Annotated in this window: 115 protein-coding genes, 1 rRNA gene and 1 pseudogene (1 of these 117 running past the window's edge); 61 read left to right on the top strand and 56 right to left on the bottom strand. The window is 70.4% G+C overall.

Features of this window, described 5'->3' with window-relative positions:
- From cysS to ACLB9X_RS14040, 4 genes are all read right to left on the bottom strand, one after another.
- On the bottom strand, positions 1 to 531 hold the 5' portion of the coding sequence (gene cysS, locus ACLB9X_RS14055; RefSeq protein WP_410360662.1) for a cysteine--tRNA ligase. Its footprint begins 870 nt before the window's first position; 531 of the gene's 1,401 nt are visible here — the first part of the coding sequence; it begins with the start codon at positions 529 to 531; its stop codon lies beyond the left edge, outside the window.
- Between the two features lie 88 nt (positions 532 to 619).
- Complete coding sequence (gene ispF, locus ACLB9X_RS14050) at positions 620 to 1,117, bottom strand: 2-C-methyl-D-erythritol 2,4-cyclodiphosphate synthase (RefSeq protein WP_410360661.1); 498 nt, start codon at positions 1,115 to 1,117, stop codon at positions 620 to 622.
- Entirely contained in the window at positions 1,107 to 1,844 is a 738-nt protein-coding gene (gene ispD / locus ACLB9X_RS14045) for a 2-C-methyl-D-erythritol 4-phosphate cytidylyltransferase (protein WP_410360660.1), read from the bottom strand. Before ispD ends, ispF begins: the two co-directional genes overlap by 11 nt.
- A gap of 288 nt (positions 1,845 to 2,132) precedes the next feature.
- On the bottom strand, positions 2,133 to 2,615 hold the full coding sequence (locus tag ACLB9X_RS14040) for a CarD family transcriptional regulator (RefSeq protein WP_003953493.1): 483 nt from the start codon (positions 2,613 to 2,615) through the stop codon (positions 2,133 to 2,135).
- A gap of 592 nt (positions 2,616 to 3,207) precedes the next feature.
- On the opposite strand from ACLB9X_RS14040, the gene ACLB9X_RS14035 reads away from it, so the two are divergent.
- Entirely contained in the window at positions 3,208 to 3,885 is a 678-nt protein-coding gene (locus ACLB9X_RS14035; RefSeq protein WP_410360659.1) for a DUF461 domain-containing protein, read from the top strand.
- Positions 3,886 to 4,011: 126 nt separating this feature from the next.
- Here the strand turns inward: ACLB9X_RS14035 and ACLB9X_RS14030 are convergent, their stop codons facing one another.
- Positions 4,012 to 4,692 carry a response regulator transcription factor gene (locus ACLB9X_RS14030; protein WP_018847140.1) on the bottom strand — a complete coding sequence of 227 codons (681 nt, stop codon included), beginning with the start codon at positions 4,690 to 4,692 and terminating at the stop codon, positions 4,012 to 4,014.
- Positions 4,689 to 5,957, bottom strand: a complete 1,269-nt coding sequence (locus tag ACLB9X_RS14025) for a sensor histidine kinase (protein WP_410360658.1) — start codon at positions 5,955 to 5,957, stop codon at positions 4,689 to 4,691. The genes ACLB9X_RS14030 and ACLB9X_RS14025 overlap by 4 nt, the downstream gene beginning before the upstream one ends.
- 200 nt (positions 5,958 to 6,157) lie before the next feature.
- Here ACLB9X_RS14025 and phoU point away from each other — a divergent pair, with 200 nt between their 5' ends.
- Both phoU and ACLB9X_RS14015 read left to right on the top strand, forming a co-directional pair.
- Positions 6,158 to 6,835 carry a phosphate signaling complex protein PhoU gene (gene phoU / locus ACLB9X_RS14020; protein ID WP_410360657.1) on the top strand — a complete coding sequence of 226 codons (678 nt, stop codon included), beginning with the start codon at positions 6,158 to 6,160 and terminating at the stop codon, positions 6,833 to 6,835.
- Positions 6,836 to 7,405: 570 nt separating this feature from the next.
- A complete protein-coding gene (locus ACLB9X_RS14015; protein ID WP_410360656.1) occupies positions 7,406 to 8,089 on the top strand; it encodes a DUF899 family protein in 684 nt (227 codons plus the stop codon).
- Positions 8,090 to 8,117: 28 nt separating this feature from the next.
- Here ACLB9X_RS14015 and ACLB9X_RS14010 read toward each other — a convergent pair whose 3' ends face one another.
- The 4 genes from ACLB9X_RS14010 to ACLB9X_RS13995 all read right to left on the bottom strand — a co-directional run bounded on the left by ACLB9X_RS14010 (position 8,118) and on the right by ACLB9X_RS13995 (position 10,566).
- Entirely contained in the window at positions 8,118 to 8,444 is a 327-nt protein-coding gene (locus ACLB9X_RS14010) for a GYD domain-containing protein (RefSeq protein WP_410360895.1), read from the bottom strand.
- A gap of 626 nt (positions 8,445 to 9,070) precedes the next feature.
- Entirely contained in the window at positions 9,071 to 9,358 is a 288-nt protein-coding gene (locus tag ACLB9X_RS14005; protein ID WP_410360655.1) for a DUF3303 family protein, read from the bottom strand.
- 516 nt (positions 9,359 to 9,874) lie between these two features.
- Positions 9,875 to 10,078 carry an e9imm peptide gene (locus ACLB9X_RS14000; protein WP_410360654.1) on the bottom strand — a complete coding sequence of 68 codons (204 nt, stop codon included), beginning with the start codon at positions 10,076 to 10,078 and terminating at the stop codon, positions 9,875 to 9,877.
- Between the two features lie 20 nt (positions 10,079 to 10,098).
- Positions 10,099 to 10,566, bottom strand: coding sequence for an NUDIX hydrolase (locus ACLB9X_RS13995; RefSeq protein ID WP_410360653.1), 468 nt, complete (start codon positions 10,564 to 10,566; stop codon positions 10,099 to 10,101).
- Positions 10,567 to 10,584: 18 nt separating this feature from the next.
- On the opposite strand from ACLB9X_RS13995, the gene ACLB9X_RS13990 reads away from it, so the two are divergent.
- The 12 genes from ACLB9X_RS13990 (at position 10,585) to ACLB9X_RS13935 (ending at position 17,981) form a co-directional block, all read left to right on the top strand.
- Entirely contained in the window at positions 10,585 to 11,364 is a 780-nt protein-coding gene (locus ACLB9X_RS13990; protein ID WP_410360652.1) for a GntR family transcriptional regulator, read from the top strand.
- Positions 11,365 to 11,502: 138 nt separating this feature from the next.
- A complete protein-coding gene (locus ACLB9X_RS13985; RefSeq protein ID WP_410360651.1) occupies positions 11,503 to 11,847 on the top strand; it encodes a hypothetical protein in 345 nt (114 codons plus the stop codon).
- A gap of 2 nt (positions 11,848 to 11,849) precedes the next feature.
- Positions 11,850 to 13,208, top strand: coding sequence for an FtsK/SpoIIIE domain-containing protein (locus ACLB9X_RS13980; RefSeq protein WP_410360650.1), 1,359 nt, complete (start codon positions 11,850 to 11,852; stop codon positions 13,206 to 13,208).
- Positions 13,209 to 13,298: 90 nt separating this feature from the next.
- Complete coding sequence (locus tag ACLB9X_RS13975; protein WP_410360649.1) at positions 13,299 to 13,964, top strand: DUF2637 domain-containing protein; 666 nt, start codon at positions 13,299 to 13,301, stop codon at positions 13,962 to 13,964.
- 20 nt (positions 13,965 to 13,984) lie between these two features.
- On the top strand, positions 13,985 to 14,179 hold the full coding sequence (locus tag ACLB9X_RS13970; RefSeq protein WP_410360648.1) for a hypothetical protein: 195 nt from the start codon (positions 13,985 to 13,987) through the stop codon (positions 14,177 to 14,179).
- A 1-nt stretch (position 14,180) separates the two neighbouring features.
- Positions 14,181 to 14,375 carry a mobile element transfer protein gene (locus tag ACLB9X_RS13965; protein WP_410360647.1) on the top strand — a complete coding sequence of 65 codons (195 nt, stop codon included), beginning with the start codon at positions 14,181 to 14,183 and terminating at the stop codon, positions 14,373 to 14,375.
- Between the two features lie 15 nt (positions 14,376 to 14,390).
- A complete protein-coding gene (locus ACLB9X_RS13960; protein WP_262006109.1) occupies positions 14,391 to 14,546 on the top strand; it encodes a hypothetical protein in 156 nt (51 codons plus the stop codon).
- Between the two features lie 25 nt (positions 14,547 to 14,571).
- On the top strand, positions 14,572 to 14,889 hold the full coding sequence (locus ACLB9X_RS13955) for a SpdD-like protein (protein ID WP_410360646.1): 318 nt from the start codon (positions 14,572 to 14,574) through the stop codon (positions 14,887 to 14,889).
- 92 nt (positions 14,890 to 14,981) lie between these two features.
- Positions 14,982 to 15,176 (top strand): hypothetical protein, encoded by a 195-nt coding sequence (locus ACLB9X_RS13950; protein ID WP_410360645.1) that lies wholly within the window; start codon positions 14,982 to 14,984, stop codon positions 15,174 to 15,176.
- Positions 15,173 to 16,546: a replication initiator protein RepSA gene (repSA, locus tag ACLB9X_RS13945; protein ID WP_410360644.1), complete on the top strand. Its 1,374-nt coding sequence runs from the start codon at positions 15,173 to 15,175 to the stop codon at positions 16,544 to 16,546. Before ACLB9X_RS13950 ends, repSA begins: the two co-directional genes overlap by 4 nt.
- Before the next feature lie 2 nt (positions 16,547 to 16,548).
- Positions 16,549 to 16,743, top strand: coding sequence for a helix-turn-helix transcriptional regulator (locus ACLB9X_RS13940; RefSeq protein ID WP_410360643.1), 195 nt, complete (start codon positions 16,549 to 16,551; stop codon positions 16,741 to 16,743).
- Positions 16,743 to 17,981 carry a tyrosine-type recombinase/integrase gene (locus tag ACLB9X_RS13935; protein ID WP_410360642.1) on the top strand — a complete coding sequence of 413 codons (1,239 nt, stop codon included), beginning with the start codon at positions 16,743 to 16,745 and terminating at the stop codon, positions 17,979 to 17,981. The genes ACLB9X_RS13940 and ACLB9X_RS13935 overlap by 1 nt, the downstream gene beginning before the upstream one ends.
- Positions 17,982 to 18,061: 80 nt before the next feature.
- Here the strand turns inward: ACLB9X_RS13935 and ACLB9X_RS13930 are convergent, their stop codons facing one another.
- Complete coding sequence (locus ACLB9X_RS13930; protein WP_410360641.1) at positions 18,062 to 18,823, bottom strand: phosphoglyceromutase; 762 nt, start codon at positions 18,821 to 18,823, stop codon at positions 18,062 to 18,064.
- Between the two features lie 155 nt (positions 18,824 to 18,978).
- Here ACLB9X_RS13930 and ACLB9X_RS13925 point away from each other — a divergent pair, with 155 nt between their 5' ends.
- Entirely contained in the window at positions 18,979 to 20,250 is a 1,272-nt protein-coding gene (locus ACLB9X_RS13925; RefSeq protein WP_410360640.1) for an MDR family MFS transporter, read from the top strand.
- Positions 20,251 to 20,436: 186 nt separating this feature from the next.
- On the opposite strand, the gene ACLB9X_RS13920 is transcribed toward ACLB9X_RS13925, so the two are convergent.
- Together ACLB9X_RS13920 and mshA are read right to left on the bottom strand one after the other, a co-directional pair.
- A complete protein-coding gene (locus ACLB9X_RS13920; RefSeq protein ID WP_410360639.1) occupies positions 20,437 to 20,937 on the bottom strand; it encodes a YbjN domain-containing protein in 501 nt (166 codons plus the stop codon).
- Positions 20,938 to 20,951: 14 nt separating this feature from the next.
- The gene (mshA, locus tag ACLB9X_RS13915) at positions 20,952 to 22,292 is read right to left on the bottom strand and encodes a D-inositol-3-phosphate glycosyltransferase (protein WP_410360638.1); all 1,341 of its coding nucleotides are present in this window, start codon (positions 22,290 to 22,292) and stop codon (positions 20,952 to 20,954) included.
- Positions 22,293 to 22,507: 215 nt separating this feature from the next.
- On the opposite strand from mshA, the gene ACLB9X_RS13910 reads away from it, so the two are divergent.
- The 3 genes from ACLB9X_RS13910 (at position 22,508) to ACLB9X_RS13900 (ending at position 26,262) form a co-directional block, all read left to right on the top strand.
- The gene (locus ACLB9X_RS13910; RefSeq protein WP_410360637.1) at positions 22,508 to 23,293 is read left to right on the top strand and encodes a class I SAM-dependent methyltransferase; all 786 of its coding nucleotides are present in this window, start codon (positions 22,508 to 22,510) and stop codon (positions 23,291 to 23,293) included.
- Positions 23,294 to 23,608: 315 nt separating this feature from the next.
- Positions 23,609 to 24,694, top strand: coding sequence for a C40 family peptidase (locus ACLB9X_RS13905; protein WP_410360636.1), 1,086 nt, complete (start codon positions 23,609 to 23,611; stop codon positions 24,692 to 24,694).
- Between the two features lie 326 nt (positions 24,695 to 25,020).
- Positions 25,021 to 26,262, top strand: a complete 1,242-nt coding sequence (locus ACLB9X_RS13900) for a PP2C family protein-serine/threonine phosphatase (RefSeq protein WP_410360635.1) — start codon at positions 25,021 to 25,023, stop codon at positions 26,260 to 26,262.
- Positions 26,263 to 26,553: 291 nt separating this feature from the next.
- Here the strand turns inward: ACLB9X_RS13900 and ACLB9X_RS13895 are convergent, their stop codons facing one another.
- The 3 genes from ACLB9X_RS13895 to ACLB9X_RS13885 all read right to left on the bottom strand — a co-directional run bounded on the left by ACLB9X_RS13895 (position 26,554) and on the right by ACLB9X_RS13885 (position 28,077).
- The gene (locus tag ACLB9X_RS13895; RefSeq protein WP_410360634.1) at positions 26,554 to 26,889 is read right to left on the bottom strand and encodes a DUF2516 family protein; all 336 of its coding nucleotides are present in this window, start codon (positions 26,887 to 26,889) and stop codon (positions 26,554 to 26,556) included.
- A gap of 124 nt (positions 26,890 to 27,013) precedes the next feature.
- Positions 27,014 to 27,601: a hypothetical protein gene (locus tag ACLB9X_RS13890; RefSeq protein WP_410360633.1), complete on the bottom strand. Its 588-nt coding sequence runs from the start codon at positions 27,599 to 27,601 to the stop codon at positions 27,014 to 27,016.
- Between the two features lie 35 nt (positions 27,602 to 27,636).
- Entirely contained in the window at positions 27,637 to 28,077 is a 441-nt protein-coding gene (locus ACLB9X_RS13885) for a helix-turn-helix domain-containing protein (RefSeq protein ID WP_410360632.1), read from the bottom strand.
- A gap of 262 nt (positions 28,078 to 28,339) precedes the next feature.
- On the opposite strand from ACLB9X_RS13885, the gene ACLB9X_RS13880 reads away from it, so the two are divergent.
- The 9 genes from ACLB9X_RS13880 to ACLB9X_RS13840 all read left to right on the top strand — a co-directional run bounded on the left by ACLB9X_RS13880 (position 28,340) and on the right by ACLB9X_RS13840 (position 38,338).
- Positions 28,340 to 29,122, top strand: a complete 783-nt coding sequence (locus ACLB9X_RS13880) for a TnsA-like heteromeric transposase endonuclease subunit (protein WP_410360631.1) — start codon at positions 28,340 to 28,342, stop codon at positions 29,120 to 29,122.
- Positions 29,088 to 31,175 (top strand): Mu transposase C-terminal domain-containing protein, encoded by a 2,088-nt coding sequence (locus ACLB9X_RS13875; protein WP_410360630.1) that lies wholly within the window; start codon positions 29,088 to 29,090, stop codon positions 31,173 to 31,175. The genes ACLB9X_RS13880 and ACLB9X_RS13875 overlap by 35 nt, the downstream gene beginning before the upstream one ends.
- Positions 31,166 to 32,215 carry a TniB family NTP-binding protein gene (locus ACLB9X_RS13870; RefSeq protein WP_410360629.1) on the top strand — a complete coding sequence of 350 codons (1,050 nt, stop codon included), beginning with the start codon at positions 31,166 to 31,168 and terminating at the stop codon, positions 32,213 to 32,215. The genes ACLB9X_RS13875 and ACLB9X_RS13870 overlap by 10 nt, the downstream gene beginning before the upstream one ends.
- Before the next feature lie 89 nt (positions 32,216 to 32,304).
- Complete coding sequence (locus ACLB9X_RS13865) at positions 32,305 to 33,324, top strand: hypothetical protein (protein WP_410360628.1); 1,020 nt, start codon at positions 32,305 to 32,307, stop codon at positions 33,322 to 33,324.
- On the top strand, positions 33,297 to 34,448 hold the full coding sequence (locus tag ACLB9X_RS13860) for an SAVED domain-containing protein (protein WP_410360627.1): 1,152 nt from the start codon (positions 33,297 to 33,299) through the stop codon (positions 34,446 to 34,448). Before ACLB9X_RS13865 ends, ACLB9X_RS13860 begins: the two co-directional genes overlap by 28 nt.
- Positions 34,445 to 35,779, top strand: a complete 1,335-nt coding sequence (locus ACLB9X_RS13855; RefSeq protein WP_410360626.1) for an SMODS domain-containing nucleotidyltransferase — start codon at positions 34,445 to 34,447, stop codon at positions 35,777 to 35,779. Before ACLB9X_RS13860 ends, ACLB9X_RS13855 begins: the two co-directional genes overlap by 4 nt.
- Before the next feature lie 201 nt (positions 35,780 to 35,980).
- Complete coding sequence (locus ACLB9X_RS13850) at positions 35,981 to 36,871, top strand: hypothetical protein (RefSeq protein ID WP_410360625.1); 891 nt, start codon at positions 35,981 to 35,983, stop codon at positions 36,869 to 36,871.
- A gap of 419 nt (positions 36,872 to 37,290) precedes the next feature.
- Positions 37,291 to 37,740, top strand: a complete 450-nt coding sequence (locus ACLB9X_RS13845) for a GNAT family N-acetyltransferase (protein ID WP_410360624.1) — start codon at positions 37,291 to 37,293, stop codon at positions 37,738 to 37,740.
- A gap of 142 nt (positions 37,741 to 37,882) precedes the next feature.
- Positions 37,883 to 38,338, top strand: coding sequence for a carboxymuconolactone decarboxylase family protein (locus ACLB9X_RS13840; protein ID WP_410360623.1), 456 nt, complete (start codon positions 37,883 to 37,885; stop codon positions 38,336 to 38,338).
- An 11-nt stretch (positions 38,339 to 38,349) separates the two neighbouring features.
- On the opposite strand, the gene ACLB9X_RS13835 is transcribed toward ACLB9X_RS13840, so the two are convergent.
- The 4 genes from ACLB9X_RS13835 to ACLB9X_RS13820 all read right to left on the bottom strand — a co-directional run bounded on the left by ACLB9X_RS13835 (position 38,350) and on the right by ACLB9X_RS13820 (position 42,120).
- Positions 38,350 to 39,156: an alpha/beta fold hydrolase gene (locus tag ACLB9X_RS13835; RefSeq protein WP_410360622.1), complete on the bottom strand. Its 807-nt coding sequence runs from the start codon at positions 39,154 to 39,156 to the stop codon at positions 38,350 to 38,352.
- A gap of 86 nt (positions 39,157 to 39,242) precedes the next feature.
- On the bottom strand, positions 39,243 to 40,343 hold the full coding sequence (locus tag ACLB9X_RS13830; protein WP_410360621.1) for a phosphotransferase: 1,101 nt from the start codon (positions 40,341 to 40,343) through the stop codon (positions 39,243 to 39,245).
- Positions 40,344 to 40,486: 143 nt separating this feature from the next.
- Positions 40,487 to 41,221, bottom strand: a complete 735-nt coding sequence (locus ACLB9X_RS13825; protein ID WP_410360620.1) for an HAD family hydrolase — start codon at positions 41,219 to 41,221, stop codon at positions 40,487 to 40,489.
- Between the two features lie 5 nt (positions 41,222 to 41,226).
- On the bottom strand, positions 41,227 to 42,120 hold the full coding sequence (locus ACLB9X_RS13820) for a winged helix-turn-helix domain-containing protein (protein WP_410360619.1): 894 nt from the start codon (positions 42,118 to 42,120) through the stop codon (positions 41,227 to 41,229).
- 299 nt (positions 42,121 to 42,419) lie between these two features.
- Between ACLB9X_RS13820 and ACLB9X_RS13815 the strand changes: the two genes are divergently transcribed.
- Positions 42,420 to 42,608 (top strand): hypothetical protein, encoded by a 189-nt coding sequence (locus tag ACLB9X_RS13815; protein ID WP_392326667.1) that lies wholly within the window; start codon positions 42,420 to 42,422, stop codon positions 42,606 to 42,608.
- Positions 42,609 to 42,666: 58 nt separating this feature from the next.
- Here ACLB9X_RS13815 and ACLB9X_RS13810 read toward each other — a convergent pair whose 3' ends face one another.
- Positions 42,667 to 43,911, bottom strand: a complete 1,245-nt coding sequence (locus ACLB9X_RS13810) for a GNAT family N-acetyltransferase (RefSeq protein WP_410360618.1) — start codon at positions 43,909 to 43,911, stop codon at positions 42,667 to 42,669.
- 148 nt (positions 43,912 to 44,059) lie between these two features.
- Complete coding sequence (locus ACLB9X_RS13805) at positions 44,060 to 44,689, bottom strand: AmfC protein (RefSeq protein ID WP_410360617.1); 630 nt, start codon at positions 44,687 to 44,689, stop codon at positions 44,060 to 44,062.
- 158 nt (positions 44,690 to 44,847) lie between these two features.
- On the opposite strand from ACLB9X_RS13805, the gene dtd reads away from it, so the two are divergent.
- Positions 44,848 to 45,285, top strand: coding sequence for a D-aminoacyl-tRNA deacylase (gene dtd, locus ACLB9X_RS13800; RefSeq protein ID WP_410360616.1), 438 nt, complete (start codon positions 44,848 to 44,850; stop codon positions 45,283 to 45,285).
- Positions 45,286 to 45,312: 27 nt separating this feature from the next.
- Here dtd and ACLB9X_RS13795 read toward each other — a convergent pair whose 3' ends face one another.
- From ACLB9X_RS13795 to ACLB9X_RS13770, 6 genes are all read right to left on the bottom strand, one after another.
- On the bottom strand, positions 45,313 to 46,278 hold the full coding sequence (locus tag ACLB9X_RS13795) for a YgfZ/GcvT domain-containing protein (protein WP_410360615.1): 966 nt from the start codon (positions 46,276 to 46,278) through the stop codon (positions 45,313 to 45,315).
- Between the two features lie 10 nt (positions 46,279 to 46,288).
- The gene (locus tag ACLB9X_RS13790) at positions 46,289 to 46,771 is read right to left on the bottom strand and encodes a Fur family transcriptional regulator (RefSeq protein ID WP_410360614.1); all 483 of its coding nucleotides are present in this window, start codon (positions 46,769 to 46,771) and stop codon (positions 46,289 to 46,291) included.
- Positions 46,772 to 46,935: 164 nt separating this feature from the next.
- Positions 46,936 to 47,508: an FABP family protein gene (locus ACLB9X_RS13785; protein ID WP_410360613.1), complete on the bottom strand. Its 573-nt coding sequence runs from the start codon at positions 47,506 to 47,508 to the stop codon at positions 46,936 to 46,938.
- 221 nt (positions 47,509 to 47,729) lie between these two features.
- Positions 47,730 to 48,611 (bottom strand): hypothetical protein, encoded by an 882-nt coding sequence (locus tag ACLB9X_RS13780; RefSeq protein WP_410360612.1) that lies wholly within the window; start codon positions 48,609 to 48,611, stop codon positions 47,730 to 47,732.
- A complete protein-coding gene (locus ACLB9X_RS13775) occupies positions 48,608 to 49,420 on the bottom strand; it encodes a hypothetical protein (RefSeq protein ID WP_410360611.1) in 813 nt (270 codons plus the stop codon). Before ACLB9X_RS13775 ends, ACLB9X_RS13780 begins: the two co-directional genes overlap by 4 nt.
- Positions 49,417 to 50,088, bottom strand: coding sequence for a hypothetical protein (locus tag ACLB9X_RS13770; RefSeq protein WP_410360610.1), 672 nt, complete (start codon positions 50,086 to 50,088; stop codon positions 49,417 to 49,419). Before ACLB9X_RS13770 ends, ACLB9X_RS13775 begins: the two co-directional genes overlap by 4 nt.
- Positions 50,089 to 50,452: 364 nt before the next feature.
- Between ACLB9X_RS13770 and ACLB9X_RS13765 the strand changes: the two genes are divergently transcribed.
- On the top strand, positions 50,453 to 50,815 hold the full coding sequence (locus tag ACLB9X_RS13765) for a DsrE family protein (RefSeq protein WP_410360609.1): 363 nt from the start codon (positions 50,453 to 50,455) through the stop codon (positions 50,813 to 50,815).
- Here the strand turns inward: ACLB9X_RS13765 and ACLB9X_RS13760 are convergent.
- The 8 genes from ACLB9X_RS13760 to ACLB9X_RS13725 form a co-directional block, all read right to left on the bottom strand.
- Complete coding sequence (locus tag ACLB9X_RS13760; RefSeq protein WP_410360608.1) at positions 50,809 to 51,123, bottom strand: DUF3099 domain-containing protein; 315 nt, start codon at positions 51,121 to 51,123, stop codon at positions 50,809 to 50,811. The two genes, ACLB9X_RS13765 and ACLB9X_RS13760, sit on opposite strands and share 7 nt — an antisense overlap.
- A 39-nt stretch (positions 51,124 to 51,162) precedes the next feature.
- Positions 51,163 to 51,450, bottom strand: coding sequence for a DUF1416 domain-containing protein (locus tag ACLB9X_RS13755; protein WP_365994273.1), 288 nt, complete (start codon positions 51,448 to 51,450; stop codon positions 51,163 to 51,165).
- Between the two features lie 32 nt (positions 51,451 to 51,482).
- Positions 51,483 to 52,322 carry a sulfurtransferase gene (locus ACLB9X_RS13750; RefSeq protein ID WP_410360607.1) on the bottom strand — a complete coding sequence of 280 codons (840 nt, stop codon included), beginning with the start codon at positions 52,320 to 52,322 and terminating at the stop codon, positions 51,483 to 51,485.
- Between the two features lie 150 nt (positions 52,323 to 52,472).
- Positions 52,473 to 52,556: a putative leader peptide gene (locus ACLB9X_RS13745; protein ID WP_355648638.1), complete on the bottom strand. Its 84-nt coding sequence runs from the start codon at positions 52,554 to 52,556 to the stop codon at positions 52,473 to 52,475.
- 287 nt (positions 52,557 to 52,843) lie between these two features.
- A complete protein-coding gene (locus tag ACLB9X_RS13740; RefSeq protein ID WP_410360606.1) occupies positions 52,844 to 53,593 on the bottom strand; it encodes a DUF2993 domain-containing protein in 750 nt (249 codons plus the stop codon).
- A gap of 168 nt (positions 53,594 to 53,761) precedes the next feature.
- Positions 53,762 to 54,874, bottom strand: a complete 1,113-nt coding sequence (locus tag ACLB9X_RS13735) for a hypothetical protein (RefSeq protein WP_410360605.1) — start codon at positions 54,872 to 54,874, stop codon at positions 53,762 to 53,764.
- Positions 54,875 to 54,884: 10 nt separating this feature from the next.
- Positions 54,885 to 55,139: a MoaD/ThiS family protein gene (locus ACLB9X_RS13730; RefSeq protein WP_410360604.1), complete on the bottom strand. Its 255-nt coding sequence runs from the start codon at positions 55,137 to 55,139 to the stop codon at positions 54,885 to 54,887.
- Between the two features lie 44 nt (positions 55,140 to 55,183).
- Positions 55,184 to 56,002 carry an alpha/beta hydrolase gene (locus ACLB9X_RS13725; RefSeq protein ID WP_410360603.1) on the bottom strand — a complete coding sequence of 273 codons (819 nt, stop codon included), beginning with the start codon at positions 56,000 to 56,002 and terminating at the stop codon, positions 55,184 to 55,186.
- A gap of 255 nt (positions 56,003 to 56,257) precedes the next feature.
- Here ACLB9X_RS13725 and ACLB9X_RS13720 point away from each other — a divergent pair, with 255 nt between their 5' ends.
- From ACLB9X_RS13720 to ACLB9X_RS13700, 5 genes are all read left to right on the top strand, one after another.
- A complete protein-coding gene (locus ACLB9X_RS13720) occupies positions 56,258 to 57,037 on the top strand; it encodes a response regulator transcription factor (protein WP_410360602.1) in 780 nt (259 codons plus the stop codon).
- Between the two features lie 24 nt (positions 57,038 to 57,061).
- Positions 57,062 to 58,087 (top strand): LacI family DNA-binding transcriptional regulator, encoded by a 1,026-nt coding sequence (locus ACLB9X_RS13715; protein ID WP_410360601.1) that lies wholly within the window; start codon positions 57,062 to 57,064, stop codon positions 58,085 to 58,087.
- A gap of 238 nt (positions 58,088 to 58,325) precedes the next feature.
- Positions 58,326 to 59,360, top strand: a complete 1,035-nt coding sequence (locus ACLB9X_RS13710) for a S1C family serine protease (protein ID WP_410360600.1) — start codon at positions 58,326 to 58,328, stop codon at positions 59,358 to 59,360.
- 20 nt (positions 59,361 to 59,380) lie between these two features.
- Positions 59,381 to 60,094: a response regulator transcription factor gene (locus ACLB9X_RS13705; protein WP_410360599.1), complete on the top strand. Its 714-nt coding sequence runs from the start codon at positions 59,381 to 59,383 to the stop codon at positions 60,092 to 60,094.
- Positions 60,091 to 61,545 (top strand): sensor histidine kinase, encoded by a 1,455-nt coding sequence (locus ACLB9X_RS13700; RefSeq protein WP_410360598.1) that lies wholly within the window; start codon positions 60,091 to 60,093, stop codon positions 61,543 to 61,545. The genes ACLB9X_RS13705 and ACLB9X_RS13700 overlap by 4 nt, the downstream gene beginning before the upstream one ends.
- A 59-nt stretch (positions 61,546 to 61,604) precedes the next feature.
- Here ACLB9X_RS13700 and ACLB9X_RS13695 read toward each other — a convergent pair.
- Together ACLB9X_RS13695 and ACLB9X_RS13690 are read right to left on the bottom strand one after the other, a co-directional pair.
- Positions 61,605 to 62,476 (bottom strand): annotated as a pseudogene (locus ACLB9X_RS13695) (phosphatidylinositol-specific phospholipase C).
- A 183-nt stretch (positions 62,477 to 62,659) separates the two neighbouring features.
- Positions 62,660 to 64,480 carry a bifunctional metallophosphatase/5'-nucleotidase gene (locus ACLB9X_RS13690; protein WP_410360597.1) on the bottom strand — a complete coding sequence of 607 codons (1,821 nt, stop codon included), beginning with the start codon at positions 64,478 to 64,480 and terminating at the stop codon, positions 62,660 to 62,662.
- 828 nt (positions 64,481 to 65,308) lie between these two features.
- Between ACLB9X_RS13690 and mshD the strand changes: the two genes are divergently transcribed.
- The 11 genes from mshD to pstB all read left to right on the top strand — a co-directional run bounded on the left by mshD (position 65,309) and on the right by pstB (position 77,292).
- Entirely contained in the window at positions 65,309 to 66,232 is a 924-nt protein-coding gene (gene mshD, locus ACLB9X_RS13685) for a mycothiol synthase (protein ID WP_410360596.1), read from the top strand.
- Between the two features lie 100 nt (positions 66,233 to 66,332).
- Complete coding sequence (locus ACLB9X_RS13680; RefSeq protein ID WP_410360595.1) at positions 66,333 to 66,731, top strand: GntR family transcriptional regulator; 399 nt, start codon at positions 66,333 to 66,335, stop codon at positions 66,729 to 66,731.
- The gene (locus ACLB9X_RS13675; RefSeq protein ID WP_410360594.1) at positions 66,728 to 67,609 is read left to right on the top strand and encodes an ABC transporter ATP-binding protein; all 882 of its coding nucleotides are present in this window, start codon (positions 66,728 to 66,730) and stop codon (positions 67,607 to 67,609) included. The genes ACLB9X_RS13680 and ACLB9X_RS13675 overlap by 4 nt, the downstream gene beginning before the upstream one ends.
- Entirely contained in the window at positions 67,606 to 68,559 is a 954-nt protein-coding gene (locus ACLB9X_RS13670; RefSeq protein WP_410360593.1) for an ABC transporter permease, read from the top strand. Before ACLB9X_RS13675 ends, ACLB9X_RS13670 begins: the two co-directional genes overlap by 4 nt.
- Before the next feature lie 201 nt (positions 68,560 to 68,760).
- Positions 68,761 to 70,992 (top strand): RNA degradosome polyphosphate kinase, encoded by a 2,232-nt coding sequence (locus ACLB9X_RS13665; RefSeq protein ID WP_410360592.1) that lies wholly within the window; start codon positions 68,761 to 68,763, stop codon positions 70,990 to 70,992.
- Positions 70,979 to 72,565 carry a CHAD domain-containing protein gene (locus ACLB9X_RS13660; RefSeq protein WP_410360591.1) on the top strand — a complete coding sequence of 529 codons (1,587 nt, stop codon included), beginning with the start codon at positions 70,979 to 70,981 and terminating at the stop codon, positions 72,563 to 72,565. Before ACLB9X_RS13665 ends, ACLB9X_RS13660 begins: the two co-directional genes overlap by 14 nt.
- On the top strand, positions 72,562 to 72,978 hold the full coding sequence (locus tag ACLB9X_RS13655; RefSeq protein ID WP_410360590.1) for an NUDIX hydrolase: 417 nt from the start codon (positions 72,562 to 72,564) through the stop codon (positions 72,976 to 72,978). Before ACLB9X_RS13660 ends, ACLB9X_RS13655 begins: the two co-directional genes overlap by 4 nt.
- A 214-nt stretch (positions 72,979 to 73,192) precedes the next feature.
- Positions 73,193 to 74,320 (top strand): phosphate ABC transporter substrate-binding protein PstS, encoded by a 1,128-nt coding sequence (pstS, locus tag ACLB9X_RS13650; protein ID WP_410360589.1) that lies wholly within the window; start codon positions 73,193 to 73,195, stop codon positions 74,318 to 74,320.
- A 101-nt stretch (positions 74,321 to 74,421) separates the two neighbouring features.
- Complete coding sequence (gene pstC, locus ACLB9X_RS13645) at positions 74,422 to 75,423, top strand: phosphate ABC transporter permease subunit PstC (protein WP_410360588.1); 1,002 nt, start codon at positions 74,422 to 74,424, stop codon at positions 75,421 to 75,423.
- Entirely contained in the window at positions 75,420 to 76,490 is a 1,071-nt protein-coding gene (pstA, locus tag ACLB9X_RS13640; RefSeq protein WP_410360587.1) for a phosphate ABC transporter permease PstA, read from the top strand. Before pstC ends, pstA begins: the two co-directional genes overlap by 4 nt.
- 25 nt (positions 76,491 to 76,515) lie before the next feature.
- The gene (gene pstB, locus ACLB9X_RS13635; protein ID WP_410360586.1) at positions 76,516 to 77,292 is read left to right on the top strand and encodes a phosphate ABC transporter ATP-binding protein PstB; all 777 of its coding nucleotides are present in this window, start codon (positions 76,516 to 76,518) and stop codon (positions 77,290 to 77,292) included.
- Positions 77,293 to 78,011: 719 nt separating this feature from the next.
- On the opposite strand, the gene ACLB9X_RS13630 is transcribed toward pstB, so the two are convergent.
- On the bottom strand, positions 78,012 to 79,010 hold the full coding sequence (locus ACLB9X_RS13630; protein ID WP_410360585.1) for an inorganic phosphate transporter: 999 nt from the start codon (positions 79,008 to 79,010) through the stop codon (positions 78,012 to 78,014).
- Positions 79,011 to 79,015: 5 nt separating this feature from the next.
- The gene (locus ACLB9X_RS13625) at positions 79,016 to 79,636 is read right to left on the bottom strand and encodes a DUF47 domain-containing protein (RefSeq protein ID WP_226728848.1); all 621 of its coding nucleotides are present in this window, start codon (positions 79,634 to 79,636) and stop codon (positions 79,016 to 79,018) included.
- Between the two features lie 194 nt (positions 79,637 to 79,830).
- Here ACLB9X_RS13625 and ACLB9X_RS13620 point away from each other — a divergent pair, with 194 nt between their 5' ends.
- Positions 79,831 to 80,175 carry a metal-sensitive transcriptional regulator gene (locus ACLB9X_RS13620; RefSeq protein ID WP_410360584.1) on the top strand — a complete coding sequence of 115 codons (345 nt, stop codon included), beginning with the start codon at positions 79,831 to 79,833 and terminating at the stop codon, positions 80,173 to 80,175.
- Between the two features lie 99 nt (positions 80,176 to 80,274).
- On the opposite strand, the gene ACLB9X_RS13615 is transcribed toward ACLB9X_RS13620, so the two are convergent.
- The gene (locus tag ACLB9X_RS13615) at positions 80,275 to 80,463 is read right to left on the bottom strand and encodes a hypothetical protein (protein ID WP_410360583.1); all 189 of its coding nucleotides are present in this window, start codon (positions 80,461 to 80,463) and stop codon (positions 80,275 to 80,277) included.
- Between the two features lie 145 nt (positions 80,464 to 80,608).
- The gene (locus ACLB9X_RS13610) at positions 80,609 to 81,433 is read right to left on the bottom strand and encodes a hypothetical protein (protein ID WP_410360582.1); all 825 of its coding nucleotides are present in this window, start codon (positions 81,431 to 81,433) and stop codon (positions 80,609 to 80,611) included.
- A gap of 162 nt (positions 81,434 to 81,595) precedes the next feature.
- On the opposite strand from ACLB9X_RS13610, the gene ACLB9X_RS13605 reads away from it, so the two are divergent.
- Together ACLB9X_RS13605 and ACLB9X_RS13600 are read left to right on the top strand one after the other, a co-directional pair.
- A complete protein-coding gene (locus ACLB9X_RS13605; RefSeq protein ID WP_410360581.1) occupies positions 81,596 to 81,760 on the top strand; it encodes a hypothetical protein in 165 nt (54 codons plus the stop codon).
- A 73-nt stretch (positions 81,761 to 81,833) separates the two neighbouring features.
- On the top strand, positions 81,834 to 83,411 hold the full coding sequence (locus ACLB9X_RS13600) for an FAD-binding oxidoreductase (RefSeq protein WP_410360580.1): 1,578 nt from the start codon (positions 81,834 to 81,836) through the stop codon (positions 83,409 to 83,411).
- A gap of 22 nt (positions 83,412 to 83,433) precedes the next feature.
- Here the strand turns inward: ACLB9X_RS13600 and ACLB9X_RS13595 are convergent, their stop codons facing one another.
- Both ACLB9X_RS13595 and ACLB9X_RS13590 read right to left on the bottom strand, forming a co-directional pair.
- Entirely contained in the window at positions 83,434 to 84,177 is a 744-nt protein-coding gene (locus ACLB9X_RS13595; RefSeq protein WP_410360579.1) for a phosphatase PAP2 family protein, read from the bottom strand.
- A gap of 243 nt (positions 84,178 to 84,420) precedes the next feature.
- Positions 84,421 to 85,434 carry an NlpC/P60 family protein gene (locus tag ACLB9X_RS13590; protein WP_410360578.1) on the bottom strand — a complete coding sequence of 338 codons (1,014 nt, stop codon included), beginning with the start codon at positions 85,432 to 85,434 and terminating at the stop codon, positions 84,421 to 84,423.
- 379 nt (positions 85,435 to 85,813) lie between these two features.
- Between ACLB9X_RS13590 and ACLB9X_RS13585 the strand changes: the two genes are divergently transcribed.
- Both ACLB9X_RS13585 and ACLB9X_RS13580 read left to right on the top strand, forming a co-directional pair.
- A complete protein-coding gene (locus ACLB9X_RS13585; RefSeq protein WP_410360577.1) occupies positions 85,814 to 86,005 on the top strand; it encodes a hypothetical protein in 192 nt (63 codons plus the stop codon).
- A 143-nt stretch (positions 86,006 to 86,148) separates the two neighbouring features.
- On the top strand, positions 86,149 to 86,943 hold the full coding sequence (locus ACLB9X_RS13580; RefSeq protein ID WP_410360576.1) for a thioesterase family protein: 795 nt from the start codon (positions 86,149 to 86,151) through the stop codon (positions 86,941 to 86,943).
- Between the two features lie 81 nt (positions 86,944 to 87,024).
- On the opposite strand, the gene ACLB9X_RS13575 is transcribed toward ACLB9X_RS13580, so the two are convergent.
- Positions 87,025 to 87,840 (bottom strand): SAM-dependent methyltransferase, encoded by an 816-nt coding sequence (locus tag ACLB9X_RS13575; protein WP_410360894.1) that lies wholly within the window; start codon positions 87,838 to 87,840, stop codon positions 87,025 to 87,027.
- Between the two features lie 129 nt (positions 87,841 to 87,969).
- On the opposite strand from ACLB9X_RS13575, the gene ACLB9X_RS13570 reads away from it, so the two are divergent.
- The gene (locus ACLB9X_RS13570; RefSeq protein WP_410360575.1) at positions 87,970 to 88,632 is read left to right on the top strand and encodes a hypothetical protein; all 663 of its coding nucleotides are present in this window, start codon (positions 87,970 to 87,972) and stop codon (positions 88,630 to 88,632) included.
- An 11-nt stretch (positions 88,633 to 88,643) separates the two neighbouring features.
- Here ACLB9X_RS13570 and ACLB9X_RS13565 read toward each other — a convergent pair whose 3' ends face one another.
- The 3 genes from ACLB9X_RS13565 to ACLB9X_RS13555 form a co-directional block, all read right to left on the bottom strand.
- Positions 88,644 to 89,246, bottom strand: coding sequence for a Uma2 family endonuclease (locus tag ACLB9X_RS13565; RefSeq protein WP_410360574.1), 603 nt, complete (start codon positions 89,244 to 89,246; stop codon positions 88,644 to 88,646).
- A 176-nt stretch (positions 89,247 to 89,422) separates the two neighbouring features.
- Entirely contained in the window at positions 89,423 to 89,929 is a 507-nt protein-coding gene (locus ACLB9X_RS13560) for a Uma2 family endonuclease (protein WP_410360573.1), read from the bottom strand.
- A gap of 53 nt (positions 89,930 to 89,982) precedes the next feature.
- Positions 89,983 to 90,399 carry an ATP-binding protein gene (locus tag ACLB9X_RS13555; protein ID WP_410360572.1) on the bottom strand — a complete coding sequence of 139 codons (417 nt, stop codon included), beginning with the start codon at positions 90,397 to 90,399 and terminating at the stop codon, positions 89,983 to 89,985.
- A 193-nt stretch (positions 90,400 to 90,592) separates the two neighbouring features.
- Here ACLB9X_RS13555 and ACLB9X_RS13550 point away from each other — a divergent pair, with 193 nt between their 5' ends.
- Positions 90,593 to 91,444 (top strand): helix-turn-helix domain-containing protein, encoded by an 852-nt coding sequence (locus ACLB9X_RS13550; protein WP_410360571.1) that lies wholly within the window; start codon positions 90,593 to 90,595, stop codon positions 91,442 to 91,444.
- An 11-nt stretch (positions 91,445 to 91,455) separates the two neighbouring features.
- Positions 91,456 to 91,776 carry a DUF397 domain-containing protein gene (locus tag ACLB9X_RS13545; RefSeq protein WP_410360570.1) on the top strand — a complete coding sequence of 107 codons (321 nt, stop codon included), beginning with the start codon at positions 91,456 to 91,458 and terminating at the stop codon, positions 91,774 to 91,776.
- 678 nt (positions 91,777 to 92,454) lie between these two features.
- Here ACLB9X_RS13545 and ACLB9X_RS13540 read toward each other — a convergent pair.
- The 6 genes from ACLB9X_RS13540 to ACLB9X_RS13515 form a co-directional block, all read right to left on the bottom strand.
- Positions 92,455 to 92,958, bottom strand: coding sequence for a hypothetical protein (locus tag ACLB9X_RS13540; RefSeq protein WP_410360569.1), 504 nt, complete (start codon positions 92,956 to 92,958; stop codon positions 92,455 to 92,457).
- Between the two features lie 512 nt (positions 92,959 to 93,470).
- Complete coding sequence (locus tag ACLB9X_RS13535) at positions 93,471 to 93,998, bottom strand: hypothetical protein (RefSeq protein ID WP_410360568.1); 528 nt, start codon at positions 93,996 to 93,998, stop codon at positions 93,471 to 93,473.
- A gap of 36 nt (positions 93,999 to 94,034) precedes the next feature.
- Complete coding sequence (locus ACLB9X_RS13530; protein WP_410360567.1) at positions 94,035 to 98,705, bottom strand: putative T7SS-secreted protein; 4,671 nt, start codon at positions 98,703 to 98,705, stop codon at positions 94,035 to 94,037.
- Entirely contained in the window at positions 98,705 to 99,352 is a 648-nt protein-coding gene (locus tag ACLB9X_RS13525; protein WP_410360566.1) for a hypothetical protein, read from the bottom strand. The genes ACLB9X_RS13530 and ACLB9X_RS13525 overlap by 1 nt, the downstream gene beginning before the upstream one ends.
- Positions 99,349 to 99,885 carry an SseB family protein gene (locus ACLB9X_RS13520; RefSeq protein WP_410360565.1) on the bottom strand — a complete coding sequence of 179 codons (537 nt, stop codon included), beginning with the start codon at positions 99,883 to 99,885 and terminating at the stop codon, positions 99,349 to 99,351. The genes ACLB9X_RS13525 and ACLB9X_RS13520 overlap by 4 nt, the downstream gene beginning before the upstream one ends.
- 72 nt (positions 99,886 to 99,957) lie before the next feature.
- Positions 99,958 to 101,499: a purple acid phosphatase family protein gene (locus ACLB9X_RS13515; protein WP_410360564.1), complete on the bottom strand. Its 1,542-nt coding sequence runs from the start codon at positions 101,497 to 101,499 to the stop codon at positions 99,958 to 99,960.
- 403 nt (positions 101,500 to 101,902) lie between these two features.
- Here ACLB9X_RS13515 and ACLB9X_RS13510 point away from each other — a divergent pair, with 403 nt between their 5' ends.
- From ACLB9X_RS13510 to ACLB9X_RS13485, 6 genes are all read left to right on the top strand, one after another.
- On the top strand, positions 101,903 to 102,211 hold the full coding sequence (locus ACLB9X_RS13510; protein ID WP_142217964.1) for a hypothetical protein: 309 nt from the start codon (positions 101,903 to 101,905) through the stop codon (positions 102,209 to 102,211).
- Between the two features lie 146 nt (positions 102,212 to 102,357).
- Entirely contained in the window at positions 102,358 to 103,191 is an 834-nt protein-coding gene (locus tag ACLB9X_RS13505; protein ID WP_410360563.1) for a hypothetical protein, read from the top strand.
- On the top strand, positions 103,181 to 104,476 hold the full coding sequence (locus ACLB9X_RS13500; protein WP_410360562.1) for a hypothetical protein: 1,296 nt from the start codon (positions 103,181 to 103,183) through the stop codon (positions 104,474 to 104,476). The genes ACLB9X_RS13505 and ACLB9X_RS13500 overlap by 11 nt, the downstream gene beginning before the upstream one ends.
- Complete coding sequence (locus tag ACLB9X_RS13495) at positions 104,473 to 106,026, top strand: SCO6880 family protein (protein ID WP_410360561.1); 1,554 nt, start codon at positions 104,473 to 104,475, stop codon at positions 106,024 to 106,026. Before ACLB9X_RS13500 ends, ACLB9X_RS13495 begins: the two co-directional genes overlap by 4 nt.
- Before the next feature lie 12 nt (positions 106,027 to 106,038).
- Positions 106,039 to 107,454, top strand: coding sequence for an ATP-binding protein (locus ACLB9X_RS13490; RefSeq protein ID WP_410360560.1), 1,416 nt, complete (start codon positions 106,039 to 106,041; stop codon positions 107,452 to 107,454).
- Position 107,455: 1 nt separating this feature from the next.
- Positions 107,456 to 109,111: a type VI secretion protein gene (locus tag ACLB9X_RS13485; RefSeq protein ID WP_410360559.1), complete on the top strand. Its 1,656-nt coding sequence runs from the start codon at positions 107,456 to 107,458 to the stop codon at positions 109,109 to 109,111.
- A gap of 4 nt (positions 109,112 to 109,115) precedes the next feature.
- Here the strand turns inward: ACLB9X_RS13485 and ACLB9X_RS13480 are convergent, their stop codons facing one another.
- Both ACLB9X_RS13480 and rrf read right to left on the bottom strand, forming a co-directional pair.
- Positions 109,116 to 109,667, bottom strand: a complete 552-nt coding sequence (locus ACLB9X_RS13480; RefSeq protein ID WP_410360558.1) for a GNAT family N-acetyltransferase — start codon at positions 109,665 to 109,667, stop codon at positions 109,116 to 109,118.
- A gap of 103 nt (positions 109,668 to 109,770) precedes the next feature.
- Positions 109,771 to 109,847: ribosomal RNA gene (rrf, locus tag ACLB9X_RS13475) — 5S ribosomal RNA — on the bottom strand; the annotation flags it as partial.

The following is a 109,847-nucleotide window of genomic DNA, read 5'->3' as shown; positions in this document are numbered from 1 at the left end:
CGGGTCGCGCTTGCCGGTGATGCCTTCCTCGGCGGGCTGGCGCAGGTCGTCGATGTCCTGGTTGGACAGCGCCAGGTAGTCGGGGAAGGAACGCACGTCGAAGTAGACGCTGCCGTCCGCCTCGTAGGCGTGGCCGCGCTCGATGAGGCCGCGCATCATCTCGACCATCTCGGTGACGTGGCCGGTGGCGCGCGGTTCGTAGGTGGGCGGGAGGCAGCCGAGGGCCTCGTAGCCGTCGTTGAACGCGCGCTCGTTCTCGTAGCCGATGGACCACCACGGCCGGTTCTGCTCGGCCGACTTGCTGATGATCTTGTCGTCGATGTCTGTGACGTTGCGGATGAACGTCACGTCGTAGCCGCGGTACTCGAACCAGCGGCGCATGATGTCGAAGTTGAGGCCCGACCTGATGTGCCCGATGTGCGGTGCGGCCTGCACGGTGGCGCCACACAGGTAGATCGAGACACAACCCGGCACGAGGGGGGTGAAGTCACGGATCTGCCGGGCGCTGGTGTCGTACAGGCGAATAGTCACGCCACAAGGGTAGTGGGCGGACGGCAGTGCCCCGCGCCCCCCGGTGGGGTTCGCGGGTCACCTTGTGATATCGCCCGCCGAAACGGATTCAGTCTCTCCGCACGATGAGCGCGGTCGCGACGGCGGCGAGCCCCTCGGCCCGTCCGGTCAGGCCGAGCCCGTCGGTGGTGGTGCCGGACACGGAGACGGGGGCGCCCGCGGCGGCCGAGAGCGCCTTCTGCGCCTCGTCGCGCCGCTTGCCGATCTTCGGCCGTACGCCGATCACCTGAACGGAGACATTGCCGATCTCGAAGCCCTCGGCACGCACGATCCGGGCGGCCTCCGCGAGGAGGGTGACGCCGGACGCGCCGGACCACTCGGGCCGGGAGGTTCCGAAGTGGGCGCCGAGGTCGCCGATGCCTGCGGCGGAGAACAAGGCGTCGCAGGCGGCGTGCGCGGCGACGTCACCGTCGGAGTGGCCGGCGAGTCCGTATCCGTCGGCGTCCTCCCAGAGCAGGCCCGCGCACCACAGTTCGCGGCCCTTCTCGAAGGCGTGCACGTCGGTGCCGATGCCGACGAGGGGGAGCTTCAGCGGCTCAGAAGCCATCGGTGGCCCTCCTGCGGGCGAGGACGGCCTCGGCGAGGACGAGGTCGAGCGGCCGGGTCACCTTGAAGGCCTCCTCGTGGCCGGGGACGACGACGACCTTCAGGCCGAGCTGCTCCACCATGCTCGCGTCGTCGGTGACGTCGCCGGTCACGGTCTCGTGCGCGCGGACGAGGGTGTCGTGGTCGAAGCCCTGGGGGGTCTGGACGGCGCGGAGCCTCGCGCGCTCGGGAGTGGCGACGACCGGCTCGGGCTCGCCCTCCGGGGCCGGCTCGATCTCCTTGACGGTGTCGGCGAGCGGCAGCGCCGGTACGACGGCGGGCGCGCCGTCGCGCACGGCCTCGATGACGGCGTCCACGGTGTCGACGGGCACGAGCGGGCGCGCCGCGTCGTGGACCAGGACGATGTCGATGCCGTCGGGGAGGGCGTCGAGGCCGAGGCGTACGGATTCCTGGCGGGTGTCGCCGCCGGGGACGACGAGGTAGTCCGTCCTCTCCGGCAGGGCGTGGGCGTCCAGGAGGCGCTTGACCTCGGGGGCGCCGTCCGGGGGCGCCACGACGACGACGAGGGAGACGGCGCGGGACGCGGCCATGGCGCGGACGGCGTGGACGAGCATGGGCGTGCCGCTCAGCGCGCGCAGGGCCTTGGGGGCGCCCGGTCCGAGGCGCACGCCCCGGCCGGCGGCCGGGATCACGGCTGCGGTGCGGTGGGGGCGCGGTTGGTCTGGCATCGGTTGCACTCCGGCAGGTTTGTTTCCGCGGCCGACATGGGTATGGCCTGGGCATGCCCCCGGCCGTCAGGTGGGGGGAGTGCCGGGCGCGACGCCTTGACCGGACCCTTCCGTGACCACGGTCTGCGCCAGCCGCCCGGGCCCGGCACACCACAACAGCGCACGGTGCGAGCGGCGAGTGGTCGGCGTGGGACATCGACACGACACTCATGGACGAACATGCCGCAGCGCCCGGCGACAGGCTGGATCGTCCAGCGTGTCAGCGGGCACCGCGGCATCAATCGTGCGTCAGGACGCGAGGACCTCGTCGAGCAGGGCCTCGGCCTTGTCCTCATTGGTGTTCTCCGCGAGGGCGAGCTCGCTCACCAGGATCTGGCGCGCCTTGGCGAGCATCCGCTTCTCACCGGCGGAAAGCCCGCGCTCGCGCTCACGCCGCCACAGGTCACGTACCACTTCGGCGACCTTGATGACATCGCCGGAGGCGAGCTTCTCGAGATTTGCCTTGTAGCGCCGGGACCAGTTCGTCGGCTCCTCCGCGTAAGGTGCGCGAAGAACCTCGAAGACCCGGTCGAGCCCGTCCTGACCGACCACATCGCGAACGCCGACGAACTCCGCATTGTCCGCCGGGACACGAACCGTCAGGTCGCCCTGGGCGACCTTGAGCACCAAGTAGGTCTTGTCCACGCCTTTGATCTGGCGAGTTTCGATGGCCTCGATCAGCGCGGCCCCGTGATGGGGATAGACCACGGTGTCGCCAACCTTGAACGTCATGTGACAGGTACCCCTTCCGTGGCTATCCAGGGTAACACGGATACGGCTTCTTCTGAATGGCGTTTTCGCAGGTCAGGGCATATCTCGGGGCTTGACAACAGCGACACGAACGTGCTGCGGACAGCTTGCGGAGGGGGGTATTCGCAGGTCGGAGCGGCTGCACGGGCACACAGAAACGCACACGTTACACACCGCGCACCCCCCTTCCAAGGGGTTGAACGTCCCGATTTGCCGGGTTCTCGACGGCCGAGTTCATGTAGTCCGTTCGAGGATCGGTCACTCGTACGGCTCCCCGCGGCGCCGAATCCGGAATTGATCACCTCGGGCTATTTCGCAAGGAAAGCGTGACCCCCAGGGAAATTGATCACCGGCCTCATATGAACGGCGCGTGTATCGGCTGATCGGAACGCCTGCCCGAAGTCCGAAAGCATGCCGTCACCGCCGCCCGCCGGCCCCCGGGCCCGGGCCGGGCGGGCAAAGGGCGGGTCGGGTGCGGGGCGCGACCTGCGGCTCGGTAACCTGAGCGCGAGCTGACGCCACAGGCCGGTGACAGCCACCCAACAGTCCGTACGTCCTAGGAGATGCCGCCGCCGTGAGCAGCAGCCTTCGACGCGGTGCCCTCGCCGGCGCTGCCATCGTCTTCTCGATCGCCTCGCTCTCCGCCTGCGGTGCGGGCAACGACGCGCAGACCCTCGGCGTCAAGCCGGACAACGCCGCGACGGCCGTCGACAACCTCAAGCTCCAGAACGCGACCGTCATCACGCAGGCCGAGACCGGCGCCAAGGGCCCGGCGGTCGTCAGCGTGACGATCTTCAACGACGGCACCCAGAAGCAGACCCTCGACTCGATCACGCTTCCGGGTTCCGACGCGAAGGTCCAGCTCAAGGCGGCCCGGGGCGCCGGGAAGATCACGGTCCCGGCCGGCGGCTCGGTGATCATCGGCGGCAAGGGCAACGCGTCCGCCGTCATCGCGGGCGGCCGGGAGGCGGTGAAGGATGGCGACACGCAGGAGGTCGTCTTCAGCTTCAGCGAGACCGGCGACGTGAAGATGCTGGCGTTCGTCGTCCCGGCCACCGGCTACTACGAGGGCTACGGCCCCTCCGCGGCGCCGAAGCCGGCGGCCGAGCGGCCTGTCGCCCAGGCGCCGTCGGGCTCTCCGTCCGGTTCGCCCTCGGGCTCGCCGGCCGGCTCGCAGCAGCGCGAGGCCGCGGGCGGCGAGGCGTCGGCCCCGTCCGACTCGGCCTCGGCGTCGCACGGCTCGGGCCACTGACGCACCGCGCACCGGACATACGCCAGAGGGCGCCCACCGAGATCGGTGGGCGCCCTACCGGTATGTGCGTATACGTGCGGGACTCCGTCCGGCGCGAACGGGCGCCGAGCGGCCTCAGGCCGCGGCCTACGGCTCGAACTTGTAGCCCAGGCCGCGCACCGTCACCAGGTAACGCGGGGCGCCCGGGTCCGGCTCGATCTTCGCGCGCAGACGCTTGACGTGGACGTCGAGGGTCTTGGTGTCGCCGACGTAGTCCGCGCCCCACACCCGGTCGATGAGCTGCATACGGGTCAGGACCCGGCCCGCGTTGCGCAGCAGCATCTCCAGCAGGTCGAACTCCTTCAGCGGCAGGTCGACCTTGCCGCCGGACACGGTGACGACGTGGCGGTCCACGTCCATCCGGACGGGGCCGGCCTCCAGGGCCGCGGGGGTGACCTCCTCCGGCTCACCGCGGCGGCGCAGCACCGCGCGGATGCGGGCGACCAGCTCCCTCGAGGAGAAGGGCTTGGTCACGTAGTCGTCGGCTCCTATCTCCAGCCCGACGACCTTGTCGATCTCGCTGTCCTTCGCGGTCACCATGATGACCGGGACGTTCGAGCGGCCGCGCAGCTGGCGGCAGACCTCGGTACCGGGCAGGCCGGGCAGCATCAGGTCGAGGAGCACGAGGTCGGCGCCGTTGCGCTCGAACTCGTCGAGTCCCTCGGGACCCGTGGTCGCCACGGCGACCTCGAAGCCCTCCTTGCGAAGCATGTAGGACAGGGCGTCGCTGAAGGATTCCTCATCCTCGACGACGAGCACTCGGGTCACGGAAGGACCTCCGGGGCAGGAATTTCACTGTTCTGGTCAGGGGAGTCGATGCCGTAATGCCGGTCGTCGTCCTCGTCGACGCGATCCGGTCCTGTGGTGGTGGAGCGGTCCCGCGCGGCGCCTGCCTCGGGCAGCCGCAGGGTGAACGTGGAGCCTTGTCCCTCGGAGCTCCACACCGTGACCTCCCCGCCGTGCGAGGCGGCCACGTGCTTGACGATGGCGAGGCCCAGGCCGGTGCCGCCGGTGGCGCGGGAGCGGGCCGGATCGACGCGGTAGAACCGCTCGAAGATCCGCTCGCGGTCCTTCTCGGAGATACCGATGCCCTGGTCGGTGACGGCGATCTCGATGAGGTCGCCCCCGGGCGCGCTGACCCGGCGGGCGGAGATGCCGACGCGCGTACGGGCCGGTGAGTAGTTGACCGCGTTCTCGACGAGGTTGCCGAGGGCGGCGGCGAGCTGGCCACGGCTTCCCCAGATGCTGAGGTCGGCGGTTCCTCCCGCGGCCATGGTGATCTGCTTGGTGGACGCGGTGTGCCGGGAGCGGTCGATGGCCTCGGCGACCAGTTCGTCCACGCGCACGGGCTCGGAGTCCTCCAGGGGGTCGTCGTTCTGGACCCGGGAGAGGTCGATGAGCTCCTGTACGAGATTGGTGAGCCGGGTCGCCTCGATCTGCATGCGGCCGGCGAAGCGCATGACCGCCTCGGGGTCGTCCGAGGCGTCCATGACCGCCTCGGAGAGCAGGGAGAGCGCGCCGACGGGTGTCTTGAGCTCATGGCTGACGTTGGCGACGAAGTCGCGCCGCACCGCCTCTATGCGGCGCGCCTCGGTGAGGTCCTCGACGAGGAGGAGGACGAGGCGTGAGCCGAGCGGGGCGACGCGGGCGGAGACGGCCAGGGCCTCGCCGCGGCCGCTGCCGCGCCGGGGCAGGTCCAGCTCGACCTGCCGTATCTCGCCGTCGCGCCGGGTGTCGCGGGCCATGTGCAGCATCGGTTCGACGGCGAGCTTTCCGCCGCGGACCAGACCGAGTGCGTACGCCGCGGAGCTGGCCTTGACGACCGAGTCGGATTCGTCGAGGACGACCGCGGACGAGCGGAGCACGGACAGCACGGTGTCGACGCCGGGCGGCAGCACGGCATCGGTGTGGAGCGAGGTGCGGGTGGGGCGCTTCTGTTCCCGCTCGCTCCAGCGGAACGCCAGCACCGCGATGACGCCGGTGCACAGACCGGCGATCGCTGCTGCTGCGGCGACCGCCGCGTTCACGTCCATGCATCCAGGTTATGCGGGGCCCGAGACACTCTCCCAGCCAAACGGGTGGCACCTCGAACAGTCGTCGCTCAGAGTTCACCATGGAGAAAGTGATGGTTCATTTGCGGGGGAGCGTTCGGACGACTAAGGGGCCGAACGTGGGAGCGTGGGGGTTCGGACCCCCCACCCGGACCCCGGTCGCATCAAGAGAGGGACACCCAATGCGTGACGCGTACCACGAGGAACTGGACTCGATCGGCGAGGGCCTGGTCGAGATGGCCCGGCTGGTCGGGTCGGCGATCGGGCGCGCCACGACGGCCATGCTCGACGCCGACCTCAAGCTGGCCGAGAACGTGATCGCCGCCGACCAGAAGGTCGACGACCTCCAGCACGACCTGGAGGCGCGGGCGATCGCCCTGCTGGCCCGGCAGCAGCCGGTCGCGACGGATCTGCGGATCGTGGTGACCTCGCTGCGGATGAGCGCCGACCTCGAGCGCTCGGGCGACCTCGCGCAGCACGTGGCGAAGCTGGCGCGGCTGCGCTTCCCGGACCGCGCGGTGCCGAACGACCTGCACGCGACGATTCTGCAGATGGGTCAGCTGGCGCAGCGCCTGATGGCGAAGGCGGCGGAGGTCATCATCACCAAGGACGTCGACCTGGCGCTCCAGCTGGAGCAGGACGACGACGAGATGGACCTGCTGCACCGCACGCTCTTCCAGCACCTGATGGACGACCGCTGGAAGCACGGCATCGAGACGGCCGTGGACGTGACGCTGCTCGGCCGCTACTACGAGCGCTTCGCCGACCACGCGGTGTCGGTGGCCAAGCGCGTGGTGTACCTGGTGACGGGCGAGTACGCGGACGAGCTCCAGCAGCAGACCGCCGTCGAGGGCGCGTAGTCGAGGGCGTGTGGCGGCATCCGACGGCGCATTGGGGGGCGCTTGCGCACATGCGCCGTTGATGCGCCGGGCCTGCCGGGCGTGCAATGGTCGAAGGCGGCATGTCCGTATGCCGGTGATGCGCGCGCCCGGCAGCGCGCGCCATGAGGAGGCGTCCATGGCCGAGTCCCCCAAGCCCGAATCCCCGCAGGAAGCGAGCTGCGTCGAAGTAGTCTTTCTGCCCGTCCTCGGCGCCTGCGGCTGCGGCTCGGGCTGCGGCTGCGGCTGCCAGTCGGGCGCGCCGTGCCAGTGCGGCGGCTGCTGCGGGTAGCGGCGGACGGCACGCGGCCGAAGGTCCTGCCCTGCGAGAAGGGGGGCGGGACCTTCGGCGTCCCTGAGCGCGGAAGGCGGCGCGGGGCCGCCTCCGTAAGGGGCTGAGTCCCCCCATCCACGCGCGGATCGGCACAGAGCCGGGCCGCGGCTCGAGTGTCGGCCGGCCAGGGAGCCGCCATAGACTCGAAGGACCGGTTCGGGAACGGGGGTTCGTGAGGCGGACCGGGAACGGGGGGACGGCCACCCCAGGAGGACGCGATGCTGCGGCACACCAGACTGGCCGGCGAATCGGCGGACTACCTCGAAGCCCGCGAAGAGCTGCGCAGGGCCGAGATCGACCTGATGCGCCACCGCGAAAGGGTCGCGGCCCAGCGACGGGCACTTCCGCAAGGGCCACCCGTCGACGACTACGTCTTCCTCGAGGGCCCCGCCGACCTCGACGCCGACGACACACCGGTCCGCAAGGTCACCCTGAGCGAGTTGTTCACCGCGCCGGACCGCCCGCTGATCGTCTACCACTTCATGTACGGCAAGCTGCAGACGGCCCCCTGCCCGATGTGCACCCTGTGGATCGACGGCTTCAACGCGATCGCCCACCACATCGCCCGCAACGCCGACCTCGCGATCGCCGCGGCCGCCGACGTGCCGACCCTCCGGCAGCACTCCCGGAACCGGGGCTGGCACCGGCTACGGCTCCTGAGCTGCGGCGACAGCACGTTCAAGTACGACCTGGGCAGCGAGGACAAGGACGGCGAACAGGACTCCACCGTCTCCGTGTTCTCCCGCGACGGCGACGGCACGGTCCGCCACTTCTACTCGGCCCACCCACGCATGGCCGACGACATCGACGAGCGCGGCATCGACCTCCTGGCCCCCGTCTGGCACCTCCTCGACCTGACCCCGCAGGGCCGCGGCGACTGGTACCCGAGCCTCGACTACTGACCCGCGGACCGGCGGTACGTCCGGACCGCTACGCGCCGGGGGCCCGGTACTGGACCTGCCCGGCTTTGCGCAGCGCATCCATGGTTTCGTCGATGGTCAGGAGAACGGTCGTCTCGAACGAGCTGAGTGCGCCGCCTCCGCTGATCGCCAGGGCGACCGCGGCCATGGAGACGTTGTCGGGGGCCTCCCACAGGTTGTAGCCGTCGCGGGTGCCGAACGCGTACCAGAAGCCGTGGAGCTTGCCGCCGACGGACTCGATGTACGACTGAGCGGCCTTTGCGCGGTCCTCGGGGTGGCTGATCAGTCTCGCCCAGGTCTCCGGCGTGTAGCTGAACCTCGACAGATAGAGCGGCATCATGTCTCCCTTTCGTCCCACCAAGGGATGCCCCCGCGGGGTGGAAAACGCCGCCCAGGCCGCCCGCGTGTCCCCGAATGGCCGGGGACGATGACCGGAATGGCGACTGCCGGTGAGCGACTCGACCCGCGACATGGCACGCGGCCAGTACATCGACCCGCGCTCGGCTCGGATCACCTTCGAGCAGTACGCCGAACGGCGCGCCGAAGCACCTGACGGCCCGCGGGCAGCGAGAAGCCCCCTCCCTGCTCAGAAACAGCAGACAGGGGGCTCCTTCGTGCCTGGTTACTTCTTCTTGCCCTGGGTCTTGCCGGGAATCTTGGGGAGCTGGGTTTTTGCTGGTCAGGGACAGCGCAAACGTACGCCTGGTGGTCGACGTCGGTCGTCATTGGCCACTGTCGAGCGACCTCGGACGGCCCAGGGACGGCCCAGAAAGCAGGGCCGTACCATGGCGCACCTTCTGATCCGTAGCTCTAGCCAGATCGGTCAGCGACGGCCATACCGGCCGCTACGAGGCCCTGGAGGGACGGTACCGGACGGTGGCGGTTGCTGGGGTTGCGGTACTTCACTGCTGTACAGCCCGACCACAGGGGGCCTTCATCATGCGGTCGCTGAGATCAGCTCTGCTACTTCAGGGCAGCAAGGCCCTTCTGCAAATCGTCGAGGTTCATGACCGGCTCGAATGTGACCTCCGCGCCCATCTCCTGGAAGAACGGATCGGCGATGGAGGGCAACTGCGAGCTGTCCTGCATGTCGAATACGAGAATCATGGAGCGCCCACCCTCAGGGGTGAAGTAGGCGGCCTCCGGCTTCAGCCGCTCGATGGTTGACTTCAGCGACTCGGGCATCGCTCCGCCCTTCGTCACCTGATTCGACATCTGGGTGTCCATGCGGGCCTTCATCATCATCCGCATCGCACGCTCTCCTCGCGCACCGCGACCTGCGCGGTTCCGTCCGCGCTCGCTGGGATCCGGTGCATCCCGCTCAGCTTCACCTCGCTGATCACTGTCCGCAACATTTCCTACGCCTACGTGACGTCAAGGGAGAGGTGACGTCGCTACGCGCAGACATCTACGAGGTCGGCGGGAGCGGCTTTGGGCGGGAGCTGCCATGGGGCGAGAGATCGGGGGCCCGTAAGCTTCCCGCGACTCGGGCAGTCTCTGGACCTGCCCGCTAAAGCCCGATGTGGGCCCCCGATCTTCGAGGCTCGCCCCATGGTGGCTGCCTAAAGCCGTGGAGCCGACCGCCCCAGCCACAGAGGGGTTAACCCCCTCATCAACCCTTCGCCGTTGGCGTGCGGCCGGCGGCCGGGCCAGAGCGGGGCGAAGACAGGAGCGCGGCCCGAGCCGTCGGGCCGCGCGCCGCCGCGCTGTGCGCGGCGGATGCGCCTTGATCGAGTAGGGAAACTCTTACCGCGCCCCCCTGGCCCCTCAGAGAGCGATCGGCTTGTACGCCAACGCTCGATCGACGACCTGCTCGGCCGTCAACTCCGGGTCGGACCAGAAGATGTAGTCACCGACGTGAGGGCACACGAGTCCGCGCTCAAGGGTGGTGATGATCTCGTACCCCTCATCTTCCTCGACGTCGCCGTCCATGAGGCGTTGCACAAGAGGGATCGCCTCGTCGCGACTCATGCTCCGCGGGGTGTCCACGCTCACCGCGTCACAATCAGTTGGCGTCCGTCGTGGCTTCGGACATGAGGGCCGTTGCCATCGAGCGCATCCAGGAGCCTGATCGCGTAGACCTCGGCCATGCGCTCCGAGACCTCGTCGGGAGTGAGCCAGTCAACTGCCGTCGATTCGGCCGAGGTTCGCTCGACGCCGCCGGACGGCTTGCACCGGAACACGAGGGCTACGATGCCGCGCGTCGTGTTCTTGTAGACCCCGGTCAGCTCGTCCACCTCGACCCGGATCCCGGTCTCTTCCCAGACCTCGCGGGCTACGCCCTCTTCCGGGGCTTCAGTGAGTTCGAGCACACCGCCGGGCAACTCCCAGGTCCCGTTGTCCGCCCGCCGGATCGCCAGGAGTCGCCCGTCCTCACGCACGACTGCTCCCGCCACGGACACGGAGTGCAGTGGCGTTGACTTTGTTCCCGCGGTCCCGTTACTCATGTACAGGAGCATAGGAGAGTGAGAAGGACTATGGGAACAGCCGTAGGAGGTGGGAGGGCCGTACCTCGGTACGTTCAGATCGCCGACGAGATCGTTCAGCAGATCCGGGCCGGTGTCCTGAAGCCCGGCGACCTGGTGCCGAGTGAATCCGAGCTGGTGGAGCGCTACGGCGTTTCCGGCGGCACAATCCGCAAAGCCATGGTGGAGGTCCGGGCCAGCGGGCTCGTCGACACCCGCCACGGCAAGGGTTCGATCGTGAAGGACCGGCCGCCCGTACGGCTGCGCTCGTCCGACCGGTTCCGCGCCTCACATCGCCGCGGAGGCAAGGCCGCGTATCTCGCCGAGTCGGCACAGTCGGGTGCCACGGCCAAGGTGAGCGTTCTGTACATCGGCCCGATGGAGGCACCGGAGGACATCGCCGACCGGCTCGGCATCTCTGCCGGCACTCAGGTCCTCGCCCGGCGACGCCTCTACTTCCGCAACGGCGTCCCGGTGGAAACGGCCACGTCATACCTGCCGTGGGACGTGGTCAAGGACATCCCCGAACTGTTCGCCGAGAACCCCGGCCCCGGCGGCATCTACGCCCGCCTGGAGGACGACGGCCACACCTTCGCCGAGTTCGTCGAGACGCTGACAGCGCGCCCGGCCGCCAAGGCTGAGGCATCCGAACTAGCGCTGAGCCCCGGCGCACCCGTCGTGCACCTCCTCCGCAACGCGGTTACGGACACCGGGCGCGTGGTGGAGGTCTGCGACACCCTCATGGCCGCTGACCAGTTCGTTTTCGAGTACCGCATCCCCGCGGCAGACTGACGCCCACTCAACTCCTTTCAACCCGCCAGGACTTCTTCGCCCTGGCGGGTTGACTCATGTATAGGAGTCATGCACTCTTCTTCGTATCACTTATGTACATGAGTGACGGAGTCCAGCACTTCTAGAGGAGTGATCTCTGTGCGTCAGATCCCCGTCGACACCTCCGCCGCCTCCGTGATGGTGGCCCAGCCCCCGCAGCCCAAGGTGAAGGACCGTCGTACCGGTGAGCTCGCCGTCGACGTCGAGACCGGTACGCCGCTGATGACCGTGAACGTGATGTTCGCGGCCAGCGACACCGTGGAACTCCTGGCCGTGACCGTCCCCGAGACCGGCATCTCCGGTGAGCTGACGATGGGGACCCCGGTCGCGCTGACCGGCCTGGTCGCCCGGCCGTGGGAGCGGGACGGCCGCCACGGCATCGCCTTCCGTGCGGTCGCCGTCACGTCGCTGGTCGAGGGCGCCACGAAGCCGAAGGCGGCCTGATCATGACCGGCTTCACGGTCGCGCTGCTGGTGGTCGTCGCCGTCGCGGGTCTCCTGCGGTGGCGGCGCCCCGCCTGGTACTGGCTGACCTTCGGCGTCACCCTCGCGACGCTGCGGGTCCTGGTCCGCTACGGCTCGGTCATGGAAGCGTGCGGGCTGACCGTCCCGCCGCCGCGCTGGCGGCTCGCCGTCGCCCGGATGGCAGGCCGCCCGGCTCCCGAGTCGCGTGCGCCGCGCATCCTGCGGCTCCGCCCGACCCGCACCGGCCTGGTCCTGCGGCTGGGGCTGCGGCCCGGTCAGGACGCCTTCGACGTGGCCGCTTCGTGTGACCGGCTGCGGCACTCGTTCGCGATGTACGGCGTCACCTCACGGGAGATCCGCTCGGGCGTGGTCGAGCTGCGGATGACCGGCTACGACGTCCTGGCCCGAGTACAGATGCCTGCCAAGGTCGAGCGTGTGCCGATGCGGGTCCCCGTCGCGCTACGCGAGGACGGTGCCGTGCACTACCGCGACTACCGCACCACCCCGCACGCCCTGACCGTGGGTGCCACGAAGTCCGGCAAGTCCGTCTACCAGCGCAACCTGGTCGCCGAACTCGCCGCGCAGGATGTCACCTTGGTCGGCATCGACTGCAAGCAGGGAGTGGAGCTGTTCCCGCTGGCCCGCCGGTTCTCCGCGCTGGCCGACAACCCCGACACCGCCGCCGACCTCCTCGACGCGCTCGTGACGCACATGGAGGGCGTCTATCAGCTGATCCGGGCCGAGCAACGCATCACCGCAGACGTGCCGGATGCGGAGATCGCCGCCGACATCTGGGACCTGCCCGACCACCTGCGTCCGACCCCGATCGTCCTGCTCGTCGACGAGGTGGCCGAACTCGCCCTGTTCGCCACGAAGGAAGAGGAAAAGCGCCGGGACCGCATCATCACCGCGCTCGCCCGGCTCGCCCAGCTCGGCCGCGCCGCCGGCATCTATCTGGAGATCTGCGGGCAGCGCTTCGGCTCCGAACTCGGCAAGGGCATCACCATGCTCCGCGCCCAGCTCACCGCCCGCACCGCCCACCGCGTCAACGACGAAACGTCCGCGAATATGGCCTTCGGCGACATCGCCCCCGACGCCGTCCTGGCCGCCATCTCCATCCCGACCGACACCCCCGGCCTCGCCGTCACCGGCGACTCGACCGGCGGCTGGGCCCGCATCCGCACTCCGCACACCTCGATGCGCCAGGCCGTCAACGCCTGCAACCGGCACGCCCACCGCACCCCGGAACTGCCCGGCCTCGCCGCCTTCCGGCCCGAGCTGCCGCCCACGGTCCCGCTCGTCAAGATCCCGGCCCCGGCCGAGGCACCCGCCTCCGCCTGAGCCCCGCCCCGCACCCCGGTCGGCGCGACCGCCTCGCGCCAACTCCCTACCCCCGCCATGCCCAAAACGCCCTGCAAAGGAGGTGAAGACATGACCCGCTCACTCCGCGTCGACGCCGTCCTGGTGCAAGCCGTGATCGCCGGGGCCCTGTCCTTCGCCCACCTGCACGACCTCGCCGCCGCTGCCGGACAGACCGGCTGGAAGGCATGGGCCTACCCGGTCAGTGTCGACCTGCTCCTGGTGGCTGCCTGGCGTCGCCTGCGCAACGACGGCCCGTCCCGGCTCGCGTGGTGCTGGTTCCTGATCGCCCTCGTCGCCTCGCTCGGTGCGAACGTCGCCACCGCCGGATTCCTTGACCTCCAGCACCCGCCCGCCTGGCTGCGCTTCGGCATCGCTGGATGGCCCGCGCTCGCCTTCCTCGGCGGCACCCTCCTCGCCCACTCACCGGCCGCGACCGACCATGACCCCGAGCCAGAGCCTGAGCCTGAGCCGGTCGAGGTTGTGCCGGCCGAACCGGAGGCCGCACCCGAGCCGGTTCCCGTCGCCGAGCCGGAGCCTGCCCCGGCCCTGCCCGCAGCGGCCGAGCCTGCTCCCGCCCCGGCTCTGCCGGTCCCGGCCGCGCTGGTCTACCACGCCCGCAAGGTCGCCGACGACCACCGCGCCCGTACCGGCTCGCCGATCGACACCGACACGCTGCGCGCCCGCCTCGGCGTCCCGGCCCCGATGGCCGACGCCATCGCCGCCCAACTCGCCTGACCTCGAAGGGAGAAACCCCGATGAGCCGTGACCCGGCCGACCTGACCGCCGCCGACTACCTCGACAGCGCCCGCGAGATGACCGCCGCCGACCGGCCCTACCTCGCCCACCTGCTCGCCGAGGAAGCCGCCCAGCGCACCACCGACCCCGCCACCGCCGCCGGTATCCGCGCCACCTACCCCGACCCGACGACCACCCGAACGGAGAGCGACTGACATGCCCGCCCACGACCACTTCCACTCCGTCATGCGGATCGGCCCCGTACAGATCGGCACCCACCGCGACCGCAACGGGCGCACCAAGCACGCCGCCGTCTGCACCGCCGACCGCTGCGGCTGGTCCGCCGACTTCTCCAGCTCCTCGGCCGCTCAGCTCGCCGCCCGCACCCACCGCTGCCGCATCACCGACTGAACGGGAGAAACCGCCATGGACGTTCCGCTCTGGCTCGCCCTGATCGTCGTCGGCGCCCTCGGCATCAAGCTCATCCGCCCGCCCTGGTGGCTCGTCGCCGTGCTCCTCCTCGGCGGCTACCTCCTCGCGGACAGCCTGCTCGCGCCCGTCATCGACACCGCCGTCAAGTAGCGCTCCACAGAAGGGAGAACCACTCATGCTCCGTCCGAAGGTCCCGACCATGCCGATTCCGACCGGCATCGTCACCCCGCCCGCCGTCGAGCCGACCGCGATCGTCCAGCACACCCCCGCCCCGGCCCCGGCTCCTGTCGCCCCGGCGGCACCGGCCCGGCCCACGGTCCAGCTCACCCCCGGCACCGCACTCGCCCTCGTCGGCGGCGGCACCGCCGTCGTCCTGGTCGTCGGCGCGGTCCTGGTCTCCATGCTCCTCGCGGTCGCCGTCACCGCGGCCTCGGTCGCCGTCTGCGCGCTCGTCGTCCGCTCCCTGATCGCCTCCGAGCACAAGCGCCGCTGACCTGCCCCCGGGGCGGCCTCAACCGCCAAGTCTCGCCCGCCCCGGGAGCCGTGCCCCTGCCCGAACCAAACGATCCGGAAGGAACATCCATCATGGCCCAGCCCACCACCCACGCCGCGCGGGTCTGCTCACACTGCGACGGCTTCCCCACCGCCCGCGTCACCCTCGGCGGCCGCGACCGGCACGGCAACTTGCGCACCATCACCGTCCACTGCCCGGCCTGCCACGGCACCGGCACCCGCCCCGCCCGCCGGCCGATCCCCGCCCGCATCGAGGTGGCCGCGTGACGAACACCGCCACTGCGGCGGGGCTGGACCCGGTCACCCTGGACGATGTCCTCCGGGTGGCCGGGTCCCCCGGCTTCGACCGCTGGAAAGACCAGATCCACCGCACCGGCGGCTGCTCCGACCCCATCCACCTCACCGGCTGGACCCTCGCTAAGGACAAGACCACCGGCGAGACCCTGCGCCGCTACTCGACCGACACCGAGCCGGACGGACGGCTCCGCGTCGCCTGCGGCAACCGTCGCGCCTCCCGCTGCCCCGCCTGCGCCTACACCTACGCCGGAGACACCTACCACCTCATCCGCGCGGGCCTGGCAGGAGACGAGTCCAAGGACATCCCCGCCACCGTCCGCGACCACCCCCGGGTCTTCGCCACCCTCACCGCCCCGTCGTTCGGGCCCGTGCACAACCGGCCCGACCGTGGCGTCTGCCGCTGCGGCACCCGCCACGGCGAGGACGACCCCGCCCTGGGCACCGCACTCGACCCGGCCACCTACGACTACGCCGGGACGGTCCTGTTCAACAACCACGCCGGGCAGCTCTGGCAGCGCTTCACCACCCGCCTGCGCCGCGAGATCGCCGCCCGCGCCGGACTCACCCAACGCGAACTCAAAGACGTGCTGCGCGTCTCGTACGGCAAGGTCGCCGAGTTCCAGAAACGGGGCGCGATCCACTTCCATGCCGTGATCCGCCTCGACGGACCCGACGGCCCCGACACCCCGCCCCCGTCGTGGGCGAGCGTGCAGCTGCTCGACGACTCCATCCGCGCGGCGGTCGCCCACTCCTACACCTCGATCACCGTCCCGGCCGCCGGGGACCAGCCCTGCCGGCCGTTCCGCTGGGGCCGCCAACTCGACATCCGACCCATCAAGGCGTTCGGAGACGGCTCCGACATCACCGAACAGGCCGTCGCCGCCTACGTCGCCAAGTACGCCACCAAAGCGGCCGAGTCGACCGGCAGCCTGGACCGCCGCATCGGGAACCGGGAAGTGCTCGACCTCCTGGACGTGCCCGACCACCCCCGCCGCCTTATCGAGGCCTGCCTCGACCTCGCCTCGCTCTACCCCGACCGCAAGCTCGCCGCCTGGGCCCACATGCTCGGCTTCCGCGGCCACTTCTCCACCAAATCCCGCCGCTACTCCACCACCCTCGGCGCCCTCCGGCAGATCCGCGCCGACTACCGCGCCGCCCAGGAGCACGACGCCCTCGGCGACCCGGACACCGTGCTCGTCCTCGCCTCCTGGCAGTACGCCGGGCACGGCCACACCCCCGGCGAATCCGCCCTCGCCGCCTCGATCGCCCGCGACATCCGACTCAACCGCGAGACCGCCCGCGAAGCCCTCGCCGCGCTGCCCGACGAGAAGGAGTGGTGACCATGCGCGCTCTGCCTGACCGGTATCTGACCCCGCTCGATGTCGCTGACCTCCTGGGCGTGCCCGTCGAGACCGTCTACCAGTGGCGTCGCAAGCGCACCGGGCCCCGTGGCTTCCGCGTCGGCCGGCACTTGCGCTACGACCCCGCCGACGTGCGCGCCTGGGTCGAGTCCCTGATGGAAGGGGCTGCCGCCTGATGGCCGGGCACATCCAAGACCGCTGGTACCGGACCGAGACCGGCCCGGACGGCAAGACGCGCAAGGTCAAGACCGACCGCTACGGAATCGGCCTGCGCTACCGCGCTCGGTACGTCGGCCCGGACGGTACGGAGAAGTCGAAAAGCTTCCCCGACAAGCAGAAGCGGCTCGCTGACCAGTGGCTCGCCCACATCGAAGCGGACATGGCTCGCGGGCAGTACATCGACCCGCGCTCGGCCCGGATCACCTTCCAGCAGTACGCCGAACGGTGGGTCACCACTCAGGGAGCCGACCCGAACACACAGGCCTCCATGGAGTCGCAGCTCCGGTTGCATGCCTTCCCGTACCTGGGAACGCGCCCGCTCGGCTCCTTCCAGCCTGCGCACATCCGCGACTGGGTGCGGCAGCTGCAGGAGAACGGCGTCCGTGGCTCCTACGCCAGGACGATCTACTCCAACGTCCGCGCCGCTCTGAGCGCGGCCGTGGACGATGGCCACCTCCCCCGGAACCCGTGCGCGGCCCGCTCCGTCCGGGCCCCGGTCGTAGACATCAAGCGCGTGACCCCGTGGACGCCGGAACGGGTCTTCGCCGTGCGCGCCGCCATGCCTGAGCGCTACCAGGCCATGGTGGATCTTGGCGGCGGCTGTGGGCTTCGCCAGGGCGAGATCCTGGGCGTCGCTGTCGACGCCATCGACTTCGACTCCGACACGCTGCATGTGGTCCAGCAGCTCAAGCTGAGCCGCAGCAAGCCGGTGTTCGCCCCGCCCAAGGGCGGCAAGCTCCGGGATGTGCCGCTGCCCGGCCCGGTGGCTGACGCTCTCCGCGCCCACATGAAGCAGTTCCGGCCGGTCGAGATCACCCTGCCGTGGAAGGTAGCGGGCGGGCCGATGGTCACGAAGCGGCTCGTCTTCATGGCCCCGCGCGGTGGCCACGTCTGGCGCACGTCCCTGAACGAGGAAGCGTGGAAACCCGCCCTCGCCGCGGCCGGGGTCATCCCGTTCCCGGAGCGCGGTCGGCCTTTCGCCGAGTCCCGCGAAAACGGCATGCACGCACTGCGCCACTTCTACGCCTCGGTCCTCCTGGACGCGGGCGAGAACATCAAGGCGCTCGCCGAGTACCTCGGCCACTCCGACCCCGGCCTGACGCTCCGCGTCTACGCGCACCTGATGCCGTCCAGTCAGGAGCGCACCCGCAAGGCTGTCGCCGCCATCTTCGAGACGGCCCGATCAAGCACCTGACGGCCCAGCGACGGCCCAAGGGCAGCAATAAGCCCCCTCCCAGCGGAGAAACCGCAGGCAGGGGGCTTATTCGCGCGTGCTTACTTCTTCTTGCCCTGGTTCTTCACGGCCTCGATCGCCGCCGCCGCCGCGTCCGGGTCGAGGTAGGTGCCGCCCGGGGTGATCGGGTTGAAGTCGGCGTCGAGCTCGTAGACCAGCGGGATGCCCGTCGGGATGTTCAGGCCCGCGATGTCGGCGTCGGAGATGCCGTCGAGGTGCTTGACCAGCGCGCGCAGGCTGTTGCCGTGGGCGGCGATCAGGACCGTGCGGCCGGTCAGCAGGTCGGGGACGATGCCGTCGTACCAGTACGGCAGCATGCGCTCGACGACGTCCTTGAGGCACTCGGTGCGCGGGCGCAGCTCGCTCGGGATCGTCTGGTAGCGGGCGTCGTTCGCCTGCGAGAACTCGTTGTCGTCGGCGAGGACCGGCGGCGGGGTGTCGTACGAGCGGCGCCAGAGCATGAACTGCTCCTCGCCGAACTCGGCCAGCGTCTGGGCCTTGTCCTTGCCCTGCAGCGCGCCGTAGTGGCGCTCGTTCAGACGCCAGGTGCGGTGGACCGGGATCCAGTGGCGGTCCGCGGCCTCCAGCGCGAGCTGGGCGGTGCGGATGGCCCGCTTCTGGAGCGAGGTGTGCACCACGTCGGGGAGCAGGCCGGCGTCCTTGAGCAGCTCACCGCCGCGGACTGCCTCCTTCTCGCCCTTCTCCGTGAGGTTGACGTCCACCCAGCCGGTGAACAGGTTCTTCGCGTTCCATTCGCTCTCGCCGTGGCGGAGGAGGATCAGCTTGTACGGTGCGTCGGCCATGTGCCCGAGCCTAATCGACACCGCGCGCACGTCGCGCCGGTGCCCGAGGAGCGGACTCGATCGACGGTTGCCGTCAAATGAGTGGCGACCCGAAGGGGCGGCTCAGTAAGTTACGTATGCCGCTTGAGCTGCTTACACACCCGGGGGTCTCCGCCATGTCCGTCGCCTCGTTCAGACGCGCGTTGCGCGGGACCGTCTCGGGGCTGCCCGGGGGCTTCTGGTGGCTGTGGACCTCGACGCTGGTGAACCGCACCGGCGCCTTCGTCCTCACCTTCCTCTCTCTGTATCTGACCCAGGAGCTGGGCTACTCCGCCTGGTACGCGGGACTCGTCGTCGCGCTGCACGGACTCGGCGGCATCGCGGGGTCGCCGCTGGGCGGCATGCTCACCGACCGGTGGGGCCGGCGGCCCACGATGATCGCGACGCACCTGGCCGGCGGCAGCTGCGCCGCCGCGCTCGCCATGGTGACCAGCGCCTGGGGCATCGCGGTCGTGGTGCTGCTGATGGGCGTGGCGATGCAGGCCGTACGGCCCGCGATCAGCGCCACCATCGCCGACCTCGTGCCCGAGTCCGGGCTGCGCCGGGCCTACGCGCTGAACTACTGGGCACTCAACCTCGGCTTCGCCATCGCCGCCCTCGGCGGCGGTGCCGCGATCTTCCTCGGCTACCGGACGCTGTTCGTCGTCGACGCCCTCGCCACCGCCCTGTGTGCGCTGATCGTCTTCCTGCGGCTGCCCGAGACCCGCCCCGAGAAGCGGTCCGACACCGCCCCGGGCACCCCGCAGGACGAGCGCATGACCGTGCTCGACGTCCTGAAGGACGCGCCGTTCAGGACGCTGGTTCTGCTCAACCTGCTCGTCTGCCTGATCTTCACCGCCCCCTGGGTGGGCCTGCCGCTGACCATGGCGGACGAGGGCCTGTCGGCCGACGCGTACGGCATGGTGATCGCGGTCAACGGGGTGGTGATCGTCGCGTTCCAGCTGCTGGTCAACAAGATCACCGACAAGCGTTCGCCGGCCGCGCTGCTCACCGTCTCCTCGCTGCTCTTCGCCGCCGGTACGGGTGTCACGGCACTGGCCGGTACACCCCTGCTGTTCGCGGCGACCGTGGTGGTGTGGACCGTCGGCGAAATGGTGCACGTGCCGACCAACGCGGCCGCGACCGCGCGTCTGGCCCCCGAGCACGCCCGCGGCCGCTACCAGGGTGTGATGGGCATGTCCTGGGCGGTCGCCGGCTTCGTCGCGCCGATCCTGGCCGGCTGGGTGGTCGACGGCCCCGGCCCGGACGTGTTGTGGATCGGCTGCGCGGTCGTGGGCTGCGTCGCGGCGGCCGGGTACACGCTCCTGCTGCGCCGGGCGCTGGCCGAGAACGCCCGGCCCGAGGCCGCGCAGACCGCCTCCGAGAAGGCCGAGCCGGTCGACGCCTGACGTCTCGCCCCGAGTCACCCTGAGCACCCGCGCCCGCGTCCGCGTCCGCGTCCGCGTCCAGCGACACGGGTGCCGACGCGAGCGGGACCCCAGACGGAGCCGGGTCGTCACCGGTGCAGGTGCACCCGGGAATGACGGTGGATCAGGAGGAGTGGGTGAGCGCGTCGGCGGGGCAGCCGACGGGCGTCAGTCGGCGGGCCGCTGGGTCAGGTTCGTGAACGCGTCCAGGTTGCGCGTCGATTCGCCGCGCGACACGCGCCACGCGTACTCGCGGCGGATCGCGCTCGCGAAGCCCAGTTCGAGCAGGGTGTTGAACGAGCCGTCCGCAGCCTCCAGGATCGTCCCGAGCAGCCGGTCCAGCTCCTCGGGAGTGACCACGGACAGCGGCAGTTTGCCGACGAGGTAGATGTCGCCGAGCCGGTCGACGGCGTAACTGACCCCGTACAGCTTGAGGTTGCGCTCCAGCAGCCAGCGGTGGACGGCCGCGTCGTTCTCGTCGGGGTGGCGGATGACGAAGGCGTTGACGGACAGCGAGTGCCTGCCGACCAGGAGGGAACAGGTCGTCGACAGCTTGCGGGTGCCGGGGAGTTTGACGACGTACGAGCCCGCGTCAGGGCTCTCCCATTCGAGTTCCGCGTCCTTCAGGGTCTGCTCGATGACCTGCTTCGCGCGCTCTGCGTCAGCCATGCAGGGAGCGTACGTCAGTGGTGATGGGCCCGCGTGCGGTGGCGGCGCTCGTACATCGCCGCCGTGTACACGTCCGCCGTCGCCGACGCCGCCGTGCCCCAGCCGAAGGACTGCGCGTGCCGGGCGGCGGCCCCGCCCATGCGGTCGGTCAGGGACGGATCGCGCACGAAGCCCGCCAGGACGTCCGCGTAGTGCGCGGGGTCGTGACCGGGGACCAGAAAGCCCGTCTCCTCGTCGCGCACCGCCACGGGCAGCCCGCCGACCGCGGCCGCGACGACCGGGGTGCCGGCCGCCTGGGCCTCGATCGCCACCAGTCCGAACGACTCGCTGTACGACGGCATGACCAGCACGGACGCGGCCCGGAACCAGTCCGCGAGATGCACCTGCCCGACCGGGGGCCGGAAGTGGACGACGTCCGCGATGCCGAGACGGGCGGCGAGCTTCTGCAGCCCCTCCGGCTTGGCCAGTCCGCTGCCGCTGGGGCCGCCGACGACGGGCACATGGATGCGGTGGCGCAGGGACGGGTCGCGCTCCAGCAGCAGCGCGACGGCGCGCAGCAGGACGTCGGGGGCCTTGAGCGGCTGGATGCGGCCCGCGAACAGCGGGATGAACGCGTCCTGCGGCAGCCCGAGCCTGGCCCGGGCGGCGGCCCGCCCGTCGTCCGGCCGGAAGACGTCGAGGTTGACGCCGGGGTGGACGACGGCGACCCTCGCCGGGTCGGCGTCGTAGAAGCGGACGAGTTCGTCGGCCTCCTCCGCCGTGTTGGCGATCAGCCGGTCGGCGGCGCCCACTATCTGGGTCTCGCCGATGACGCGGGAGGGGGGCTCGGGGGTGTCGCCCTCGGCGAGGGCGGCGTTCTTGACCTTGGCCATGGTGTGCATGGCGTGGACGAGGGGGACGCCCCAGCGTTCGGCGGCGAGCCAGCCGACGTGGCCGGAGAGCCAGTAGTGGGAGTGGACGAGGTCGTAGTGGCCGGGCCGGTGGCCCGCCCACGCCCGCATGACGCCGTGCGTGAAGGCGCACAGCTGGGGCGGCAGGTCCTCCTTGGCCAGGCCCTCGTACGGGCCCGCGTCGACGTGCCGGACGAGGACGCCGGGGGCGAGCTCGACGACCGGCCGCAGGCCGCCGGTGGTGGCCCTGGTGAAGATCTCGACCTCGATGTTGATGGCCGCGAGCCGCTTGGCGAGCTCGACGATGTAGACGTTCATCCCGCCCGCGTCGCCCGTGCCCGGCTGGTGCAGCGGGGAGGTGTGGACGCTGAGCATCGCGACCCGGCGCGGCTTGCGGTGGCCGCCGGGGAACCGGAGGCGGGGCGCCATCCGGCTGCTGCCGAGGCGGGAGACGTACTGGCTCACGTCGGCGGTCCTCTCGCTGCGGGCACGACAAACTGCGGGCTCGGGCTCCCGCACGCCTCCACAACAGCGGAGCGCACCCTTCCATTTCCGCACCGCTGTCACTTTGCCAAATCATTACCCTCTTGCCGGGTGCGGGGTGGGGCAGGGCGGCCTCGGCGGCCGAGGCCGCCCTGCCCGCCGACCGGCGGGCGGCCTGAGCGCTTACCCTCGGTGACATGAATCGCCCCGTCGGGACCGCGACCCGCGGGACGACCAACCCCAACCGGCTCCGCCGCATGGACCGCTGGATCGCCGCGACGCACGGCCCCGCCCTGCGCCGCAGCGCCGCCGTCCCCGTCGCCGTCGACCTCGGGTACGGGGCGGCCCCCTGGACCGCCGTGGAGCTGCTGCACCGGCTGCGTACCGCCGAACCGCGGTGCGCGGTCGTCGGCATCGAGATCGACCCCGCCCGCGTCGCCGCCGCGAAGCCGTACGAACGCGCCGGACTCACCTTCCGGCACGGCGGGTTCGAGGTCCCGACGCAGGACCGGCCGACCTTGATACGGGCGGCCAACGTGCTGCGCCAGTACGACGAGGACGAGGTCGCGGCGGTCTGGTCGCGGCTCTGCGGGCGGCTCGCGCCCGGCGGACTGCTCGTCGAGGGCACCTGCGACGAGATCGGGCGGCGCCACGTCTGGGTGGCGCTCGGACCCGAGGGGCCGCGCACGGTGACGTTCGCGACCCGGCTCGGCTCGCTGGAACGCCCCTCCGACCTGGCCGAACGGCTGCCGAAAGCGCTCATCCACCGCAACGTCCCGGGCCAGCCGGTGCACGCGTTCCTGCGGGACTTCGACCGCGCCTGGGCGGCGGCCGCGCCGTACGCCTCGCTGGGGGCGCGCCAGCGCTGGATCCGGGCGGTCGGCGATCTGGCGGGCGAGTGGCCCGTACGGGACGACCGGCGGCGGTGGCGGCAGGGCGAGGTCACGGTCGCGTGGGAAGCCCTGGCGCCGGCCGACGGCTGAGGCGCGTGCGGCGCACTGGTGTCCGCCGCCGACCGGGGCAAACCAGCAGAACAGGCGAACATGCCCTGGTTTGCGGTGAACGGACCACCGTGCCGGGTGAACGTTCCGGCCACGGGAACACCGGGACGCGCCCGCTCGTAGTGACGGTGGGGACGAGCGGCAGGCATCGCCGGGGTGGGGAAATCCGCGGGGTACGAAGTGCCGGTCGGGCCTGTCGTTTTGGCGGTCGCCATGACACCATCACGACGTCGCATCCAAGTTACTGACGGTTAATCACATACGATTGACCAGCGCCGCCCGTCCGGAGGGGGAGTCGTGAACCGACGCCGCTGTGCCACTGCCGCAGCGATCAGCCTGGTGTGCGCACTGACCGTGCTCGCGGTCCCCGGCCAAGCGCTCGCAGCCCCGGAGCCGCAGCCGCCCGCCTCGGTCACGGTGCCCGGCCCGATGGCCCCTCCCCCGCCGAACGCCTCGCTGGAAGCGGTGCGCCTGCAGATCGACGCGCTCTACCGCCAGGCCGCGTCCGCCACCGACGCGTACAACCTGGCCAAGGAGCGAACCGAGAAGCAGTCGGCCGAAATCGTGAAGCTGGCCCAGGAGATGGCCAAGGGCCAGGCCCGCATCGAGGACCTGAAGAACCGCGCAGGCGCCGCCGCCCGCGCGCAGTACCGCGGCGGCGGCCTGCCGCCCGAGGCACAGCTGGCGCTCGTCGACGACCCGCAGCTGTTCCTGGACGGCGTCGGCCGCATCCAGCAGGGCCAGAAGGCCACGAAGGACCTCATCGCGGAACTGACGCAGACGCAGGCCGACTTGGCCGCGTACAGCAAGGACGCCAGCGCCCACTGGGAGCGGCTCGAGGCCAACAGGCTCAAGCAGGAGAAGGCCAAGAAGGAGATCAAAGCCAAGATCGCCGAGGCCAGGAAGCTCGAGGACAAGCTGGAGAAGGAGGAGCTCCAGCACCTCCTCCAGCTGGAACAGCAGGCGCAGTACAAGGCCCAGAGCCAGTGGCTCGACTCGGGGATACTCGACGAGATCAAGGGCCGCGCGAGCGAACAGGGCCGGAAGGCGGTCGAGTTCGCCACCGCACAGCTCGGCAAGCCGTACGTGTGGGGCGCCGAGGGCCCGGGGTCGTACGACTGCTCGGGGCTGACCTCACAGGCGTGGGCGGCCGCCGGACGCGGCATTCCGCGCACCTCGCAGGAGCAGTGGCGGCTGCTGCCCAGGATCGCCGTCAAGGACATGCGCCCCGGCGATCTGATCATCTACCACGACGACGCGAGCCACGTCGGGATGTACGTCGGCGACGGCGCGATCATCCACGCCCCCCGCCCGGGAAGGAACGTCACCGTCGCCGGCGCCGGGTCGATGAGCATCCTCGGAGTCGTACGCCCGGACAAGTGACGTGGGTCGCTCCTGGGGGCGAGGAGGGGGCGGTGCGTGATGTGCGTCCCCTGCCCGCACGGCCGCGGCGCCCGCCGGACACCGGCCCCGCGGCACAAGTGACGTGCGCCACCCGGCACATGGGGCGAAACGGGTGGCCGGGGGCATGACGGCGTGATGTTCGTCATGGGTCCCCCGGCAACTACCTCCCGATGCGCGGCATATGCCACCGGCTCTTCGTTGATCGGCATTCCGTTCGGCCACCGCCTACCGCTATGGTCCCGGTCTGGCGGGACGTCGATCGTCGCCCTGCCGCGCCCTCGGGGGGAGGGAAGGAAACAGAACCGATGCCCGTACCCGTACCGCGACAGAGGAAAGTCCCCGTCGCGGAGACCGCCCCCGGCGGGACGACCAGCGGCGGCGACCTCACGCTCCTGATCATCGAGGACGACCCTGCGGGCACCATCAGCGTCCCGGAGCTGCTCGAGGCGGCCGGCACCCGCGTGCGTATCCGGACGGCCCGGAATCTCACCGAGGCCGAGCGACTGCTCACCGACGACGTGCACTGCGTGCTCGTCGACCTCGCGCTGCCCGGCCGCACCGCGGACGACGAGCTGGGCGCCCTCAAGCACGTCCTGCGCCTCGCGCCGCGCCACGCGGTGCTGGCCCTGACCGGGTCCGGCGACAGCCGGCTGGCCGCCGAGGCGGTACGGGTCGGCGCCCAGGACCACCTCGTCCGCGAGGAACTCGACGGACGGCTGCTGAGCCGCGCCGTGCGCTACGCGGTGGAGCGCAAGCGCGCCGACACCGCCCAGGTGAAGCTCGCCGAGTCCCGCATGCGCGCGCAGGAGAACGCCCGCCTGGAGCGCGGACTGCTGCCCACCCCCCTGCTGGAGGGCTCGGACCTGCGCTTCGCCGCGCGCTACCGCCCCGGGCGCTCACGCGCGCTGCTCGGCGGCGACTTCTACGACACGGTCCGCACGCCCGACGGCACCGTCCACGCGATGATCGGCGACGTCTGTGGCCACGGGCCGGACGAGGCGGCGCTCGGCGTGGAGCTGCGCATCGCCTGGCGGGCGCTGACCTTCGCGGGGCTGTGCGGGGACGAACTGCTGTCCACGCTGCAGCAGGTGCTGGAGCACGAGCGGGAGAGCGACGAGATCTTCGCGACGCTCTGCACGGTGGACATCGCGCCGGACGGTCGACGGGCCGGGCTCTGCCTGGCCGGCCACCCGAGCCCGCTGATCGCCCGCCGCGGCCGGGCCGCGCAGCTGCTGCCGTACGACGACGGCGGCCCGGCGCTGGGCCTGCTGCCACGCGCCCGCTGGCCCCGCCGCCAGGTGGAGCTGGGCGGCTCATGGAGCCTGATGATGTACACGGACGGCCTCATCGAGGGCCGCCAGGGCCCGGACACCAAGCAGCGCCTCGGCCAGGACGGCATGGTCGCGATGATCAACCGCCAGCTGGCGGCGGGCCTGGACGGCGAATCGCTGCTGGAGGCGGCGGTCGGCGAGGTACGCGACCTGAACGGCGGCGACCTGACGGACGACGTCGCGGTCCTCCTCCTGAGCCGCGGCGCCCGCGCCTGAGTGTGACGCCGCCGGGCGAGGGCCTCACGCCACGGGCCTGACGGGGGCGCTCACCCGGCGGAGGCGCCTGCGGCCGATGTCCGCGACGCCCGTCTTGCCGAAACCGCCACCACAGCCCCGCCAGGCGTCATGCCGCGGAAGCGCTCCCCGGCCACGGGGGCCTGCGTCGGGACCAGCGGCGTGCCCCTGCGCAGCGCGGACGGGCCCTGGTCCGCCGGGGACCAGGGCCCGTCCCGCACATGAGAAGCGCCGGCCGGGGCGCGCCGCGCCGGCCGGCCGGGGGCGGGCTCGCTAGCGGCCGCCGTTGTACGGGCCGTACGGGCCGTCGCTGCTGGATCCGCCGCGGCGGCCGCCGCCGGACACCTGCGCCAGCGCCGGGCGCACGTCCACGAAGAAGACGATCGCGGCGATCAGCCCGGCGATCGACAGGAACAGCATCGGGATGAAGAGGTTCACGGCGACGGCGACCCCGAGGATGATCAGCCAGAAGGACTTCGTCTTCTTGTCCGCCGCCCGGTAGGCGTCCTCACGGGCCACAGCCGCCATGACCAGGGCGGTCACGGACGTCACGAGGAAGACGAGCCTGGTGATCATCCAGAGCCCGAAGTCGAAGTTGTCAGCCAGCATCCCGAACACCGCCTAGTCAGTGGTTTGTGGCGCCTCGCGGCCAAGGTACCTCTGGCACCACCCTGGAGGCGACGCGCCTGCCGGGCACGGGCGCCGCATCGCCGCGGCGCCCGTGCTCCTGAGGTCACTCGGCCGAAGGCGTCGCCTTCTTCGCCGGGGCCTTGCGGGGGGCCGGCTTGCGCGCCGGGGCCGGCTTCCTGGCCTCGGCCTTGGCCTCGGACGGCTTCGCGTCCTGCGCCGGACCGGCGGGCTGCGCGGGCTCCGGCTCGACGGCCACGGCGATCTCGGTGAGCTCCTCGGCGGCCTCGCCGCGCCAGGCCCGCACGGTCTGCTCGCCGTGCTCGGCGACCTTCTCGTACGCCTCGCGCGCCTTGACGGCGTACTCGGCGGCGACGCCGACACCGCGCAGCGCGAGGTCCTGGGCGCTCTCGCCGAGCTTCTTCAGGTCGGTGTCGATGTTGCCGAGCACCTCGGTGACCTTGGCCTGCACGGTGGCCTGCGCCTCCTTGGCCTGCGCGGTCACCTTCTCCTGCACGGCCTTGGGATCGGTGTTGCGCACGGCCTCGAAGCGGCTCGGCGCCTCGGCCGCGAGCTGCTCGAGCAGCGCGGGCACCTTCTTCGCCTGCTGCACGGCGAGGTCGGCGGTGCCGGCGGCGAAGTAGAGGGGAGTCGGGTCGCTGAGGGTCTTGCGCAGGTCATCGGTGATGGCCATGACTGTCGTCCTCCCGGAAGGCAGATCGGTACGTCTCAGTCGGTCTTCGGATCGGCATCGCCCGCGCCGGCCGTGCGGGGGCCGTCAGCGGTGGTGTCCTGGGGTGCGCTCGCGGGTCCGCTCGCGCTGTCGAGCCCGTTCTCCTTGCGGAAGGACTCGTAGATCTGCAGCAGAACCTGCTTCTGCCGCTCGTTGATCGAGGGGTCGGCCAGGATGACGGCACGCGTCTCCAGTTCGTCCCGCTCCTGCTCGTCGAGGATCCCCGCCCGGACGTAGAGGGTCTCGGCGGAGATCCGCAGGGCCTTGGCGACCTGCTGGAGCACTTCCGCGCTCGGCTTGCGCAGTCCGCGCTCGATCTGGCTCAGATACGGATTGGACACCCCGGCGGCTTCCGCGAGCTGCCGCAGCGAGAGCTGCGCGTTGCGCCGCTGCTCACGGAGGTAGTCACCGAGGTTGCCGACGTTGAGTGATGCCATACGTCGATGGTGCCCGACAGGCGCTAACAATTGCAAGCATCTGCTTGCAAGCGTGTCGCACACCACCTCGATGGCCCTGCCCGCGGCTGCACGGTTGTCCTGTCTCTGTGATGTGCGGGCAGTCTCGGAGATCTCCGGGCATCTGAGCTGACGTCTCAGTCATCTCCGGGCATTTGGTGGGGTGTCTCGGTCTTCTCCAGGTACGTCGCTGTGGCTGTGTCTACGGTCGTCGTGGCTGGTCGGCGTCGTCCCGGAGGCCTGGATGGATGCGTGTGAGGTGTCGGCGGAGGACGTCGAGCTGGAGTACGTCAACGCGGGCGGGGTCCGTGAGCGCGGGCCGCTGGGGTGTCTGTGGTCGGTCCGGTTCGAGTCGGTACGGCCCGAGCGCCGGTTCCCGGCTTTCCGGGGGCAGGGCAACTGGTGCGGCTGGTACTGGTCGGCGACGTGTGGCGGGCATGTGGGCTACGAGTCGTGGCTGGAGCGTGATCGCCTGATGCTGCTCGACTTCGACCCGCTGGTGACAGGCATGTCCTCACAGCCGTTCCGGCTGTCCTGGGCGGAGCCGGGAGGGAAGCGGGTGCGGCACACGCCGGACTTCTTCGTCCGTCGGACCGACGGCACGGCCCTGGTGGTGGACGTGCGCCCTGATGAGCGGATCGAGCCGCAGGACGCGGTGAAGTTCGCGGTGACCGCGGCGGCTTGCCGGTCGGTGGGCTGGGACTTCGCCCGGGTGGGGACGCCGGATGCGGTGCTGATGGCGAACGTGCGGTGGCTGGCCGGCTACCGGCATCCGCGGGTACACCACCCTGATGTCGCCGATCGTCTGGTGGAGGTATTCGCTGACGGCACCGGTCTACTGGACGGGGCTCGGAGGGTGGGTGATCAAATCGCGGTGCTGCCGGTGCTGTTCCACCTGCTCTGGTGCCGGGTTCTGACCACGGACTTGGCGAGCGGGCTGCTGTCAGCGGACACGCAGGTCCGGCACGGTGAAGTGCGGGAGGGAGACGGGGATGCCGTCGCGTCCGCGGCTGCTGCGTGCGGGTGACCTGGTCCGCTTCGACGGGCGGCTGCATACGGTCGCCGCGTTGGAGGGGACTGCGGTCCGGCTGGTCGACGAGGGCCAGTCAGCGAGCGTGGTGATGCTGGCCCATCTGTTGTCCTCCAACGGCTTCGAGGTGGTCACACCGGCCTCGGTGCGGACGGTCGTCCCGCCGGCTGGAGCCCTGGAAGGACTCCCAGCCAGGGCGGTTGAGCGGGCCGAGTGGTGGCAGCGGCACCTGGTGGAGATGCTCACCGGGCGGCCCCTGGACGATCCGCACGGGCCGGTGAAACCCAAGTATGACCCGGCGGTCTGGTCCCTGCGTCAGCGGGAACTGGCGAAGGCCGCCGAGCTGGCGGCGGCGGGGACGGCGGTGTCGCTGACCGTCCTGCAGGACATGCGGGCCCGGTTCGAGCGGGAGGGAGTGCTCGGGCTGGTCGACCCGCGGCTGCGGACTGTCTCGGACGGCACGGGCCGCACCGACCGGCGGGTGGTCGAGGCCCTTCAGAAGATCGTAGACGAGCAAACCGACCGGTCCACGGTCTCCGCGCAGGTGCTGCGGCGCCGAATGGAACGCCTCCTGGAGGCCGAACACGGCCCCGGAGTGGTGCCGCTGCCGTCGCGAGCGACGTTCTACCGGCTGCTGAATGCGGTCAGCTTCGGGCGGCACACGCTGGGCTCGGCCCGCACCCGCCGCTCGCTGGCCAAACAGCCGGACGGCATGTTCGGCCAGCTCACCGCGGCCCGGCCGGGCGAGGTGATGGAGATCGACTCGACTCCGCTGGACGTGCTGGTCGTTCACGACGACGGCACGGTGGACACCGTCGAGCTGACCGGCATCGTCGACATCGCGACCCGCACGCTGGCCGCGGCGGTGCTGCGGCCGTCGACGAAGGCGGTGGACGCAGCTCTGCTGCTGGCCCGGGCGATGACACCGGAGCCGATGCGTCCGGGCTGGGCGGACGCCCTGCGGATGTCCCGCTCGGTCTTGCCGCACGCCTCACTCATGGCGCTGGACGAGCGGCTGGCCCAGGCGGCAGCCGTTCCGGTGATCGCGCCGGAGACGATCGTCTGCGACCGGGGCAAGGCCTATATCTCCGACACGTTCCGCTCGGCCTGCCAGTCGCTGGGCATCTCCTTCCAGCCCGCCCACCCCGATACCCCGACGGACAAGCCGCATATCGAGAAGACGCTGGGCTCGGTGGCGACGATGTTCGTCCAGCATCTTCCCGGCTACAAAGGACGCAGCACCGAGCACCGCGGCACCGATCCGGCCGCGGAGGCCCTCTGGACGATCCACCAGCTCCAAGAACTGCTGCAGGAATGGATCGTCCACTGGCAGAACCGGCCGCACGCCGGGCTCCGCGATCCGCTGCTGCCCGGCAAAGCCTTGAGTCCGAACGAGAAGTACGCCGCCCTGGTCGCAGCCGCCGGGCACGTCCCGGTCGCGCTCAGCCCCGATGAGTACATCGAGCTTCTGCCCCGGCACTGGCGGACCATCAACTCCTATGGGATCCGCATCAACCACCGCACCTACGACAGCACGGAGTTGAACCCGTTCCGTCGGCAGCCCTCCGGCATGGGCCCTGACGGGCGGAGCTGGGAGGTCCACTACGACCCCTATGACATCTCCCGCGTCTGGGTACGCAACCACCGCCAAGGCAGCTGGATCACCGCTGTCTGGCGGCACCTTCGCACCGCCCCGACGCCCATGGGCGAGCTGGCCTGGGACCATGCCCGCCGGGTTCTGGCCCGGCGCGGCACCGATCCTGTCAGCGAGGAGGAGATCGCCCAGGCCGCCCTCGCGCTGCTGGATCGGGCCAGCGACGGACCACAAGAGTCCGCGGCCATGCCGGCGGAGCCAAAGCGGGGCAGTCGCAGGGATCGCAAGGTCGCCGCCCGCACCCGCACCACCAGTGCGCCCGACCGGCCCTGGACGCCCCCGGACCCGCCCGAGTCCGGCAAAGACGACACCGGTGAGGGCGCGGACGACGAACTCGCCGACGTCATCCCGCTGGAGATCTTCGACGCCCGGAAGGAGGCCGAACGATGGTGGTGAAACCGCCCGAGCCGGACGACGAGGCCCCCGCCGGGGAACCACGCACCGACCCGTCCACCACGCTCGCCGGGTGGCGGCATTTCGTGGACGCCGATCCCGCCACGTTCGACCTGCTGCCCGACGACCGGTGGCAGGCGCTGGACGGGGCGCAGAGGGACGCCTACGACGAGGCTCGCATCGCTTACCACTCCGAACTCCAAGTCGTGCGGACCTCCACGGTCAAGGAGATCGCTCACCAGGGCCGCCTGCTAACCCTGCTCAACCAACGCGAACACGGGGCTCGCCGCGGACTGATCGTCTCCGGCGAGTGGACCACCGGCAAGACAACCGCCCTCAAGCAGCTCGCTCGCCTCCATGAGCTGCGCGTCCGGCAACGCTATCCGGGCAGCGACCGCATCCCGGTCGTCTACATCACCGCTCCTCCCCGCGGCTCACCCCGCAAGCTGGCGATGGAGTTCGCCCGATTCCTCGGTCTGCCGCTCATCACGCCGCGGCACAACACGACCGACGTAACCAGCGCGGTCTGCCAAGTGCTGATCGAGGCCCGGACGGACCTGGTGCTGGTCGACGAAATCCACCTGATGAACCACGCAACGATCGCAGGCGAGGAGCTGTCGGACCATCTCAAGTACTTCACCGAGCACCTGCCCGCCACGTTCGTATATGCCGGGATCAACGTCGAACACTCCGGGCTGTTCGCCGGGATCCGCGGCAGCCAGCTCGCCGGCCGCTGCGTGCTCATCCGCACCGGCCCCTTCCCGCTCAACGCCGAATGGCGGTCGCTGGTGGCCAGCCTGGAGGGCACGTTGCGGCTGCATCAGCACGAACCCGGAACCCTGGTGCGGCTGTCGAAGTATCTACACCAGCGCACCGGCGGCATGATCGGAAGCCTCTCCCACCTGATCCGCGCCGCAGCCGTCACCGCGATCCTGGATGGCAGCGAGCGCATCACCCGCTCCGTCCTGACCACGATCCGCATCGACCACAGCAGTGAATCCACTCAGTCCGGCCAGTCCACTCCTCGGAGATCCGCTGGATGACCACACCCTTTCGGCCTGTGATCTTCCGGCCGTTGCCCCGGCCCCTCCCCCCGTTCCCAAACGAGACCCTGAACTCGTACTGCGAGCGGTTGGCCCGCGCCAACCGCATTCCCGCAGAACGCCTCCACACCCCCTCGCGCTGGCTGGCGCACGACGACGACTCCGTCACCGCGCTTCTGCGGCGTCTGACGATCCTCACCGGCCTGCCCCGGGAGACGTTCTGGCACGCACTGCCGGAACTGCGCTGGAGCCACGAGCACGGCATGAGCCCTCTGGGCCGCTCCCTGCCTCCGGTCGTGGCCATGCGCCTACGACGACGCTGGGCCTGCCGACGCTGCACGGCCACCCGAACGCCAGGCCAGCACGTCATGACCTGGATCCCCATCTACACCCACGCCTGCCTCCAGCACAGGCTCTGGATCGGCGAAGCCGTCACTGTCACGCGCGAACAGGTTGACCTCGCGCAGATGCCGGAAACCCTCTGGGCTCAGCGTCGCCACCACCGCCTCGTCCGACGTCATGGAGAGAGAGTCACGGCTGAGTGCTTTCGGACCGGCGGCGCCCTTTGGAAACTGTTCGCGGCGCATCACTACACGCTCGTCCCGAACGCCCTCGGCCAGGGACTCGCCAAGCCCCGCGGCCCCTACCTGTCCTGGGGGCCACAGCTCTACGCGGCGGCCTATCCAGCGGCCGTCACGATGATGTCGCTGGTCGCCTCCCCTGCCTGGCGATCTCTCCTCGCCGAGAGCATGTTCCCCAGCGATGTCGACCGCTTCATGAAGGAGTTCACGCGACGGCTCCCACCAAGCCACCCCGCCTATGCCACCAACATGCCCGCCCTCCCCAGTAAGACCGGCGCCATGATCCGCCGTGTCAGCAGATCTTGCGCGAGACCAAGGCCGCCTGAAAACCGTGGGCTCTTACGGTGCTTGCCAAGTTCGACCGTGTTGCCACCTACGGCGACGCCCGGGCGGCGACTGCGCATCAGAGTGATCATGCCGACGGCCACCGACTGTCAGTGGCGCGTGCTTCTCTGTATGTACTTCCGTCTTCGATGGGAAGATGCGCGAGAAGAGGGCATATGGCCATCTCTGACACAGAACGCTTGAAGGCTTGGGTCCGAGCCGGGGGACGGTGCGAGTTCTGCGGCAACTACCTGCTCGAAGGCAAGCTCACCTACAAGGACTTCACCCTCGGGGAACTGGCCCACATCGTGGGCCGTGACGTAGCACCTGGCTCTCCACGGGGCATGGACCCGCTCCCGGAAGACAAGCGCGACCTCGCTGACAACCTGATGCTTCTGTGTCGAGGTGAGCACAACGAGATCGACCGCAAGGGGTCACTCGACCTCATGACGGTGGAGCGCTTGCGGACGATCAAGCGCGAGCGCGAGGCATGGATTCGGCGCATGACTGGCCTCAGCCCCCAAAACGGAACCGCGGTGATCCGGTTGATCGGGCCGGTGCGCGGCTACGAAGTTGAGCTGACCAAGCCGACGGCCGCCGAGGCGGTGATCCGCTCAGAGGGGCGGTTCCCCGATTTCCCATTGAGCCTGCACGGCGACGGCTTCGAGATCGACCTCCGTAACGTGATCGGAGAGGAGGAGTCCGAGCCGGCCTACTGGGAACAGTGCAAGCGGCAGATCGATCGGATTCTTGAACGTCGGCTCGCCGAAGCACTGCGCGAGGACGCCGTGCAACACGTCAGCGCCTTCGGCTTCGCGCGTCTGCCGTTGCTCGTCTACTTCGGCTCGCGCCTCGACGACACCTTTGCCGTCACTATCTACCAACGGCACCGCAGTACAGAAGCCTGGAACTGGCCCGACAACCCGGCGCCCAGCACGAGCTTCACCACCACCTCACCGCAGAACCCCCCGCAGAACGCCGAGGAGGGAGTCCTGGTACTCAACATCTCCGGCTCAATCCAGGCTGACGAACTTCCCGAGAATCTCCAGGAACTACCACGCTGGGTGATCAACCCTGCTGGCACGGTGCCCTCCGTCGATGTAATCGACTCTCTGGAAACGCTGAGCGAATTCACAAACTCGCTGCGCTCAATGCTCTCCAGCATGGAAGCCCAGCACAAGCACATGCGAATCCTGCACATTCTAGCCGCAGCCCCGGTTTCGGCAGCCGTGGCGTTGGGACGGGTTCACGACGCTCATGTGCACCCGAAGATGGCCATCTACGACCGAACCGACGGGCGCTACACAGTCGCGCTGGAGATTTCATGAAACTGCTGGCCTACTTCAGCGCATTCCTTACGGACACTGTAAATCTCAACGAGACACGCCTCGATCAACTCGACGACCGCGTGGCCGCGATTACATCAACCCTGAAGGCTGACAGTCGCATCGGCGGCCTCTACAGGACGCACATTCCGCAGGGGTCCTGGGCTCACCGCACAATCATCAGGCCATTCAACAATCATGAGTTTGACGCAGACTTCCTCCTCCATCTGGATGAGGTGGAGGACTGGAAGCCAAAAGACTACTTGCGGGAGGTCCGGGCTGCGTTCAAGCGATCCGCCACCTACAAGTCGAAGGTAACCAAGAAGAACCGGTGCTGCCGCATCGTCTACGCGGGTGACTGCCACGTCGACGTGGTGCCCTACATCACTCTGGCGGACGGCCGCGAGGTTATCGTCAACTACGCCGAGAATGATTTCGAAGACACCAACCCTCAGGGATTTACGGACTGGATGAAGGAAAAGGATAGTCTGGCCAACGGCCAACTGCGGCGCGTCATCAGACTGATGAAGTACGTCCGAGACTACAAGCAGACCTTCAGCGTACCGTCCGTAATTCTCACGACTCTGCTTGGCGAACGAATCCAAACCTGGCACGAAGCTACGCGCTACAACGACACTCCCACAGCCCTAAAGGTAATTCTGGCCGATCTGAGCGCTTGGCTAGACCTGTACCCGCTCATGCCGACCCTCGCCGACCCAAGCTGTCCGGAGACAACGTTCAACCACCGCTGGAACCAGGAGCAATACGAGAACTTCCGAAAGAAGATCAAGCTGTATAGCTCATGGGTAACCGAGGCCTATGACGAGGAGGACAAAGCGCTGAGCCTTGCAGCATGGCAGCGCGTCTTTGGCGACTCGTTCCAGCAACCGAGCTCGGTGCAGAAGTCCCTGACGGCATCTTCGGATATTCAACCGACCCGCGAAGCTCGTGCCCCGCACGAGCAGTACATCGAAGAGTTTGGCTTCAGCTGGCGAGGAGGATACAAGGTACGGATCAACGCTCAGGTTCTGCCGAAGAGTGGTTTTCGGCACGGCCCCCTGCGCCGCCTTCGTCGAGTGAGCGTCCTTCAGAGCCTGCGCTTCACAATCACCACCGATGTTCCAGAGCCGTACGACCTCTATTGGAAGGTCAGGAATCGCGGCCCCGAAGCCGCTGCGCGCGATCAACTCCGAGGCGAGATCGTTCTCGATGAGAACCGAAGCAGAACCCGCGAGGAGTCAACATCTTGGAAAGGACAACACTATGTGGAGGTCTACATCGTCAAAAACGGCCGTGTCCTAGCCACTGATCACCACGACGTCATCATCAGCTGAGCTCAAGATCAGGTGACCCTTCGTGGTCGTACGACAGGGCCAGCGCCGGGCAGAGCTGAGCGGGAACCTCGCGCCGGGCCCCGTTCGTCCTTCCTTCTGTGTGGCTGCGGCTTTCGGACCGAGCCCGATTCCCAACGGAGGTAGGCATTGCCTCAGCCCGTAGGCCGGTACGTCTACTGGTCCCAGCGCCTCGTCACCGAGGTGATCGACGACAACGGGGTACGGCTGGACCCCCGCATCAAGCCCGCCCTCAATCTCGGTCTGGCGGGCAACGGCGTCAGCCTCGCTGGCAGGGACCAGGAAAACACCACCTTCGATATCGCCGAGAAGCTCAAGAAGAAGCTCCGCAAGTCCATCATCACGGACTTCAGCACCTTGGCCTCTGGGAAACTCGTGCAGGGAGCAGGCCATGCAGAGGTGGCAGAGTTCCAGACGTGGGGGTATCCGCAGCACCGTCTCCAGCAGCGCACCGCCGTGATTCACACGCAGGCCGTCACGCGGGAGGGACGCGTTGATCTCTGCCTGTTCGGGAGCCTGAAGAACCTGAGAGGGTTCGCCGTCCCGGAGGAGGACTCTGTCGGCGGGTGGACCTCGTCGGCGGCCCCGATGATCGAGGAGTTCATCGCCCTCCGGGGCGCAGAGGTGAGCACGCGGACGGGACGCGAGTTTCCGTTCGACGAGGAGCAGCTTGCTGTGGAGATCCTCAAGGTCGCTATGTCGCAGGGTATTTACACCGATCCCGCCGATCACCTGGGGCGTCCCGAGACGCGTGCGTACACGTTGCTCGGGTTCGACGCGACCGAGTACGTCGCCCTCGTCTACAGGGACGTGGTGCTCACGCCGGGTCGGTGGGACTTTCGGGTGGAGCCGGAGCTGGAGGGCGTCCGCCGCATCCTCATCGGGGCTCCGCTGTGGATGCGCACGACACGTCAGGACTCCATCCGGCGGTACTTCGGCGAGAACCGGGTGGTGATCCCCCGCGCTCTGGGCGCATCGCGCACACCCGCAATCGCCCCCTCTCAGGGGACGCCCCCCGGCCACAGCCACGTGCTCTTCCGTCCTTCCCAGGACGGGGAGCCCACGCAGAACTGAGACGCCCCTCGTATCCACTCGACGCTCGCCGGCCGGACAGTCGAAGGCGCCCGAGCCATCTGCACTGGCCCCTGGACGTCCCTACGAGAGGTACGACGCTGCTTACGCATCGAAGTCGAGACCGTCGTGAGAGCGTCGGACCTGTCCCGCTCACGGAGCAGGAGCGATCAGCACCGGACCCCAGCAAGTTGCGGATGCCGCCACGGTAGACAGGTACCCGGAGCAAACTAAGACGGTCTCAGGTCCGGACGTCTCAGAGTTCTCCGGGCACCCCAGGTGGAGGGCCCCAGGTGCCCGGACTTAGCTGAGACAGGACAACGGTCACTGTCCTGTCGCGCCGAAACGGGTGTGGTGCGGGGCCCCGGCGCCGGCCGGGGTGACCGGTTGACGGCATGTCATGCACACGGTTGCCTGCTGCGATGACCGATCTCCGTATCGAACAGGCCCGCGACGACGCCGGGCTCAGGGACTGGCAGCACGTCGACAACGTGATCATCCCGACCCACACCCTGTCGCTCGACGATGTGCGCGAGCGCTCCGGGCGCTACCACCTGGAGGTCGCGTACCTCGGTGACCAGCTCGTGGGGTGCTCGACGGTGCGGCCGGCCACGAGCGAGGAACCGGTGGTCACCGTGATCGCGCGGGTGCTCGCAGAACACCGCGGGCAGGGCTTCGGCACGGAGCTCTACGCGCGCGGTCTGGCGCGGGCGCGCACGCTCGGCGGCGAGGGGATCGAGACGGTCGTCCTGGAGTCCAACCCCGACGGCCTGCGGTTCGCGCTCCGGCACGGTTTCGTCGAGGTCGAGCGGTACCTGCTGCCCGGCGACACCGTGCCGTGGATCGCGCTGCGCCTGGCCGCGGAGAGCTGACGTTCCCGCCCGGGCCGCCGTGGGGCCGGGGCGAAGGCCGTCGGATCAGCGTCCGCAGAAGGTTTCCGGCGTCGTGTCACATCTGCTCCCCCGTGCTCCTCCATGCAGTGACCGAGCACGACACGAACAGGAGACAGCAGTCATGCAGGCACGTATGAAGAACCCCGCCGTCGTCATTACCGAGGCCATGCAGCGCGTCCTCGACCTGCTCAAGGCCGCCCGTACCGGTGGGGTGCCGGAGACCACGCTGGAGTTGGTGCACCTGCGGGCGAGTCAGATCAACGGATGCAGCTACTGCGTCGTCGGCGGGGCTCAGAGTGCCCGCAAGGCCGGGGAGACCGACGAGCGGCTCTTCGCGGTGGCGGCCTGGCGCGAGGCCCCGTTCTTCACCGACGCCGAGCGGGCAGCCCTCGCGCTCACCGAGGCCGCCACCCGGCTCGCGGACAGCTCCGAGGGCGTGCCGGACGCCGTGTGGGACGAGGCCGCCCGGCACTACGACGAGCGCCAGCTCGCCTCGATCACGCCGATGATCGGCGTGACCAACCTCTTCAACCGGCTCAACGCCACGACCCGCCAGGTCGCGGGCCCGACCTGGTAGCGGGCGTACGCCTACGGCGCGACGCGCTCCAGGAACTGCAGCACCGCGGCGTTGAAGTCGGCAGGGCGTTCCAGGTTGGGCATGTGGGCGGCGCCTTCGACGATCGCCAGTGTCGCGTCGGGCAGCAGGGCGTGAAGCGCCCGCGCCTCGGCCACCGGCGTGTACGTGTCGTCGGCGCCGACCACGACCAGCGCGGGCACCCGAGCCTCGGCCAGCGAGGCGCGGTAGTCGGGGCGTTCGGCCCGGCCCCGCAGGGCGGCAGCGGCTCCCTGCGGGGAGGTCGCGCGCATCATCGCGAGGACGTGCCGGGCGACTTCGGGTACGCCGGTGACGTTGTACGGAGCGACCATCTTGTCGATCACCTCGTCGGCGTACCCGTCGAGCCCCTCGGCCAGCAGCCGGTCGGCCAGCGCCTTGCGGAACGCCTTGCCCTCCTGCGTCTCGGCGGCCGGCGAGGTGTCGGCGAGGATCAGGGCACGCACCCGCTCCGGGAAGAGCCGGTGGAACTCCATGGTGATCTGCCCACCCATTGACAGGCCGCCGATCACCGCCCGTTCGAGTCCGAGCCGGTCCAGCAGGGCCGCGGTGTCCTGCGCGAACACGGAGAGCGGCGCCGTGCCGGGAACGACCTCGCTCGTGCCGTAGCCGCGGAGGTCCGCGGTGATGACGCGGTGGCCCGCGCGGGTGAGCGCGTCGGCCTGGGGGTCCCACATGCTGCGGTTGAACGGGTGCCCGTGGACGAGGACGACCGGCAGGCCGTCCACCGGGCCGCGGTCGTCGTAGCCGATCGAAATACCGTTGGCCTGAAGGGAGTTCATGCGGGTCAGCGTAGTCAGCGCGACGGGGCGGACGACGACTGCGACGTGGCCGTACGCGAGGCCCTGCGCGCCGACCGACGATGGGCTCAGGCCGCGAACCCGCCGCCCTGCACGGCGGATGCCGCCCGGGTCAGGGCCTCCTCTATGCGCCGCCGGTGCGGTGTGCGCCGCACCCCGAGCGGCACCCGCGCGGCCCGCAGGACGGTTTCGATCCCGGTGGCCGCCCGTTCCCGACCGATCCGGTCCGGGCGGCGGGCGAAGCCCTGCGCGAGGCGGATGACGTCGATGTAGACCGACTGGAGGCGTTCGAAGTCGAGGTAGATCCGCAGTGCCCTGCGATGCCCCGACAGCGCCTCGGGGCGGCTGCGGGCGAGGGCGGCGCGCCAGGCGTGCCGCGCCGCCCGCCGCTCCGCCCGCCTGGCGTACCGCATCCGGGCCAGGTGGGAGGCGATCTCGTACACCGGGTCGCCGAACAGGGCGAGCTCCCAGTCGATCAGCGAGAGCCCGCCGTCCGCGCCGGCGATGAGGTTGCCGCCGTGGATGTCGGTGTGGAGGAGGACGAAAGGGCGTGTGCCGAGGGCGTCGGCGCGGTGCGCGAGCCGCTCGAAGGCGTCGTCCGGCACCTTCAGCTCGTCGAACAGTGTCCCGAAGTCCTTGCCGTGCCGACCCTTCACCTCGCTCCGGGTGAAGTCGATCAGCGCGCGCAGGAAGCCGGGACAGTCGCCGTCCGCCGGCCATCCCTCGGGACAGGGCGGCAGCAGCCGCGCGGGCACGGCGGCCGTCTGGCGGAACAACTCGCCGAGCGCGTCGATGTGCGTACGACCGAGCCGCCCGCCCCTGCCGAGCCGCTCCGACAGCGCCATCCCCTCGGTGAACGAGTGCACGGTGAAGCCGGGGCGGTCGGCGAGCACGCGGGGGCTGCCCTGCACGCGCCCCTCGATCGCGAAGAGGAGCTCCTCCTCGGGCCAGATCCGCAGGTTGAACTGCCCGGCACCATGGATGGGGGCCCGTACTTTGACGAGCGTGCCGGGAGGCAGCGTGAGGGAACGCGCCAGCGGATGCGTCAGTTCCACGCAGTAGTTGCGGTGGTAATAACCGGCCAGGGGGGTGCCCTCGCCTGCTGCTCGGTACAGCGACTCCCAGCTGTCCACGACACGTCCGGAGGCACTACGGGCTACATCGGGCATGCGGGTCCTGCGCTCTCGAGGCCGAAGGCACCAACGGGCGGGCCGCGCCGGCCGCCGAACACCTTCATACCCAAGGGTAGCTGCGGCCTCAAACCACTTGCACAAGAGGGAAGTTGAGGTTTCGTCAGCTCGGTCGTACCCGGTCAGGAGACGGCCGCGACCAGTTCGTGCACGGAGTCGACGAGGTGTTCGGCGCCCGCGTCGCGCAGCGCGTCACGCTTGGCCGCATCCGGATGGACCCCGATGAACCGCACGCCCGCCTCGGCGGCGGCCAGCGCGTCGTTCGGCGAGTCGCCGATCATGACACCGTCGCCAGGCGCCGTCCCCGTCGCCCGGAGCAGGGCCTCCAGCGCGTACGGATGGGGTTTCATCAGGTCGGGGTCGTCGTGCCGGCCCACGATGCGGTGCCCGTCGCCCGGCCGGTCGGGATCGGTGAAGTGCGCGATGAGGCCGTGCCGCAGGAGATGGGCGCGGATGGCGGGCGCGCAGTTGTTCGACGCGACGCCCAGCAGCTTCCCGGCCGTGACCAGGCGCTCCATCAGGGGGACGGCCCCGGGCGTGGGCGCGGCGGTCGCGGCGGCCAGGGTCTCCTCCTCGGCCAGCAGCTTGCGTACGGCGAGGCCCCGGCCCGATTCGTCGCCGGGGTCGGCGCGGTGGGTGGCGATCAGCACGGCAAGGGGGTCGGTGACGCCGGCGTCGATGCCCGCCCGGTGGAGCCCGTCAGGGCCGATGCGCTCGCACAGCCGGCGGGCGATCCCCGGGGCGCTGCGCTGCGCGAACAGGTCGCACACGGGTCCGTCGAAGTCCAGCAGGACGAGCCGGGCACGGGAGAACAGCTCCCGCACCCGCTGGGAGGGGGAGGAAGTGGAGGTGAGCAACACGATCAGTCGCCAAAGTCCGCATCTCGGGCCAGGAGGTCCCAGTAGGAGTCGAAGAACGCTTGCGCTGTCTCCACCTTCAGTGCCTGGTCGGGCTTGGAGTACGGAAAGAGCGTGGCACCGAGGCCGAGCGAGTTGAGGGTTGTGCCCTCCGGCTCCTCGCCCTCGGCGGTCTGCGGATCCGTTCCTTCCAGGGTGTAGTAGCCCTCGAGGAGCAGATCCTTGTTGAGCAGGTACATCTTGCTGATCGGTGTCAGGGCGACGGTCCGGATCCGGACCGAGACCTGGGGCACCAGCCGCTGTCGCCTGAGGGTACGCAATTCGTCCTTCAGCGACTCGGAACAACGGATCAGGGTGTCACGATGGCGCCTGCGCGGCCGGTCGTCCTCGGAGTCGTCCAGCGATGCCGGGAAGGCGAGCTTGATGCCCGGGTCCGGCACCATCAGCCGCAGCGAGATGCTCCGTGGCCGGATTTCACCGTCATGGATCCGGGTGATCTGGGCACCCAGCTGGCGGTTCATCGTCTCCGACGTCAGCGAGAAGACATCCATGGTGATGTCGTCCGCCTCGAAAGCGGCCTGCAGGTGAGGCTGCAGCGTCTCCAGGGCCTGACGGGGCTCGGTGGGCGCCGCGGGCACCGGAGCGGTGGGCAACCTGCCGCCGGGGACCAGGACGCGCGCACCGCTGCCCTGCCGGGACGCGATCAGGCCCTCTTGGCGGAGTACGTGGAGGGCCTTGGTCACGGTCGCGCGGGAGACGTCGAACGTCTCCATCAACTCGCGCTGCGGCGGCAGCAGTTTACCGGCTCCGTACACACCGTCCAGGATGCCGTCCCGCAACTTGCCTGCGACGTACTCGTACTTGGTGCTGTCATCGCCTGCTGTTCCCTGTGTCGCCACACAACCACCGTACAACCAGACGAACCCGGTGCGTAATTGCCTTGTCACATCAGACAGATCGCGATGCGCTGAGCGACACCATTCGGCCACTTTCCATTTGACCGTATCTTTCCGGTCAAGTGAGCGACCAAATAGTCATACAAGTTTACTGGTCAGCCGGTCCCGGGAAGACAACAATCAGGTCAAGCAGAAGGATTTGTACGATACTTGACTTCTTGACCGAAACTCACGGGGCGCCCAGCAGGTACAACGGCGTGCGGGCACCGGCGCTCCCCGCCATCGTGAAGGAGGGGACCCCCATGCCTCTGCTCGCCCTTGTACTGGCCGTCTTCGCTCTCGGCTTCGAGCAGCTGATCCAATGGCAGTTCGGCGCCATGGGCGTGGTGGGCCTGGCCATGCTGACCATCGGGGTGAAGGCCAGGAACGCGACCTGCACCGCCATCGGCTCGATCATCCTGGTGATGCTGCTGACCGGTCCCGGTCAGTGAGCCCGCCGGGCCGGTGAACCGGCCGGCCGGCGGCCCGGGGACCTCCCACCCGCCCGTCTCAGAAGATGTCCGGGCACCAGGCGCGACGCGCCGTGCGGAACATCCTGTCCGCCAGTGCCGCCGCTCCCGGGCTGTGCTCCTCCACGCGGCCCAGCGCCGCCAGCCGCAGCACCGAGGCGTCACCCAGGTACAGCGCACCCACATCGCGTACGTCGAGCGTCAGATCGGGCGCCGACGAGGACGGGGCGCAGGCCGCCCCGTCCGGCGACACCGTCAGGCCGAAACGGCCGCCCGCGAGACCCGAGGCGTCGAGAACCTCCAGCACCAGCGAACCCGGCACCGCATACGTCCGTGCCTCCAGCGCCCGTACGACGTCCAGCACGCGCACCCACAGGAAGTCCGCCTGCGTGACCACCCGGGCCGCCCTCGGGTCGGGCAGCAGATCCGGGAGCAGGTCGTCGGGGGCGCGCCCGCCCGAACGGACCGTGGTGATCCAGTCCACCGAGCACACGAAGTGCCACAGCGCCCGCTCCGCCGCCGGCGTCACCGCGATCAGGTCCCGGACGGTGGCCGTGTTCAGCGGCTGCTTGGCGTCGCCCCACTTGTCGTCGGCCGCGTACGTCAGCAGGCCCTCCACGTCACCCGCGGCCGACCGGTACACCGCGTAGAACGGCTCCGTCCACGGGAACGCGGATGTCACCACCTGGCCCGTGTTGACCTGCCACCACCGCTCGTCGCGGCTGACCACGCCGTGCTGCCGCGCCGCGAGCCGCCCGTGCAGCTCCGGGCCCAGCTTGCGGACGTCCGAGCCGTCGACCAGGTCGACACGGCCGCCGTCGTCCGGCCGCGACCAGCGGCCGTCCAGGCCGGCGCGCGGCACGTCGACGGACCACTCGGTGAGCGAGGCGGCGGGGCCGTAGCCGTACCGCCCGTAGATCGGGTACTCCGCGGCGATCAGCGTGGAGACCGCGTCGCGGCGCTCCTTGGCCTCCGCCAGGTCCTCGCTGATCATCCGGGTGAGCAGGCCGCGGCGGCGGTGGGTCGGCGAGACGGTCACGTTCGACACGGCGCTCGCCGCGATCCGGGCGCCGCCCACCACGGTGAGCTCCTGGGCGAACGAGCGGTACGTCGCCACGCAGCGGCCCTCGTCGAACGCGCCCTGCGTGCGGGTGAGGTCGGTGTGCGGGAGGCGGCTCGCGACCTCGTCGTCGGTGACGACCGGCGGCCGCAGGAAGCCGGTGGCCAGCGCTTTCAGCCAGTCGGCGAACTCGGTCTCGGCGATGCGACGCGTCTCGACACTCATGCGCCCCACGCTAGGCCGCGGCCCGAACCCGGCGCATGCCGTTTTCGCCGGGGCAGCGGGGGGCGGCCCGCCGCGGGGAGCGCGACGCGCGCCCCGCCGCCGGGGGGCACCGTGGCCCCGCCCCCGGCGGGTCGCCCGCAGGCCCGTGTCAGGTCAGCAGGTCGTCGACCTGCGCTTCGCCCTCGCGGTACCGGCGGGTGATCTCGGCGCTGCAGTCGTCGGCGGTCCGCTGGAGCTCCTGCCGGCGGCGCGAGACCTGCTGTTCGTAGGCGAGCAACCGGCCCATCGCGGTGTGCAGTTCCTCGTCCGTACGGGCGTCGAGGTCGGACAGGCCGACCTCGTCGAGCATGTCGGACGCGAGGCGGCGGTACTCCTCCCCGTGCGGCGTCGACAGCGTGACGTGCCGGGCGGACGACCCACGCCGCGACGGGGCGTCGGCGAGGATCTCGGAGAGCCGGTCCAGGACCGGCGCCTCCGGGTCGGCCCGGCGCGCGACTTCGGCGCGCAGGATGTCGATCCGGCCCTGCACCAGCCGCCGCACATAGCTGAGATCGGCCTCGTCGCGCTGCGAGTCCCGGCGCAGCGCGCGCAGCTCCGGCAGCCGCAGTGTGGCGAGGTCGTGCCGGACGGGCTCGGGAAGCTCGGCGCGGCTGCGCTGGTGGGGCGGCCGGGCGGCCGAGGCGGCTTCCGTCGCGGACGCCGCCCGCCGGTCCGCCGCGGAGACCGGCGCCGAAACCGATACGGGGCCGAGCGAGCGCCCGGCGCCAGATGTGCTCATGTGCGTTGTCCGTCCCCTCGCAACCGGTACACGGGCCCTTTCCGGCGCGGAGGGCCCGGGGATGCACCGCCTGCGAGCATCGTGCCACCCCGATACGTCCCCTCGCAGGCGGTCTGCACCTGTTCGGCCCCGAATGGCGGCCAGGTAGTTTTCTCAGCATGCGTGCAGTGGTGCAGAGGGTGGACGGCGCGAGCGTCGTCGTGCCCGGTGAGTCGGGACCGGAGACCGTCGGCGAGATCGTCGGTGAGGGACTGTGTGTGCTGGTGGGGGTCACCCACGAGGACACGAAGGAGAAGGCGGCTCAACTGGCCCGCAAACTATGGTCCGTACGGCTGCTGGAGGGCGAGAAGTCCTGCTCGGACACGGGGGCGCCGCTCCTGGTGATCTCGCAGTTCACCCTCTACGGGGACGCCCGCAAGGGCCGTCGCCCCACCTGGAACGCGGCGGCGCCGGGCCCCGTCGCCGAACCGCTGGTCGACGAGGTGGTCGCCCAGCTGCGGGCGCTCGGCGCACACGTGGAGACGGGCCGGTTCGGAGCGCAGATGCGTGTCTCGCTGACGAACAACGGCCCGTTCACGATCATCGTCGAGGTGTAGCGGGGCCCCTACGGCGCGACGACCGTCTCACGGCTCGACGACCGTCTCCTGGGCAGCGGCCGTGTCGCCGGCTATCAGCTCCGCGTCCACCGGCACGTTCCGCTTCACCAGCGCGAGCGCGATCGGCCCCAGCTCGTGGTGGCGGCCGGACGTGGTCACGAAGCCCAGCTGGCGGCCCTCATCCCCGTCCGCGGCCAGCCGCACCGGAGTGCCGGGGGCGGGCAGGTGCACGTCGCTGCCGTCCAGGTGGAGGAAGACCAGCCTGCGCGGCGGCTTCCCCAGGTTGTGGACGCGCGCGACGGTCTCCTGGCCGCGGTAACAGCCCTTCTGCAGATGGACCGCGCTGCCGATCCAGCCCAGCTCGTGCGGGATGGTGCGGTGGTCGGTCTCGAACCCGACCCGCGGCCGGTGCTGCTCAATGCGCAGTGCCTCGTACGCGAGGATCCCGGCCACCGGGCCGTGCTGGGCGGCGTACGCCTCCAGGTCCGCGCGCGGCAGGAACACGTCGCGGCCGTACGCCGTCTCCCGGACGACCACGCCGTCCGGGACCTCGGCGATCGAACCGGCCGGCAGGTGGACGACGGCGAAGTCCTCCGTACGGTCGGCGACCTCGACCCGGTAGAAGAACTTCATCGACTCCAGATAGGCGATCAGCGCCTCCTGGGTGCCCGGCTCCACGTGGGCCCACACGGTCTCGCCGTCGTCGACGAGGTACAGGGCGTGCTCGATGTGCCCGTGCGCGGAGAGGATCAGCGCCTCGGTGGCCTGCCCCGGCGGCAGCTCGCTCACGTGCTGGGTCAGCAGCAGATGCAGCCAGCTCAGCCGGTCGTCGCCGGTGACGGTGACGACGCCGCGGTGCGAGAGGTCGACGAGACCCTTGCCGTCGGCGAGTGCGCGCTGCTCACGGAACAGGTCGCCGTAGTGCGCGGCAACCCCTTCGTCGCGTCCCTCGGCGGGGACGGCGCCGGGCAGGGACAGGAGAGGGCTCTTCATACGAGCAAGACTACGACTCGGCGGACGACGTCCCGCCGGACGCCTGGGCCTGCGCCTCGGCCTGCGCCTTCGCCGTGCAGTCCGTGCAGTCCGTGCACCGGCCGAAGATCGCGAAGTGCTTCATGTCCGTGTCGAAGCCGAACGTCGCGCGCAGCTTGGCGGTGAAGTCGGCGGCCACCTCGACGTCCGCCTCGATCACGTCTCCGCAGTCCCGGCACACCAGATGCAGGTGGTGGTGCCGGTCCGCGAGATGGTAGGTGGGGGCGCCGTGCCCGAGATGGGCGTGGGAGACCAGGCCCAGCTCCTCCAGCAGCTCCAGCGTCCGGTAGACCGTGGAGATGTTGACGCCGGACGCCGTCTTGCGCACCTCGCCCAGGATGTCGTCGGGGGTGGCGTGCACGAGGGTGTCCACGGCCTCCAGGACAAGCTGGCGCTGCGGGGTCAGCCGGTAGCCGCGCTGCCGCAGATCGCTCTTCCAGTCGGTGCTCACCACAGCCCCCAGTCTAGGCAGCGGCACGCCGCCCGGCCCCGGCCGGGCACGTGGAAACCGGCCACCGGCAGGACCGTCAATGGCCCCTGCCCTGGTCGGCCACGGACCCGGCTGCATCCTTGGCCTGCCGAAGGTCCTGCCTGCGTGCAGGACGCGATGCCGTCGTCCTACTTGAAGAACGCGATGCCGTCGTCCGGCAGGTCGCCGAGGTCCTTGGCCCAGGACTCGACCTGCTCCGGGGTGACGACCTTCTTCAGGTGCGCCGACATGTACGGCCGCAGCGGGACCTCGGGGGTCGCCTTCTCGCCCACCCACATCAGGTCGCTCTTCACGTAGCCGTAGAGCCGCTTGCCGCCGCTGTACGGGCCCGAGGCGGCGGTGCGCGCGACGGCGTCCGTCACCAGGTCGATCTGCGGCTTCTGGTCGGCGAGCTCGCCGTACCAGACCTCCACGATGCCCTGGTCGCGGACCATCACGACCTCGACCTTGCGGTCCTTGTCGATGCGCCAGTAGCCGCTCTCGCTCTCCAGCGGCTTGACCTTGTTGCCCTCGCCGTCGAGGACCCACGAGTGCGAGACGTACTCGATGAAGTCACGGCCGTCGTGGCTGAAGGTCACGGACTGGCCGAAGTTGCACTTCTCGGCGCCGGGGAAGTCCGAAACGCCCGCACCCTCCCAAGTGCCGAGGAGGAACGCGAGGGGGACGAGGTCCGGATTCAGGTCGGACGGGATCTCGATCATGAGCAGCTCTGTGGGTCGGTGACGGTACGGACGGTCAGCGCTGGCCCTGGTACAGCTTCTTCACAGCCAGACCGGTGAAGGCGAGGACGCCGACGCAGACCAGGACCAGCAGGGCTTCGAAGAAAACGATCACGGAGTGCTCCTCGAATGAGCGGTGAAGGCAGAACGGGCCGGCCCCCAGCTTAGTAGGCCGGGGCCGGGCCCGTTCTGTGAGGTCCGCGTCAGCCGAGGAGCTGGTTCTGCAGGACGACCGTCTGGTGGAAGGGCACCCTCGGGACCTCTCCCTTGCGGGAGAAGACGACGAACGCGACCGTGTCGCCCGCCGTGATGTAGGCGTGGCGGACGTGGACGGGGCCGCGGGGCGCGACCTCGTCGTACACGTAGCGCTCGGTGGATCTCACCCTCGCCTTGGGGTCGTAGGCGTCGTCGTACGACGACGTCTCCTCCACGCCGTTGGGCTGCAGCGTCGTGTCGGGGCTGCCGCCCATCCGGGTGGCGAAGAAGTCGCCCGCGATCGCCGACGTGTGGAAGCGGAGCAGGAAGATCCGGACGGAGGTGCCGTCCGGCATGGTCCAGCCGCGTGCCACGACGTGGCGCGCCCGGGACTCCGTGAGGTGCTCGAGCAGGCTGTCCCGATCGTCGCTCACGTACTGCCCCGTGTAGCGCTCGAACGGCACCCGGCCGCGCTCGCCGCGCAGGGCCGGGTCGGGCGTGCTGCCGGCCGGGGCCGGGAGGAGGAGCTGCTCCAGGTCGGCGTAGTGGATCTCGGCCGGGTTCGTCTGGTCGTACGGGAGCGGAGCACCGGCCGGCAGCACCGGCTTGGTGAGCTTCGGGTAGTCCCACCGCCCGTCGCTCAGCGTCGACAGCCCCGGGACGTCGGTGCGCTCCTGCGTGACGATGCCGTACGCGGTGCCGGTGCCCACCGCGGCGAAGACGACCGCGGCGGCCGTCCAGCGCAGCACGGCCCGCAGGACCCGCCGGTCCCGCGGCGGTGCGGGCGTGGTGAGCGGTGCCGCGACGTCCGGCGCGGGCGGGACGGCGTCCGTCGCGGGTGCCTCGGGCGGCGCGGGCTGGGGCGGCATGGGCGGGGTGTTGTCGGTCACACGGCCTCCCCGGGCGACGAGATGTGGTCGAGCTGCTCGCGCACGAGATTCTTGATGCTTCCGGTCGCCAGCGGCTTGGCGCCGTACGCGTACACGCTCACCAGGACCTCCCCCACGGGGGCCGTGCACATCATGACGTCGAGGTCCACCTTGTCGATCTCGGGCATCAGGAAGCACGTCGCCTTCGGGTGGTCCTTGATCTTCGGTCCCTTGCGGAAGACCCCGAAGGCGTCGGCCATCTCCTTCTGGAACGCGGCGATGCTGCCGACGGCCTTGGTGTTCTTCAGCTGCGCCAGCCGGATCTCCACGACGAAGCGCGAGTCGACCGGGCGGTAGCTGCGCACGGCCAGGCCCTTGATGCCCAGCTTGTCGACGGCCTTGTCGTGCCGCTTGCGCTTCGCGCTCGGCAGCCCGCGCGAGCCTTCCTTGAACAGCGCGACGGCCCGCTCGGCGTCCAGCACGCTGTCGTTGCCGAACTCGTCGACGTCGGGGCCCGGCTGGTATTGGAGAGGCACGGGCAGGAGCTGGGCCGCCAGGCCGGTGGGCTCCAGCGCCGGGATGTCGTTCTCCGGGTGCTCGGCGGGTTCCGCCCAGACGACGGTGGGCGCGGTCCGGTCCGCTTCCTGGAGGACGGACCAGCCCCAGGCGCCTGCGCCGGCGATCAGGCCGAGGCTCAAGGTGGTCGCGACCAGCGCGACGGGGAAGCGGCGCCGGCGCGGCGGCGCGGTGGGCGCCGGGGCCGTCGGGGCCGTCGGGGCTGTCGAGGCTGTCGGGGCTGTCGGCGTGGTGGGCTCTGTCGGCTCGGTCACAGTCGCTCCAACTGGCGCTTGGCGAGCGACTTCAGGTCCTTCTCGTCGACCGGTCCCGAGTTGTTCGCGTATTCCATGATCATCACGATGTCGCCCCGCCATGCCACGGCGCGGCCTCGGTACAGGGGCTCGTAGCCTGCCTCGCGCAGCGGCTCGTCGAAGACGTAGGTGCGGCCGTCGGCACTGCCGGGAATCGGCTCACCGTCGTTGCCCGCCCACTTCTCGTTGTCCAAGTACGACTGCTGCGCCTCGCCGAAGGCCCCGGCGTTCAGTTCCTCGTCCTCACGGAACTGCACCAGCCGGATGTCGACGTAGACCTCGCCGTCCACGGACCAGCTCACGGCCGCGCACCGGCGGAACCCGTCCTCTGCGAGGTTCTCGAACATCGACTCCTCGTGGTCGAACCATGTCGCGAACGCGTACAGGTCCTCCCAGTCGGCCTCGCTCTCGGTCTTGGCGCCCTTCGGCTTCGACAGCAGCAGTTCGCGCAGGTCGCCGTCGGTCTTGACCCACCGATTCACGTTCAGGGACCGGGCGGTCGTGCCCGCCTTGGCCGAGACGGGCTTCGGGGTCGTGATGTCGGGCTGGGACAGCACGGGGAGCGGAGTGGGCTCGCGCTGGTACTGAACGGCGTAGCCGGTGACCGTGCCGGCGACGAGACCGAGCACCGCGCCGGCGGCGACCAGCCCGACGACGCGCCGCCACCGACGCCCCTGCCCGGCCGCCGCACCTTCCGCGCCGGAGGGCGCGGGTTCAGCGGCGACGGCCAGGGTTCCGACGGCGGTCGACCCGGGTTCGGCGCCGGCCGACGCGGGTTCAGCGGCAGCCGGCGCGGTGCCGGCGGCAGCTGGCGCGGCCGGTGGTCCGGCCGGGGCCGGTGGTGTGTCAGGGGCCGGGGCCGGTGCGGTCCCGGTGTCCTGCGTTTCCAAAGAGTCCCCCCATGAGACGTGAAGCGCGGATTCCGTATCCGCGTACACACCTGACACCTGACACGGCCCGGGGGTTGTGGCCGGGAGCATTACAGTTCGGCATATGGCGAACAAGCTCGTGATCAAGGTGACCGCAGGTGCCGACGCACCCGAACGCTGCTCCCAGGCCTTCACCGTGGCGGCCGTCGCCGTTGCCAGTGGGGTCGAGGTGTCGCTCTGGCTGACCGGTGAGTCCTCGTGGTTCGCCCTGCCCGGGCGCGCCGCCGAGTTCGAACTGCCGCACGCCGCGCCGCTCCCCGATCTGCTCGAATCGATCCTGGCCGGCGGGCGCGTCACCCTGTGCACCCAGTGCGCGGCCCGGCGCGAGATCACGGAGAAGGACGTGCTGGACGGCGTACGGATCGCGGGCGCGCAGGTCTTCGTCAGCGAGGCCGTGCAGGACGACGCGCAGGCCCTCGTCTACTGACGCGGCCTGCGTTTCCCGTCGAGCTCGTCCCACCACTCGTCGGACTTCGGGTCCCCGGACGGGTCGTCCCACCAGCGGTCGTCCGGGCCCCGCCGGTTGGCGATCACCGCCGCGACCGGCGGGATGACCATGGCGACGAGGCACATGCCGACGGCCACCGGGACCGACCAGAGCCGCACGACGGCCCAGGCGGAGACAAAAAGGAGGAGGCATCCGCCCATCATCAGCAGGTAGGTGCGACGCCGTCGGGCGAGCATGTCTTCAGCGTACGACCGAAGGGCCGCACCTCGTTCCCGGTAAGCGTCCAACCCCCAGGAGGTGCGGCCCTTCGGCCGGTCAGTCGGCGATCAGACGGCGATCGCGACCTCGGAGAGTCCGCCCGTCTGGGCGACGACGGTACGGTCCGCCGTGGCGCCCGGGACCAGGGCGCGCACGGTCCACGTGCCCTCGGCCGCGTAGAAGCGGAACTGTCCGGTCGCCGAGGTCGGGACCTCGGCGGTGAACTCGCCGGTCGAGTCCAGCAGGCGCACGTAGCCGGTCACGGGCTCGCCGTTGCGGGTCACCTGGCCCTGGATGGTGGTCTCACCGGGCTTGATCGTCGAGGCGTCGGGGCCGCCGGCCTTCGCTCCACACATGTTCTTCGTCCTTATGGGTCGGTCGGGGCGGATTACTTGTTGGCGCCGAGCTCGATCGGCACGCCGACGAGGGAGCCGTACTCGGTCCAGGAACCGTCGTAGTTCTTGACGTTCTCGACACCGAGCAGCTCGTGCAGCACGAACCAGGTCAGCGCGGAACGCTCACCGATGCGGCAGTACGCGATGGTGTCCTTCGCCAGGTCGACCTGCTCGTCGGCGTAGAGCTCGCGGAGTTCGTCGTCCGACTTGAAGGTGCCGTCGTCGTTGGCGTTCTTCGACCACGGGATGTTGCGGGCGCTCGGCACGTGGCCGGGGCGCTGCGACTGCTCCTGCGGGAGGTGGGCCGGGGCGAGCAGCTTGCCGCTGAACTCGTCGGGCGACCGCACGTCGACCAGGTTCTGGTTGCCGATCGCGGCGACCACGTCGTCACGGAAGGCACGGATGGACGTGTCCTGCGGCTTCGCCTTGTACTCGGTGGCCGGACGCGAGGGGACCTCCGCGACGAGGTCGCGGGAGTCGAGCTCCCACTTCTTGCGGCCACCGTCGAGCAGACGGACGTCGCTGTGGCCGTAGAGCTTGAAGTACCAGAAGGCGTAGGACGCGAACCAGTTGTTGTTGCCGCCGTAGAGGACGACGGTGGTGTCGTTCGCGATGCCCTTCGCCGACAGGAGCTTCTCGAAGCCCTCCTGGTCGATGAAGTCACGGCGGACCGGGTCCTGGAGGTCCTTGGTCCAGTCGATGCGGATCGCGTTCTTGATGTGGTTCTTGTCGTAGGCCGAGGTGTCCTCGTCGACCTCGACGATCGCGACCTTCGGGTCGTCGATGTGGGCCTCGACCCAGTCGGCGTCTACCAGGACGTCGCTGCGGCTCATGTTTCTTCTCCTCCGGGGCAGTGTGCGGCGGTGGTGCGCGAGGGGTTGTGCGCGAGAGGGGTGTGCGGTACGCGGGAGGCGCGTGGATCAGCACGGTGGCGGCCCTGACAGTGGTCGAAGGGCCTGAGGGATACGGGAGTCGGGGCCCGCTCAGACGGTGCGACAGAGCATGGCGGCGACGCGGCACAGGTCAACTGCCCGCCGCTTCGTGAGATCCGCCTGTCGCTGCTTCATGGGACCGATCGTAGGGACGAGTCGGCGGCCATGTCACCGGTGTGTCGTATGGTGAGACGCGATCGTCCACTATGCAGGACGGCGGGGGCCCCGGGCCGTCCCCCGGCCCCCTGGGCCACGACTCCCGCGCCGCCACCTCCTGCCCACCGGACGAAGCCGTCTCACCATGCGGCCACCGACCGTCCGCGTCCGCCGGCCCGCCCCCCTTCGGACCGGGCGGGCGGCCGCGGGCCGGGGACCGCGCCGCACCCGTCCGACACCCTCCGGCCCGCCCCCTCGGTCCGGTCTCAGCCGGTCAGGGCCACGTCCGTGCCGGTGCCCGAGAACCGCAGGCCCTCGTCCGTCACCCCGACCTTGTCGAGGCTGATGCTCGACGGCAGTCCGTCGATCTTCAGGTCGTAGTCCACGGCCTCGCGCAGCTCGGCGTCGAAGCCCGGGACGGGCAGCCGCGGCAGCTCCTCCGCCGTCAGCCGCACCGTGGTCCCGTCGCTCAGGCCGACCGTGCTGTACGTGCTGACCTGACGGTCTCCGAGCAGCGTCTTCAGCGTGTCGGGCACCGGGACGCCCGCGCCCTCCAGCAGCCCGGTCAGCGGACCGGTCACCTTGACCTGCCCCTTCGCGGCCCGCTCGGGACCGGCGTACCCGACGGTGGCGCCCCGGGGAGCCGCCTCGGTCAGGTCCGCGTACGAGATGCGGGCCGACCCGTCGGCCCGGCCGGCGGTGGCGGAGGAGAAGCTCCCGTCGACGCGCACCTGGCGCAGCTCGGCCTTCACCTCGGTGACGTTGACCTCACGTCCGCCCGCGACGGCGGTGATGCCGGAGAGGCTCACGTCGACCTCGTTCAGCTCCCTGCCCAGCACCTGGGTGAGGAACGGGAAGCCGCCGATCGACACCTCAGGGGTCTCGGACAGCCCCTGACTGCTCTTGATCCTGTCCGCCGCCTCGGACTCGGCCATGCCGACCGCCAGCCGGTCGGCGGCGACGAAGAGGCCGCCGAGGACGACGCCGACGATCAGCAGTATCCGCAGTGCACGCATTGCTCGGTGTCCCCCACCCTGTCCTCACCCTGTCCTGTCGGCCCCCGGCCGCCCGTGGGCATGAATCGGTCCGGACGACGCAGTCTGCTCAAATGATCGACGTCCGGGACCCGGCATTGGTTCCTCACGGGCCTTGGCCGCGCCACACGACCGCCGGTCCGTGCGGGCTCAGACCAGTGCGCGGCCGAGCAGATACACCGCGGGGGCCGCGGCCGTCAGCGGCAGCGCCACGCCCGCCGTCATGTGCACGAAGCGGGACGGGTAGTCGTAGCTCGCCACCCGCAGCCCGATCAGCGCGCAGGCGCCGGCCGCGCATCCGAGCAGCGCGCCCCCGGACGCCGTACCGGCCGGCCCGCCCGCGGCGATGCCCGCTCCGGCGGCCGTGAGCAGCGCGACCACGACGGAGACCGGGCCCGGCAGCGGCAGCGCACGGGCGACGGCGGCCGCGGCGACGGCGATCGCGCCGGTCGTCACCGCGTCGGCCTCCGCCGCGAGGAGCCCCGTGGCGATGATCGCCAGCGCGGACGAGGCGACGGTCGCCATCAGCCCGGCCATCCGCTCGTCCGCGCTCGCGTGGCTGCGCAGCTGCAGCACGAGCGTGAGCAGCACCCACACGCCGAGCGTGCCGATGATCGCGGCCGGGGCGTTCTCCGGGCCCGCCGCGAGCAGCGCGGCGTCGGCGACGAGGCCGCCCGCGAAGGCCAGGGCGATGCCCTGGCGCGCGGGCCACATGCCGTTCAACCGGAACCAGCCCGCCGCGGTGACCGCCTGGAGCAGCACGAGGGGGACGAGCAGCGCGTACGTGCCGAGGGCGGCACCGCCCGCGAGCAGCAGACCGAGCACGGCGGTCAGCCCGGCGGGCTGCAGACCGGGCGCGATGATCGGCGAACGGCCTTCGGCGCGGGCCCGCTGGGCCTCCGTGAGCCGCGGCCGCGCGGCGTCCCCGGGTGAGCCGTGGCCCTCCCCGGCCGGGGCGGCAGGAGCCTCGGGCGGCAGCACGGCGGCCGCCTCGGCGGGCCGCGGCGGCGGGTAGGCGGCACTGGTCGGGGCGGCGGGCGCGGCACCGGAGGCGGCAGCGGATGAGGCGCCGGACGCGGCAGCGGGCCGCACGGCCGGCTGGTACTGGGTGTCCCAGGTCTCGCCCTGCCAGGTCTGCGTGGCGCCCGCGTCCGGGTAGGGCTGCTGCCCGTACGCGTCCTGCTGGTACGGCTCGGGCTGCTGCGGCCTGTACGGCTCGTACGCTCCGTAGGAGCCGTACGGATTCTGCTGATCGCTGCTCATGCTGTGCGGTTCACCCTCCTGCGAACGGCGGGAGCACCTCGACCGTGCCGCCCTCGGCAAGGCGTACGGTCTCATGACTCCGGGTCCCGACGGGGTCACCGTCGACGAGGAACGAACACCTGCGGAGTACCCGCGTCAGCTCGCCCGGGTGGCGTTCGCGCACCGCGTCGAGCGCCTCGGCGAGCGTATTCGCCGCGTACGGCTCCTCCGCGACGCCGGCCGCAGCCTTGGCCGCGGCCCAGTAGCGGATGGTTCCCGCTGCCATAGCGGCACTCCTCTCCTTCGTGTCGCGCCGCCCTCCATCATGGGTCATGCGGCGACCAGCCAGTCGGCGAGGCGGAGAAGCAGCGCCTCGTCGGCGGCGTTCTCGGCGTGGCCCATGCCCACTTCCAGCCACAGCTCGGCCGAGTCCCCGGCGGCCGCGGCCAGCATGCGCGGATGGTCGAGCGGGAAATAGGGATCGCTGTCGCCGTGCACGATCAGCAGCGGGGTGGGCGCGATCAGCGGCACGGACTCGACCGGTGAGAGGGGAACCGGATCCCAGTCCCGGTGGTGGATACGGGTGCGCAGGCCGTAGCGGCCCACCAGCCGGCCGACCGGGCGGGTGACGACCCAGTGGAGACGGCGCATCGGGGCCGTGCCCCGGTAGTACCAGCGCGCAGGGGAACTCACCGCGGCCACCGCATCGGTCCGTGCCTCCGTGCGCCCCGCGCGCTTCTGCTCGGCCGCGTGGCGCAGGACGACGGAGCCGCCCATGGAGAACCCGACCGTCACCACCCTGCCGTATCCGAGCGAGCGGGCCCACTCCACCGCGGCGGCCAGGTCGAGCACCTCGCGGTCGCCCACGGTGGAGCGTCCGCCCGAGCGGCCGTGCCCGCGGAACGAGAACGTCACCACACCCGCCCGCCGCGCGAAGACGCCGGCCGCGCGGCGCAGCGCGGGCCGGTCGACGGAGCCCGTGAAACCGTGGGCGACGACGATCGCCGTGGTGGCCGGACCGGCCGCGCACGGCTGGTGGAACGCCTCGATCCGTACACCGTCGAGAGCCCGCAACATTGCGCGCCGGGGGCCGGTAGAGATCGAGGACACGTCCACAGTGTGAAATCCGCCCTCTTCCACGCAACTCATGTGGGCTATTCTGCTGGCAGAGGATCCGGGCAATGCCGCCCCCGGGTCCTTTTGTGTTTCCGGACGTTGTTACGGCCGGGTGAACACAAGCTCACACAGGCTCTCGGGCGCGAGAGAGCCGCCGTACGAAGCAGTGCCGCAGCGTCCTCGCAGGGACCGAGGAGGAACCGACGTCATGGACGAGCGAACCGAGCACCGATCCGAGCACCGATCCGAGGACATGGATCGCAGGGCGATCCGGACGGGTGGAATCCGATGAGCTCTCTGCTGCTCCTGACCAATGCCCTCCAGCCGTCGACGGAGGTTCTCCCCGCCCTCGGACTGCTGCTGCACAACGTACGGGTCGCCCCCGCCGAGGGACCGGCCCTCGTCGACACCCCCGGGGCCGACGTCATCCTCGTCGACGGCCGCCGCGACCTGCCACAGGTCCGGTCGCTGTGCCAGCTGCTGCGCTCCACCGGGCCGGGCTGCCCGCTGATCCTGGTCGTCACCGAGGGCGGCCTCGCCGCCGTCACCGCCGACTGGGGCATCGACGACGTCCTGCTCGACACCGCCGGACCGGCAGAGGTCGAGGCGCGGCTGCGGCTCGCCATGGGCCGCCAGCAGATCACCTCCGACGACTCCCCCATGGAGATCCGCAACGGCGATCTGTCGGTGGACGAGGCGACCTACAGCGCGAAGCTGAAGGGCCGGGTCCTGGACCTGACCTTCAAGGAGTTCGAGCTGCTCAAGTACCTCGCCCAGCACCCGGGCCGGGTCTTCACCCGCGCCCAGCTGCTGCAGGAGGTCTGGGGCTACGACTACTTCGGCGGTACGCGCACGGTCGACGTCCACGTACGGCGGCTGCGCGCCAAGCTCGGCCCCGAGCACGAGTCCCTCATCGGAACCGTACGGAACGTGGGCTACCGCTTCGTCGCCCCGGAGAAGGTCGAGCGGGCGGCGGAGGAGGCCAAGGCGAAGGCGTCGGCTGCCGTCACCCACTCGGAGGACGCCCCTGTGATCGACGATGCGGTCGTACGCCCTGCCCAGAGGTAGGTCACCCCGCGTAGACTTCGCGCCGTGGCCAAGGTGACGCGGGACGACGTTGCGCGACTGGCGGGTACTTCGACCGCCGTCGTCAGCTACGTCATCAACAACGGACCCCGGCCGGTCGCCCCGGCCACGCGCGAGCGGGTTCTCGCAGCGATCAAGGAGCTGGGGTACCGGCCCGACCGGGTCGCGCAGGCGATGGCCTCGCGACGGACGGATCTCATAGGCATGATCGTGCCGGACGCCCGGCAGCCGTTCTTCGCCGAGATGGCACACGCGGTCGAACAGGCCGCCGCCGAGCGCGGGAAAATGGTACTCGTCGGCAATTCGGACTACCGGGACGAGCGCGAGGTCCACTATCTGCGCGCGTTCCTCGGCATGCGCGTCTCGGGACTGATCCTGGTCAGCCAGGGCATGAGCGAGCGGGCCGCGGCCGAGATCGAGGCGTGGGACGCGAGGGTCGTGCTGCTGCACGAGCGGCCCGAGGCCATCGACGACGTCGCGGTCGTGACGGACGACATCGGCGGCGCGCAGCTCGCGACCCGGCACCTGCTGGAGCACGGCCACGAGTACGTCGCGTGTCTCGGCGGCATCCCGAACACCCCCGCGGTGGGCGACCCGGTCGCCGACCACGTCGAGGGCTGGCGGCGGGCGATGAAGGAGTCGGGGCGCTCGATCGACGGGCGGCTCTTCGAGGCGCCGTACAACCGCTACGACGCGTATCAGATCGCGCTGAAGATCCTGTCCGGCCCGGACCGGCCCCCGGCGATCTTCTGCTCGACGGACGACCAGGCGTTCGGTGTGCTGCGGGCGGCGCGGGAGCTGCGGATAGACGTGCCGGGCGAGCTGGCGGTGGCGGGCTTCGACGACGTGAAGGAGGCGGCGCTGACGGATCCGCCGCTGACGACGATCTCGTCGGACCGGCCCGCGATGGCCCGCGCGGCGGTGGACCTGGTCCTGGACGACGGCCTGCGGGTGGCGGGCTCGCGCCGCGAGCGGGTGAAGCTGTTCCCGTCGGGCTTGGTGATCCGCCGCTCCTGCGGCTGCGGCGGGTGACGCTGCGGGGCGCTGCCTTGGCGTGACCGTGCGGCACGGGGTGGCTGCGCCCACGAGCGCGACGGCCCGCCGGGGCGCCGCTCCGGACCCCGCGCCTCAAACGCCGGCGGGGCTGACTTTGCCCCCGGCGTGACCGCTCCCGCGAAGTCGCGGCCTTTATATCGGGCATACGCGGTTCTGTCGGGCTTCTCAGCGCCGTCTCAGACCGCTCTCATCTGCGCGGGCGACAGTCGTTGCCATGAGCGACTACCACCGCCGAATCGGCGACGAGGGAACCCAGCACCCGTACGGCCACGGCGGCGCCTACCCGCCGCCGCCCCACCAGCCGCCGGTCACCGTATGGCCGGGGGACGGCGGTGCCGCCTACCACCCGCCCGTCGCCGCCGGGGCCGGGCACCGGGCCGAGCGGGCCAAGCGGCCCGTCGCGCTCATCGCCGCCGTCGCCATCGCCGCCGCGGCGGTCGGCGGCGGCGCGTCCGCCCTCGTCGGCCGGTTCGCCGGTGGCGACACCGGCACCACCGGCGGGTCCGTCGCCTCCGGCACCAACGTCTCGCAGAGCAGCAAGGGCACCGTCGCCGGCGTCGCCCAGGCCGTCTCGCCCAGCATCGTCGAGATCAACGCCACCTCCGCCGCCGGGCAGTCCACCGGCTCCGGCGTGATCATCACCTCCGGCGGCGAGATCGTCACCAACAACCACGTCGTCTCCGGGGCCGAGACCATCAAGGTGCGGCTCAGCGACGGCAGGGCGTACACCGCCGACATCGTCGGCACCGACCCCGACAAGGACCTCGCCCTCATCGAGCTGAACGGCGCCAAGGGCCTCAAGGCGGCCACCCTCGGGGACTCCGGCAGCGTCAAGGTCGGCGACGAGGTCGTGGCGATCGGCTCGCCCGAGGGCCTGACCGGCACCGTCACCAGCGGCATCGTCTCCGCACTCGACCGTGACGTGACGGTCGCCAAGGAGCGGGACCGGGGCGGGCAGGATCCCCGCGAGAACTGGCCCTTCGAATTCGGCGGGCAGCAGTTCAACGGGGACACCGGCGACTCCACGACCACCTACAAGGCGATCCAGACCGACGCCTCCCTCAACCCCGGCAACTCCGGAGGCGCGCTCATCAACATGAACGGCGAGGTCATCGGCATCAACTCCGCCATGTACGCGCCAAGTTCCGCCACCGGCTCGACCGCCGGCAGCGTCGGACTCGGCTTCGCGATCCCCATCGACACGGTCAAGGCCGACCTGGACGGTCTGCGCTCGGGTGGGGACAACTGATCGCGTGCGAGGCTTGGTCCATGACTGAAGGCGACTGCATCCTGATCGTCGACGACGAGCCCGCCGTACGCGAGGCACTGCGGCGTTCCCTCGCCTTCGAGGGCTACGACACCGAGGTCGCCGTCGACGGCGTCGACGCGCTCGCCAAGGCGGAGGCGTACGCCCCCGACCTGATCGTCCTCGACATCCAGATGCCCCGGATGGACGGCCTGACCGCGGCCCGCCGGCTGCGGTCCGCCGGTTCCCGAGTGCCGATTCTGATGCTGACGGCCCGCGACACGGTCGGCGACCGCGTCACCGGGCTGGACGCGGGCGCCGACGACTACCTGGTCAAGCCGTTCGAGCTGGACGAGCTGTTCGCCCGTATCCGCGCACTGCTGCGGCGCAGCTCGTACGCGGCGGCGACCGAGGCCGCGGGCGACGAGGACGTGCTGTCGTTCGCCGATCTGCGCATGGACCCGGCGACCCGGGAGGTCACCCGCGGCACGCGCCGCGTCGAGCTGACCCGTACCGAGTTCACCCTCCTCGAACTGTTCCTGGCCCATCCGCGCCAGGTCCTCACCCGTGAGCAGATCCTGAAGTCCGTGTGGGGTTTCGACTTCGAGCCCAGCTCCAACTCGCTGGACGTGTACGTCATGTACCTGCGGCGCAAGACGGAGGCGGCCGGTGAGCCGCGGCTCGTGCACACCGTGCGCGGTGTCGGATATGTGCTCCGCCAGGGCGGTCCGGAGTGATCAGCCGCTTCCGTGCCCTGCCGCTGCGCTCCCGGCTCGCGCTGCTGGTGGCGACGGCGGTCGCGGCGGCGGTCGCGGTCGTCTCCACCGTGTGCTGGTTCGTCGTGCGCGGCAAGCTGTACGAGGAGGTGGACGGCAAGCTGCACGCGGCGAACGAGAGCACGCCGCTGCGGGCCCTCGACATCGCCACCACGCTGAGCAGCTGCGCCCGGGAGACCACGGACCCGGCCGATTTCCAGGGGCCGAGGTCCGACTACTACTTCCAGCTCGCGCGCGCCGACGACGACCGGCCGTGCGTCTTCGCCAGGAACTACGCCGGCACCGTCCGCGTCACCGCGGCCGACCGCGAGGTGGCGCGGGCCGGGGACCCGGCGATCGAGGCGTACCGCAACGGCACGGACACCGAGGGCCGGTCGGTGCGGGTGCTCACCGTCGCCGCCGTCGCGGCCCCGCCGGGCGGCGGGGTGGTCCGGGACACGGCCGTCATGTACGCGTTCCCGCTCGCGGAGACCGAGAACACGCTGCGCGAACTGGCCCTGTTGCTGCTCGTCGTCTCCGGCATCGGGGTGTTCGGCGCGGGCGCGGCCGGGCTGTGGGTCGCGCGCACCGGGCTCGCGCCCGTGGACCGGCTGACCGGCGCCGTCGAGCACGTGGCCCGCACCGAGGACCTGAGCGTCCGCATCCCGGCCGAAGGCGACGACGAGATCGCCCGGCTGTCGCGCTCGTTCAACGCGATGACCGCCGCGCTCGCCTCGTCGCGCGACCTCCAGCAGCAGCTCATCGCGGACGCCGGTCACGAGCTGCGCACCCCGCTGACCTCGCTGCGGACGAACATCGAACTGCTCGCCCGCAGCGAGGACACCGGACGCGCGATCCCCCCGGACGACCGCCGGGCGCTGCTCGCGTCGGTGAAGGCGCAGATGACGGAGCTGGCATCGCTGATCGGCGACCTTCAGGAGCTGTCCCGCCCCGACAGCGCGGCCCAGGGCCGCCAGGTGCAGGTCGTGCCGCTGCACGAGATCGTCGACGGCGCACTGGAACGGGCCCGGCTGCGCGGTCCGGAGCTGACGTTCGAGGCCGACGTCCGGCCCTGGTACGTACGGGGCGAACAGGCGGCCCTGGAACGGGCACTGGTCAACGTGCTGGACAACGCGGTGAAGTTCTCGCCGCCGGGCGGCAGGATCGAGGTGCGGCTGCGGGACGGCGAACTGACCATCCGGGACCACGGCCCCGGCATCCCGCAGGAGGAACTGCCGCATGTCTTCGAGCGGTTCTGGCGCTCGCCGTCGGCGCGGTCGCTGCCGGGCTCGGGCCTCGGTCTGTCGATCGTGGCCCGTACCGTCCAGCAGGCGGGCGGCGAGGTGGCACTGACCGCCGCGGAGGGCGGCGGCACCCGCGCGGTGATCCGCCTGCCGGGCGCCGTGACCCCGCCGCCGTCCACCGTGCCGTAGAGCGGGCGCGGGGGCGCGCCCGCCGGCTCCGCGCGACGGGGTCCCGGCCCCTCTCTCCGTCAGCCGTTGTGGCGGACCAGGGAGTCGACCAGTCCGGCCCGGGTGTTGGGAAAGTCCAGCGGAACGATGCCCAGCCCGCGCCAGCCGTTCGCCACCGAGCCGTCGAGGAAGGCGTGGACGCGGGGGTTGAGGTTGTCGGAGTTCCAGCGCGGCGGCAGGTTCGCGGAGGTGCTCACGTAGTTGACGAACAGCTTGCCCGGCTGCTCCACCGCCTTGCGGAAGTGCGTTTCGATCTTCGGGTACTTGTCCCAGGGTGCCGCGTTCCAGTCGTCCTGGATGTCGAACAGCGCGCCGTCCGCGTAACGGACGCCGGGCAGACCGCCGTTGTCGCCGAGCAGGACGACCTTGCCGCGCGCCTGGCCGAGCGCCGGGATGCCGTCCCCGATCCGGAACAGGGGACGCCAGCCGCGGTTGTCCAGGTAGTCGTCGAAGATCGCGCGGAAGGTGGCGTCGCTGTCCTGCGAGTACTCCTGCTTGACCCGCATCAGCACGGTCTCCGACGGATGCGCCGCGAGGAAGTTCCAGCAGGCGACGAGGACGTCGCCGAACATCATGTGCTGGTACGACGGGCCGTGGTGGATGGCGAACGAGCCGCCGGTGACCCGGCACCGTATGTCGAGGAAGCGGATGCCGCTGTCGAGCTGCTCCGCGATGGTCGTGTTCTGGCACTCGCTCCAGGGGCCGCCGAACCGGGCGCCCGAGTCGTGGGTGCCGGGAATCGTCAGGCGCTGGAGGGGAGTCGAGTCGGCGGCACCGGCCATCCAGTCCTGGGCGGACAGGGTGCGGCGGGGCGCGGCGGTGGCGGGGGGGCGCCGATGAGGGCGGCAGCCGAGAAGGCCGCCGCGCCCGCGAGGAATCTCCGTCGGTCCATGGGCGGGAGTATGGCGTGGTCACGACAAGACGGCCAGGGTCCTGACGTCCGGCTCGGCGCGGCCCCATGTCGACCCTTGGAACGCCGGTGGCCAGGCGCCCCCGGAACGCCGGTGGGGCGGCGGGCCCTGGAACGCCGGTGGGGCGGCGGGCCCCCGGCCCGCCGCCCCAGCGTCCAATGCCACTACTGGATGACCGTGATCCGATCGGCCTTCGGCGGCGCGATCGGCGCGGACGCCGAGGAGTTGGCCGCCAGGTAGGAGTTGAAGACGTCCAGGTCGGAGGCGCCCACCAGCTTGTTGGTGTGCTCCTTGAGGACGGGGAACCCGTCACCGCCGCCCGCGAGGAACTCGTTCATCGCGACCCGGTACGTCTTCGCCGGGTCGATCGCCTCGCCGTTCAGCTTCACCGAGCTCACGACGATCCGGTCGGCGCCGGTCTTCGTCAGGTCCAGGGTGTAGGTGAAGCCCTTCGAGACCTGGAGGATCTTCGGCGATGCCTCGTTCGGCCCGCTGACCTGCTGCTGGAGCGCGGTGATCAGCTGCGCGCCGGTCAGGTCGACGACGTTCATCATGTTGGTGAACGGCTGGACGGTGAACGCCTCGCCGTACGTCACCACACCGTCGCCCTCGCTGCCCGACGCCTTGAAGACCAGGTCAGAGCGGATACCGCCCGGGTTCATCAGCGCCAGCTGGGCGCCGCCCTTGTCGGCCGGGGCGAGGCCCGCGAGCTGCGCGTCCGCGATCAGGTCGCCGAGCGGCTTCTCCGGGGTGGTCGCGCCGCGGCCGTTGATGTCGGCGGAGATGAAGCCCTGGGGGCGGTTCGCGATCGGGGCGGCCAGCTTGTTCCAGCGCGCGATCAGGTCCGTCATGTCCTGGGCCCTGGCCTGGTCACGGCTGACGATGTGGTTCGCCGACTGCACCGACGTACGGACGATGTCGCCGGTCCACCGATCGTAGGTGAGCGTGGTGTCCGTGTAGAGCTTGCCGTACGAGGACGCCGAGGTGACCATGCGCGGCTTGCCCGACGGGTCCGGGACCGTGCACACGTACGCCTGGTGGGTGTGGCCGGTGACCAGGGCGTCGACCTTGGGCGTGATGCCCTTGGCGATGTCGACGATCGGGCCCGAGATGCCGTCGCCCGCGCCCGGCGAGTCGCAGTCGTAGTTGTACGAGGTGGAGGCGGGCGAGCCGCCCTCGTGGATGAGCGCGACGATCGACTTCACGCCCTTGCGGTCGAGCTCCCGGGCGTACTTGTTGACGGTCTCGATCTCGTCGTGGAACTTCAGGCCCTTGATGCCGTTGGCGCTGACGATGTTCGGCGTGCCCTCCAGGGTCACCCCGATGAAGCCGATCTTGACGCCGTCCTTCTTCCAGACCGTGTACGGCTTGAGGATCGGCTTGCCGGTCGACTCCCTGGTGACGTTCGCCGCGAGGTAGGGGAAGTCCGCGCCCTCGAACTCCTTGCCCTCCTCGAAGCAGCCGTCCGTCGGGTGGCAGCCGCCGTTCTGCAGGCGGGCCAGCTCGACGGCGCCCTCGTCGAACTCGTGGTTGCCCACGCCCGCCACGTCGAGGTCCAGCTTGTTGAGCGCCTCGACGGTCGGCTCGTCGTGGAAGAGACCGGACAGCAGCGGGCTCGCGCCCACCAGGTCACCCGCGGCGGCGGTGACGGAGTACGGGTGGCTCTCGCGCGCGGTGCGCAGCGAGGTCGCGAGGTACTCGACACCACCGGCCGGGATCGTCCTGACCGTGCCGTCTGCCTGCTTCTCGGAGACCGTGCCGGCCGAGCCGGCCGGCGGCTCCAGGTTGCCGTGCAGGTCGTTGAAGGAAAGCAGCTGCACATCGACGGTGCGCGGGCGGTGCTCGCCGGAGCGCTCCCGGTCGTCGTCGGCGGCACCGGCCGGCAACGCGGCCGCGAGCGCGCCGACCGTGGCCAGCCCGGCGGCGGCGACGAGCACGCGCCGGGTCCGCCTGCCGGCGCGGTGGTGGGGTGGTGTCGCTGACATCTGTCTCCTTGTCAGGTCCTGTGGGGTGAGAGGGGCGAGCGGCAGCCTAGAGTCAACGCGCGTAGCGCGACAGGGGGATACGGGTTACGACCTGGTTGCCATCACTCAGGAACCGGACGTACCGGCTGAATTGACTGTGCCGTGTCCCGCGGAGCCCCTTTCGGGGCGGGCGGCGAGGCGTCGGAGGACGGCGCGTGGGGGGCGGGGCGTCGCGGGGGGTTGGTGGTGCGCACATGAGGGCCGGGCACGGTCGCGGGTCCCGCCCGCGGGTGTGCGGGCATCGCGGGTGTCGCGGCGTGGGGACACGTCAGGTGGAGCGCGTGGCGGCGCAGCGCGTAACAGGCTGGGGGCCGTCGCGGGTCGGGCTGTCAGGGGTCGGGGTCGTCGCGGGTCGGAGGCGTCGTCGGGTCGGGGCCGTCGCGGGTCGGGCTGTCAGGGGGGCCGGGTGCGCGCGGTCGGATGGGGAGCGCGTCGACGGGGGGCGCGTCGGGGTACGTCGGGTGGCGCACGCCGTAGGCCCGGCCCGGCCCCCTCACGAGCCGGCGCATGCCGACCGGACACGTCGCAGGCCGGGCGCGCTGCGGGGAGCCGTACCGCCGCCGGACGCGGCGCCGGGGCACGCCGCGGGTGGGCGCGCCCCCCGGCTCGGCGGCGTGGCGGGCGGGCGCATCGCGTGGCGCACGGCGGGCGCGGGCACCTCCCGTCGCACGACGCGGCCGGAGGCCGGCCCGCGCGACTCGGCCACGCGGCCGGAGGCCGCCCCCGTCGGGTGACACATCCCGTGGCGGACGCCGCCCGCGGCGCCACCCACCGCCGTACCCTCGACACATGACGATCGACGCAGTGATTCCGGAGCCCGGCCGGCAGATCCAGTCCCTGGAAGAACTCACCGCCGAGCAGGCCGAGGCCGTGTCCGAGCTGCTCGCCGAGGCCGCACGGTCCGACGGGATGCAGGCCGTGTCCGAGCAGGGCCGGCTGCAGCTGCGCGGCGGGCGGCGGGAAGGCGTACAGCACTTCCTCGTCACCGTCGAGGGGCAGCTCGTCGCCTACGCGCAGCTGGAGGACACCGACCCCGTCGAGGCCCCGGCCGCCGAGCTCGTCGTCCACCCGGGCCACCGCGGACGCGGCCACGGACGGGCCCTGGGGACGACCCTGCTCGACGCCTCGGGCAAGCGGGTGCGCATGTGGGCGCACGGCGGGAAGTCCGCGGCCCGGCACATGGCGCAGGTCCTCGGCCTGACGCTCTTCCGCGAACTGCGCCAGTTGCGCCGCCCGTTGGGCCCCGACAGCATCCCCGAGGCGACCTACCCGCCGGGTGTCACCGTACGGACCTTCGTGCCGGGCCGGGACGACGCCGACTGGCTCGCGGTGAACGCCGCGGCGTTCGCCCACCACCCCGAGCAGGGCTCGCTGACGCAGCGGGACCTGGACGACCGCAAGGCCGAGCCGTGGTTCGACCCCAAGGGCTTCTTCCTGGCCGAACGGGAGGGCGAGATCATCGGCTTCCACTGGACGAAGGTGCACGCGGAGGAACAGCTCGGCGAGGTCTACGTCGTCGGCATCCGCCCCGACGCCCAGGGCGGCGGCCTCGGCAGGGCGCTCACCGCGACCGGCCTGCGCCACCTCGCCGCCCAGGGCCTGCCGACGGCGATGCTCTACGTCGACGCGGACAACGCGGCGGCGCTGCGGGTGTACGAGCAACTCGGCTTCGTCACCCACGAGGTGGACCTCATGTACCGCACCGAGACCTGATCCCGCCCGTCAACGGGCCGAGGGGGCGGCGTCATTGACACCGCCCCCTCTTCTACATCACCATTCCACTACTCAATTAGTGAAAGGGTGGTGCAGTGACGTGGTCGAGTTCCGCATCGACCGGCGCAGTGGCGTCGCCACCTATCTCCAGATCGTCCAGCAGACCAAACAGGCCCTGCGCCTCGGACTGCTGCGGCCCGGCGACCGCCTGCCCACGGCCCGCGAGGTCGTCGAGGCCACGGCGATCAACCCGAACACGGTCCTCAAGGCCTACCGGGAGCTCGAACGCGAAGGGCTCGTCGAGCCCCGCCGCGGCCTCGGCACCTTCGTGACGCGGACCCTCGGCGGCCAGGCGGCCGGCACACCGCTGCGCGCGGAGCTCGCCGACTGGGTCGCGCGGGCCCGCGCGACGGGACTGGAGAAGGACGACATCACCGCGCTCCTCGCCTCCGTACTGGAGGAAGGGGAACCGCACGAACACGAGGGGGGCGGCACATGACCGCGACCGCGATCGAGGCGAGCGGCCTCGGCAAGACCTACCGCAGACGGGGCCGCCCGGCCCTGCGCGACTGCTCCTTCCGCGTGCCCGCCGCGCGGGTGTGCGCCCTGGCCGGCCCCAACGGCGCCGGGAAGTCCACCCTGCTCGCCCTCGCCGCGGGCCTCGCCCGCCCGGACGGCGGCACGCTGCGGGTCCTCGGCGCCGAGCCCCCGTCCGTACGCGACCAGATCGCGTACGTCGCCCAGGACAAACCCCTCTACCCCCAGCTGACCGTCGCCGACACCCTTCGCCTGGGCCGCGAACTCAACCCGGGCCGCTGGGACCGGGCCCGCGCCGAGCGGATCGTCGAGGAAGGCGGCTTCCCGCCCGACGCCCGTATCCGTACGCTCTCCGGCGGCCAGCGCACCCGCGTCGCGCTCGCCCTCGCTCTCGGCAAGCGCCCCGAACTGATGCTGCTGGACGAGCCGATGGCCGATCTCGACCCCCTGGCGCGCCACCGGCTCATGGGCACCCTCATGGCCGAGGCCGCCGAGCACGGCACGACCGTCGTGATCTCCTCACACATCCTGGCCGAGCTGGAGTCGACCTGTGACTACGTGCTGCTCGTCGACGGCGGCCGCATCCGCCTCGCCGGCGACACCGAGGACCTGCTCGCCGCGCACACCCTGCTCACCGGCCCCGTCACCGACCTCGCGCCGCACACCGTCGTCGAATCCCGTACGACAGGGCGTCAGCTCACCGCGCTGATACGCCCCCAGGGCACGCTCGCCCCCGACTGGCAGACGTCTCGTCCCTCCCTGGAGGAACTGCTCATGGCCCATCTCCGCTCCCCCGGGGCCCCCGCCCTGCTGACGCCGGACGCGGCGGTGACAGCATGAGCACGCTCACCGCCCCCGCTCCCCCTCCCGCCGCCCGCCTGCGCGGCACCGCCTGGGTCGTCGTCCGCCAGCACCGCACCGTCCTCGGCGTCGCGGCCGCGGCACTGGTGCTGTCCGCCGCGATCGCCGCGGGCCTGCGGATCTGGTTCGAGGCGACCCCGCCCGACGACTTCGACCGCGACCTGTTCCCCCGTGACGACGTACGCACCGCGCTCGTGGTGATCGTCGAGTACGCGGGCCTGGCTGCCGTGCTGCTGCCGCTGCTGGTCGCGGCCGTCGTGGCGGGCCCGGTGGTGGCCCGGGAGCTGGAGAGCGGGACGTACAAGCTGGCCTGGTCGCAGTCGGTGACGCCGCTGCGGTGGTTCGCGACCAAGGTGACGGTCCCCGCCGTGGCCGTCACGGCCCTCACCACGGCCCTGATCGGCGTCTTCCGCCTGGCCTGGGAACCGGTGTCCACGAACACGCACCTGCGCTGGTACGCGCGCCACGTCTTCCTCGCGACCGGCCCCACGCTCGTCGCGTACGGCCTGCTCGCGGTCGCGGTGGGCGCGCTCGCCGGGCTGCTGGTGCGCCGCACGCTGGCCGCCATGTCCGTGGCAGGGCTCGCGACCGGGGCCGTCATGCTCGGACTGGGGTCCCAGTGGGGCGCGCTGTGGACGACGGACAGCGCCACGAGGACCGGTGTCGACTTGTTCACCTCGCGGGCGGACTGGCTCGTCACCGACACCGGCCCGCTGACGACCTCCGGCGAGCGCCTCCACGACGACATCTGCTTCGGCGCCGACCGCCCGGGCTGCTTCACCGAGCACGACATCGCCGGCCGCTGGTGGGACTACCATCCGGCATCGCACCTGTGGCCGCTCCAACTGGTCGAGACGGGCATCGTCCTCGCCGTCGCCGCCGCCGCGGTCTGGGCGGCGTTCCGGATCTTCCGCAGGCACCACGGATGACGCCCCGGCGGGGCCCGGACGACCCCCCGGGGCCCCGCCACGCTTTCCCGCACGTCATGTCGTCGTTACCGGGCATTCAGACGCCCTTGCGACCCTCGGCCAATGCAGCCCGCTGTGCCTGACTCCCCCAACGGGAGAAAAGCCCTCGCTCCGGCCCTCTCCGACGCGCCGGTGACTCTTTCCGCGCGGAAGAATGGGTCCATGAGCCAGCAGCCCGCCGAGGTCCCGGTCCAGCACCCCCAGCCGTCCGTCGCGGCCATAGCCGCGCACCGGCCGCACACCGTGGCCGCCACCGTCTCCGATCTCGAACCCGACATCGACGCGGATCTCGACACGTACGCGCCGGACGCGGAGCACGCGCTCGCCGGCGAGCTGCCCCAGGGGCGGTTCCTCGACCGCGAGCGCAGCTGGCTCGCGTTCAACGAACGTGTCCTGGAGCTCGCCGAGGACCCGGCCACGCCCCTGCTGGAGCGGGCCAACTTCCTCGCCATCTTCGCGTCCAACCTGGACGAGTTCTTCATGGTGCGGGTGGCCGGACTGAAGCGCCGCATCGCCACCGGCGTCGCCACCCGCTCGGCCTCCGGCCTCCAGCCCCGCGAGGTCCTCGACCTGATCTGGACGCGCTCGCGCGAGCTCATGGCCCGCCACGCCGCCTGCTTCCAGCAGGACGTCGCCCCCGCGCTCGCCGACGAGGGCATCCACCTCATCCGCTGGCCCGAGCTCACCGAGAAGGAGCAGGCCCGCCTCTTCACCCTGTTCCGGCAGCAGATCTTCCCGGTCCTCACGCCGCTGGCCGTGGACCCCGCGCACCCCTTCCCGTATATCTCGGGACTCTCGCTGAACCTCGCCGTCGTCGTGCGCAACCCGGTCAGCGGCCACCGCCACTTCGCCCGCGTGAAGGTCCCGCCCCTGCTCTCGCGCTTCCTGGAGGCGAGCCCGCAGCGGTACGTCCCGCTGGAGGACGTCATCGCGGCGCACCTGGAAGAGCTGTTCCCCGGCATGGAGGTCCTCGCGCACCACATGTTCCGGGTGACCCGGAACGAGGACCTGGAGGTCGAGGAGGACGACGCCGAGAACCTGCTCCAGGCCCTGGAGAAGGAGCTCATGCGGCGCCGCTTCGGCCCGCCGGTCCGGCTGGAGGTCGAGGAGTCCATCGACCCGTACGTGCTCGACCTGCTCGTGCGCGAGCTGAAGGTCTCCGACGCCGAGGTGTACCCGCTGCCCGGGCCGCTGGACCTGACCGGCCTGTTCGGGATCTCGGCGCTGGACCGGCCGGAGCTGAAGTTCCCGAAGTTCGTCGCGGGCACGCACCGGGACCTGGCCGAGGTCGAGTCCGCGTCCGCGCCCGACATCTTCATGGCCCTGCGCGAACGGGACGTGCTGCTGCACCACCCGTACGACTCGTTCTCCACGTCCGTCCAGGCCTTCCTGGAGCAGGCCGCGGCCGACCCCGACGTCCTCGCCATCAAGCAGACGCTCTACCGCACCTCCGGCGACTCCCCGATCGTGGACGCGCTCATCGACGCCGCCGAGTCCGGCAAGCAGGTCCTCGTCCTCGTCGAGATCAAGGCCCGCTTCGACGAGCAGGCCAACATCAAGTGGGCGCGCAAGCTGGAGGAGGCCGGCTGCCACGTCGTCTACGGGCTGGTGGGCCTCAAGACGCACTGCAAGCTGTCGCTCGTCGTGCGCCAGGAGGGCGAGACGCTGCGGCGCTACTCGCACGTCGGCACCGGCAACTACCACCCCAAGACCGCCCGGCTCTACGAGGACCTGGGCCTGCTGACCGCGGACCCGCAGGTCGGCGCGGACCTCTCCGACCTCTTCAACCGGCTCTCCGGCTACTCGCGCCGCGAGACCTACCGCAGGCTGCTGGTCGCGCCGAAGTCGCTGCGGGACGGCCTTGTCTCGCGGATCACCAAGGAGATCACCCACCACCGCGCCGGACGCCCCGCCTACGTCCGCATCAAGGTCAACTCCATGGTGGACGAGGCGGTCATCGACGCCTGCTACCGGGCGGCCATGGCCGGCGTCCCGGTCGACATCTGGGTACGGGGCATCTGTGCGATCCGCCCCGGCGTGGCGGGCCTCTCGGAGAACGTCCGGGTGCGCTCGATACTCGGCCGTTTCCTGGAGCACTCCCGTGTCTTCGCCTTCGGCAACGGGGGCGAGCCGGAGGTGTGGTTCGGAAGCGCCGACATGATGCACCGCAACCTCGATCGCCGTATCGAGGCACTGGTACGGGTCACCGACCCGGCCCACCGCGCGGCCCTGACCCGGCTGCTGGAGACCGGTATGTCCGACACCACGTCGTCCTGGCACCTCGGCCCGGACGGCGCGTGGACCCGGCACGCCACGGATTCCGACGGTCAGCCGCTGCGGCACGTACAGGAGACGCTCATAGACGCCCGGAGGCGCCGGCGTGCACAGCCCTGAACTTTCCCGCGACACCGCCACGGCGGGCGAGGCGGTGGCCCACTACCTCCACGCGCAGGCGGGGGACTTCCTGCGCAGCCTGCGGCTGCACGGCGAGAGCGGTGCGGACACGGCGGGCGCCTCGGAGGCGGCGCGCGCCCTGCGGGCGGCGGCGCGCAGGATCAGCGGGACGCTGTACACCTTCCGCCCGCTGCTGGACCCGGTGTGGGCGGACGGCCTCCGCGCGGAACTGGGCTGGCTGTCGTCGACGCTGGCGCTGGAGCACGCGTGCACGTCGCGTTTGTCCCGCCTGCTGGACGCACTGTCCCGCCTCTCGGGCGCGTCCCCGCTCCCCCCGGCACGGACGGAACTGTCCCCGCTGCCGGCGGCCCCGGGGACGGCGCCCACCGGCCGGACGGCCGCGCCTGGCACGGCGGATGCGGCTCACGGGGCCGTACGGAACGCCACGACGGCGTCTCGGCACGCGGCCGGGTCGAGCGCCGCGGGCAGCGCGGCCGGGCGGGACGCCGCGGGCGGCGAGGAAGCCGGTGCCGGCGCGCCCGGGCACAACGTCGCCGACCGTGCCGCCAGGCACGGAGCCGCAGGCAGCCAGGCTGCCGAGGCGAGCCGCGCGGGACGCAAGGCCACCGCGGCGGCGCGGCACGCGGCCGGGTCGAGCGCCGCGAACGCCACGCTCGGGCGAGACGCCGCAGGCGGCGAGGAAGCCCGCGCCGACGCGCCCGAGCACAACGTCGCCGACTGTGCCGCCAGGCGCGGAGCCGCAGGCAGCGGCGCCGCAGCTTCGCGGCACGCGGCCGGGCGCGACGCCGCCGGCGGTGGAGAAGCCGGCGGTCACGGAGGCACCGACGCGGAGGCGCTCGGCGCGGCGGCGCGCGGCGGCGGCAACGGGGCCGGGGCCGTCGGCGTGGAAGCAGGACACAAGAGCGCCCACGCCTCCCGAGGCGGCGTGCTCAACGTCGGGGCCGCGCGGGCCGGTGCCCTGCTGGAGCGGCAGCTCACCCTCGCCCGGACCAGGGCGCACTCCGCCGCGCTGCAGGCGCTCGGCTCCTCCCGCTTCCACGCCGTTGCCGACGCCGTCGCCTTACTGGCCTCCGAGCTCCCGCCTGCCCCCGCAGCCGCCGGCCCGGCCGCCGAGACGCTCGGCCTGCTCGCCGAGGTCGCCGAGCGGCGCCTGCTGGACGCCGTCGCCCGGCTGCCCCTGGGCCGCGCGGCCCACCCGTACAACGCGGAAGCCCTGGCCAACGGCCTCGCGACCGCCACTGCCGGCGAGGAGCAGGACGCCCCCTGGCACGAGGTGCGCAGGCTCCTGCGGCTGCACCGCTACGCGCAGGAGGTGCTGCACCCCGACGCCGACCCGGTCCTGTGCCGCGCCGGGCTCGTGCTGGACCACCACCGCGACGCCGCCGAGGCGTCCGAGGCCGCGGCGGCGGCGGCCCGTACGCCCCGGATCGCGCCGGCCACCGCGTACGCACTCGGTGTGCTCCACGCCGACCAGCGGCACCAGGTCGAGGCCGCCAGGTTCGCCTTCCAGCAGGAGTGGCGGCACGCCACGGTGACGGCCGGCGCGCCGTGAACGACGGCACGGTGCTCGCCGCCGGCGTCGTGCTGTGGCGCCGCTCGCCGCAGGCACTCGGCGGCATCGAGATCTGCCTCGTGCACCGGCCCAAGTACGACGACTGGTCGCACCCCAAGGGGAAACTCAAGCGTGGTGAGGACGCTCTCACCGCCGCCCTGCGCGAGGTCCTGGAGGAGACCGGCCACCGGTGCGTCCCGGGTGCCCGTCTCCCCTCCATGCGCTACCTCGCGAACGGACGCCTCAAGCACGTCACGTACTGGGCCGCCGAGGCCCGCTCCGGCTCGTTCGCCGCCAGCCGCGAGGTCGACCGCATCGTCTGGCTGCCGCCCGCCGCCGCGCGCGAGCGCCTCACGCAGCCCCGCGACCGCCAACTGGTCGACGCCCTGCTCCAGGCGCTGCACAGCGCGTGACCCCTCACCGGGGAGAGCCCACGCCCTCGAACGGGTGAATCCCGGGAGCGGCACCGGGCCGCCGGACACGGTTCACCTTGCGTTCACTCTCCCCCGTCGGCCGCTTCACCTGATCTGCCTAATTTCGGCCCTACACGGTGACCGGTGCAGTGCCGGTCTGCCCACCCCGACGCACGCCGCTCCCGATCGCGGCTCCTGGAAGGAACACCCGAAAGTGAAGCTTCAGCGCAAGAACGGGCTTCGCGCCACCGCGCTCGGTGCCCTCGCCCTGTCCAGCGCCCTGGTCCTCACGGCGTGCGGTTCGGACGACAACACCGCACCCGGCGGCGGCACGAAGACCGACGCTGCGTCGAACATCAAGTGCGACGGCGCCAAGGGCAAGCTCCTGGCCTCCGGCTCCAGCGCCCAGAAGAACGCCATGGACCTCTGGGTCAAGAACTACATGGCCGCCTGCTCGGGCATCGAGATCAACTACAAGTCCTCGTCCTCCGGTGAAGGCATCGTCGCCTTCAACCAGGGCACCGTCGGCTTCGCCGGCTCCGACTCGGCGCTCAAGCCCGAAGAGGTCGAGGAGTCCAAGAAGATCTGCAAGTCCGGCCAGGGCATCAACCTGCCGATGGTCGGCGGCCCGATCGCCATCGGTTACAACCTGTCCGGCGTCGACAAGCTGAACCTGGACGCCGCCACGATCGCCAAGATCTTCAACGGCAAGATCAAGAACTGGAACGACCCGGCGATCGCCAAGCTGAACGAGGGCGCCAAGCTCCCGGACAAGCCGATCCAGGCCTTCCACCGCTCCGAGGACTCCGGCACCACCCAGAACCTCGGCAAGTACCTCGGCGCCACCGCCAAGGCGGACTGGCCGTACGAGGCCGAGAAGAAGTGGCCGGCCCCCGGTGGCCAGGCCGCGTCCGGCTCCTCCGGCGTCGCCGCGCAGGTCAAGCAGAACGACGGCGCGATCGGCTACTTCGAGCTCTCGTACGCCACCTCGCAGTCCATCCCCACCGTGAACATCGCCACGGGCGCCGCCGCCCCGGTCGAGGCCACGTCGGAGAACGCCTCCAAGGCCATCGCCGCCGCCAAGGTCAAGGGCACCGGCAAGGACCTGGCGCTCGACCTGGACTACGCCACCAAGGCCGAGGGCGCGTACCCGATCGTCCTGGTGACCTACGAGGTCGTCTGCGACTCCGGCAACAAGCCCGAGACGCTGGGCACGGTCAAGTCCTTCCTGACCTACACGGCCAGCGACGAGGGCCAGAAGGTCCTGTCCGACGCCGGCTACGCCCCGATCCCGGCCGAGATCAACGCCAAGGTTCGCGAGACCGTCGCGGGCCTGAAGTAACCAAGCAGGCCGGCGGGGGCCCGTTCGCCCCCGCCGGCCCGCCCTCCGGTGCACCGCCGCCAGGGGAGCCGAGCGCTCCCCCACCACAGACCGGAAAGACCATGGCTTCCACCACATCCACAGACTCTCTTCCACCCAAGCCGGCTCCGCCGGTCACCGGGCTGAACAGCACATCCACGGGCCGCGCAGGCGACAAGATCTTCCTCGGTCTGTCCCGCGGGTCCGGCATTCTGCTGCTGGTGATCATGGCGTCGATCGCCGTCTTCCTCACGTACCGCGCCTCGCTCGCCCTGTCGAAGAACGAGGGCAACTTCCTCACCACTTTCGACTGGAACCCGGCGGGCAACCCGCCGGTCTTCGGCATTGCGGTACTGCTGTTCGGCACCGTGGTCAGCTCGATCATCGCGATGGTGATCGCCGTGCCCATCGCCGTCGGCATCGCGCTGTTCATCTCCCACTACGCGCCGCGCAGGCTCGCCGCCCCCATCGCCTACGTCATCGACCTGCTGGCCGCCGTGCCGTCGATCATCTACGGCATCTGGGGCGCGCTGTTCCTCGTCCCGTACCTCGAGGGCCTCAACCTCTGGCTCGACCAGTTCTTCGGCTGGACGTACATCTTCGAGAAGACCGAGGTCGGCGTCGCCCGCTCGCTGTTCACCGTGGGGATCCTGCTTGCCATCATGATCCTTCCGATCGTGACGAGTGTGAGCCGTGAGGTCTTCCTCCAGGTGCCGCGCATGAACGAGGAGGCCGCCCTGGCCCTCGGCGCCACGCGCTGGGAGGTCATCCGCATGTCGGTGCTGCCCTTCGGCCGCTCCGGTGTCATCTCGGCCTCGATGCTCGGCCTCGGCCGGGCACTGGGCGAGACCATGGCCGTCGCCACGGTGCTCTCCCCGAGCTTCCTGATCTCGCTGCACGTACTGAACCCGGGCGGCGGCACGTTCGCCCAGAACATCGCCGCGAAGTTCGACGAGGCCAACGAGTTCGGGCGGGACGCCCTGATCGCCTCCGGCCTGGTCCTCTTCGTCCTCACCCTGCTGGTCAACGGCGCGGCCCGCCTGATCATCGCGCGCCGCAAGGAGTACTCGGGGGCCAACGCATGAGCCAGACCGCCGTCAAGGAAGCGCCCGCCACGCCGGTGCGCCGCGGAAGCCTCAGCAGCCGTGCGCTGCCCCGCTGGGCACCCGCCGGGTTCGCCGTCGTCTCGATCGCCCTGGGCATCGGACTGGGCATCGTCGCAGGCTGGGAGAGCCGCATCCAGTGGGGTCTGCTCTCCGCCCTGTTCTTCGTCGTCATCTCGTACGTCGTCACCAGCGCGGTGGAGAACCGGCGCCAGGCCAAGGACCGGCTCGCGACCAGCATCGTCTGGGTCTGTTTCGTCCTCGCCGTCGTCCCGCTGCTCTCCCTGATCTGGGTCACGATCAGCCGGGGTGTGAAGGTCCTCGACGGGTACTTCCTCAGCCATTCGATGGCCGGCGTCCCCGGTTTCGAGCCCGGCGGTGGCGTCTACCACGCGATCCTCGGCACCCTGGAGCAGGTCGGCCTCGCCACCCTGGTCTCCGCGCCGATCGGCCTGCTGACCGCCGTCTACCTGGTGGAGTACGGCAAGGGAGCGCTGGCCAAGGCGGTGACGTTCTTCGTCGACGTCATGACGGGCATCCCGTCGATCGTCGCGGGTCTGTTCATCCTGTCGATCATGCTGATCTTCACGATGGGCCCGTCCGGCCTCATGGGCGCACTCGCCCTCGCGATCCTGATGATCCCCGTCGTCGTCCGTTCCACGGAGGAGATGCTCAAGCTCGTCCCGAACGAGCTGCGCGAGGCCTCCCTCGCGCTCGGTGTCCCCAAGTGGCGCACGATCATCAAGGTGGTCATCCCCACCGCGCTCGGCGGCATCACCACCGGTGTGATGCTCGCGATCGCCCGTATCGCCGGCGAGACCGCGCCGATCATGCTGCTCGTCTTCGGCAGCCAGCTGATCAACCCCAACCCGTTCGAAGGCGCCCAGTCGTCGCTCCCCTTCTACATCTGGGAGCAGTACCGGGTCGGCAGCGAGGCGTCGTACGACCGCGCCTGGGCAGCCGCCCTGGTGCTGATCGCCTTCGTCATGCTCCTCAACCTGGTCGCCCGCGGCATCGCCCGCTGGAAGGCCCCGAAGACCGGCCGCTGAGGCCACCGGAAGTGAAGTGATCCACATGGCCAAGCGAATCGACGTCAGCGGCCTGACTGCCTACTACGGCTCCCACAAGGCGATCGAGGACATCTCGATGACGGTGGAGCCCCGCTCCGTGACGGCCTTCATCGGCCCGTCCGGCTGCGGAAAGTCCACGTTCCTGCGCACCCTGAACCGCATGCACGAGGTCACCCCCGGTGGCCGCGTCGAGGGCAAGGTGATGCTGGACGACGAGAACCTCTACGGCTCCGGTGTCGACCCGGTCGCCGTGCGCCGCACGGTCGGCATGGTCTTCCAGCGGCCGAACCCGTTCCCGACGATGTCGATCTTCGACAACGTCGCGGCGGGCCTGCGGCTGAACGGGAACTACAAGAAGTCCGAGCTGAGCGACATCGTCGAGAGGTCCCTCAAGGGCGCGAACCTCTGGAACGAGGTCAAGGACCGCCTGAACAAGCCGGGCTCGGGTCTGTCCGGCGGTCAGCAGCAGCGTCTGTGCATCGCCCGCGCGATCGCGGTCGAGCCCGACGTGCTGCTGATGGACGAGCCCTGCTCGGCGCTCGACCCGATCTCGACGCTCGCGATCGAGGACCTGATCGGTGAGCTGAAGGAGCGCTTCACGATCGTCATCGTCACGCACAACATGCAGCAGGCGGCACGCGTTTCGGACCGCACGGCCTTCTTCAACCTGGCGGCGGTGGGTCAGCCCGGCAAGCTCATCGAGATCGACGACACCGAGCGGATCTTCGCCAACCCGTCCGTCCAGGCGACCGAGGACTACATCTCGGGACGCTTCGGATAAGACGTCTTGGGGTGCTGCATGGCGGTGCCACCCACAAGACGACGGGCCCGCCCCCTCTCCCAGGGGGCGGGCCCCCGCCTATCCGCGACCCTGTCCGCACCGCAAGCCCGCGCCCGTCAGTGCGCGGCCTCCAACCGGCCCAGGGGCAAGGAGCCCCAACAGCCGCCCCCCGCCAACGGGCGCGCCACGCAACCGGAAGCCGAAGCCCCGGCCTCGCACGCCACCAGCGACGCCGAGCGTCCGGGGCGAAGCCCCGAAGGTCCCGCCCACCAAGGCAAACCCAAGCCCCGCGCCCGCCGACGCGCAGCGCCACGCGACCCTGGCCGCACCGCAAGCCCGCGCCCGAGGGCGCGGCCTCGAACCGCGACCGGGGGCCGAAGCCCCGGAATCGCGCACGTCACCGGCACGCTCAGCGTCCGGGGCGAAGCCCCGAAGGTCCCGCCCATCAGGGCGACCCAAGCCCGCGCCCCTCACGGCGCGGCCTCCCGACCGGGGCCGGGGCCAAAGCCCCGCGCGCGCAACGCCACGCGACCCACGCCGAAGCGAAGCCGCAAGCACGCGCCCGTCGGGGCGCAGCGCCACGCGGTCCGGGGCCGGAGCCACGAGTCGGGCACGGGTCTGGGGCGGAGCCGCAGTTGAGGGAAGGGGCGGGGTGGAGGAAAAGCACAAGGCCCCGCCACCCACACGGTGACAGGGCCCCGCACAACCGCACCCCGGCGTCAGCCGAAGATCACGTACACCACCCCGTAGCTCAGCGCAGCGACCACCGCCGCCGCGGGCATCGTGATGAACCACCCCAGCACGATGTTCTTCGCGACACCCCACCGCACCGCGTTCACCCGCTTCGTCGCCCCGACACCCATGATCGCCGAGGTGATCACGTGCGTCGTCGAGATCGGCGCGTGGAACAGGAACGCCGAGCCGAACATGATCGACGCCCCCGTCGACTCCGCCGCGAACCCCTGCGGCGGGTCCAGCTCGATGATCTTGCGCCCCAGCGTCCGCATGATCCGCCAGCCGCCCGCGTACGTGCCCAGCGACAGCATCAGCGCGCAGGCGATCTTCACCCACGTCGGGATCGGGTCGCCCGCGTTCTCCACGTCGGCGATGACGAGCGCCATCACCACGATGCCCATGGTCTTCTGCGCGTCCTGCAGACCGTGACCGAGGGCCATACCGGCCGCCGACACCGTCTGCGCGATACGGAAACCGCGCTTCGCCTTGTGCGGATTGGCGTTCCGGAACATCCACAGGATCGCGACCATCACCAGATAGCCGACGATCATGCCGACGATCGGCGACACGAACATCGGGACGACGATCTTCTCGAGCACCCCGGTCCAGATCACCTCCGTCCCGCCCGCGAGCGCCGCGCCGACCATCCCGCCGAACAGCGCGTGGGACGAGGAGGACGGCAGACCGAAGTACCAGGTGATCAGGTTCCACACGATCGCGCCGATGAGAGCGGCGAACAGGATGCCCATGCCGCGGTCGCCGTGCGGGGTCGCGATCAGCCCCTCGCTGACGGTCTTGGCGACGCCCTGTCCGAGGAACGCGCCCCCGAGGTTCATCAGCGCGGCCATCGCCAGCGCCACGCGCGGCGTCAGCGCACGCGTGGAGACGGAGGTCGCGATCGCGTTCGCGGAGTCGTGGAAGCCGTTGGTGTACGTGAATCCGAGCGCGACACCAATGGTCACGATCAGGGCAAAGGTGTCCACGAAGCTCAGGACTCCTTGACCGCGATGGTCTCCACCGTGTTCGCGACGTGCTCGAACGCGTCGGCGGCCTCTTCCAGCACGTCCACGATCTGCTTGAGCTTGAGCACCTCGATGGCGTCGTACTTGCCGTTGAAGAGGTGGGCCAGCAGCTTGCGGTGGATCTGGTCCGCCTGGTTCTCGAGCCGGTTGACCTCGATCCAGTACTCCGTGAGGTTGTCCATGGTGCGCAGGTGCGGCATCGCCTCGGCGGTCAGCTCCGCCGCCCGGGCCAGGACCTCGATCTGCTGCTCGACACCCTTGGGAAGTTCTTCGATGTTGTAGAGGACGACGAGGTCGACGGCCTCCTCCATGAAGTCCATGATGTCGTCGAGCGACGACGCGAGGGAGTAGATGTCCTCGCGGTCGAACGGCGTGATGAACGAGGAGTTCAGCTGGTGGAAGATCGCATGGGTGGCGTCGTCCCCGGCGTGCTCGGCTGCCCGCATCCGCTCCGCGATCTCGGCCCGGGCGGAGGACTCCGCGCCGAGCAGTTCCATCAGGAGTTTCGAGCCGGTCACGATGTTGTCCGCGGATGCGGCGAACATGTCGTAGAAGCTCGTCTCCCTGGGGGTCAGACGAAATCGCACGTGGGGTCCTCGGGGTGCTTTGGATTCGGTCAGGCTGATGCTAGGCGCATCATCCGGCCACGGCTAACCGGCAAGGTCCCAGTGTCGCCCATCAACAAGCGTGATCAGCACAGACCCCCACAGGATTCTGCACGATTCGCTACCATATACCCACGAGGGGTATACAACCCCTTTCTGGACAGCGGGAGGACGCGATGACGACCACCGAGGCGGCCGGCCCCCCGGTCACGGACGCGGGCACCGACCACGACAGCGGCGTGCACGGCTACCACAAGCAGAAGGACGAGCACCTCAAGCGGCTGCGCCGCATCGAGGGCCAGATCCGTGGCCTGCAGCGGATGGTCGACGAGGACGTCTACTGCATCGACATACTCACCCAGGTCTCGGCCTCGACCAAGGCGCTGCAGTCCTTCGCGCTCCAGCTCCTGGAGGAGCACCTGCGCCACTGCGTCGCGGACGCGGCCGTCAAGGGCGGCGCCGAGGTCGACGCCAAGGTGGAGGAGGCGACGAAGGCGATCGCCCGCCTGCTGCGCACCTGACCAGGCCGTTTCGGCCCGTTTCGGCCCGTGGTCGCCCGCGCGACACCCCGAGCCCCAAGTGGCTTGATCCGTACGCTCCGGATCAACGGGGAGTGGCGATCACCACCCGCCGAACGCCCCCGCCGGCCGCTCCGCCGCCACCCTCAGCACCTCGTCGATGCGGTCGGCGCTGAGCCGGTCCCCGTGGGCGGCGGAGGCCGCGATCATCAGCTCGCCGCACAGTTCGATCTCGGCGAGGGCGACGGCCACGTGGTCCTCCTGGACCGTCGTCGTACTGGGCGGAGCCACGTGCCATCACCTCTTCCGGCCGATGTCGCTTCCCTAGCGTAGGGAGCGTGCCACGCACCGCGCATGGCACGTCCGGACCATTTGGGCCGTGGCCTTCCCGGGCCCCTCGACGCCGCCCCGCACGCGCCCCGCACACCGGCGCGGCTCAGGCCCGGACCTTGCCCGAGTAGATGTCCTTCGCGTCCGGAAGCCGTACGTCCACCGGTGCCCCGAAGTCGAACAGCACGGTGGTCGAGGTGACCGCCACCATCCGGCCCTCGTTCGAGAAGGTGAAGCGGTGGCGCACCTTGAGCAGCCGGCCCGCATCGTCGAGGTACGCGTCGAACGGGACCACGTCCTTGGCGAACCCTTTCGCCGCCGCCGCCAGCGGCGCCCGCGCGTACGGCTGTGCCGCCGACGCCGCCCTGCCGATGTCCGTCGTCCCCCGGTAGTGCCGCACCTTCCGGCCGGAGATCTGCGTCTGCCCCACGTACGTCGCCTGCTCGGTGCCGCGCAGCAGCTCGGCGGCGGCCAGGGGGTCCGTCGCGCCGCCGGTGACGAGGTTCCCGTCCTCCAGCGTGGTGGTGTCGACCCGTACCCACTTGTCCGCGGGCACACCGGCGCCCCGGTTCTTCATGTAGAGCGCGCCCGGCGTGAACAGCTCCGTGATCGGCTTGTGCCCGGCCGCACCGGCGGGGTCCGGCGGGAGGACGACGGTGAGCCGGCCGATGCGCCGGGCGAAGTCGTAACTCCCCTCGCCGCGGATGGTGACCCGGGTCCCGCCGGTCGCCATCTCCATCGAGGTGCGGGCCCGGGAGCTCTTCGCCCTCGCCAGCACGTCCGATGCCCTGCGGATCTCCTCGACCGAACCCGGGCCCTTGGTGTCCTCGGCGGCACCCGCGCCGGAGCACCCGGTGGCGGCCATCACCCCCACCACGGTTGCCGCGACGGCGAGCGCGCCGCCCCTGCGCCTGTGCTGCTGCACCACCATCGCCTGCCAACCCCCAACGCCGGACCGCTGCTTGGACGAATCCCACCCGTCCCTCGGCCTGAGGGGCCTGTGGGCACCCGCCTCGCATAACGACCGGCCGGTCACCTCGTCACGCCGGTCCCCCCGGCGGCCCGACACGCGGGGGCGCAGTACCGTTGACAGGTGCCCGAGCAGGACCCGCCCGCCGGTAATCCGGCGCACCTGACCACGACCGTCGAGCGTGGTTCCTTCGCCGTCGCCCGGTGCAGCTGCGGCTGGTCGGGGCCCGCGAGACGGTCCCGCGACCGGGCGCGTACGGACGCCCTCATGCACGCCACCGCCCCCTGACACGGCCCGCGTACCGGCAGATCTCGCGGGAACCCGCCCCGGCCACGTACCGTCTCCTCTTCCAGGAGGCCCCATGGACCGGCGTGCGCTGCTCACCACTGCTGTTGCCCTCACCACCGCGTGGACCACCGCTGCCTGCAGCCGTGGCGACGGCGGTGCCACCGGGGCGGGCGGGACCACGACCGCGCCCGCCCGCACGCCGACGTCCGCGCGGACGCCCGCCCGGCCGGCCGGTCCCGCCGACTGGGCCGCGCTGGCCCGCGGCCTCGACGGGAAGCTGATCCGGCCGTCGGACGCCGACTACGCGAGCGCCCGGCAGCTGTACAACACCCGCTTCGACGGGCAGAGGCCGGCCGCCGTCGCGTACGTCGCGGGTGAGGACGACGTCAAGGAGTGCTTGGCGTACGCGAAGGCGCACGCCGTCCCGGTGTCCATCCGCAACGGCGGCCACTCCTACGGCGGTTGGTCCTCCGGCAACGACAGGCTCGTCATCGACGTGTCGTCCCTGGACCGCATCGACGCCGACGGCGTCATCGGCGCGGGCGCCAAACTCGTCGACGTCTACCGGGTCCTCGCCCGCCGCGGCCGCACGATCCCCGCGGGCTCGTGCCCCACCGTCGGCGTCTCCGGCCTCACGCTCGGCGGCGGCCACGGCGTGACCTCGCGGGCCTACGGCCTGACCTGCGACAGCCTGACCGAGGCGACGATCGTCACCGCCGACGGCAGGACGCTGACCGCGAGCGCCACCGAGAACAGGGACCTCTTCTGGGCGCTGCGCGGCGGCGGGAACGGCAACTTCGGCGTGGTGACCGGCTTCCGGTTCCGTACGCATCCGGCGCCGCCGACCGTCACCGCCTACCTGACCTGGCCCTGGTCCAGGGCCGCGGCCGTCATCGCCGCCTGGCAGCGCTGGGGGCCGGCCCAGCCGGACGAGATCTGGTCGTCGCTGCACCTGGCCGCCGGCCCGGGCGGCGTACGGCCGACGCTCTCCGTCGCCGCCTTTACGCTCGGCAGCGAGAGCGACCTGCGCAATGCCCTCGACCGGCTCGCCGACGCGGTGGGCTCGCCCGCGTCCTCGTCGGCACTGCGGCCGCGCAGCTACCTGGACGCGATGCTCGCCTACGCGGGCTGCCTCTCCCTCACGGAGGACCAGTGCCGGCTGCCCGGCACCACTCCGGGCCGCAGCAAGCAGGGTGCGCTGCCGCGCGAGACGTACGCGGCGGCGTCCGACTTCTTCGACCGCGGCCTGGCGCCGGCCGGGGTGCAGGCGCTGATCGCGGCGGCCGAGGCGTTCACCCACATCCCGGCCGCCCGGGGCGGCGGCGGCTCGATCGCGCTGACCGCGCTCGGCGGCGCGGTGAACCGGGTGGATCCGCTGGCGACGTCGTTCGTGCACCGGCGTTCGCGGATGCTGGCCCAGTACATCGCCGCCTGGCGGCCGGGCACCTCCGGCTCGGCCCAGCAGTCCTGGCTGCGGGACGCCCACGCGTCGATGCGGCGGTACGCGTCGGGCGCGGCGTACCAGAACTACCCGGACCCGACGCTGCGCGACTGGCGCCGGGCCTACTACGGCCTTGCGGCGGACCGGCTCACCCGCCTGAAGCGGCAGTACGACCCGGACCGTCTCTTCGCCCAGCCGCAGGGCCTGTGAGGACGCCTGCCGCCGAAGACGTCTACGCCGCCAGGCCGTTCTCGCCCGGTCCCGCCTCCTCCGCACGCGGCTCGGGGATGTCCAGCGGCTCCGTGACCAGCGCGGAGCCGGAGGCCCTGCGGGAGCGCACGAGCCGGGACAGGCGCCGCGAGCCGGCGATCGCGGAGACCAGCGGGGTGAGCAGCGCCAGGGCGAGCGGGGCGAGCAGCAGGGTCACGGCGGTGCCGAGCGCGAAGCCGCCGATGACGTCGGTCGGGTAGTGCACGCCCATGTAGACGCGGCAGAAGCCCTCGGCCACGGCGAGGGCGAGCGCGGCGAAACCGAACCTGCGGTGGGCGACGAAGAGTCCGGCGCCGATCGCCATCGCCAGCGTGGCGTGGTCGCTGACGAAGGAGAAGTCGGTCTTGCCCGCGACGAGGACCTCCAGGCCCTCGTGGTCGACGAACGGCCGGGGCCGTTCGACGAATCCGCGGATGGGGATGTTGACCAGCAGGGCGATGCCGGCCGCCAGCGGCGTCCAGACCAGTGCGGCGACGGCGGCGACGGAGTCCTCGGCGGTGCCGCGCCTGCGGACGCTCCACCAGCACCAGAGGGTGACCAGCACCAAGCCGAGCATGATGCCGTACTCGCCGACGAACTCCATGGTCCGGTCGAACCAGCCGGGCGCGTCCTTGGCCATGCCGTTGATGTCGTAGAGCAGGCCGACGTCGGGATTCGTCCCGCCCCTCGTCTCCGTCAGGGGGAACCCGATTGCGAGTCCAGACATCTGCCGCGGCCCCTTGCCTTGTGCCACCGGCGCACCTGCCTGTGCGCCGCTCCGCCAACCCCCGTGGTGAGTCCGGTGTGTGCTGCATGGTCAGTGCGGCCGTCCCTGTCCAGGGAACGACATGCTCACCGGTGTCGTTCCACTCTCCACCGAACGATCACCAGGACGTTATCGAAGAGTGATGAGTCGTCGCAGCTCAGAGCCACGGCGGAGCAGTCGCATTCCAGCCACCGGGCAGCCGTCTCACGCTGCCGGCAGGTCGGTCGGCAGGGCCGCCGCACCGTCCTTGGTGACGCGGGTCGCACCGAAGTAGTCCGGGGTGTCGATCTTGTCGAAGCGGATCACCGCGCCGGTGTACGGAGCGTTGATCATGTATCCGCCGCCGACGTAGACGCCGACGTGCCGGATCGCGCGCGAGTTGGTCAGGTCGTCGGAGAAGAAGACGAGGTCGCCCGGGAGCAGTTCCTCGCGGGAGGGGTGCGGACCGGCGTTGTACTGGTCGTTGGCCACGCGCGGCAGCTCGATGCCCACCGTGCGGTACGCGGCCTGGGTCAGGCCCGAGCAGTCGAAACGGCCGCCCTGCTCGGGCGTGCCGTTGCCTCCCCACAGGTACTTGGTGCCGAGCTTCTGCTGGGCGAAGTAGATGGCCCCGGCGGCCTGGCGCGACGGCTCCACCCGGCCGACGGGCCGCGCGAAGCTCTTCTCCAGACTCCGGATGACCTTCACGTAGTTCTGCGTCTCGCGGTACGGCGGGACGCCGCCGTACTTGATCACCGCGTACGCACCGGCGTTGTAGGCGGCGAGCATGTTGTCGGTCGGGTCACCGGGCGCCTTGCGAACATATCCGGCCAGTTCGCAGTCGTACGAAGCGGCGGACGGAATCGCGTCGGCCGGGTCCCACACATCGCGGTCGCCGTCCTTGTCGCCGTCGATCCCGTGCGTGGCCCACGTTCCCGGGATGAACTGCGCGATGCCCTGGGCGGCCGCCGGGCTCTGCGCCTTCGGGTTCCAGCCGCTCTCCTGGTAGAGCTGGGCGGCGAGCAGGGCGGGATTGATGGCGGGGCACAAGTTCCCCCACTTCTGCACCAGCGGCTGGTAGCGCGCGGGCACGGCCCCCTTCGCGAGGGCGACGGCACCGCCCTTGGCGCCCCCGCCGAGGAGACCGGCGGCGGCCGAGTAGGTGCCGACGACGAGCAACGCGACGAAGCTCAGACACAGCCCCACGGACACACCCGCGACCAGCCACGCCTTACGCACCGTCAACCACCTTCCACCCCGCGGTAGTCCGCCGGAGTCAGTGTAGGTGGCCGGTGCGTCCTTCCGGAGGCGGACGACTCACCCTGGCCGATCCGCATCGGCGTGGTGCCGACCGCGGGCGCACACGCCGGCGGTCACGCCAGGCAGCCGGGCCAACTGCGCTCTGTAGCAGGGTGCTTGGCGCGAAAAGGCGTCCGCCGTCCGGGCCTGGCTTACGGTCACGAGTGGGGCAGCGGCAGTGTGGCCGGCGCCGGTCGCGCGGAGACGTACCCACGCAAGTGGTCTGAACCAGATGCCGCTACTCTGGGTAATGCAGCCAGGAAGGCTGAGGTCAGACCCCTCCGACGACCACGGCGGGGCCAGCAACACAGGAGCACACGTGAAGAACTCTGCGATCGTGACCGACACACCGGCCACGGAGGACGCGCAGAACGGCGGCCTGAAGGGGGCGATCGCCGCACGCCGACAGGGCCGCCGCAACGACGCCGGCGGCACCGCCGCCACGGTGACGTTCATCGCGCTGCTGGGCATAGCGGTCGCCCTGCTCGGCTACATGGTCGTCTCCGGCTGAATTCCGGAGCCGCCAGGAGGGCCCACGAACCCGCAGGGGCACGTGGGCCCTTCGCGTACCACCGGCCTCTGGAGCATCCGGTTACCGGCAGGTAGCGTGTGCCGTACACCCAACTCCGAGGTGCCAGTGGAAGGCGGCCCCGCATGACGGACCCCCAGGCGTTCTTCGAGCGGCTCTCCGAGGACCGCTACGCCCCCACCGAGCACACCCGCGGCCCGTGGGACGCCGCTTCCCAGCACGCCGGCCCGCCCGCCGCGCTCCTCGGCCGGGCCCTGGAAGAACGCCCCGGCGCGCGCACCGACATGCGCCTGGCCCGGGTCACGTACGAGATCCTGCGCCCGGTACCGATACGCCCCTTGACCGTCGCCGCCTCCGTCGTGCGCTCCGGCCGCAGCGTCGAGGTCACCGAGGCCACGCTGACCCCCGAGGGCGCGGACGCGCCCGTGATGCTGGCGAGGGCGCTGCGCGTGCGGACCACCGAGGAGCCGGGGCCCTCCGTCGCCGAGGGCCCGCTCGTCCCCTCGCCCGAGGACACGGGCCCCACGCCCTTCTTCGGCGTCCCCTGGGACATCGGCTACCACACGGCGATGGAGACCCGCTTCGCCGAGGGGTCCTGGCTGGACCAGGGGCCGGGGACGTGCTGGATGCGCATGCGCGTCCCGCTGATCGCCGGCGAGGACACCCGCCCGCTGGACCGCGTCCTCGTGGCCGCCGACTCCGGCAACGGAATGAGCAACGTCCTGGACTTCTCCCGGCACCTGTTCATCAACCCCGACCTGACGGTCCATCTGCACCGCCACCCGGTGGGCGAGTGGGTCTGCGTCGAGGCACGCACCAGCGTGGACGAGGCGGGCATCGGCCTCGCCGACGCCCGGCTCCACGACGAGAAGGGACCGATCGGGCGCGGCGCCCAGAGCCTGTTCGTCGGCCCCCGCTGACCGAGTCCTACGCCTTGGGCCGTTGCGCATGGGGCGTTGCGCCTCGCGCCATGACGGCCCACGCCGTTACGGTCTCCGCCGTTACGCCTTGCGTCCCACGCCCGCGAACATCGCGACCTCGTCCGGCATCGCGGGCTCCCCCGCGTCCGGACGCCAGCGGTTGCACGAGACGATGCCCGGCTCCAGCAGGTCGAGCCCCTGGAAGTAGCGGGCGAGCTGGTCCGGGGTGCGCTGCGTGAGGCGGGGCGTCCCGTGCTCGTTCCAGAACGCGACCGCGGCGTCCACGTCCGGCATCGCGGGGCTGGTGATCGTGTGAGACAGGACGAGGTGGCTGCCGGGTGCGAGGGCGTCCATGAGCCGGTGCACCAGGGCGTACGACTCCTCGTCGTCCTCGACGAAGATGACGACGCCGAGCAGCATGAGCCCGACGGGCCGGCTCAGGTCCAGCGTCCGCGCCGCGCTTTCCAGGATCGTGTCCACGTCCCGCAGATCGGCGTCGAGATAGTCGGTGGCGCCTTCCGGGCTGCTGGTGAGCAGGGCACGGGCGTGCACGAGGACGAGCGGGTCGTTGTCCACGTACACGATCCGCGACTCGGGCGCGACGCGCTGCGCCACCTCGTGCGTGTTGTCGGCGCTGGGCAGCCCGGTGCCGATGTCGAGGAACTGCCGGATCCCGGCCTCGGCCGCCAGGTACCGCACCGCCCGCCCGAGGAACCGCCGGTCGGCGAGCGCGTACTCACCGATCCCCGGGTGCAGCTTCCGTATCTGGTCGCCGGCCTCCTGGTCCACGGCGTAGTTGTCTTTGCCACCGGTCCAGTAGTTCCAGATCCTGGCGGTGTGGGGCCGGGACGTGTCGATGCGGTCGAGGGCGTGCGCGTTGTCGGTCACGCCCGTCAGCCTAGTCAACTCCCGCCTCGATGAGGAGAGTTCGCCGACTGGCCGAAACGCTCGCGACGGTGCAACGGCTTCGCCGGCCCCGCCGTCGTACCTCGTGCACCTGCATTCGGCTCTTCTTGGAGGTACGTCATGCGACGGTTGACCACAGTCGCTGCCGCGCTCGCGCTGACGGGCGCCGGGCTCGTCGGCACGGCCTGCGCCGCGACCGACCGGGCGGACAAGGCCGACCCAGTGGCGAGCACCCCGACGGGGGTGACGGGCACGCCCGGTCAGGCACGGACGACCGCCCCGCCGAACACCGCCGGCCAGGCGGCTCCGGCCACCACGGGGACCACCTGCCCGGCCGTGTGGGGCAGCGGCGCCAAGTCGGCCACGGAGTCGGAGCCCCGCCCGCTGAAGAACGTCAGGACCAGCCGGCACGCCTGCTACGACCGCATGGTCTTCGACATCACGGGGCCGGCGCGCGGGACCGGCTACCACGTCGGCTACGTCGACACGTTCCACCAGGACGGCTCCGGTGAGCGGATCCCGGTGACCGGCGGGGCCATCCTGGAGGTCCGCGTCTCCGCACCGAGCTACGACCCGGCGACGCTCGAACCGACCTACCTCGGCAAGGCCGGGCAACGGCTGCCGGGCGTGAACGTCGCGGGCTACCGGACGTTCAGGGACACCAGGTTCGGTGCGAGCGCCGAGGGCCAGACGCAGATCGCCCTGGGCGTCCGCGCCAAGCTCCCCTTCCGCGTCCTCAGGACCGGCGACCACGTGATCGTGGACGTCGCGCACAAGTGGTAGCAGGGAGGCCGTCAACGGGGCCGGGCGCTGTTCCCGTCCCCGTACAGGGGTAGGTCACCGGTGGCCACGGACAGGGCGAGCGGGTCCGGGAGCGGGATCTCCTCGCCGTACTTGCCCGGCCGGGTGTCCTGATAGCTGCCGTTCGACGGCCGGGTGTGCAGGGCCCACGTGCCGTGGCGCGGGTCGACGACCAGCAGGGCAGGCACGCAGGCGACGGCGTACCAGTCGGCCTTCTGGCGGATGTCGCGGGCCTTCTCGGACTGCGAGACGACCTCGACGGCGAGTTCGACGTCGTGCGGGTCGATCAGCCACTCGTCCGACGTCAGGAACTCCGCAGGGCAGACGGTGAGATCCGGCGTGACGTAGTCGTCAGGATCCTCCGGCATTTCGATGGAGGCCATCTCCACCGCCACCAGCGACTTCGGCAGCCGCGGCCGGATCGTCTCCTCCAGCCTGTAGATCACTCCCGCGTGCTTGCCGCGGGGAGTCGGGGACATCACGAGGCTTCCTCCCACGATCTGCACGCGCAGACCCGTCGCCGATTCGATCTCCTCCGCAAACTCGCGCAGATTTCCGGGCCGCGGGCGGGGACGCATCGGCGGTTGCACGGACATCGTGGACTGCCTCCATCCCTGCAGCTCGGGCTCCCCGACTGCGTGAGCAGGACCGGTGGGAGGTCCCGTGTCCCGTTCGGCGACGCCTCCACCGTACTGCCATGCGTATGCGTGGGCCTCGGACATCCCGGGCTCCTTCCGACGTGCGGTCGTCCACCGTCAATAGTCACGTTAAGTCACGCCTCTGACACTCGCCGGTAGACCGGTAGCGCGGCTGTGTCCAGGAGATGCGTCGTCGACGGCCCGGGCAGCGGGATGCTGTCGCCGAAGCACCCGGAACAGGTCCGTCGGTAGCCGAAACCGTCGGGGTCGGTGCGCAGCGCCCAGGTCCCGTACCGGGGGTCGACGACCAGCAGCGCGCGGACGCGGGCGGCCGCGTACCAGTCGGTCTTCCGGCCGAACTCCCGGGTCTTCTCCTGCCGGGGCACGACTTCGACGGCGAGCTCGACGTCCTGCGTGCGCACCATGTGGTCCACGGGCGGATCGCCGCCCGGAGCCAGGACGACGAGGTCGGGCGTCACGAAGTCGTCCTGGTCCATGGGCATCCGGACGGACACGCCCTCCGTCGCTGTCTGATGCCCGATCCTCGACGCCAGGTGCCGGACGGCCTCCACGCGCGTCGGGCAGTCGGTCCGGGAGAGCACCAGGCTGCCGGCGATGATCTCGACGCGTAAGTCCGTCATCCGTGAGATGAGCCGCGCGACCTCGTGAGGGCTGCGGGGCAGCAGTCGCCCGATCATTGGACGCCACCGCCGAGTTCCACCCAGAGCAGCTTCCCGCCCTGCGGCAACGCGGTCGCGCCCCATACGTCGGCACAGTGCGCGACGAGACACAGCCCCCTCCCGCCCTCGGCATCCGGCGTAGGCCGCCGCGGCAGCCCTGCGAAGGGCGCCGGGATGTCGGGGCAGGTGTCCCACACCCCGAGCCTGAGCCGCCCCTGCTCGGGCGCGCGCAGCCGGAGCCCGTACGGGCCGTCGGTGTGCCGGAGGGCGTTGGTGACGAGCTCGGAGGCGAGCAGCTCGGCGTTCTCGACGAGCCCGCCGAGCCGGTGCGCGTGGAGGACGGCACGGATGGTGTGACGGGCGATGCCGGGAGCCCGTGGATCCTGCGGGAGTTGGAGGGCGTAGGTCCAGGACGGGGCTACGGTGGTCATGGAAGTCTCCTCGACGGAGTACGAGTTGTCGCGGGAACGCGGGTGCCTGGTGACCAGGTCGCTCCGTCGAGCGGGGTGCTTCCAGGCGGGTGGCCTGAGACACACCGTAGGGCGCTTCATGGAATATATTCCATGAAATCCAGGGAATCGATTCCAGTTACCCTCTTGTGGGTGACATGACCAGGGAGAGTTGATGACGCCGAGCTCCACTCCAACTGCCCGCCGCCAGCGCCTCGGTGCTGAGCTGCGGAAGCTGCGGGAGCGAGCAGGCTTCACGACCACGCAGGCCGCCGCCCTGCTGGGTGGCAACCAGGCGAGGATCAGCAACATCGAGGCCGGCCGCTACGGCGTCAGCGCGGACCGGGTCCGGACCCTGACCTGCCACTACGACTGCTCCGACACGGAACTCGTCGAAGCCTTGGCAGCCATGACAGGCGAGCGCAGGCGCGGCTGGTGGGAGGAGTACCGCGAGATCCTCTCGAACGGGCTGCTCGACCTGGCCGAACTGGAGCACCACGGCCGCCGCCTACGTACCGCCCACACCTCCGGCATCCCGGGCCTGCTCCAAACGCTGGACCACGCGCGCGAGATCATGCGCCAAGTAGTTCCCGCGCTACCGCCGTCAGATGTGGAACACCGCATCTCGTTCCGCATCAAACGCCAGGCCGTACTCGTCCGAGAGGACGCCGTCCCGTACGAGGCCATCATCCACGAGGCCGCCCTGCGCATGAGGTTCGGCGGACGTTCTGTGGCGGCTCAACAGCTGCAGCACCTCTTGGAGATGGGGCAACGCGACCACATCTCGATCCGGGTGATCCCTTTCGAAGCAGGCGCGTTCCCCGGCTCGGGCCAGCCGCTCTACTACGTCCACGGACCCGTGCCGCAGCTCGACACGGTGCAGCTCGATCAGGCCCACGGCCCCGTGCTGCTCGATGCAGAGGCACAGCTCAACAAGTACCGCCAGGTTCTTGCCCGGCTGGAAAGCCTCGCCCTGAGCGAGCCCGAGTCCGCCGACTTCATCCACACCATCGCCAAGGACCTGTGAGGAGATCCGACATGCGCTTGGACAGCTGGCAGAAGTCGTCGTACTGCGGCGAGGGCGAGTCCTGCGTACACGTATCCGCAACGGACACCACGGTCAGACTCACGGAGAGCGGCGACCCGAGCGGGGCCATACTCCACACCACCCCCGCGGCCTTCGCCGCCCTCACCCAGGCCCTCAAAACGGGCTCACCGAGCCCGTACATAGACGTCACCCCCATCCCTGACGGCCACGTCCGCATCGGCGGGGTCGTCACGACGACGCCCGAGAAGTGGGACGCGTTCGTACGGGGCGTACGGGCTGGAGAGTTCGACCACTTCGCCACCGCCGGCTGACGTACGCCCTCCACGGCAGTGTGGCCCGGACGGTAGGGCATTCGGCGTCCGCTCCTGCTGGCACCGCTCGTCCGGTGGGCAGCCGAACCGCAGTATCCCGGGGACGCCACCTCGACACGGTTGGCCGCGACATATCTGCCGAGCGATTTCGGACCCTCTGAATCAGATTTGCAGACCATGAGCCCCAGAGGCCCACCACTACGTTTCCGAATTATCCATTACGGCATCGACAATTGGGCCTCCGTTTACCCCCAGGAATCTCCTGGGCATGAAGGGAAGGATGCGTACCCGAACGGTCGCCTGGTCCGGATCCAGGCCCTCCTTAGGCTGCTCGTCCATCGCATCCCGGATCTTCGGCTCGATCAAGCCAGAACGCTCCTATCGAGCCCTTCTGCCCGTCCATCACGTCATACGTCGTGTTCTTCCACGTCTGCTTGACCTCGCCGTGCGCCTCGGCCATCGACTCGTAGCTCCAGTCCGCGGTGCCCCACCACGTGCTGGTTACGAATCGTGTCCCAGCTCATCTGCTTGACTCGTCCTCCTACTCAACAACCGTCGTTGAGGCCCAATCATCAAGTCCCAACGTGGGCAGGCAGGGACTTCAGCTCGTGGTGCTGTGTGTGCCGCGATCGGCCTCGACACGCACAGAACCACTGGAGACACCGCCGAGTCGCGGCTTCAATCCCGCTGGAGCGCCCCCCAAACACTCACGCTCCACACATCCTGGTGCCCGACCCGATATCCGCGTTCGTCTTCGGGCTCGTCCACGACCAGCACGGAGACGTTCCACGCCGGCGCCCGGTATTCGACGAACCCGCCCTGCTTCCGGGTGGTCAGATGGAGGGTCGGCGCGACCCGGCGCAGCTCGCCACGCAAGTCTTCCCAGGCGAGGTGACGCGGGAACTCCACACCCCTGCTCCCTGCCCACTCCTCAACCATGCCGTGATCGGCGGCCAGCCGGTGCAGCTGAATCGCGGCGCCCACCACAAGCCACTCCCCGTCGCGGTTGAACGACAGCTCGACGAATCCGTAGTCCCGGCGCATCGACTGACCTGCTTCGTCGACATCGTCGATGAAGTCGACGTCAATCGCCCTGTCCACATCGGCGACTGTGGACCCAACCCCCAAGCCCAGGAACTTCCCTGTGGAAATGAATGAAGCAAGGACCTCAGCTGCCGTCACGGCCAGTTCCCCAGTTTGTTGATCAGGCGCATGGCCCCCATGTCCCCTCACTCGCGCTCCCGCAGCATCCGTGCGAAATCGCGCTTCCGAGCGACGCGGCCGGCGTGGCGTTGGCCTTGTGGCCCGCCCAGTCCACCAGCGGGCGTAGCCGCCGCTCACACGGGTGACCACGGTGCCCCCAGGGTGCACCGTCTCGTGGAAGTGGTCCCGAGCCTCGACCAGAGCAGCTGTGGCCCACCTGGTGCGGTTGACCTGCGGTTCCGTTCTGAGCAACTCCTCGCACCGCTCTCGCAGCTCGAAAAACGTGGCGCGCCCGAATCCCGGAGCGCCTGGTTCAGCACGGCCGAGATGGGGCACACCCGGCCACAGCCGTACCGCACCCTCGTCTTGCCGCCCCGCGACGAGATCGGCCCCGACTGCTGCCGAGGGTCAGTGCCGCCGTCACCGAACCGCAGGCTGTGGCGCAGCTCACGCCGCCGAGTCCGTCGAAGCTCAGCCGTCCCGGTCGCCCGCTACGGAAGCTCGGTGATCAAAGGCAGCCACTCCATGATGTCCCGCTGAGTCGGATCCTCTTTTCGCAGCAGATCTTGAATGACTGCCAACGGCGTGAGCATGTTCTTGATCCGTCTCAGGTGAAGCATTTGGGGGCCCGGAGTGCGGCGGTACTCCGCTGCCAGTCGGAGCGCGTCCGTGCGCGTGAGGTCGAGGTGCGTCTCCACGTACGCACAGAGGTCACCGATTCGTCGGGCTTCGTCCTCTTCGCTCTCCCCGAACTGTCGGATCATGTAGGCGCGCACAAGAGCCGATTCGGCCACCGCCTTCTTCGGATCCGCCGGGGTCGAGGCGTACTTGCCAACGATGGCAGCCAACGCGAGGTGTCCCCACCGGATCCGGATCTCATGGGGGTACTCATCGGACTGCATCCCGCCGACGCCTAGTTCGCGCACCTGTTCCCAGTTCTCCGTCCCTTCAACAGCATTTTCACCGCCCTGGACGCGCCGCTCCAGTTCGTCCAGCGAGCAGTCTGGGAAGGCACTCATGAGCACTCCTTGACAACTCTATTAGGTCGACCACTGTCAGAAGAATGAAATTCCGGCCCGCTCAAAGGCTTCCTTCCCTACCTCGAGACTCTCAAGTGATGGTTTGTAGTGACCGCTATTATTATTGACTTCGATTCCGAAGTATGAACCATCACCTCCTGCAATATCTGCCTCACCGGCTGCTCGCACGGGGTCGCCATTGGTCAGAACGGGATGCTTGAGCTCAACGCCGCCGACGTGCTTCGGTATGATCACCAAATCTCCGTCCATCGTCACAGCCCACTTGACCGTGCCCGAATTGATGACCTCGTCGAAGCCGTCGTCGCCTACTCTGAGAGGTTTCACTCCCAGGCGCTCTGCATCGGCAAGCTCACCCGCCAACGCGTTCGGCATTTGATTTTCAAACTTGCAAGGGTTCAAGCCCAGAGGGTCTGCCCAGATGAGGGGGTTATTGACGTAGGTGGCCGGGTTGGGGGCGGGAAGGAGGCCTAGTGGGTCCACGGAAAGGAAACGTGACGTATCAGGATCGTAGTAACGAAAATAACTGTAGTGCAGTCCGGTTTCTGGGTCGAAGTACTGCCCGGGGAAGCGAAGAGGTGTGTAAGCCGTGCTCGACGATGCCCATGTGGTGGTGCCCCATAGCGTGCTGCGCGTACGCCAGGCCAGCGTCCCCGACTCGTCGATCAATTCCCTGGGGCTACCCACGAGGTCCGTGACGATCGCGAAGAATCGCTGGTCGATTTCCTCTTGAGCGGAGGTGGTAATGCGTTCGGTCTGAGCGAGAGGGCGAAAGCCGTCGTGATCCCAGGTCAGAGTGACCAAATGTGGCGAAGACTCGCCTTGAGAGGTCTGCTCACAGAGGGTGGCTCGGTCCCACGTAAAATGGACCTGTTCAATCGGCGTCTCTCCGTCGTCGGCCAGCCTCTGTTTGGCCATTCGGCGGCCGAGCGGGTCGTACAGGTACCGCCACGTTGTGCCGTCCGGCGTGACAACGCCCGTCAGCCGGTCTTCTGCGTCCCATATGTATCGCCATGTGTCGGGCTTCCGTGACAGCCTCGTCTTCTGGCGCAGGACCACACGTCCTTGTGCGTCGTGCTGGAAGCGGATACCTCCCGCCTGAATGAGGCGTGTGCCGTTGTAGGTGCGGGTGCCCGCCGCCTCTTGGTTCGGGTGTGATCCGGGCCAGGCGGCCTGGACTTGGTTCCCCGCCTCGTCGTACGCATACCGCTCAGTCCAGTCCATGGCGTGAACGGTGGTCACGCGGCCCACCGCGTCCAGTTCGAAGGTTCGGTCTCCGGCGAGTTGGTCCTCAAGGGAGATTACGTTGCCGTCGGCACGATAGGTGTAGGAGCGGTGTTGGAGGGCGCGGCCATGACTGGTGGTGCGCTGGTGCCTGAGACGTCCCGTCTCGTCGTACTCGTGTGTGAGCACGAGGCCGTTGCCCACGATTCGGGTCAACTCTCTACCCACCGCGTCATGTGTGAAGTCGATCGTGTGGCCGGAGGCAGTGATCTCGCTCCGATGGCCGGCTGGATCGTACGCCCATGTGCTGATGGCCCCGCTGGGGGTCGTGCGGCTTGTTCGGCGGCTGAGGGAGTCGTAGGTGAACTCCAGCTTTCTGCCGTTCACCGTTTCCGAACGGAGCCGTCCGGACCGGTCCCGCAGTCTTGTCAGCGTCGCGTCACGGCTCGCCGCCACAGCAAGCTGGTCGAAGATGTCGTATTCGTAAGTGGTGACCGAACCCTCGGCCTCCTTGCGTACGACCTGTCCGAGAGCGTTGCGCTCGTATCGCACTTGCTGCCCAAGGCGGTTGGTACGCGAGGCCAGGCGTCCTGCGCGATCGTAGGTGTAACTCAATGTGCGGCCGTCAAAGTCGCTTTCAGAGAGCAGATGTCCAACCGGGTCGTATGCATAGGCCCACGTCAGGCCTTGGGGGTTTGTGACCTGCAGCAGTTGCAGGTTGCTGTCGTGGGCGAACTCGTAGCGAGCGCCGTCAGGGTCTGTGCGGGCGGCGAGAAGGTCGAAGTCGGTGTACTCGTAGGTGGTGACGCCACCGATGGCGTCGGTGTGTGTCAGGCAGTTGCCTTCGCCGTCATAGCTCCACGACTGCTCCGTGCCGTCGGAGTCGATGCGGCAGGCGATTCTGCCCTCGACGGTCCAGTTGAACCGCGTGACGGCTCCAAGGGGATCGGTGATCGAGACCGCACGGCCGAAGGCGTCGCGCTCGTACTGAGTGACGGCGCCCAGCGGGTCAGTGATGGCGATCGGCAGCCCGGCGCGGTCACAGAGCACGGTGGAACTGCTGCCGAGGGCGTCCGTGATGGATGCGAGGTGCCCTGCCGTGTCGTAGGTGAAGTGAGTCGTCGCCCCCGACGGGTCGGTGGCGGATGTGCGGTTGCCGTGTTCGTCGAAGGTCTGTCGCGTGACGTTGCCGTCGGTGCCGATGATGCGTGTCGGGAGTCCGAGGGCGTTGTACTCGGCTCGCGACTGGCGGCCGTCCGGGCGCTCTACCGCGATCGGTCGGCCGTGGTCGTCGTAGGTCAAGCGGCTGACGTGGCCCAGTAGGTCCGTGCGGGACAGCAGACGGTTGTGCTGGTCGTACTCGTAGCGGGTGACCGCGCCCAGGGCATCGATTTCGGCGACGATCTGGGAGCGGTCGTTGACGAGGTGGCGCTCGGTGTGGCCGAGTCCGTCGGTGACGGACGTCATGCGCAGGCCGGTGTCCGGGTCGGTGTCGTCCCAGGTGAAGCTGGACTCGAGATGACCGTTGGTGCCGGCCTGGTAGGTGCAGCGGTCCTGGTCGTCGTAGACGTAGTCGAATCGGCTGCCGTTGGTGTCGGTCCACGAGGTGATGCGGCCGTGCTCGTCGCAGTCGAAGCGCAGGGGACGGCCGGAGGAGTTGGTGACGGAGGTGAGGTGGCCGTCGGTGTAGCCGTAGCGCAGGATCTCTTGGTCGGAACCGTCCCGTGCCGCGCCTGCCAGGTGCAGGGCGGTGATCCGGCCTTCGCTGGTGGTGAGCTTCAGGTGGTACCCGCCGTGGTGGACGATCGAGGCGGGAGCGCCGGTGTCGTCATACTCGAAGGTGATCCAGCGGCCGTTGCGGTCGTCGATCTGTGCGAGCAGGGCCACCTCGTCACTGTGGTCGGTGAAGTGCCAGACCTTCCCGGTGTCGGGGTCCGTGATGGTGTAGCCGTCGTCGACGCGGTCCAGTGGCCAACGGCGGCCGTGGGTGGGCATGACCGGAACGCCGGGCGCAGGGTGGGGGTAGGCCAGCAGGCTGCCTTCGTCGCAGCTGAAGATGACGCCTTCGGAGTCGATCTCCAGTCGCTGGTCCACCGTGGACGACCATGTGGGGCCGAACCAGCGGCCTGAGCGCCGGGAGGAGTCGAACGTGCGCTGGAACACCAGGGGCAGGGAGCCCGGCAGCGTGATGTCCGTCTGCGGCAGCAGCATCCGGCCGGTCGCAATGTCGACGGGGTCCTTCTTGCACACCGTCTCGCTGCATCGCTTGCCGTTGCTGTCCGGATTGCTCTCATGGTCCCCGCGGGTGCCGTCCGGCTTTCCTCCGCCGTCGGGCAGGCGCTTGGCACCGTCCAACCCAACGCGGAGTCCGGCCCGGCCCAGGCCCGCACCCTTCGTTCCCAGAATCTCGGGGACGAGGCGGCCGAGGAATTCGGAGGGGTCGCCCTTGGCGGCGTCCCAGGCGTTCTTCAGGGCTCGGTCGGGGTTGGCGACGGTGGAGGCGAGGCCGGCGAGCGTCATGTTGACGCCCTTGTAGTACTCGGCCGGGTGGGTCAGGTTGTAGGGGTCGAGCGGGTGGACCGAGCGGACGAAATTGACCAGCCCCGCGGTGCCCTTGATGATGCCGCCGCCGAAGTGGGCCAGCTCGATGCCCTGCCCCAGGCCGTGGTCCATGAGCTCGGTCTGGAGTTTGTCCAGGCCGGTCTTGTCCTTCGGCGCGTGCGCCATGGCGGCCGTGACCGCGCCCTTCGCCAACTCGGCGGCATCGTTCCGCGCCTGCCGGGCGTCGTCCAGGATCTCCTGCGCCCGCTTGCGCTTGGCCGTGCTCGGGTCCGTGAACTCACCCGGGTGCGGCAGCGGGCTGTCGCTGTTGCGGGCGGCGTTGTAGGCATCGGCCTTCTTGTTGAACTCCGCGGCCGCCTTCTCGTAGTCCTTCTTCGCCTCGTTGTAGAGGGCGATCGCCTCCCGCGCCTTGCCCTGGGCACTGACGACCGCCTTCGAATAGGTCTCCAGGGCCTTCGCCGCGTCCTCGAACGCGTCCGCCGCCCGCAGCCAGTCCGTGGGCAGCGTGTCGAACTTCTCCCGGAAGGTGTTGGCGGCCTCACCCTTCCAGTGGCTGGAGTCGAGCTTCTTCATCCCGCCGCCGACCAGATCGAACGCGAGTCGGAAGTCCCGCAGGTTCTTCACCGTCGCGGCGATCTTCTCCGGCCGGCCATGGACCAGCTCGTTCGCCTCCTCGGTCTGGCCGAGCTGCTGCTCCCCGACCTCCGCACCGAGCGAGGAGGCGGTCTCATCGCCCCAGTCCTCGACGGCCTCGGCCATCGCGTCGTGACCGTAATGCCGCAGCCCCTGCCCGGCCTTGTCCGTCGCCCAGTCGACGCCCTCACCAACGACTTCCTTGCCCTTGTCGATCGCCCGGTCGGCACCATCGACAAGCTTGTCACCCCAATCCCGCCAGTCCACCATCAGCGCCTCTCCCCCCACCGCGGCTGCTCGGCCTGGTCGATCGTCGCCTGATCGGGATCCAGGTCTTCCTTGAGCTGCTCATCCATCGCGTCCCGGATCTTCGGGTCGATCAGGCCCGAGCGCTCCATCGAGTCCATCTGCGCGTCCATCACGTCATACGTGGTGTTCTTCCACGTCTGCTTGACCTCGCCGTGCGCCTCGCGCATCGACTCCGCGCTCCAGTCCGCGTTGTCCCACGCGTGCTGGTCACGAATCGTGTCCCAGCGCATCTGCTTGACCTCGTCCTCCGACAGATGCGGATTCCCGTTCAGCGAGTTCACGCCGATCTTGATCGAGTCCTTGACGTACTGCTCCTGCTCCGCGAACGAGCCCGCCGACAGGCCGACTCCTTGCGCGAAGGCGTTCCCCTTCCACGTCAGGGCCCGAACCCCCCACTCCCACCGGTTGCAGAACGTCTCGAACTCCGACGTCAGCCCCCCGTGGCCCAGCTCCAGCCCGGACAAGGCCAGGTCCGAGAACCCCCGGCCCACCGACGCCTCGCCGATCATGCCGAGCTCCTTCAGCTCGGCATGCGCCAGATTGATCCCCTTCGCGATCTCCGCCAGCCCCGACGCCGCCGCCGCAAGCTCAGGCTCGCCCCCACTCACCGCGTCCCCCCGAGGTCCACCGCCACCTCATCCGGAACGATCCCCGCCACCGGCGGAAACACCATTCCGTCATCACTGCCCGCGTCCAAAGCGACCCCGCCCGGCCCCGGCACCATCGGCACCATCACATCCAGCAAGCGCGCACCGAGAATCGTCCGGTAGGTCCACTCCCGGCCCGCACCCCCCTGCGCGGAAGCGAACCGCGCCAACGCCTCCTCGTTCGAGAACGCGCAGATCCACCGCACCCCGTTGAAATCCGCGGTCCACAGACTCCCGTGCTCGTCGAACGGCACCAACACCGCTGTACGCCGGAACTCCCCCAGCAAACGCGCAAACTCCCGCCGCGCCACCGCCACCTCGTCCACCGGCCCAGCGGCCACCGGAGCCGCTGGTGTTACCGGCGGAATCGTTGACGGCTCAAACGATGCGGTCGGCACCGACGCATCGGCCAAATCGGCCAGCCGCGAAGCCCGTTGAGGCTTCGCCCTCTCATCCCCGTTGTCAGTCACCCACGAATGCTGCCACGTGATCATTCCCGCGAGCAACGAACAAAGGACCGAATCCCACCACGGCGGCAGGGACGCGCACAGCCACGCCGCGGCCCGTCAGGCCAGCGAGGCCCGCTCGTCCAGGGCTTGCTCGCGTGAGCGGACGTGCATGGCAAGTCCGGTCGCCCCCGCCGCCTCCACGCCGATCAGCGTGGTCCCGGCAGGAGCGTCGGAGGCGGGAAGGGTAATCGCCGGCTCGGAGCTCTGCGTGGTGGTGCCGGCGGCATCGGTCTCGCGCGGCGCGGACTTCGCGTTCTTCTCCAGAACGATGCCCTCCTCGATGGGCGAGCCGTCCAGCGCCCAGTACTCGCCGAGGGTGAGGCGGCTCATGCCGTTGGGGGTGAGCGGGTCCACCTCCACCTTCAGCGTGCCGATCTTGAGCGCCTGACGGAAGGCGGACCAGGCCGGCTGCACCGGGTCGAAGGAGTCCTGCACCGCACCGCCGTTGCCGCACAGGATGTACGCGGTGCCGAGGTCCAGCTTGTTGGGGACGTCCGCGACGACCTGGTCGCCGGCGAGCACATGGCTGCGCTCGTAGTTGTGGTCGTGCCCCTGGAGCACCAGGTCCACCGAGTAGCGGGCGAACAGCTGGAGCCACGTCTCCCGTACGCCGGCGTCCGACCCGTGCCGGGAGGAGGAGCTGAACGCCGCCTGGTGCATCAGGACCACGATGAAGTCGACGCCCTTGTCCGCGTGCGCGGCGGCGAGCGCCTTCTCCACCCACATCCGCTGCCGCCCGCCCGTGTAACCGATGTTGTGCTTGATCTCGGTGTTGACGTCGTTGTTGTCGATGCTGATGAAGACGACGCTGCCGTAACGGAACGAGTAGAAGCAGTTCTCCAGCTCCTTGTAGCCGTTGCCCGGCAGGGCGAAGCGCGTCAGGTACGGGTCGTAGCCCCACTCGCCCCAGCTGTCCCCGGTCCCCAGCACATCGAGCTGGCTCTCGATCTCGTGGTTGCCGATGCAGGGCATCCACGGTGTGGACGTGGCCATGGGCTCGATCATGTCGAACCACTCGTCCCACAGCTTCTGGTCGCCGTTGGCGTAGGCCAGGTCGCCGACGATGACGTGGAACGCCGGGTTGAACGACTGCGCCAGCTTGGTGTTCATGCTCGGCTGGATCGGCTGCTGAGCCGTCGTCGCCAGGTCGGTCCCCTGGTCTCCGAACGCCGTGAACGTGAACTTCTCCCGGCCGCGCGGCCCGGTGGTGAAGGCGTACGCCGGGGTGACGGTCTTGTCCGCGTGTCCGATGCGGTAGCCGTAGTTGGTGCCCGGGACCAGCCGCGTGAGCCGCGCGTGGTGGAAGTAGCCGGGATAGCCGGGGTACTGCGCGGTCTGCGCGGCGACCCGGTCGCCGCCGAGCTGGACGAACGGGCTGCGCACCGGTCCGGGGGTCATCCAGCTGACCGTCATCTCGCGTGCCGCGTCACTGCCGAAGTTCACGTGGACCTGCGAGACGGGTGTCTCGGCGCCGTACGCCGGCTGGCGCCAGAACCAGGCGCCACCGGCGGCGGCCGCCCCCGCCGCGCCGACGATCGCGCTGCGGCGCAGGAAGTCACGGCGGGAGACATACGGACGGTGCGCGTGTGAGTGGCCCATGGGAGCGGAGGCTAGCGACGACAATTGAACTTGCAACAAATAAGGCATGGCTGATTCGTGATCGACGCTGGCGTGATTTCGATCGGGCGAGGGAGACGCCTCGACCTCGCCCGACCGCTCGCCCCGACATGCCCGGCCTCCGCCCTAAAACACCCCAAAGGTGGCACAACGACAGTCATTGCCCGAAGTCACTCTGCGTGATACACAGAGTGACGACCTGTGCACGACGACCGGATCCCGCCACACCTCGCAGGTCAGGGCGACCGGTTCGGTCAAACGTGCGGAGATCGGGTAAAGAGACCCTCGAAGTCGGCCTACGGGGGCGGTTTCATCAGGGAAGATAGAACCTGACCCGTGCCAAGGGGCGTGGGCGGCCAACAACCCAACAGGGGCGGTGAGTTACATGATCCTGGCAGCCGAAAAGGGCGACATCACCACCATCATCGGCGGTATCGCCCCGAACTGGGGGCCGTTCGGAAGCCTGGGGAACGAAGCTCGGGTGATGATCGAGGTCGTGATGGCCGTTGCCATCCTCCTCTGCCTCGGCATCGCGATCTGGGGCGCGGCCAAACAGCGCATCGGCGCGACAGCCCTGCGCGACACGTTCAGCGCCGAACAGGGCAAGGGCCTGATCGTCGCCGGCCTCACCGGCGTCTTCATCATCGGCTCGCTGGGAACCCTGTTCACCATCGTGTACGGGATGGCCGTCTAGCCGCCCACCCGTCCCCTCCGGGCTCGCCCGGCCCACCTCCGAGGTTGCGTCTCCCCGATGGACCCGAAGTTCCTGAAGACACGTCACCACCCCGCGACCGCGGGGCATGCAGCACGTCCACGACCGGTTGAGGGGGCCTGCGCCAGATGAGCCTCGGCGACGAGCACGGCGACCGCACGAACGACGGTTTCGGCGGCTCGGGGCAGACCCGCACCCGCCTCCCGGGCACGAGCGAGGACGTCTACGGCGGTGCCCGCCGCCCCGTGCGCACCTCGCGCTCGCTGATCGGGGTGGTGGGCGTGGTGGTGCTGCTGATCGCGGCGATCGCCTTCGCCAACCAGGGCGGCGGGGCGGAGGGCACGTCGGCCGACACCGGCAAGTCCCCCGACAGCCGCCCGACGGCGGCGACGGGGGTGCGCCCGGTGAAGGGCAAGGCGGGCGGCATCCCGACGGGCTACGCGCAGGACGAGCAGGGGGCGCAGAGCGCGGCGGCGAATTACGCGGTGGCGCTGGGGTCTGACGGCATGTTCAACAAGGAACGCCGCCAAGCGATCGTCGCGGCTCTCGCAGACGACAGCACGCGCGCCAGTCTTCAGTCCGGTTTCGACGCGGACTACTCCACCGACTTCCTCGCTCAGATCGGTCTGAACGCCGACGGCACCGCTCCTTCTGGCTCAACGTTCGTCAACCGGACGCTCCCTGCCGGGACGAAGGTGCTGAAATACGCGGGAGGTACCGCGGATATCGACGTGTGGTGCATGGGTCTGTTCGGCCTGACCGGAGAGAAGTCGACCAAGCCGGTGACCAGCGGCTGGTTCACGGTGAGCATCAAGCTGAAGTGGAACGGCTCGGACTGGAAGGTCCTGGAAACCAGCCAGAGGACGGGGCCGACGCCCGTGACCGGTGACAACCCCATCTCAGGCTCCGACGAAATCGCTGACGCGGTGAACGGATTCGGAGGGTTCACGTATGCCCGATAGCCCTCGCTACCGCCCGCAAAAGCTGCTGGCCATCGTTGCAGCCGTGCAAACGGCCGCGATCCTCTTCGCAACCAGAGCGGCGGCCGCGCCGACACCCGCGCCAAGCCCCACGGACAACCCGTGCGGACTCATCGCGGGCCCCGCCCGCGACTACTGCGAAGACGGTGACGCCCCCGGCGTCGGAAGGTCATCCGTCGGCAACGACCCCACCACCGCCCTCGACCCCCTCTCCTCCCTCGCCCGGGGCTGCGCCGACGCCGCCGTCAGCCTGCTCGACTACCTCTCCGGCGCCGTCAAGGAGACCGCCGAGGTCGACTTCACCAACTCCGCCTTCCTCGCCCGCTACGCCATCGTCTTCGCCGCCGCCACCGTCCTCACGCTCATCCTGTGGCTGCTCGCCGTCGCCAAGCGCGCCATCCGCGGCGTACCGCTCACCACCGCGATCTCCGAGGCCGTCGGCTTCCTCTGGCTGACCGTCCTCGCCTCCGCGTTCACGCCGCTGATCCTCTACACCGTCGTCACCGCCACCGACGCCGTCACCGAGGTCATCGCCTCCGGGACCAGTCAGCAGACCGACGTGTTCTTCGGCAGCTTCAAGGAGGCCCTCCAGAAGGGTGACAGCATCAGCGGCGGCCCGATCATGCTGATCATCGTCGCGCTGGTCACCGTCCTCGCCGCCGGCGTCCTCTACCTCGAGCTGTTCATCCGCGCCGTGCTCCTCTACGTCGGCGCCCTCCTCGGCGTCGTCGTCTACGCCGGGCTCGTCGACAAGAACATGTGGGGCCACGTCCGCCGCTGGGCCGGGATCATGATCGCCATCATCCTGGTCAAGCCCGTCATCGTCATCGTGCTCGGACTCGCCGGGGCGCTCTCCTCGGGCGAGGGGCCGGACTCCTTCTCCGCCGTCGTGTCGGGGCTCTCGATCATCCTGCTCGCGATCTTCGCCTCCGCCATGATCTACCGCTTCGTGCCCGGCTTCGGCGACGAGATCGCCAACTCCCGCAACAACCGCATCCAGAACGCCGCCGAGGGCAAGGCCGCCGCCGTCATCAGCTCGCCGGCCGCCCTCGTCTCACAGGGCATCAAGACCCACAGCTCCCGCGGCAACCAGAACCCCGGCGGCGACAGCGGAAGCACGCCCCGCCCCGCCAACCCCGTCAGCGGCGGCGTCGCCGCCCACGGCAGCCGTACGGGCCAGGCAGCCGCGCCCTCGCCCCGTAGCAGCACCCCGACCGGCGGCACCCCGCACAGCAACCGCAACAGCACAGGAGGTGGCAGGCGTTGACGACCCAGTCCCCCATCATCGCGCCCCGCCGCACGTACCTCATCGGCCGCGCCCGGCCGAACGCGATCGTCGGCAAGAACCGCGAGACCGGCGAGATCGCGCTGATCATCGCCGGCGCGTTCCTCGGCATGATGAGCGGGCTGCTGGTCCCCGTCCTGTCCTTGCGGATCGTGCTGCTCATGGGCTTCCCGATGCTCGCGCTCGCCGCCGTGTACGTGCCCTGCAAGGGCCGCACCTTCTACAAATGGTTCGAGATCAACCGCAGCTACAAGCGCACCCTGCGCCAGGGCACCACCTACCGCTCCGGAGCCGTCGAGGCCGGCACCCGGATCGACGGGCGGGAGATCGAGGTCGGCCCGCCGCCGGGCATCGGGCGGATCAACTGGCTCGCCGCCCCCTTCGGCCCGGACGAGATCGCCGTCCTGCTGCACGCCGACCGGCGCACCGTCACCGCGGCCATCGAGATCGAGGGCCCCGGCGTCGGCCTGCGCGACAGCGAGGACCAGGAGGCACTGGTCGACCGGTTCGGCACGCTGCTCAAGCACGTCGCCAACGGTGACGGCTTCGTGACGCGCCTTCAGATGCTCGCCCGTACCCTGCCCGCCGACCCCGACGCGCACGCCAAGGACGTCGCCCAGCGCGGGGACGAGAAGGCGCCGGCCTGGCTCCAGGAGTCGTACGACCAGCTCCAGTCCATGGTGTCCACCTCCAGCGAGCAGCACCGTGCCTACCTCGTCGCCTGCATGCACTACTCGCGCGAACTGGCCGCCGAGGCGCACGCCATGGCCCGCGCCGCCAAGCACGCGACCGGCACCAAGCGGCTCGACAAGGACGCCGGTCTCGCCGTCGTCATGGCCCGTGAACTGACCGACATCTGCGCCCGGCTGGCCGAGGCGGACATCCGCGTACGGCAGCCCCTCGGCCAGGCCCGCCTCGCCTCGCTCGTGCACTCCATGTACGACCCGGACCACCCCATCGACCACATCCAGGCGATGACGAAACGAAACGCCTGGCCGGCCGAGCTCGACGCCGTCGAGCCCACCTACCTCCAGGCCAAGACCCGCGAGTCCGCCACCCGCTCCCCCTGGTGCCACTCCACCGCGTGGGTCAAGGAGTGGCCGATGACCCCGGTCGGCGTGAACTTCCTCGCGCCGCTGCTCGTCCACACTCCCGACGTGATCCGTACGGTCGCGGTCACGATGGACCTGGAGCCCACCGAGGTCGCCATCGAGCGCATGCTCACCGAGAAGACCAACGACGAGGCGGACGCCAGCCGTGCCGCCAAGATGAACCGGACCGTCGACCCGCGCGACATCGCCGCGCACGGACGGCTCGACCAGCGGGGTGAAGATCTCGCGAGCGGTGCGGCGGGGGTCAACCTCGTCGGGTACATCACTGTGTCGTCGCGTTCGCCCGAGGCCCTGGCCCGGGACAAGCGCACGATCAGGGCCTCTGCCGGCAAGTCGTATCTGAAGCTGGAGTGGTGCGACCGCGAGCACCACAGGGCCTTTGTGAACACCCTTCCGTTCGCGACCGGCATCCGCCGATAGGGGCCGCCCGTCATGCGTGATCCGCTGTCCGTCCTCACGGATGCCTTCACCTCCTTCCTCTTCGGGAAGGTGGAGACCACCCGCCTGCCCGTCCGCACCTCGACCGGGCAGGCGCAGGCCGTCTACCTGCCGACGGCCGCACCTGGCCTCGGCGACTCGGGCGTGATCATCGGCCGCGAGGTCTACAGCGGCAAGGGCTACATCTACGACCCCTTCCAGCTGTACGGGCAGCAGCTCCCCGCCCCGCACTGGTTGGTGCTCGGCGAGTCCGGCAACGGCAAGTCGGCGCTGGAGAAGACGTATGTCCTGCGGCAGTTGCGCTTCCGCGACCGCCAGGTCGTCGTCCTCGACGCGCAGGGCGAGGACGGCGTCGGCGAGTGGAACCTGATCGCGCAGGAGCTGGGGATAACTCCCATCCGGCTGGACCCGATGACGGCACTCGACGGCGGCATCCGCCTCAACCCGCTCGACCCGGCGATCACCAGCACCGGCCAGCTCGCCCTGCTGCGGACCATCATCGAGGTCGCGATGGGCCACGGCCTCGACGAGCGCAGCGGCTTCGCGCTCAAGGTGGCCCACGCGTACGTCAACGAGACGATCACCGACCGGCAGCCCGTCCTCATGGACATCGTGGAGCAGCTGCGCCACCCCGAGCCGGCGTCCGCCGAGGCGATGAACGTCGCCCTCGACGATGTACGCGCCTGGGGCCTGGACGTCGCCCTCGTCCTCGACCGGCTCGTGGACGGCGACCTGCGCGGCATGTTCGACGGGCCGACGACGGTCGGCATCGACCTGGACGCGCCCCTCATCGTGTTCGACCTGTCCCACATCGACCGCAACTCGATCGCGATGCCGATCCTGATGGCGATCGTCGGCGTGTGGCTGGAGCACACCTGGATCCGGCCCGACCGAAAGAAGCGCATCTTCCTGGTGGAGGAGGCGTGGCACATCATCAACAGCCCGTTCGTCGCGCAGCTCTTCCAGCGGCTACTGAAGTTCGGGCGGCGGCTCGGCCTGTCGTTCGTGGCGGTCGTCCACCATCTGTCCGACGTGGTGGACGGCGCGGCGGCGCGGGAGGCCGCGGCCATCCTGAAGATGGCCTCGACACGGACGATCTACGCCCAGAAGGCCGACGAGGCGCGGGCCACCGGGCGCGTGCTCGGCCTGCCGCGCTGGGCCGTCGAGATCATCCCGACGCTCACCCCCGGCATCGCCGTATGGGACGTCAACGGCAACGTCCAGGTGGTCAAACACCTGGTGACCGAGGCAGAACGGCCACTCGTCTTCACCGACCGCGCGATGACGGAGTCCTCGCGGCCCGCGGTGCCGGAGCACGTCCAGGCCGCGGAGTGGGAGGCGGAGCAGCGGGCGGCGCTGATCGAGCGGCAACAGCAGATGGACGAGTCCTCAGAGTCGACGGTGGCGTGAGATGGAGCAGGGGCGCCAGGGACGGGGCCGGGGCGGGGAGCGCGAAGGCGGCATCCCCGACGGCCTGTTGGTCGGGCTGCTGGGCTTCCTGCTCGGGCTGACGCTGTTGGTGTGGACGGCGACGGGCTTGGCGGGCCTGTTCGCGCACGGCGCCTGGCCGACGGGCGTGACGTTCACCAGTACGCCCCTGGCGATGCGGTCGCTCGGCTCGGCCCCGCACGACCTGCCGGCCGCCTGGCCGCAGACCCCGCCCGCCGAGCTCTCCGGCTACGGGCTGTTCTGGGGCCTGGCCATCGGCGAACTGATGGTGCTGGTGGTGCTGACCGTGTTCACGCTGGGCACGGTGGCGCGCTGGCGTGCGGTCCGCGCGAGGTCCCGCGCCGAGAGGCACGCGGGCGGGCGGACGTCGCAGGAGTCGCGCGCCCGGGCCGAGACGGCATCGCCGGTAGCCGAGCAAACCGCCCCGACTCCGGCGACGGTATCGCCCGAGACCCCAGCCCCACCGGTACCCGAGCAGACCGCCCCGGCCGTGGCGACGGCATCGTCCGCCGCCCCGGTGACACCGGTGTCCGAGCAGGCGGCACCCGGTCCGGGCCCCGCCGACCCGGCGGCGACGGCGGCTCCCGGACCGGCTCCGTACCCGCACACGACCGCGAGCCCGCCCACCCCGGTGGCCCCCGCCCCCTATCCGCCGACCGGCGTCGCGTCCGCCGTCCCCGGCCCGCGCGGCACGAACTCCCGCGTCCTGTACGGCGATCCGGTCACGCGTCGGCCGTCCACCGTCCAGGCGCTCCTCGACGCCGAGGGACCCGTCCTCGTCGTCACCTCCGATGCCTCCGTGTGGGCCGAGACGAAGGGCGCCCGCGCCAAGCTCGGTCCCGTCCTCGTCTACGACCCCGGGCACCTGTGCGACACCCCGGCCCGGCTCCACTGGTCGCCCACCGTCGGCTGCGAGGACGAACGGACCGCGGCCGCCCGCGCCACCGCCCTCCTCGCCCCCGTGCGCCCCCGTGCCCTGATCGACGCCGCCATGGCCGACACAGCCGAAACGCTCCTGCGCTGCTGGCTGCATGCCGCCGCCGTGGACGGCCGCCCGTTCCGCCAGGTCCACCGCTGGGCCCAGGGCACCGGGGCCCACGAGCCGGTACGCATCCTCCGTACGCACCCCAAGGCCGCCGCCGGCCTCGCCGGACTCCTGGAGTCGGCGCTCACCGCGTATCCGGAACGCCGGGACATCGCCCAGCAGTTGACCGGCCGAGCCCTCGCGGCGCTGTCCTCGGTCCACATCCGTGAGGCATGCACCCCGAACCGAACCGATTCGCTCGCCTTGGAATCTTTCGTGAGCGAAGCGGGCACCCTTTATGTGGTGGGTGAACCGATCGAGGATCCGCGCTCCCACCCGGGTGCGATGCCACTGCTCACGGCACTCGCCTCAGACGTGGTCGAGCACGGCCGCCGCATGGCCGCACGGTCATCCGACGGTCGGCTCGACCCACCACTGACTCTCGTCCTCGACGACGTCGCCGCCGTCGCACCGCTGCCCGTGCTCCCGGAGCTCCTCGCCACCGGTCAGGACCAGGGCCTGCCGACGCTCGTCCTGCTGCGCTCCGCCGAACAGGCCCGCGCCCGCTGGACGGCCCCCCTGCCCTCCCGCTGAGGCCCTATGCCCTCGCGCGCCTGACCTCGTACTCGCGCGCCATTTCGTCGCCGGGGATGGGGGACGGGTCGGCGCTCGGGACGAAGCCGGCCCGCCGGTAGAGCGCCTCCGCCCGTGCGTTGCCCGCGTGGAAGATCAGCCGCACCCGCTCCACCTGCGGCGACTCCAGCGCCCACGACCACTCCAGCGCAGTCCGGAACAGCTCGTCCGCGAGCCCGCTGCCCCGCGCCTCGGGCCGTACGAAGACGGCCACCACATGCGTCTGTTCCACCGACGCCGGCTTACCCACCCTTACCTCGGTCCCTGGCCGCTCCACCAGCAGCGACAGAGTGCCGTGCCAGCTCCCGTCCGGGGCCTCGCCGACGAACTGCACCACCTCGCGGCCGGCCGCTGCGGACGCCGTTCGCTCCTGCCAGAAGGAGTCCGGCCGCGCGACGGCGTCCTCGTACTTCTCCAGAAAGGCTATCGAAGCCAACGGGTCCTGCAGGGCGGCGAGCCGCAGCTCGCGGGCCTTGGCCCATTCCTCGGCGCGCACGGGCCGGATGACGTAGTCCATGCCTCGATACTGGCCAACGCCGCTGCGCCCCGGCAACGAGATTTCGGCCTTCGGAACGCAGGAAAGCCCCGGAACGGTGTTCCGGGGCTTTCCCACAATGATTGTTCGGCGGCGTCCTACTCTCCCACAGGGTCCCCCCTGCAGTACCATCGGCGCTGAAAGGCTTAGCTTCCGGGTTCG

It is taken from the genome of Streptomyces sp. 5K101 (assembly GCF_046506645.1).
Lineage (GTDB): Bacteria > Actinomycetota > Actinomycetes > Streptomycetales > Streptomycetaceae > Streptomyces.
This window is presented reverse-complemented; position numbering and strand designations above follow the sequence as displayed.

Excerpts from the sequence above, each read along its gene's own strand:
- ispF (WP_410360661.1), bottom strand. The coding sequence starts at position 1,117 with ATGGCTTCTGAGCCGCTGAAGCTCCCCCTCGTCGGCATCGGCACCGAC.
- ispD (WP_410360660.1), bottom strand. The coding sequence starts at position 1,844 with ATGCCAGACCAACCGCGCCCCCACCGCACCGCAGCCGTGATCCCGGCC.
- ACLB9X_RS14040 (WP_003953493.1), bottom strand. The coding sequence starts at position 2,615 with ATGACGTTCAAGGTTGGCGACACCGTGGTCTATCCCCATCACGGGGCC.
- ACLB9X_RS14025 (WP_410360658.1), bottom strand. The coding sequence starts at position 5,957 with ATGGACGTGAACGCGGCGGTCGCCGCAGCAGCAGCGATCGCCGGTCTG.
- phoU (WP_410360657.1), top strand. The coding sequence starts at position 6,158 with ATGCGTGACGCGTACCACGAGGAACTGGACTCGATCGGCGAGGGCCTG.
- ACLB9X_RS14015 (WP_410360656.1), top strand. The coding sequence starts at position 7,406 with ATGCTGCGGCACACCAGACTGGCCGGCGAATCGGCGGACTACCTCGAA.
- ACLB9X_RS14010 (WP_410360895.1), bottom strand. The coding sequence starts at position 8,444 with ATGCCGCTCTATCTGTCGAGGTTCAGCTACACGCCGGAGACCTGGGCG.
- ACLB9X_RS14005 (WP_410360655.1), bottom strand. The coding sequence starts at position 9,358 with ATGCGGATGATGATGAAGGCCCGCATGGACACCCAGATGTCGAATCAG.
- ACLB9X_RS14000 (WP_410360654.1), bottom strand. The coding sequence starts at position 10,078 with ATGAGTCGCGACGAGGCGATCCCTCTTGTGCAACGCCTCATGGACGGC.
- ACLB9X_RS13995 (WP_410360653.1), bottom strand. The coding sequence starts at position 10,566 with ATGCTCCTGTACATGAGTAACGGGACCGCGGGAACAAAGTCAACGCCA.
- ACLB9X_RS13990 (WP_410360652.1), top strand. The coding sequence starts at position 10,585 with ATGGGAACAGCCGTAGGAGGTGGGAGGGCCGTACCTCGGTACGTTCAG.
- ACLB9X_RS13980 (WP_410360650.1), top strand. The coding sequence starts at position 11,850 with ATGACCGGCTTCACGGTCGCGCTGCTGGTGGTCGTCGCCGTCGCGGGT.
- ACLB9X_RS13975 (WP_410360649.1), top strand. The coding sequence starts at position 13,299 with ATGACCCGCTCACTCCGCGTCGACGCCGTCCTGGTGCAAGCCGTGATC.
- ACLB9X_RS13970 (WP_410360648.1), top strand. The coding sequence starts at position 13,985 with ATGAGCCGTGACCCGGCCGACCTGACCGCCGCCGACTACCTCGACAGC.
- ACLB9X_RS13965 (WP_410360647.1), top strand. The coding sequence starts at position 14,181 with ATGCCCGCCCACGACCACTTCCACTCCGTCATGCGGATCGGCCCCGTA.
- ACLB9X_RS13960 (WP_262006109.1), top strand. The coding sequence starts at position 14,391 with ATGGACGTTCCGCTCTGGCTCGCCCTGATCGTCGTCGGCGCCCTCGGC.
- ACLB9X_RS13955 (WP_410360646.1), top strand. The coding sequence starts at position 14,572 with ATGCTCCGTCCGAAGGTCCCGACCATGCCGATTCCGACCGGCATCGTC.
- ACLB9X_RS13950 (WP_410360645.1), top strand. The coding sequence starts at position 14,982 with ATGGCCCAGCCCACCACCCACGCCGCGCGGGTCTGCTCACACTGCGAC.
- ACLB9X_RS13940 (WP_410360643.1), top strand. The coding sequence starts at position 16,549 with ATGCGCGCTCTGCCTGACCGGTATCTGACCCCGCTCGATGTCGCTGAC.
- ACLB9X_RS13935 (WP_410360642.1), top strand. The coding sequence starts at position 16,743 with ATGGCCGGGCACATCCAAGACCGCTGGTACCGGACCGAGACCGGCCCG.
- ACLB9X_RS13930 (WP_410360641.1), bottom strand. The coding sequence starts at position 18,823 with ATGGCCGACGCACCGTACAAGCTGATCCTCCTCCGCCACGGCGAGAGC.
- ACLB9X_RS13925 (WP_410360640.1), top strand. The coding sequence starts at position 18,979 with ATGTCCGTCGCCTCGTTCAGACGCGCGTTGCGCGGGACCGTCTCGGGG.
- ACLB9X_RS13920 (WP_410360639.1), bottom strand. The coding sequence starts at position 20,937 with ATGGCTGACGCAGAGCGCGCGAAGCAGGTCATCGAGCAGACCCTGAAG.
- ACLB9X_RS13910 (WP_410360637.1), top strand. The coding sequence starts at position 22,508 with ATGAATCGCCCCGTCGGGACCGCGACCCGCGGGACGACCAACCCCAAC.
- ACLB9X_RS13900 (WP_410360635.1), top strand. The coding sequence starts at position 25,021 with ATGCCCGTACCCGTACCGCGACAGAGGAAAGTCCCCGTCGCGGAGACC.
- ACLB9X_RS13895 (WP_410360634.1), bottom strand. The coding sequence starts at position 26,889 with ATGCTGGCTGACAACTTCGACTTCGGGCTCTGGATGATCACCAGGCTC.
- ACLB9X_RS13890 (WP_410360633.1), bottom strand. The coding sequence starts at position 27,601 with ATGGCCATCACCGATGACCTGCGCAAGACCCTCAGCGACCCGACTCCC.
- ACLB9X_RS13885 (WP_410360632.1), bottom strand. The coding sequence starts at position 28,077 with ATGGCATCACTCAACGTCGGCAACCTCGGTGACTACCTCCGTGAGCAG.
- ACLB9X_RS13880 (WP_410360631.1), top strand. The coding sequence starts at position 28,340 with ATGGATGCGTGTGAGGTGTCGGCGGAGGACGTCGAGCTGGAGTACGTC.
- ACLB9X_RS13875 (WP_410360630.1), top strand. The coding sequence starts at position 29,088 with ATGCCGTCGCGTCCGCGGCTGCTGCGTGCGGGTGACCTGGTCCGCTTC.
- ACLB9X_RS13870 (WP_410360629.1), top strand. The coding sequence starts at position 31,166 with ATGGTGGTGAAACCGCCCGAGCCGGACGACGAGGCCCCCGCCGGGGAA.
- ACLB9X_RS13860 (WP_410360627.1), top strand. The coding sequence starts at position 33,297 with ATGGCCATCTCTGACACAGAACGCTTGAAGGCTTGGGTCCGAGCCGGG.
- ACLB9X_RS13855 (WP_410360626.1), top strand. The coding sequence starts at position 34,445 with ATGAAACTGCTGGCCTACTTCAGCGCATTCCTTACGGACACTGTAAAT.
- ACLB9X_RS13845 (WP_410360624.1), top strand. The coding sequence starts at position 37,291 with ATGACCGATCTCCGTATCGAACAGGCCCGCGACGACGCCGGGCTCAGG.
- ACLB9X_RS13840 (WP_410360623.1), top strand. The coding sequence starts at position 37,883 with ATGCAGGCACGTATGAAGAACCCCGCCGTCGTCATTACCGAGGCCATG.
- ACLB9X_RS13835 (WP_410360622.1), bottom strand. The coding sequence starts at position 39,156 with ATGAACTCCCTTCAGGCCAACGGTATTTCGATCGGCTACGACGACCGC.
- ACLB9X_RS13830 (WP_410360621.1), bottom strand. The coding sequence starts at position 40,343 with ATGCCCGATGTAGCCCGTAGTGCCTCCGGACGTGTCGTGGACAGCTGG.
- ACLB9X_RS13815 (WP_392326667.1), top strand. The coding sequence starts at position 42,420 with ATGCCTCTGCTCGCCCTTGTACTGGCCGTCTTCGCTCTCGGCTTCGAG.
- ACLB9X_RS13810 (WP_410360618.1), bottom strand. The coding sequence starts at position 43,911 with ATGAGTGTCGAGACGCGTCGCATCGCCGAGACCGAGTTCGCCGACTGG.
- ACLB9X_RS13805 (WP_410360617.1), bottom strand. The coding sequence starts at position 44,689 with ATGAGCACATCTGGCGCCGGGCGCTCGCTCGGCCCCGTATCGGTTTCG.
- dtd (WP_410360616.1), top strand. The coding sequence starts at position 44,848 with ATGCGTGCAGTGGTGCAGAGGGTGGACGGCGCGAGCGTCGTCGTGCCC.
- ACLB9X_RS13795 (WP_410360615.1), bottom strand. The coding sequence starts at position 46,278 with ATGAAGAGCCCTCTCCTGTCCCTGCCCGGCGCCGTCCCCGCCGAGGGA.
- ACLB9X_RS13785 (WP_410360613.1), bottom strand. The coding sequence starts at position 47,508 with ATGATCGAGATCCCGTCCGACCTGAATCCGGACCTCGTCCCCCTCGCG.
- ACLB9X_RS13765 (WP_410360609.1), top strand. The coding sequence starts at position 50,453 with ATGGCGAACAAGCTCGTGATCAAGGTGACCGCAGGTGCCGACGCACCC.
- ACLB9X_RS13755 (WP_365994273.1), bottom strand. The coding sequence starts at position 51,450 with ATGTGTGGAGCGAAGGCCGGCGGCCCCGACGCCTCGACGATCAAGCCC.
- ACLB9X_RS13750 (WP_410360607.1), bottom strand. The coding sequence starts at position 52,322 with ATGAGCCGCAGCGACGTCCTGGTAGACGCCGACTGGGTCGAGGCCCAC.
- ACLB9X_RS13745 (WP_355648638.1), bottom strand. The coding sequence starts at position 52,556 with ATGAAGCAGCGACAGGCGGATCTCACGAAGCGGCGGGCAGTTGACCTG.
- ACLB9X_RS13740 (WP_410360606.1), bottom strand. The coding sequence starts at position 53,593 with ATGCGTGCACTGCGGATACTGCTGATCGTCGGCGTCGTCCTCGGCGGC.
- ACLB9X_RS13735 (WP_410360605.1), bottom strand. The coding sequence starts at position 54,874 with ATGAGCAGCGATCAGCAGAATCCGTACGGCTCCTACGGAGCGTACGAG.
- ACLB9X_RS13730 (WP_410360604.1), bottom strand. The coding sequence starts at position 55,139 with ATGGCAGCGGGAACCATCCGCTACTGGGCCGCGGCCAAGGCTGCGGCC.
- ACLB9X_RS13725 (WP_410360603.1), bottom strand. The coding sequence starts at position 56,002 with ATGAGTTGCGTGGAAGAGGGCGGATTTCACACTGTGGACGTGTCCTCG.
- ACLB9X_RS13720 (WP_410360602.1), top strand. The coding sequence starts at position 56,258 with ATGAGCTCTCTGCTGCTCCTGACCAATGCCCTCCAGCCGTCGACGGAG.
- ACLB9X_RS13710 (WP_410360600.1), top strand. The coding sequence starts at position 58,326 with ATGAGCGACTACCACCGCCGAATCGGCGACGAGGGAACCCAGCACCCG.
- ACLB9X_RS13705 (WP_410360599.1), top strand. The coding sequence starts at position 59,381 with ATGACTGAAGGCGACTGCATCCTGATCGTCGACGACGAGCCCGCCGTA.
- ACLB9X_RS13690 (WP_410360597.1), bottom strand. The coding sequence starts at position 64,480 with ATGTCAGCGACACCACCCCACCACCGCGCCGGCAGGCGGACCCGGCGC.
- mshD (WP_410360596.1), top strand. The coding sequence starts at position 65,309 with ATGACGATCGACGCAGTGATTCCGGAGCCCGGCCGGCAGATCCAGTCC.
- ACLB9X_RS13675 (WP_410360594.1), top strand. The coding sequence starts at position 66,728 with ATGACCGCGACCGCGATCGAGGCGAGCGGCCTCGGCAAGACCTACCGC.
- ACLB9X_RS13670 (WP_410360593.1), top strand. The coding sequence starts at position 67,606 with ATGAGCACGCTCACCGCCCCCGCTCCCCCTCCCGCCGCCCGCCTGCGC.
- ACLB9X_RS13665 (WP_410360592.1), top strand. The coding sequence starts at position 68,761 with ATGAGCCAGCAGCCCGCCGAGGTCCCGGTCCAGCACCCCCAGCCGTCC.
- pstC (WP_410360588.1), top strand. The coding sequence starts at position 74,422 with ATGGCTTCCACCACATCCACAGACTCTCTTCCACCCAAGCCGGCTCCG.
- pstA (WP_410360587.1), top strand. The coding sequence starts at position 75,420 with ATGAGCCAGACCGCCGTCAAGGAAGCGCCCGCCACGCCGGTGCGCCGC.
- pstB (WP_410360586.1), top strand. The coding sequence starts at position 76,516 with ATGGCCAAGCGAATCGACGTCAGCGGCCTGACTGCCTACTACGGCTCC.
- ACLB9X_RS13620 (WP_410360584.1), top strand. The coding sequence starts at position 79,831 with ATGACGACCACCGAGGCGGCCGGCCCCCCGGTCACGGACGCGGGCACC.
- ACLB9X_RS13610 (WP_410360582.1), bottom strand. The coding sequence starts at position 81,433 with ATGGTGGTGCAGCAGCACAGGCGCAGGGGCGGCGCGCTCGCCGTCGCG.
- ACLB9X_RS13600 (WP_410360580.1), top strand. The coding sequence starts at position 81,834 with ATGGACCGGCGTGCGCTGCTCACCACTGCTGTTGCCCTCACCACCGCG.
- ACLB9X_RS13595 (WP_410360579.1), bottom strand. The coding sequence starts at position 84,177 with ATGTCTGGACTCGCAATCGGGTTCCCCCTGACGGAGACGAGGGGCGGG.
- ACLB9X_RS13580 (WP_410360576.1), top strand. The coding sequence starts at position 86,149 with ATGACGGACCCCCAGGCGTTCTTCGAGCGGCTCTCCGAGGACCGCTAC.
- ACLB9X_RS13570 (WP_410360575.1), top strand. The coding sequence starts at position 87,970 with ATGCGACGGTTGACCACAGTCGCTGCCGCGCTCGCGCTGACGGGCGCC.
- ACLB9X_RS13565 (WP_410360574.1), bottom strand. The coding sequence starts at position 89,246 with ATGTCCGTGCAACCGCCGATGCGTCCCCGCCCGCGGCCCGGAAATCTG.
- ACLB9X_RS13560 (WP_410360573.1), bottom strand. The coding sequence starts at position 89,929 with ATGACGGACTTACGCGTCGAGATCATCGCCGGCAGCCTGGTGCTCTCC.
- ACLB9X_RS13555 (WP_410360572.1), bottom strand. The coding sequence starts at position 90,399 with ATGACCACCGTAGCCCCGTCCTGGACCTACGCCCTCCAACTCCCGCAG.
- ACLB9X_RS13550 (WP_410360571.1), top strand. The coding sequence starts at position 90,593 with ATGACGCCGAGCTCCACTCCAACTGCCCGCCGCCAGCGCCTCGGTGCT.
- ACLB9X_RS13545 (WP_410360570.1), top strand. The coding sequence starts at position 91,456 with ATGCGCTTGGACAGCTGGCAGAAGTCGTCGTACTGCGGCGAGGGCGAG.
- ACLB9X_RS13535 (WP_410360568.1), bottom strand. The coding sequence starts at position 93,998 with ATGAGTGCCTTCCCAGACTGCTCGCTGGACGAACTGGAGCGGCGCGTC.
- ACLB9X_RS13530 (WP_410360567.1), bottom strand. The coding sequence starts at position 98,705 with ATGGTGGACTGGCGGGATTGGGGTGACAAGCTTGTCGATGGTGCCGAC.
- ACLB9X_RS13520 (WP_410360565.1), bottom strand. The coding sequence starts at position 99,885 with ATGATCACGTGGCAGCATTCGTGGGTGACTGACAACGGGGATGAGAGG.
- ACLB9X_RS13515 (WP_410360564.1), bottom strand. The coding sequence starts at position 101,499 with ATGGGCCACTCACACGCGCACCGTCCGTATGTCTCCCGCCGTGACTTC.
- ACLB9X_RS13510 (WP_142217964.1), top strand. The coding sequence starts at position 101,903 with ATGATCCTGGCAGCCGAAAAGGGCGACATCACCACCATCATCGGCGGT.
- ACLB9X_RS13505 (WP_410360563.1), top strand. The coding sequence starts at position 102,358 with ATGAGCCTCGGCGACGAGCACGGCGACCGCACGAACGACGGTTTCGGC.
- ACLB9X_RS13500 (WP_410360562.1), top strand. The coding sequence starts at position 103,181 with ATGCCCGATAGCCCTCGCTACCGCCCGCAAAAGCTGCTGGCCATCGTT.
- ACLB9X_RS13490 (WP_410360560.1), top strand. The coding sequence starts at position 106,039 with ATGCGTGATCCGCTGTCCGTCCTCACGGATGCCTTCACCTCCTTCCTC.
- ACLB9X_RS13485 (WP_410360559.1), top strand. The coding sequence starts at position 107,456 with ATGGAGCAGGGGCGCCAGGGACGGGGCCGGGGCGGGGAGCGCGAAGGC.
- ACLB9X_RS13480 (WP_410360558.1), bottom strand. The coding sequence starts at position 109,667 with ATGGACTACGTCATCCGGCCCGTGCGCGCCGAGGAATGGGCCAAGGCC.